Annotated in this window: 103 protein-coding genes, 3 riboswitches and 1 other annotated feature (2 of these 107 cut by a window edge); of the genes, 84 read left to right on the top strand and 19 right to left on the bottom strand. The window is 37.9% G+C overall.

Annotated elements, in window-relative coordinates:
* A protein-coding gene (locus tag AC1RFD_RS16415) for a MetQ/NlpA family ABC transporter substrate-binding protein (protein WP_048393373.1) crosses the window boundary here: on the bottom strand, window positions 1–811 show its 5' portion. 20 nt of this gene lie to the left of the window's left edge; the window shows 811 of its 831 coding nt (coding positions 1–811); its start codon is at window positions 809–811; its stop codon lies beyond the left edge, outside the window.
* 88 nt (window positions 812–899) lie between these two features.
* A riboswitch (SAM riboswitch) is annotated at window positions 900–1004 on the bottom strand.
* Window positions 1005–1126: 122 nt separating this feature from the next.
* On the opposite strand from AC1RFD_RS16415, the gene AC1RFD_RS16410 reads away from it, so the two are divergent.
* Window positions 1127–1630, top strand: a complete 504-nt coding sequence (locus AC1RFD_RS16410) for a PPC domain-containing DNA-binding protein (RefSeq protein WP_492475090.1) — start codon at window positions 1127–1129, stop codon at window positions 1628–1630.
* 42 nt (window positions 1631–1672) lie between these two features.
* Here AC1RFD_RS16410 and AC1RFD_RS16405 read toward each other — a convergent pair whose 3' ends face one another.
* Window positions 1673–2842, bottom strand: coding sequence for a pyridoxal phosphate-dependent aminotransferase (locus AC1RFD_RS16405; protein ID WP_328012783.1), 1170 nt, complete (start codon window positions 2840–2842; stop codon window positions 1673–1675).
* Window positions 2843–2938: 96 nt separating this feature from the next.
* On the opposite strand from AC1RFD_RS16405, the gene AC1RFD_RS16400 reads away from it, so the two are divergent.
* Window positions 2939–3733, top strand: coding sequence for a carbon-nitrogen family hydrolase (locus tag AC1RFD_RS16400; protein WP_328012782.1), 795 nt, complete (start codon window positions 2939–2941; stop codon window positions 3731–3733).
* Window positions 3734–3785: 52 nt separating this feature from the next.
* Here AC1RFD_RS16400 and AC1RFD_RS16395 read toward each other — a convergent pair whose 3' ends face one another.
* Window positions 3786–5354: a PucR family transcriptional regulator gene (locus tag AC1RFD_RS16395; RefSeq protein WP_492475089.1), complete on the bottom strand. Its 1569-nt coding sequence runs from the start codon at window positions 5352–5354 to the stop codon at window positions 3786–3788.
* 233 nt (window positions 5355–5587) lie between these two features.
* Between AC1RFD_RS16395 and AC1RFD_RS16390 the strand changes: the two genes are divergently transcribed.
* From AC1RFD_RS16390 to AC1RFD_RS16325, 14 genes are all read left to right on the top strand, one after another.
* Window positions 5588–7000 (top strand): amino acid permease, encoded by a 1413-nt coding sequence (locus AC1RFD_RS16390; protein WP_048393384.1) that lies wholly within the window; start codon window positions 5588–5590, stop codon window positions 6998–7000.
* 24 nt (window positions 7001–7024) lie between these two features.
* Complete coding sequence (locus AC1RFD_RS16385; protein WP_048393386.1) at window positions 7025–8554, top strand: CoA-acylating methylmalonate-semialdehyde dehydrogenase; 1530 nt, start codon at window positions 7025–7027, stop codon at window positions 8552–8554.
* Window positions 8555–8578: 24 nt separating this feature from the next.
* Complete coding sequence (locus AC1RFD_RS16380; protein ID WP_054549112.1) at window positions 8579–9931, top strand: aspartate aminotransferase family protein; 1353 nt, start codon at window positions 8579–8581, stop codon at window positions 9929–9931.
* 482 nt (window positions 9932–10413) lie between these two features.
* Window positions 10414–11997, top strand: a complete 1584-nt coding sequence (locus tag AC1RFD_RS16375) for a glutathione ABC transporter substrate-binding protein (protein ID WP_103117391.1) — start codon at window positions 10414–10416, stop codon at window positions 11995–11997.
* A 66-nt stretch (window positions 11998–12063) separates the two neighbouring features.
* Window positions 12064–12987 carry an ABC transporter permease gene (locus AC1RFD_RS16370; RefSeq protein ID WP_048393392.1) on the top strand — a complete coding sequence of 308 codons (924 nt, stop codon included), beginning with the start codon at window positions 12064–12066 and terminating at the stop codon, window positions 12985–12987.
* A gap of 13 nt (window positions 12988–13000) precedes the next feature.
* On the top strand, window positions 13001–13897 hold the full coding sequence (locus AC1RFD_RS16365) for an ABC transporter permease (RefSeq protein ID WP_492475088.1): 897 nt from the start codon (window positions 13001–13003) through the stop codon (window positions 13895–13897).
* An 11-nt stretch (window positions 13898–13908) separates the two neighbouring features.
* A complete protein-coding gene (locus tag AC1RFD_RS16360) occupies window positions 13909–14901 on the top strand; it encodes an ABC transporter ATP-binding protein (protein WP_279493806.1) in 993 nt (330 codons plus the stop codon).
* Window positions 14894–15859, top strand: a complete 966-nt coding sequence (locus AC1RFD_RS16355; RefSeq protein WP_048393399.1) for an ABC transporter ATP-binding protein — start codon at window positions 14894–14896, stop codon at window positions 15857–15859. The genes AC1RFD_RS16360 and AC1RFD_RS16355 overlap by 8 nt, the downstream gene beginning before the upstream one ends.
* Window positions 15860–15877: 18 nt before the next feature.
* Entirely contained in the window at window positions 15878–16756 is an 879-nt protein-coding gene (locus AC1RFD_RS16350; RefSeq protein ID WP_112117293.1) for a sugar phosphate isomerase/epimerase family protein, read from the top strand.
* Between the two features lie 13 nt (window positions 16757–16769).
* Window positions 16770–17828 (top strand): Gfo/Idh/MocA family protein, encoded by a 1059-nt coding sequence (locus AC1RFD_RS16345; protein WP_048393404.1) that lies wholly within the window; start codon window positions 16770–16772, stop codon window positions 17826–17828.
* Window position 17829: 1 nt separating this feature from the next.
* Entirely contained in the window at window positions 17830–18711 is an 882-nt protein-coding gene (locus AC1RFD_RS16340) for a sugar phosphate isomerase/epimerase family protein (protein WP_112117295.1), read from the top strand.
* A 14-nt stretch (window positions 18712–18725) separates the two neighbouring features.
* Window positions 18726–19877 carry an ROK family transcriptional regulator gene (locus AC1RFD_RS16335; protein ID WP_403020151.1) on the top strand — a complete coding sequence of 384 codons (1152 nt, stop codon included), beginning with the start codon at window positions 18726–18728 and terminating at the stop codon, window positions 19875–19877.
* Window positions 19878–19895: 18 nt separating this feature from the next.
* The gene (locus AC1RFD_RS16330; protein ID WP_492475087.1) at window positions 19896–20897 is read left to right on the top strand and encodes an asparaginase; all 1002 of its coding nucleotides are present in this window, start codon (window positions 19896–19898) and stop codon (window positions 20895–20897) included.
* Between the two features lie 12 nt (window positions 20898–20909).
* Window positions 20910–21890 carry an N-acetylglucosamine kinase gene (locus tag AC1RFD_RS16325; RefSeq protein ID WP_492475086.1) on the top strand — a complete coding sequence of 327 codons (981 nt, stop codon included), beginning with the start codon at window positions 20910–20912 and terminating at the stop codon, window positions 21888–21890.
* A gap of 57 nt (window positions 21891–21947) precedes the next feature.
* Here the strand turns inward: AC1RFD_RS16325 and AC1RFD_RS16320 are convergent, their stop codons facing one another.
* Entirely contained in the window at window positions 21948–23123 is a 1176-nt protein-coding gene (locus AC1RFD_RS16320) for an FtsW/RodA/SpoVE family cell cycle protein (protein WP_492475085.1), read from the bottom strand.
* A gap of 234 nt (window positions 23124–23357) precedes the next feature.
* Between AC1RFD_RS16320 and AC1RFD_RS16315 the strand changes: the two genes are divergently transcribed.
* The 3 genes from AC1RFD_RS16315 to AC1RFD_RS16305 all read left to right on the top strand — a co-directional run bounded on the left by AC1RFD_RS16315 (window position 23358) and on the right by AC1RFD_RS16305 (window position 28141).
* Window positions 23358–25028, top strand: coding sequence for a methyl-accepting chemotaxis protein (locus tag AC1RFD_RS16315; protein ID WP_369579457.1), 1671 nt, complete (start codon window positions 23358–23360; stop codon window positions 25026–25028).
* Between the two features lie 351 nt (window positions 25029–25379).
* Window positions 25380–26333: an L-threonine 3-dehydrogenase gene (locus tag AC1RFD_RS16310; protein WP_004225462.1), complete on the top strand. Its 954-nt coding sequence runs from the start codon at window positions 25380–25382 to the stop codon at window positions 26331–26333.
* Window positions 26334–26521: 188 nt separating this feature from the next.
* Window positions 26522–28141 carry a long-chain fatty acid--CoA ligase gene (locus tag AC1RFD_RS16305; protein ID WP_066037065.1) on the top strand — a complete coding sequence of 540 codons (1620 nt, stop codon included), beginning with the start codon at window positions 26522–26524 and terminating at the stop codon, window positions 28139–28141.
* Window positions 28142–28184: 43 nt separating this feature from the next.
* Here AC1RFD_RS16305 and trpB read toward each other — a convergent pair whose 3' ends face one another.
* Both trpB and AC1RFD_RS16295 read right to left on the bottom strand, forming a co-directional pair.
* Window positions 28185–29348: a tryptophan synthase subunit beta gene (trpB, locus tag AC1RFD_RS16300; RefSeq protein ID WP_054549122.1), complete on the bottom strand. Its 1164-nt coding sequence runs from the start codon at window positions 29346–29348 to the stop codon at window positions 28185–28187.
* Window positions 29349–29406: 58 nt separating this feature from the next.
* Window positions 29407–29606 (bottom strand) — a binding site (T-box leader).
* A gap of 68 nt (window positions 29607–29674) precedes the next feature.
* A complete protein-coding gene (locus AC1RFD_RS16295) occupies window positions 29675–30157 on the bottom strand; it encodes a QueT transporter family protein (RefSeq protein ID WP_048393417.1) in 483 nt (160 codons plus the stop codon).
* Between the two features lie 6 nt (window positions 30158–30163).
* A riboswitch (PreQ1 riboswitch) is annotated at window positions 30164–30208 on the bottom strand.
* A gap of 321 nt (window positions 30209–30529) precedes the next feature.
* Between AC1RFD_RS16295 and AC1RFD_RS16290 the strand changes: the two genes are divergently transcribed.
* The 3 genes from AC1RFD_RS16290 (at window position 30530) to AC1RFD_RS16280 (ending at window position 33452) form a co-directional block, all read left to right on the top strand.
* Entirely contained in the window at window positions 30530–31552 is a 1023-nt protein-coding gene (locus AC1RFD_RS16290; RefSeq protein WP_492475084.1) for an ABC transporter substrate-binding protein, read from the top strand.
* 84 nt (window positions 31553–31636) lie between these two features.
* Window positions 31637–32665: an ABC transporter permease gene (locus tag AC1RFD_RS16285; RefSeq protein WP_009371612.1), complete on the top strand. Its 1029-nt coding sequence runs from the start codon at window positions 31637–31639 to the stop codon at window positions 32663–32665.
* The gene (locus tag AC1RFD_RS16280; RefSeq protein ID WP_004225432.1) at window positions 32658–33452 is read left to right on the top strand and encodes an ABC transporter ATP-binding protein; all 795 of its coding nucleotides are present in this window, start codon (window positions 32658–32660) and stop codon (window positions 33450–33452) included. Before AC1RFD_RS16285 ends, AC1RFD_RS16280 begins: the two co-directional genes overlap by 8 nt.
* A 563-nt stretch (window positions 33453–34015) precedes the next feature.
* Here AC1RFD_RS16280 and ilvA read toward each other — a convergent pair.
* Complete coding sequence (gene ilvA, locus AC1RFD_RS16275; protein ID WP_492475083.1) at window positions 34016–35278, bottom strand: threonine ammonia-lyase IlvA; 1263 nt, start codon at window positions 35276–35278, stop codon at window positions 34016–34018.
* 289 nt (window positions 35279–35567) lie between these two features.
* Between ilvA and AC1RFD_RS16270 the strand changes: the two genes are divergently transcribed.
* Window positions 35568–36311: a TerC family protein gene (locus AC1RFD_RS16270; protein WP_048393424.1), complete on the top strand. Its 744-nt coding sequence runs from the start codon at window positions 35568–35570 to the stop codon at window positions 36309–36311.
* 41 nt (window positions 36312–36352) lie between these two features.
* Here the strand turns inward: AC1RFD_RS16270 and bshB2 are convergent, their stop codons facing one another.
* From bshB2 to AC1RFD_RS16255, 3 genes are all read right to left on the bottom strand, one after another.
* Complete coding sequence (bshB2, locus tag AC1RFD_RS16265; RefSeq protein WP_048393426.1) at window positions 36353–37042, bottom strand: bacillithiol biosynthesis deacetylase BshB2; 690 nt, start codon at window positions 37040–37042, stop codon at window positions 36353–36355.
* Window positions 37043–37055: 13 nt separating this feature from the next.
* The gene (locus AC1RFD_RS16260) at window positions 37056–37406 is read right to left on the bottom strand and encodes a YojF family protein (RefSeq protein WP_492475082.1); all 351 of its coding nucleotides are present in this window, start codon (window positions 37404–37406) and stop codon (window positions 37056–37058) included.
* A 559-nt stretch (window positions 37407–37965) separates the two neighbouring features.
* A complete protein-coding gene (locus AC1RFD_RS16255; RefSeq protein WP_048393429.1) occupies window positions 37966–38247 on the bottom strand; it encodes a hypothetical protein in 282 nt (93 codons plus the stop codon).
* Window positions 38248–38443: 196 nt separating this feature from the next.
* Here AC1RFD_RS16255 and AC1RFD_RS16250 point away from each other — a divergent pair, with 196 nt between their 5' ends.
* The gene (locus AC1RFD_RS16250; protein WP_492475081.1) at window positions 38444–38992 is read left to right on the top strand and encodes an acyl-CoA thioesterase; all 549 of its coding nucleotides are present in this window, start codon (window positions 38444–38446) and stop codon (window positions 38990–38992) included.
* Window positions 38993–39037: 45 nt separating this feature from the next.
* Here the strand turns inward: AC1RFD_RS16250 and thiD are convergent, their stop codons facing one another.
* Window positions 39038–39868 carry a bifunctional hydroxymethylpyrimidine kinase/phosphomethylpyrimidine kinase gene (gene thiD, locus AC1RFD_RS16245; RefSeq protein ID WP_492475080.1) on the bottom strand — a complete coding sequence of 277 codons (831 nt, stop codon included), beginning with the start codon at window positions 39866–39868 and terminating at the stop codon, window positions 39038–39040.
* 175 nt (window positions 39869–40043) lie between these two features.
* Between thiD and AC1RFD_RS16240 the strand changes: the two genes are divergently transcribed.
* The 5 genes from AC1RFD_RS16240 to AC1RFD_RS16220 all read left to right on the top strand — a co-directional run bounded on the left by AC1RFD_RS16240 (window position 40044) and on the right by AC1RFD_RS16220 (window position 42985).
* Window positions 40044–40721 (top strand): uracil-DNA glycosylase, encoded by a 678-nt coding sequence (locus AC1RFD_RS16240; RefSeq protein WP_103117405.1) that lies wholly within the window; start codon window positions 40044–40046, stop codon window positions 40719–40721.
* A 75-nt stretch (window positions 40722–40796) separates the two neighbouring features.
* Window positions 40797–40973 carry a hypothetical protein gene (locus tag AC1RFD_RS16235; RefSeq protein WP_048393435.1) on the top strand — a complete coding sequence of 59 codons (177 nt, stop codon included), beginning with the start codon at window positions 40797–40799 and terminating at the stop codon, window positions 40971–40973.
* Window positions 40973–41239 carry a YwdI family protein gene (locus tag AC1RFD_RS16230; protein WP_492475079.1) on the top strand — a complete coding sequence of 89 codons (267 nt, stop codon included), beginning with the start codon at window positions 40973–40975 and terminating at the stop codon, window positions 41237–41239. Before AC1RFD_RS16235 ends, AC1RFD_RS16230 begins: the two co-directional genes overlap by 1 nt.
* Window positions 41240–41265: 26 nt before the next feature.
* Complete coding sequence (locus AC1RFD_RS16225) at window positions 41266–41646, top strand: DUF423 domain-containing protein (protein ID WP_103117406.1); 381 nt, start codon at window positions 41266–41268, stop codon at window positions 41644–41646.
* Window positions 41647–41809: 163 nt separating this feature from the next.
* Window positions 41810–42985, top strand: coding sequence for a M20 family metallopeptidase (locus AC1RFD_RS16220; protein WP_492475078.1), 1176 nt, complete (start codon window positions 41810–41812; stop codon window positions 42983–42985).
* Between the two features lie 82 nt (window positions 42986–43067).
* Here the strand turns inward: AC1RFD_RS16220 and gerQ are convergent, their stop codons facing one another.
* Window positions 43068–43403 (bottom strand): spore coat protein GerQ, encoded by a 336-nt coding sequence (gerQ, locus tag AC1RFD_RS16215; protein WP_004227629.1) that lies wholly within the window; start codon window positions 43401–43403, stop codon window positions 43068–43070.
* Between the two features lie 22 nt (window positions 43404–43425).
* Window positions 43426–43851 (bottom strand): cell wall hydrolase, encoded by a 426-nt coding sequence (locus AC1RFD_RS16210; protein ID WP_004227631.1) that lies wholly within the window; start codon window positions 43849–43851, stop codon window positions 43426–43428.
* A gap of 245 nt (window positions 43852–44096) precedes the next feature.
* On the opposite strand from AC1RFD_RS16210, the gene AC1RFD_RS16205 reads away from it, so the two are divergent.
* Both AC1RFD_RS16205 and AC1RFD_RS16200 read left to right on the top strand, forming a co-directional pair.
* Entirely contained in the window at window positions 44097–44267 is a 171-nt protein-coding gene (locus AC1RFD_RS16205; protein WP_004227634.1) for a hypothetical protein, read from the top strand.
* A gap of 237 nt (window positions 44268–44504) precedes the next feature.
* The gene (locus tag AC1RFD_RS16200) at window positions 44505–44687 is read left to right on the top strand and encodes a hypothetical protein (protein ID WP_004227636.1); all 183 of its coding nucleotides are present in this window, start codon (window positions 44505–44507) and stop codon (window positions 44685–44687) included.
* Window positions 44688–44729: 42 nt separating this feature from the next.
* On the opposite strand, the gene hemQ is transcribed toward AC1RFD_RS16200, so the two are convergent.
* Window positions 44730–45479: a hydrogen peroxide-dependent heme synthase gene (gene hemQ, locus AC1RFD_RS16195; protein WP_492475077.1), complete on the bottom strand. Its 750-nt coding sequence runs from the start codon at window positions 45477–45479 to the stop codon at window positions 44730–44732.
* 156 nt (window positions 45480–45635) lie between these two features.
* Here hemQ and lipL point away from each other — a divergent pair, with 156 nt between their 5' ends.
* Complete coding sequence (gene lipL, locus AC1RFD_RS16190) at window positions 45636–46469, top strand: octanoyl-[GcvH]:protein N-octanoyltransferase (protein WP_492475076.1); 834 nt, start codon at window positions 45636–45638, stop codon at window positions 46467–46469.
* Between the two features lie 36 nt (window positions 46470–46505).
* On the opposite strand, the gene AC1RFD_RS16185 is transcribed toward lipL, so the two are convergent.
* Window positions 46506–47156 (bottom strand): RsfA family transcriptional regulator, encoded by a 651-nt coding sequence (locus AC1RFD_RS16185; protein WP_004227650.1) that lies wholly within the window; start codon window positions 47154–47156, stop codon window positions 46506–46508.
* A gap of 235 nt (window positions 47157–47391) precedes the next feature.
* Between AC1RFD_RS16185 and AC1RFD_RS16180 the strand changes: the two genes are divergently transcribed.
* The 3 genes from AC1RFD_RS16180 (at window position 47392) to AC1RFD_RS16170 (ending at window position 54877) form a co-directional block, all read left to right on the top strand.
* Complete coding sequence (locus AC1RFD_RS16180; RefSeq protein ID WP_004227652.1) at window positions 47392–47616, top strand: YuzB family protein; 225 nt, start codon at window positions 47392–47394, stop codon at window positions 47614–47616.
* 202 nt (window positions 47617–47818) lie between these two features.
* Window positions 47819–49126, top strand: a complete 1308-nt coding sequence (locus AC1RFD_RS16175; protein WP_004227654.1) for an HD domain-containing protein — start codon at window positions 47819–47821, stop codon at window positions 49124–49126.
* Between the two features lie 372 nt (window positions 49127–49498).
* Window positions 49499–54877, top strand: coding sequence for a collagen binding domain-containing protein (locus AC1RFD_RS16170; protein WP_492475075.1), 5379 nt, complete (start codon window positions 49499–49501; stop codon window positions 54875–54877).
* 55 nt (window positions 54878–54932) lie between these two features.
* On the opposite strand, the gene AC1RFD_RS16165 is transcribed toward AC1RFD_RS16170, so the two are convergent.
* Complete coding sequence (locus AC1RFD_RS16165) at window positions 54933–55601, bottom strand: class A sortase (RefSeq protein ID WP_054548575.1); 669 nt, start codon at window positions 55599–55601, stop codon at window positions 54933–54935.
* Window positions 55602–55722: 121 nt separating this feature from the next.
* Window positions 55723–55908, bottom strand: a complete 186-nt coding sequence (gene thmT / locus AC1RFD_RS16160) for a 2-hydroxymuconate tautomerase (RefSeq protein WP_004231516.1) — start codon at window positions 55906–55908, stop codon at window positions 55723–55725.
* Window positions 55909–56074: 166 nt separating this feature from the next.
* Between thmT and AC1RFD_RS16155 the strand changes: the two genes are divergently transcribed.
* A complete protein-coding gene (locus AC1RFD_RS16155) occupies window positions 56075–56593 on the top strand; it encodes a YwhD family protein (protein ID WP_004231517.1) in 519 nt (172 codons plus the stop codon).
* A 354-nt stretch (window positions 56594–56947) separates the two neighbouring features.
* On the opposite strand, the gene AC1RFD_RS16150 is transcribed toward AC1RFD_RS16155, so the two are convergent.
* Window positions 56948–59002 carry a transglycosylase domain-containing protein gene (locus AC1RFD_RS16150; protein ID WP_048393764.1) on the bottom strand — a complete coding sequence of 685 codons (2055 nt, stop codon included), beginning with the start codon at window positions 59000–59002 and terminating at the stop codon, window positions 56948–56950.
* Between the two features lie 301 nt (window positions 59003–59303).
* Between AC1RFD_RS16150 and speB the strand changes: the two genes are divergently transcribed.
* The 21 genes from speB to pyrG all read left to right on the top strand — a co-directional run bounded on the left by speB (window position 59304) and on the right by pyrG (window position 86038).
* The gene (gene speB, locus AC1RFD_RS16145) at window positions 59304–60176 is read left to right on the top strand and encodes an agmatinase (protein ID WP_004231519.1); all 873 of its coding nucleotides are present in this window, start codon (window positions 59304–59306) and stop codon (window positions 60174–60176) included.
* Between the two features lie 164 nt (window positions 60177–60340).
* Window positions 60341–60616, top strand: coding sequence for a hypothetical protein (locus AC1RFD_RS16140; RefSeq protein ID WP_115674197.1), 276 nt, complete (start codon window positions 60341–60343; stop codon window positions 60614–60616).
* A gap of 24 nt (window positions 60617–60640) precedes the next feature.
* Window positions 60641–61273 carry a membrane protein insertase YidC gene (gene yidC, locus AC1RFD_RS16135; protein WP_115674198.1) on the top strand — a complete coding sequence of 211 codons (633 nt, stop codon included), beginning with the start codon at window positions 60641–60643 and terminating at the stop codon, window positions 61271–61273.
* A 155-nt stretch (window positions 61274–61428) separates the two neighbouring features.
* Window positions 61429–61860: a YwiB family protein gene (locus AC1RFD_RS16130; RefSeq protein WP_048393761.1), complete on the top strand. Its 432-nt coding sequence runs from the start codon at window positions 61429–61431 to the stop codon at window positions 61858–61860.
* On the top strand, window positions 61860–63527 hold the full coding sequence (gene argS, locus AC1RFD_RS16125; RefSeq protein ID WP_492475074.1) for an arginine--tRNA ligase: 1668 nt from the start codon (window positions 61860–61862) through the stop codon (window positions 63525–63527). Before AC1RFD_RS16130 ends, argS begins: the two co-directional genes overlap by 1 nt.
* A gap of 232 nt (window positions 63528–63759) precedes the next feature.
* Window positions 63760–64149 carry a MerR family transcriptional regulator gene (locus tag AC1RFD_RS16120; protein ID WP_066037054.1) on the top strand — a complete coding sequence of 130 codons (390 nt, stop codon included), beginning with the start codon at window positions 63760–63762 and terminating at the stop codon, window positions 64147–64149.
* A complete protein-coding gene (locus AC1RFD_RS16115; RefSeq protein ID WP_115674199.1) occupies window positions 64142–65644 on the top strand; it encodes a class I adenylate-forming enzyme family protein in 1503 nt (500 codons plus the stop codon). The genes AC1RFD_RS16120 and AC1RFD_RS16115 overlap by 8 nt, the downstream gene beginning before the upstream one ends.
* 1 nt (window position 65645) lies before the next feature.
* Window positions 65646–67313, top strand: a complete 1668-nt coding sequence (locus AC1RFD_RS16110; protein WP_066036950.1) for an acyl-CoA dehydrogenase family protein — start codon at window positions 65646–65648, stop codon at window positions 67311–67313.
* Between the two features lie 57 nt (window positions 67314–67370).
* Window positions 67371–67553, top strand: a riboswitch (cobalamin riboswitch).
* A 137-nt stretch (window positions 67554–67690) separates the two neighbouring features.
* Entirely contained in the window at window positions 67691–68659 is a 969-nt protein-coding gene (locus AC1RFD_RS16105) for an ABC transporter substrate-binding protein (protein WP_066036949.1), read from the top strand.
* Window positions 68656–69657 (top strand): FecCD family ABC transporter permease, encoded by a 1002-nt coding sequence (locus AC1RFD_RS16100; protein WP_066036948.1) that lies wholly within the window; start codon window positions 68656–68658, stop codon window positions 69655–69657. Before AC1RFD_RS16105 ends, AC1RFD_RS16100 begins: the two co-directional genes overlap by 4 nt.
* A complete protein-coding gene (locus AC1RFD_RS16095; protein WP_492475073.1) occupies window positions 69654–71114 on the top strand; it encodes an adenosylcobinamide amidohydrolase in 1461 nt (486 codons plus the stop codon). The genes AC1RFD_RS16100 and AC1RFD_RS16095 overlap by 4 nt, the downstream gene beginning before the upstream one ends.
* Window positions 71115–71126: 12 nt before the next feature.
* Window positions 71127–71690 carry a cob(I)yrinic acid a,c-diamide adenosyltransferase gene (locus AC1RFD_RS16090; RefSeq protein WP_004231536.1) on the top strand — a complete coding sequence of 188 codons (564 nt, stop codon included), beginning with the start codon at window positions 71127–71129 and terminating at the stop codon, window positions 71688–71690.
* Window positions 71691–72050: 360 nt separating this feature from the next.
* Entirely contained in the window at window positions 72051–74282 is a 2232-nt protein-coding gene (locus AC1RFD_RS16085; RefSeq protein WP_066036946.1) for a heterodisulfide reductase-related iron-sulfur binding cluster, read from the top strand.
* Between the two features lie 196 nt (window positions 74283–74478).
* Window positions 74479–75684, top strand: a complete 1206-nt coding sequence (locus tag AC1RFD_RS16080) for an acetyl-CoA C-acetyltransferase (RefSeq protein ID WP_492475072.1) — start codon at window positions 74479–74481, stop codon at window positions 75682–75684.
* Window positions 75684–76535 (top strand): 3-hydroxybutyryl-CoA dehydrogenase, encoded by an 852-nt coding sequence (locus AC1RFD_RS16075; protein WP_004269435.1) that lies wholly within the window; start codon window positions 75684–75686, stop codon window positions 76533–76535. Before AC1RFD_RS16080 ends, AC1RFD_RS16075 begins: the two co-directional genes overlap by 1 nt.
* Window positions 76536–76594: 59 nt before the next feature.
* Window positions 76595–77731, top strand: coding sequence for an acyl-CoA dehydrogenase (locus AC1RFD_RS16070; RefSeq protein ID WP_115674204.1), 1137 nt, complete (start codon window positions 76595–76597; stop codon window positions 77729–77731).
* 166 nt (window positions 77732–77897) lie between these two features.
* Complete coding sequence (locus AC1RFD_RS16065) at window positions 77898–79034, top strand: acyl-CoA dehydrogenase (protein ID WP_016993589.1); 1137 nt, start codon at window positions 77898–77900, stop codon at window positions 79032–79034.
* 3 nt (window positions 79035–79037) lie between these two features.
* Window positions 79038–79670, top strand: a complete 633-nt coding sequence (locus tag AC1RFD_RS16060; protein WP_048393737.1) for a TetR/AcrR family transcriptional regulator — start codon at window positions 79038–79040, stop codon at window positions 79668–79670.
* Between the two features lie 90 nt (window positions 79671–79760).
* Complete coding sequence (gene icmF, locus AC1RFD_RS16055) at window positions 79761–83009, top strand: fused isobutyryl-CoA mutase/GTPase IcmF (protein WP_315059470.1); 3249 nt, start codon at window positions 79761–79763, stop codon at window positions 83007–83009.
* A gap of 449 nt (window positions 83010–83458) precedes the next feature.
* Window positions 83459–84001, top strand: coding sequence for a DNA-directed RNA polymerase subunit delta (gene rpoE / locus AC1RFD_RS16050; RefSeq protein ID WP_103117419.1), 543 nt, complete (start codon window positions 83459–83461; stop codon window positions 83999–84001).
* 444 nt (window positions 84002–84445) lie between these two features.
* Complete coding sequence (gene pyrG / locus AC1RFD_RS16045; protein ID WP_048393729.1) at window positions 84446–86038, top strand: CTP synthase; 1593 nt, start codon at window positions 84446–84448, stop codon at window positions 86036–86038.
* A gap of 51 nt (window positions 86039–86089) precedes the next feature.
* On the opposite strand, the gene AC1RFD_RS16040 is transcribed toward pyrG, so the two are convergent.
* A complete protein-coding gene (locus tag AC1RFD_RS16040) occupies window positions 86090–86620 on the bottom strand; it encodes a DUF2529 family protein (protein WP_054548562.1) in 531 nt (176 codons plus the stop codon).
* Between the two features lie 153 nt (window positions 86621–86773).
* Here AC1RFD_RS16040 and AC1RFD_RS16035 point away from each other — a divergent pair, with 153 nt between their 5' ends.
* From AC1RFD_RS16035 to wecB, 27 genes are all read left to right on the top strand, one after another.
* Window positions 86774–87133, top strand: a complete 360-nt coding sequence (locus AC1RFD_RS16035; protein ID WP_004269444.1) for a response regulator — start codon at window positions 86774–86776, stop codon at window positions 87131–87133.
* Between the two features lie 326 nt (window positions 87134–87459).
* Window positions 87460–88314 (top strand): class II fructose-bisphosphate aldolase, encoded by an 855-nt coding sequence (locus AC1RFD_RS16030; protein WP_004269446.1) that lies wholly within the window; start codon window positions 87460–87462, stop codon window positions 88312–88314.
* A gap of 149 nt (window positions 88315–88463) precedes the next feature.
* A complete protein-coding gene (gene fsa / locus AC1RFD_RS16025) occupies window positions 88464–89114 on the top strand; it encodes a fructose-6-phosphate aldolase (RefSeq protein WP_004269447.1) in 651 nt (216 codons plus the stop codon).
* Window positions 89115–89176: 62 nt separating this feature from the next.
* Window positions 89177–90463, top strand: coding sequence for a UDP-N-acetylglucosamine 1-carboxyvinyltransferase (gene murA, locus AC1RFD_RS16020; RefSeq protein ID WP_048395599.1), 1287 nt, complete (start codon window positions 89177–89179; stop codon window positions 90461–90463).
* A 94-nt stretch (window positions 90464–90557) separates the two neighbouring features.
* Window positions 90558–91514 carry a class II fructose-bisphosphatase gene (glpX, locus tag AC1RFD_RS16015; protein WP_004269449.1) on the top strand — a complete coding sequence of 319 codons (957 nt, stop codon included), beginning with the start codon at window positions 90558–90560 and terminating at the stop codon, window positions 91512–91514.
* A gap of 223 nt (window positions 91515–91737) precedes the next feature.
* The gene (rho, locus tag AC1RFD_RS16010; protein WP_016992739.1) at window positions 91738–93021 is read left to right on the top strand and encodes a transcription termination factor Rho; all 1284 of its coding nucleotides are present in this window, start codon (window positions 91738–91740) and stop codon (window positions 93019–93021) included.
* A gap of 133 nt (window positions 93022–93154) precedes the next feature.
* The gene (locus AC1RFD_RS16005; RefSeq protein WP_492475071.1) at window positions 93155–95056 is read left to right on the top strand and encodes an AraC family transcriptional regulator; all 1902 of its coding nucleotides are present in this window, start codon (window positions 93155–93157) and stop codon (window positions 95054–95056) included.
* A gap of 76 nt (window positions 95057–95132) precedes the next feature.
* Complete coding sequence (locus AC1RFD_RS16000; protein ID WP_048395605.1) at window positions 95133–96857, top strand: ABC transporter ATP-binding protein; 1725 nt, start codon at window positions 95133–95135, stop codon at window positions 96855–96857.
* A gap of 34 nt (window positions 96858–96891) precedes the next feature.
* Entirely contained in the window at window positions 96892–97686 is a 795-nt protein-coding gene (locus AC1RFD_RS15995; RefSeq protein WP_048395606.1) for an ABC transporter ATP-binding protein, read from the top strand.
* 32 nt (window positions 97687–97718) lie between these two features.
* A complete protein-coding gene (locus tag AC1RFD_RS15990; protein ID WP_054548709.1) occupies window positions 97719–98771 on the top strand; it encodes a FecCD family ABC transporter permease in 1053 nt (350 codons plus the stop codon).
* Window positions 98768–99802 carry a FecCD family ABC transporter permease gene (locus tag AC1RFD_RS15985; RefSeq protein ID WP_115674209.1) on the top strand — a complete coding sequence of 345 codons (1035 nt, stop codon included), beginning with the start codon at window positions 98768–98770 and terminating at the stop codon, window positions 99800–99802. Before AC1RFD_RS15990 ends, AC1RFD_RS15985 begins: the two co-directional genes overlap by 4 nt.
* A gap of 123 nt (window positions 99803–99925) precedes the next feature.
* Window positions 99926–100975 (top strand): NAD(P)/FAD-dependent oxidoreductase, encoded by a 1050-nt coding sequence (locus AC1RFD_RS15980; protein WP_054548733.1) that lies wholly within the window; start codon window positions 99926–99928, stop codon window positions 100973–100975.
* A gap of 203 nt (window positions 100976–101178) precedes the next feature.
* On the top strand, window positions 101179–101382 hold the full coding sequence (gene rpmE / locus AC1RFD_RS15975; protein ID WP_004269457.1) for a 50S ribosomal protein L31: 204 nt from the start codon (window positions 101179–101181) through the stop codon (window positions 101380–101382).
* Between the two features lie 116 nt (window positions 101383–101498).
* Entirely contained in the window at window positions 101499–102071 is a 573-nt protein-coding gene (locus tag AC1RFD_RS15970; RefSeq protein ID WP_048395608.1) for a thymidine kinase, read from the top strand.
* Window positions 102072–102244: 173 nt separating this feature from the next.
* Window positions 102245–103321, top strand: coding sequence for a peptide chain release factor 1 (gene prfA, locus AC1RFD_RS15965; RefSeq protein WP_004269459.1), 1077 nt, complete (start codon window positions 102245–102247; stop codon window positions 103319–103321).
* Window positions 103308–104168 carry a peptide chain release factor N(5)-glutamine methyltransferase gene (gene prmC / locus AC1RFD_RS15960; RefSeq protein ID WP_112117318.1) on the top strand — a complete coding sequence of 287 codons (861 nt, stop codon included), beginning with the start codon at window positions 103308–103310 and terminating at the stop codon, window positions 104166–104168. Before prfA ends, prmC begins: the two co-directional genes overlap by 14 nt.
* A gap of 44 nt (window positions 104169–104212) precedes the next feature.
* Window positions 104213–104806 (top strand): stage II sporulation protein R, encoded by a 594-nt coding sequence (locus tag AC1RFD_RS15955; protein WP_103117426.1) that lies wholly within the window; start codon window positions 104213–104215, stop codon window positions 104804–104806.
* A 101-nt stretch (window positions 104807–104907) separates the two neighbouring features.
* Entirely contained in the window at window positions 104908–105942 is a 1035-nt protein-coding gene (locus AC1RFD_RS15950) for an L-threonylcarbamoyladenylate synthase (protein WP_103117427.1), read from the top strand.
* A 169-nt stretch (window positions 105943–106111) separates the two neighbouring features.
* Complete coding sequence (locus AC1RFD_RS15945) at window positions 106112–106609, top strand: manganese efflux pump (protein ID WP_048395616.1); 498 nt, start codon at window positions 106112–106114, stop codon at window positions 106607–106609.
* 22 nt (window positions 106610–106631) lie between these two features.
* On the top strand, window positions 106632–107072 hold the full coding sequence (locus AC1RFD_RS15940; protein ID WP_054548714.1) for a low molecular weight protein arginine phosphatase: 441 nt from the start codon (window positions 106632–106634) through the stop codon (window positions 107070–107072).
* Between the two features lie 8 nt (window positions 107073–107080).
* Entirely contained in the window at window positions 107081–108364 is a 1284-nt protein-coding gene (locus tag AC1RFD_RS15935) for a methyl-accepting chemotaxis protein (protein WP_004269465.1), read from the top strand.
* Between the two features lie 327 nt (window positions 108365–108691).
* A complete protein-coding gene (rpiB, locus tag AC1RFD_RS15930; RefSeq protein WP_004269466.1) occupies window positions 108692–109129 on the top strand; it encodes a ribose 5-phosphate isomerase B in 438 nt (145 codons plus the stop codon).
* An 86-nt stretch (window positions 109130–109215) separates the two neighbouring features.
* Window positions 109216–109758, top strand: coding sequence for a TIGR01440 family protein (locus AC1RFD_RS15925; RefSeq protein WP_016992753.1), 543 nt, complete (start codon window positions 109216–109218; stop codon window positions 109756–109758).
* A 58-nt stretch (window positions 109759–109816) separates the two neighbouring features.
* Complete coding sequence (gene glyA, locus AC1RFD_RS15920; RefSeq protein ID WP_048395620.1) at window positions 109817–111058, top strand: serine hydroxymethyltransferase; 1242 nt, start codon at window positions 109817–109819, stop codon at window positions 111056–111058.
* A gap of 285 nt (window positions 111059–111343) precedes the next feature.
* Window positions 111344–113500: an EAL domain-containing protein gene (locus AC1RFD_RS15915; protein WP_342557409.1), complete on the top strand. Its 2157-nt coding sequence runs from the start codon at window positions 111344–111346 to the stop codon at window positions 113498–113500.
* A gap of 124 nt (window positions 113501–113624) precedes the next feature.
* A complete protein-coding gene (gene upp / locus AC1RFD_RS15910; protein WP_004269470.1) occupies window positions 113625–114254 on the top strand; it encodes a uracil phosphoribosyltransferase in 630 nt (209 codons plus the stop codon).
* Between the two features lie 157 nt (window positions 114255–114411).
* A protein-coding gene (gene wecB, locus AC1RFD_RS15905) for a non-hydrolyzing UDP-N-acetylglucosamine 2-epimerase (RefSeq protein ID WP_004269471.1) crosses the window boundary here: on the top strand, window positions 114412–115343 show its 5' portion. 190 nt of this gene lie beyond the right edge of the window; 932 of the gene's 1122 nt are visible here — the first part of the coding sequence; the start codon lies at window positions 114412–114414; its stop codon lies beyond the right edge, outside the window.

Here is a 115343-nt window from a genome sequence, read left to right as displayed (position 1 = left end):
AACCTTTGAATTCCTCTTCGATGAATTGACGCACTTCGTCAGATTGGTAAGCCTCAACGAACTTTTTAATTGTTGGATCATTTTCATTTTCAGCACGTACAACAATATAGTTCACGTATGGAGAATCAGTAGATTCCAATAAAATAGAGTCATCTTTAGGGTTAATGCCAGCCTCTAGTGCAAAGTTTGTATTAATAGCTGCTACATCTACTTCACTAAGTTGTTTAGGAATTTGAGCTGCCTCTAATTCAATGAATTTTAAATTCTTTTTGTTTTCTTCTACATCACGGATCGAGGCTGTTAAGTCTGCACCCTCTTTTAACTTAATATAGCCAGCTTCCTGTAAAACAAAGAGGGCACGTGCTCCATTCGTTGGGTCATTTGGTAAGCCAAACGTTGCACCGTCAGGAATGTCATCAAAGGATTTATATTTTTCTGAGTAGATACCCATTGGATTTAAAATCGTCTTGCCCACTGGTACTAAGTCTGTATCATGGTCTTTATTAAATGTATCTAGGAAAGGCTCGTGTTGATAGCTGTTCGCATCAAGATCACCTTCAGCTAAGGATGTATTAGGTAAAACATAGTCAGAAAATGATTTTAGTTCTACTTCTAGCCCATTTTCTTTTGCTACTTTAGCGGCTACTTCTGCAATTTGTTCGTGTGGACCAGAAGTGACGCCTACAACGATTTTCTTTTCATCAATTCCTTCAGCTTGGCTTTTACTATCTTCTTTAGAGCCACAGCCTGCCAAAGCTGCTACTAATGTTAAACTTGCTAAACCTACTAAAAATTTATTTTTCTTTTTCATGAAAATACCTCCAAGATTGTTTTTATCGGTTTTTTGAAAATAAAAAAACTCTCTTACAAATTAAGAGAGGCTCATGAAAAGATGTCCTCTCTTATCTATCAAACGAAGATCGTTTGCAGGATTTAGCACCTTCCTATAAAAAGGAGGTTGCCGAGCTTCATAGGGCCAGTCCCTCAGCTACTCTTGATAAGAGATTTATAATATTTTTTTGTAATTCCGATAGAACTAATATAATTTATAGGGTATAGTAAGTCAATAAATAATTTTTAAATTTTTTATATAATTATAATATTTCGACGCAAAAGAGGGATAACAATGTCTGTAAGAGTTAATTATGGTATAGGTTCATTTGGTAAGGTTATTAGTGCTCGTTTTCTAACGGGAACAGATATCATTGAAGGAATTGAAGCGCTTTGCGAAGAGAATAGTATAGAGTCAGCAACAATTGTAAGCTGTATTGGCAGCTTTCAAAAAAGTAGCTTTGTTTATTTAGTGCCAGATGCAACAGTTCAAATTCAAGTTCGTTTTAGTGATGTGATTGAAAAAGAGGGACCATTAGAATTTATTCAAGGTTCAGGTGTGGTGTGTAAGCGAGAGGGTGGATATGAGACACATTTCCATGGTTCTATGAGCGATCAATGGGGTGTTGTATCAGGTGGGCATTTAATAAAAGGAGGCAACCCTGTTATTACTGCTGACATCGTGTTGGCAGAGGTACAAGGGATTCAACATATTCGAAAATGGGATGATGAAACAGGTCATGTTCAATTTTATCCATTAGAAAATGGTTTAGGGCAACCAAGGAAAATTGAAAAATAGTAATAATCCTGTAGCTAGGGATAGCTACAGGATATGGCGTCATTATCTTTTAAACAATTGTAATTGCTCGATTCTATGGATTGCTTCACGTAAGCGCTCCTCACTAACCAGCAATCCTACGCGAACATAGCCTTCACCATATTGACCGAAGCCATTACCTGCTGCTACAGCGATATCAGCTTTTTCGAGCAAAAGATCAGCAAACTGTTCACTTGTATAGCCTAATGGTACAGGGAGCCATGCGAAGAAGGAGCCTTTTGGAGCCGTAACATGCCAGCCAATTCTTCGAGCTTCTTCAATGAGTACATTGCGGCGACGCTCATAAGTAGCTCGTAGTTCATCCGCACATTGCTGGGAAGCCGTCAGTGCTACTGCTGCGGCTTGTTGAATGGCAGGGAATTGACTACAAAACAGATGATCCTGAATTAGATTAATAGCAGCAATAATCTCGGCATTCCCTACAGCGAAGCCTATACGCCAGCCAGCCATATTATAGGTTTTCGATAATGTATACATTTCAACTCCTACTTCTTTTGCACCCTTTGCTTGAAGGAAGCTAAATGGTTTATTACCGTCAAATCCTATTGCCCCATAAGCAAAATCATGTGATACGATAATATTGTGCTCCTTCGCAAAGCGAACGGTCTCTTCAAAAAACGCAAGTGATGCTGTACCACCTGTAGGGTTGTTCGGGTAATTTAAGTAAAGAAGCTTTGCTTTTTCTTTCACTTCATCAGGTAATGCATGATAATCAGGTAAGAAATCATTTTCAGCAAAAAGGGGCATTACTTCAAAATTGACGTCTCCTAGTACAACACCTGATAGGTAATCTGGATAGCCAGGATCTGGTAAGAGCATCGTGTCACCAGGGTTTAACACAGCTAAAGGTAGCTCAACTAGACCAATTTTTGTTCCACCAAGAATCGCTACCTCTGTATCTGGATTTAGTTCTACCTGATATTCACGTTGATAAAAGTCCGCAGCAGCTTGGCGTAATTCAGCGAGACCTCTAAATGGTGAATATTTGTGGTTTTGAGGATTTTCAGCTGCTTCCTGTAATGCTTGAATGATGTGAATAGGCGTTGGCTGATCGGGATTTCCTTGCCCAAGGTTAATGACATCACGCCCTTCTTCTAGAGCCAAGTTTACTTTTTGAACGAGTGCTGCAAAAAATTGAGTGGGTAGTTGCTGTAGTTTTTTAGAGAATTCCATGCATGATCACCTTTTTCAGAATATAATAATTATTATTGAAGAATATGAAGCAAATAGTATTACTTTTTCTGTTAATTGTCTAGAGGAGGAATAGAGATGAAAATCGGTTGTATTCAATTAAATATTGGCTTTGGCAAAGTTGAAGAAAATTTTGAACGTGCCGAGGATAAGATTCGTGAAGCTGCAAAAAATGGGGCAGAAATCATAGTGTTACCTGAAATGTGGAATACAGGCTATGCTTTAGAGAAACTACCTGAGCTAGCAGATATCAATGGTGAGCGGACAAAGGCCTTTTTGGCTAAACTTGCTAAGGAACTTGATGTACATATTGTAGGGGGCTCTGTTTCAACAAAGAAAGGCGATAAATTTTATAATACGATGTATACCTTTGATCGTAATGGAGAACTAGTTGGGGAATATAGCAAGGCACATCTTTTCCGTTTAATGGACGAGCATCTTTACTTGGAAGCAGGGGATGAAATGAATCGTTTTGCTTTAGATGATATTGAAGCTGCTGGTGTCATTTGCTATGATATTCGCTTCCCAGAATGGTTACGTGCACATGCATTACAAGGAGCAAAGGTATTATTTGTACCAGCGCAGTGGCCAACTCCGAGGATTGACCATTGGAAAACGTTGCTACAGGCTCGTGCAATTGAAAATCAATGCTTTGTGATTGCAGTAAATCGTATTTCGAAAAAGGTAGAAAATTTTAATGGGCAGTCTATGATTATTCAGCCTTGGGGAGAAGTATTATGGGTAGGTGCTGAGGACGAGGAAGTAGCAGTGATCGATGTAGACTTTTCTATTGTCGATGAAGTACGTGGAAGAATTCCTGTTTACGATGATCGTAGACCTGGATTGTATCACGATGTAGTTGTGAAAAGGTAATAAAGGGCACGCTTAGGAGGGGAGATAGCCTTTTAAGCGTGCCAACTTTTTTCTAGCTCTTATCCTCGATCAATGAATTGGCTAGTAGCATAAATTCAAGTGTAATGCGGTTATGCCCGTTCATAAAATTTTTACCAAGTAAACTTTCAAGCTTTTTTAAGCGGTGATAGAGTGTTTGACGAACAATAAACAATTGATTCGCTGTTTGCTGTTTAGAGCCATTTGTTTGTAAATACACCTGCAATGTTTCGAGAAGCTTACTATTATATTTTTCATCGTATTCAATAACGGGCTGTAAATAGTCGTAAATCACTTCCTGTAAATCCACCTGCATTTGTAATTTATAGATTAAATGATATAAATGCAGATCATCATAAAAGAACGAGGACGTTTGTACTTTTCGACAAATATATAAGGTTTCTAGTGCAGTTTGATAACTTTTAGGAATTTCATCCACATCACAAACGACCTTCCCAATAGCTATCTGATAACCTTGTGTCTGCTGCTTTTTATAAAATTCAGTTTTGACCAAAGAGGAAAACATGTTGTTTAGCATATCACGAATGGCTTTACTATCTTTGGTATGCAGTAAAATAAAAATAACATAGCTTTTTCTTTCAAATAAAAATGGAATAAAGCCATGTTGCTCAAAGAGATTACGATAATAAAGCTTACTATAGACTACATCCTCCTGCGCCTTTGTCAACGTATTAGGAGAAGCCAAAATAAAGACAGTGCCACTGGATTGTGTATAGTTAGTATAATGTGTAACGATAAATTTATAGATTTCCTCCTTAGATAGTTTTTGATCAATCCAATCAGCTAAAATCGAAGCATCCTCAATATTCTTTTTTTCCTCAATATAGAACTCTCGCATTAAAAGCTGTGCCAACGCTGTTGCCGTGCGATCTAATATTAATAATTCAAATTCGGAGAAAAGCCCATCTTCTCGATAAATTGATAAATCGGCATAATGTTGATCAAATAGAAAAATAGGCTCATGTTTAAATTGCTGAGACGATGTATTCAATGTTAGGAATTGCTGCCGCTTTTTATGAACCATATTCGGGAAAAAGACAGGTTCTCTACCCTTAATGGAAAACATAATTTGTATTTTCAATTCATTATACATATTTTGTAAAATATCGTCCGTATTTTGTCCCAATACTGCATTTTTGTTCAATGTTTGTGAGTAAGCTTCTAGTGAAGAAATCAATAGATATTGCTGATTGATAATTTGACTATGTAAATCCTGTGTAATACGAACAAAAGGAACTGCTTCATGGAAAACAATAATAGGCAACTGGTGGCGGTTGGCAAGTGTTAAAATCGCTTCAGGAACTGCTTGAATAGAGGTGCCATATTCAATACAAAGGGCAGCACAATTTTTTTGAATGATGGCTTCTATAAAGGATACAAAGTCCTCGATACTATGTTGGAGACTAAGCCCTGTAGTTAATACTAACTCTTCACCAACTAAAAAATTATCAACATGAATGATTTCTAGTACATGTGCCCATTTAACGCTCCTTGTTAATCCCTCATGACCTGCAACTACCTCTGCATTTTGAAAATATTTATTCTGTAAAACGTCTAGTACTTTTAGTTGAAATGGGCTCATTTTTGCCCCTCCTTTTGACATGCGTGTCTGTGGTTAGAATTCAATAATTTCTGCTTTGCGCTAAGAATTTACTCATAAAATCGTTTAAAAATTATTTTAAGAATATTTAGTCTATTTTACATTATGTATAAAACAAAAGTATAGAATTTTACAGTTTGTCTATTACTTCAACGTTATGAAAGATGTAAGATTTTTGTAAGCGATCAAGCAATCTACTAAAAGAGGTGACAGATATGGGGCAACAAACGCATTTACAAAGAGGATTAAAGAAGCGGCATATGACGATGATTGCGATTGCCGGTGTAATCGGTGCTGGACTATTTATGGGGAGTGGCTCGGTCATTAACCTAGCTGGTCCAGGGGCAATTTTATCGTATATATTTGCAGGAATTATCGTTGTATTAGTTATGCGTATGCTAGGTGAGATGGCGGCAGTCAATCCAACGAGTGGATCGTTTGCTCACTATGCACATGAAGCCATTGGTCCGTGGGCAGGTTTTATGATTGGATGGTTGTACTGGTTTTTCTGGGTGATTGCCATTGCTTTAGAGGCAACAGCAGCAGCTGCCATTATTCAATATTGGTACGATGGGATTCCTTTATGGCTTTTAAGTCTGTTATTAACTGTAGCACTTACATTAACAAATGTTCTTTCTGTCAAAGCTTTTGGTGAGTTTGAGTATTGGTTCTCTCTTATTAAGGTTGCAAGTATAGTCGTTTTTCTAGGTCTTGGTGCTTTTATTATCTTTGGTATTGCTCCAAACTTTAATGCTGTTGGTATGACCAATTTAGTTGAACAGGGTGGTTTTTTACCAAATGGTTTTGGCGCTGTTCTAATGGGTGTCGTTATCGTTATTTTTTCATTTATGGGGACAGAAATCGTTGCGATTGCTGCTGGTGAATCGGATGAACCGTTAGCCGCTGTCACAAAAGCTACCAATTCTATTACTTGGCGTATTTTAATTTTCTATGTAGGCTCTATTGCAGTTGTAGTGACGCTATTGCCTTGGCATTCCTCAGATATTTTAACAAGTCCTTATGTAGCGGTACTTGATTATATTGGTATTCCTGCAGCCGCACAAATTATGAATTTTGTTGTTTTAACTGCTGTATTATCATGCCTAAATTCAGCACTATATGCTACATCAAGAATGGTATTTTCTTTAGCGGAAAAAGGAGAAGCACCAAAGGCATTTTTAAAATTAAATAAAAATGGTGCACCTGTTAATGCCATACTTGCCGCAACATTTTTCTCATATATTGCGGTCATTATGAACTATGTGTCGCCAGATAAAGTATTTATGTTTTTATTAAGTTCTTGTAGTGCTATTACGTTGATTCTTTATTTAATCATTGCCTTTTCACAGTTAAGAATGCGACGGAAGATTGAGCAAGAAAATCCAGAGCTATTAAAGGTGAAAATGTGGCTATTTCCATATTTAACATATTTAACAATAGTAGCAACAACAGCATTACTCATTGCGATGTTCTTTATAGAGTCTATGCGCTCACAAATTTTATTTACATGCGTTATTGTGGCCATTGTGATGATTTTCTATATGCTGACTCAAAAGAAAAAGGTGATCAAACAAGCCGATGAATCAAGTTCCCTTTTCACAAAAGACAAGTTTGATTTTGAACAATAAGACGAAAAAAAGGAGTGGTCAATTATGACAGTTCAACAAGAAATGAAAACGCTAACACATTTTATCAAAGGAGAAGAGGTAGCAGGTACAAGTAACAGATTCTCTGAAGTATATAATCCGTCAACAGGTGAGGTTATTGCAAGAGTACCCCTTGCTTCAAGAGCCGAGGTAAAGCATGCTATTCAGTTAGCTAAGGAAGCCTTTCCAGCATGGAAAAAAACATCAATTGGGAAGCGGGTAGAAGTGCTACATCGTTTCCGTCAGCTGTTAGTAGAAAGACAGGAAGAACTTATCAATGTGATTTGCCAAGAAAGTGGAAAAACTAAGGAAGATGCGAAAGGTGAAATTGTTCGTGGTATTGAATCTGTGGATATGGCGATCAGTGCCCCCCAATTGCTAAAAGGAGAGTATTCCGTCAATGTAGGTGGAAATATTAATGCTTTTTCTGCCAAATCGCCTCTTGGTGTAGTAGCAACCATTGCACCATTTAATTTCCCTGTTATGGTACCACTGGCTATTACAAGTATGGCTGTTGCGGTAGGAAATGCAGTTATTCTAAAGCCATCTGAACGTGTACCTATTTCAGCATTATATTTGTGCCAATTATGGAAAGAGGCAGGTCTACCAGACGGTATTTGGACAGTGGTTAATGGAGATAAAGAGGCAGTCGATGAACTATTAGAAAATAAAGAGATTCAAGCAATTTCATTTGTTGGCTCAACGCCTGTTGCTGAATATATCTATCAAACTGGGACAAAGCACAATAAACGAGTCGCTGCATTTGGTGGTGGAAAGAACTTTATGATTGTTATGCCTGATGCCAATTTAGAACAGACAGCAAATGCCTTTTTAGGAGCAGCATATGGCGCAGCATCTCAGCGTTGCATGGCTATTTCTGGTGCACTCGTTGTAGGGAAGGATACGGAGCAACGATTTACGGAAATATTGAAAAATAAAATTTCCGAACTAAAGGTAGGGCCTTATACAGAGCAAGACGTCGATTTTGGTCCTGTTATCACTAAACAATCAAAGGAAACGATTATACGTTATATCGATGGGGCAGTCAGTGAAGGAGCGAATCTTGTCATCGACGGAAGAAATCCAAAAGTATGTGAATCGTCAAATGGTTTTTATCTTGGTCCTACATTACTTAATCATGTCACACCAGAAATGACGATCTTCAAAGAGGAGGTCTTTGGTCCAGCACGTATTGTAGTAGGGGTTGATTCACTACAAGAGGCTATTGATTTAATAAATGATCATGAGCTTGGCAATGGTGTCACAATGTTTACAAGCAGTGGTGCGGCAGCGCGTAAATTCCAAGAAGAAATAGAGGTGGGTATGGTAGGGGTAAATGTGCCAATCCCAATCCCAGTTGGCTATCATAACTTTGGTGGGTGGAAACGTTCTAAGTTTGGTGAAGGGCATATGTTTGGTCCAGATCAGGCGAGGTTCTTTACAAAGGCAAAAACGATTTCTGAACGTTGGCCCGATGAGACAGAAGATACAGCAAGCTCCTTTGCGTTCCCAAGTAATAACGATGCGAAAAACTAAAATAATAATGAGGGGTGTTTGACGATGACGCAGATCAATCTTAAAAGTGATGTATTAGCAAAGGATGAGCAATATGTATGGCATTCGATGAAACCCTATAATCCACAAGCCACGTATGTAGTAGAGAAATCTGATGGTGCAAGAATTACTGATACAGATGGTGTGGAATATATTGATGCGATGGCTGGGCTATGGTGTGTCAATGTTGGCTATGGTCGTAAAGAATTAGCGGATGCAGCCCATGAACAAATGATGAAAAATGCTTATGCACCTTTATCTCAGGGACATTTACCAGCCGTGGAACTAGCCGAAAAACTTAATGAAATGCTTGGTGGAGATTATGTTATTTTCTTCTCTAACAGTGGTTCAGAAGCGAATGAAACAGCTTTTAAAATAGCTCGACAATACCATCAGCAAAAAGGACAAAACTCGCGCTATAAAATCGTCTCTCGCTACCGTGCTTATCATGGGAATTCCTTCGGTGCATTAGCGGCAACAGGGCAGGCGGAGCGTAAATATAAATATGAGCCTCTATCACCTGGCTTTATCCATGTTGCACCACCTGATCAATATCGTGAGCATGAAAGTGAGACTATTGCGCCATTAGATTTAGCGAGTGTAAAGGCCGTAGACAAAACGATGACCTGGGAGCTGAGCGATACAATTGCAGCAATGATCTTAGAGCCTATTATTACAGGTGGGGGTGTCATTATGCCTCCAGAAAACTATTTAAAAGGTATTGAAGAAGTATGCAAAAAACACGGCGCTTTAATGATTGTGGATGAGGTTATTTGTGGCTTTGGTCGTACAGGGAAGCCATTTGGATTTATGAATTATGGTGTAAAGCCTGATATTATTACAATGGCCAAAGGAATTACAAGTGCCTATTTACCATTATCAGCTACAGCGGTAAAGCGTGAAATATATGAGGCGTTTACTGGATCAGATGCATACGGCTATTTCCGCCATGTAAATACATTCGGTGGCTCACCGGTGGCATGTGCAGTCGCATTAAAAAATATTGAGATTCTTGAGCAAGAGGCTTTATTTGACCGTTCCAAGGAAATTGGTGCAGCAACACTAAAAACACTGCAACAAGAATTACAGCCTCACCCAAATGTAGGAGATGTACGAGGCAAAGGCTTATTGATTGGAATTGAATTAGTGGTAGATAAAGTTTCGAAAGAACCTTTACCTGTGGAGAAAGTGAATGCTGTCATTGCAGCATGTAAAGGGCAAGGGGTCATCATTGGGAAAAATGGAGCTACTGTAGCAGGGTTTAATAATGTCTTAACGTTATCACCACCACTTAATATTGCACAAGAAGATCTTGACCGCATACTAAATGTGGTTGTGAATAGTATAAATACGCTATAGCAACTATTCATGTAGGTTCTAAAAGCCATGTAATAAGGGCTTTTAGAACTTTTATTATTGGCCTTTGAGGCAACAAAAATTCTAGGGATAATTATTATAGTTCTATAAAAATAATTATAAAATTCTGAAATTTATTTAAAAAATAGTGGAAATAATAGATTTCATAGTTTATAGTTGTTAAAAAATAATTAATTTTCTGATAATAAAAATGTCCTGAGAGGGAATATTTTTTTACTCATTTATTTTCAGCAGTGGAATAAATACACCTTGTATTTTGAACTATACTTTCTGATTAAAAGCAATTGTGATAGTTGAGGGAGCAATTTTTCCTGAATTGAATTGTCTAATCGTAAGAAAATATAGTTTATTTTTTGCCTATTTATTTTCATCAGTGGAGAAAATAAATATTTTTTGGTAATTATATTTCTTAATTTAAGTTTTAAGAAATATTCTTATAGATTTTTACAAAGGGAGTAGATGAGATGAATTATGTTAAAAAATTGGTTTTTGTAATTCTATGTACGTTGCTTTTAGCAGCATGCGCAGAGAAAGACAATTCTAACGCATCAAATACTGGGGACAAGTCTACTACAGATTCAGGTACAGCTAGTTCAAAAAATGAACTTGTTATCGCTGTAAATGAAAACTTTATTTCAATGGATCCACATAACACAGGGGATACGAATTCGAGTTCTGTACAGGAGACAATGCTAGAAGGATTGTTAGGCTTTAATGCAGATGGTCAAATTATTAAGGTTCTAGCAGATGACTATTCAATTAGTGAAGACGCGCTAGTCTATACATTCAAACTTAAAGAAGGGGTTACTTTCCATGACGGGGAGCAGTTTAATGCTGAAGCTGTAAAGGTCAACATTGAACGAATCATGAATGATGAAAGCTTACGTTTATATTCTCGTGGTTTTAGCTTAATCAGCGATGTTGAAATCCTAGGCGACTATGAAATTAAAGTTACTTTAAAAGAACCATATGGACCAATGATTACACGTTTCGGAGTTGCCAAAATGATTAGTCCAAAAATGATTAAAGAAAATTCAGCAGACATACCTAAAAAACCTGTTGGTACAGGACCATATAAATTTGTTGAATGGGTACAAGGAGACCATTTAACAATTGAAAACTTTGATGGCTATTGGGATGGTGGAGAACGTGTTGCTAAAATCACCTATAAACCAGTGCCAGAAAACGGCTCGCGCGTAGCGATGCTAAAAGCGGGCGATGCTCAGGTTATCTATCCAGTGCCAGCACAAAATATTGATGAGCTTTCTAATAGTAAAGATGTAGAGGTAAATAAGGTTCCTTCTACAATTGCACATTACGTTTCATTAAATACCTATAAAAAACCTTTGGATGATATTAAAGTTCGACAAGCCTTTAACTACGCCGTGGACAAGGATGCTTATTTAAAAGTGGTGAATGCAGGGCTTGGTTTACCATTAGACTCTATTATTCCTTCCAAAACCGTTTATTATAAGCAGCAAAAAATGTATGAACACAATATTGAAAAGGCAAAAGAATTATTGGCTGAGGCAGGCTATCCAGATGGTTTCGATATTGAAATCTGGGGGAACACAAACTCGGATACGATGAAGGGTATGCAGTTTATTCAACAACAGTTAGGTCAAATCGGTGTAAAAGTAGAAATTAAATCGATGGAAGAAGGAACTTTATCAGACGAAATCTATGGTGCACAAACACCAGATGATGCGAAATTACAAATGTGGTATGTGAGTTGGTCAGCGTATGCTTCGGATATAACGAATGCAACAAAGCCTCTTTTCCATAGCGTATCATTCCCACCGAATGGTGCAAATACAGCTTACTATCATAACACGGAGGCAGATCAATTAATGGATGAAGCTAACTCCATTTCAGATGTAGATCGCCAAGCTGAATTATATGAAAAATTACAGGAAATCGTTTATCAAGATACACCTTGGATTTTCTTAGGGGTAGATGAAGTTGTATATGGTGTACGTTCAAATGTAAGCGGTGTGCTAGTAAACCCTACAGGTGGGCTTGATGTGAAGAATGCCAAAGTGGAGTAATGAACAGTAAAAGGAATTGATGCTCGTCAATTCCTTTTCCATAAAAATAGAAAGGAGGAAGGCCACATGTGGAAGTATATAGCAAGAAGAACTGTTGAAATGATACCGATATTAATTGTCATTTCTATATTAACATTCTTATTTATTCATTTCATACCAGGTGACCCTGCAAGATTAGTAGCTGGTAAGGATGCCACGCTAGAAGATGTTGAAAATGTACGCCATGAGTTAGGTTTAGATAAACCCATTCTTAAACAATACATGGATTATATGAAAAATCTTGTGACGGGTGAGCTTGGAACATCTTTAACAACAGGACTACCTGTCATAGATATGTTTAAAACAAGGTTTATGCCTTCTCTTCACCTTACTTTCCTTTCCATGTTTTGGGCTACATTAATGGGTTTGGTGATTGGTGTTTTTTCTGCCATCAATAAAAACAAATGGCCTGATTATTTTGGTATGGTAACGGCTGTTTCTGGCATCTCAATTCCAGGATTTTGGTTGGGCTTATTATTAATTCAATTATTTTCAGTGCAGCTAGGGTTATTTCCGACGGGTGGATTAGATGGCTTTTCAAGTTATATTTTGCCCTCCTTGACTTTAGGGGCTGGCATTATGTCAATGATTGCGCGATTTACTCGTTCTTCCATGCTTGAAACGTTACAAGCTGATTTTATAAGAACAGGGAGAGCAAAAGGATTGAAAGAACACTCCGTTATTGTGACCCATGCTTTAAGAAATTCCTTGATTTCTGTGGTAACAGTAGCAGGTCTGCAATTCGGATTTCTCTTAGGAGGATCGGTGGTAGTGGAGACAGTCTTTAGTTTTCCAGGAATGGGACGACTTTTAATTGATTCGATTGCCTTTCGAGATTATCCCGTCATTCAGTCTGCACTACTGTTATTTGCATTTGAATTTATTTTAGTCAATTTAATAGTTGATGTGCTTTATACCGTGTTAAATCCAAAAATCCAATTAAATTCTTAAGGGAGGGAACAAAATGACTTCACCAACTACTGTGCAAAATAGCCAAGTGCAAAATACACAAAGAAAATACTCTCCTCTTAAAGAATTTTGGAAGTCTTTTAAAAAACAAAAGGCTGCTTTGGTAGCAAGTATCTTTATAGGATTGTTAATTGTAATCGCTATTATTGGCCCTTATATCGCACCTTACGATCCTTTTGAACCGAATTATAATTTTTTATTAGAGGGACCAAGTGCAAGTCATTTGGCAGGAACGGACGAGTATGGTCGAGATATTTTTAGTCGTTTAATAGTAGGCGCAAAAATATCCTTAATGGTGAGTTTCAGTGCCGTATTTTTAGGCTTAATACTAGGAACTATTTTAGGTTTAATTAGCGGTTACTTCGGTGGGTGGGTTGACAAAATCATCATGCGTAGCTGTGATGTGTTGTTTTCATTCCCTGATTTATTATTAGCGATTGCCATTGTAGCCTTATTGGGCCCTGGTATTAATAATGTCATCATTGCTGTGATGATCTTTAGTGTGCCATCTTTTGCTCGTTTAGTCAGAGGTGCTACATTGAATGCGAAGGAGAATGTCTATGTAGAAGCAGCACAATCTATGGGAGCATCGCATGTTAGAGTGCTGTGGAAACATATTTTCCCTGAAACAATTAGTGAGTTAATCATTTTTGTCACAATGCGTATAGGGACAGCCATTTTAGCAGCTTCTGGTTTAAGTTTTTTAGGCTTAGGTGCAAGCCCTGAAATGCCTGAGTGGGGAGTAATGCTAAGTAGTGGGCGCGACTATTTAGGGACATCTTCGCATGTAGTCATCATGCCAGGTATTGCCATATTTTTAACCGTACTAGCATTTAACTTAATAGGTGATGGATTACGAGATGTGTTAGATCCAAAAATAAAAAATAATTAAGGAGAATGCCTATGCCAGAACATGTATTACGAGTAATTGACTTAGAAACGTCCTTTACGCGTGATAATAAGGAAATCAAAATTTTAAGAGGTGTCAATTTTTCCATCCGTAAAGGAGAGATAGTAGGCTTAGTGGGAGAATCGGGCAGTGGAAAAAGCTTAACATCGTTATCCATCATGCAATTATTTCACGGTACTACAGGCAAAATCGTCAATGGCTCTATACATTTTAATGGACATGACTTGACGAAAATGTCCGAATCAGAAATTCGGAAGATTCGTGGCAAGCAAATGGCCATGATTTTTCAAGAGCCCATGACTTCTTTAAATCCTGTCTTAAAAATAGGCAAGCAGTTAATGGAAGCAATTGAGATGCATTTGAAGCTGCCGAAAAACGAAAGTAAGCATCATGCAATCCAAATGTTAAAAAGCGTGGGCATAGGAAGAGCCGAGGAAATCATTTATGAATATCCACATCAGCTCTCAGGAGGAATGCGCCAACGGGTAATGATTGCAATGGCTATGGCCTGCCACCCTAATTTACTTATTGCCGACGAACCAACCACTGCGCTTGATGTCACGATACAAGCTCAAATTTTAGAGCTAATGAAAAAGCTAAAGGAAGAAAATGAGACAGCTATTTTATTAATTACACATGATTTAGGTGTTGTGGCGGAAATGTGCGATAGGGTAGTGGTCATGTATGCAGGGCAGGTTGTAGAGGAAGCAGATGTCTTTGAATTATTTGCTAGCCCCAAGCATCCCTATACAAAAGGTTTAATTGCATCTGTACCGAAAATTGGTGATAACAAAGAAGTATTAGATTCTATCAATGGTCAAGTACCATCCCCACAAAATATGCCGAATGGTTGTAAATTTGCTCCACGTTGTAATCAAGCGATGTCTATATGCAATCAGGAGAGTCCACCGACAGTAAAAATTTCGGCTACACGCCAATGTAGCTGCTGGCTATATGTGAAAAAGGATGTGGAAGTAAATGCCTAACAGTATATTAAAAGTGGAGAATTTAAAAAAGAGCTTTCAAATAGCCGGAGGGTTATTTCAAAAAAAGCAATATGTTAACGCAGTTATAGATGTCTCCTTTGAAATAGAAGAAGGTACGACATTTAGTTTAGTTGGGGAAAGTGGTTGTGGGAAATCTACTACGGGCAGATTAATTACTAGATTAATAGCACCAACGAATGGAAGTATCGTTGTGGATGGGAAAGAAGTAGCTACTGCAAAGCCATCTGAATTAAGGCACTTAAGGCAAACTGTTCAAATGATTTTTCAAGACCCATATGCCTCATTGAATCCAAGAATGAAGGTCAAGGAGCTTGTTGGAGAGCCTTTAGAAATTCATACAAAACTTTCGAAAGTAGAGCGTGAAAAACTAGTGCTTGAAATGCTTGAAGTCGTTGGATTAAATGCTGAACATGCTGATCGCTATGCACATGAGTTCAGTGGTGGACAAAGACAGCGTTTGGGTATTGCCCGTGCTTTAATAACAAAGCCAAAATTAATTATTGCTGATGAGCCTGTGTCTGCGTTGGATGTATCTATACAATCACAAATATTGAATCTATTAAAGCAATTGCAGCAAGAATATAAAATATCTTATCTCTTTATTTCTCACGATTTAAGTGTTGTAGAACATATTAGCCATTATATTGGGGTTATGTATTTAGGATCCATTGTAGAAATTGGGCGTAAAGAAACCATATTTAATGAACCAAAGCATCCCTATACACAAGCGCTCATTGCTTCCGTACCGATTGCAGACCCAACATTACGAAAAAAGAAGATCGTTTTAACTGGTGATATTCCAAATCCTAAAAATCCGCCGAGTGGTTGTACCTTCCACACAAGGTGCCCCTTTGCATCAGATATATGTAAGCAAGCTATACCAGAAATGAGGAAAATTAACGAAGAGCAAAGTGTTGCATGTCACTTTGTTAACTAATGGAGAGGATGTTTATAAATGAAAATAGGGTTAAGCACATACAGCATGGTTAAAAAAATGAGACAGGGAGAGATGGATGTTCTAGATGTTTTACAATGGGTAGCAGACAACGGTGGTCAGCATGTAGAATTAGTGCCCTATGAATTTACGGTTGTAGATAACTATGAACTTGCAACTGAAATTAAAGATAAAGCAGCAGAGCTAGGATTAGAGTTATCCGCCTATTCGTTACCAGCTAACTTTATTCAGGATACGGAGGAAGCTTTTTTAGAAGAAGTTGAACGTTTAAAGAAACATATTGATGTAGTACATCATATGGGTATTCACATTATGCGCCATGACGTTACTCTCTTTACCTTACCAAAGGAGCAAACATCCATTCATTATTACAACGAGCATTTTGAAGAAATGGTTAGAGGCTGTCAGTTAATTGCAGATTACGCGAAACAATTTAATATTACGACAACGATTGAAAATCATGGCTTTAATGTTCAAACAAGTGATCGTGTACAACAATTAATTCATGCGGTAAACAGAGACAACTTTAAAACAACTTTAGATATCGGTAATTTTTTATGTATTGATGAAGAGCCTCTCATTGGTGTTATGAAAAACATTCCTTATGCTGCTACAGTGCATTTCAAAGATTTTTATATTCGTCCTTATTATGAAAATCCAGGTGAGGGCGAGTGGTTCCGTACAGTTCATAACAACTACATCAGAGGTGCTATTGTCGGGCATGGTGATATAAATATTCGAGAAATTATTAAACTCGTAAAAGGCAGTGGATATGATGGCTATCTTACTATTGAGTTTGAAGGGATGGAAGATTGCCAAGTTGGTTCAAAAATAGGGATGGATAATGTACGTCGTTTATGGAATGAATGCAAGCTCTAAAGGAGGAAAGCACATGGACAAATTAAAAGTTTGTGTCATTGGCACAGGTTCTATTTCAGATTTTCACTTAGGTTCCTATACGAATAATCCATACGTTGAATTATATGGCGTGTATGATGCTTCCATTGAACGAGGCAAAGCAAAAGCAGCCCAATTTGGAGCAACACATGTTTTTTCTTCAAAAGAAGAGCTATTTGCAGATAAAAATGTGGATGCTGTCAGTATTTGTACATGGAATAATACGCATGCAGAATTGGCGATTTTTGCTTTGGAAAATGACTTACATGTTCTAATAGAAAAGCCGCTATCTATGACTTATGCAGAGGCTCTAAATATCCAAAAGGTTGCAGAAAAGCATCAGAAAGTATTTCAAGTGGGCTATGTAAGACGATTTGCAACAAATACCAAAGTACTGAAAAGCTTCATCGACGATAACAAATTGGGCGATATTTATTATGCCAAAGCTTCCTGCCTAAGAAGATTAGGGAATCCAGGAGGCTGGTTTGCCGAAATTGATAAGTCTGGCGGCGGACCTTTAATTGATCTAGGGGTACATGTAATTGATATATGCTGGTACTTAATGGGTAGACCAAAGGTGAAACGTATAACAGGTCATACTTACAATCAATTAGGAAATCGAAATCATATAGAAAATTTATCCTTCTATAAGGCTGCAGACTATGATGCAACGAAAAACACAGTAGAAGACTTAGCAAATGCCCTCATTACATTTGAGAATGGAGCATCGCTAATGGTAGACGTTTCCTATACACTACATGCTTTAAAAGATGAAATAAGTATTAAGCTATATGGCACGAACGGTGGAGCAGAGCTAGAGCCTGAATTAAAAATTGTAAGTGAAGAGCATAATACGATTTTAAATATTCATCCTCAAATTAACGATCTAACTTTTGATTTTGCAACTGCCTTTCAAAATGAAATTAATTCATTTGTTGATTGTTGCCTTCATCATTATGATTCAGTTGCACCTGTGGAGGATGGGGTAGAAATTATGAAAATCTTAGAAGGTATTTATATTTCTGCAACTGAAGGAAAGGAGGTTGTTTATTAAAATGGTGAAATTGGATAATAAAATCGGTGTGATAGTAGACAGCTTTCGTTTACCTATTCGTGAAGGTTTGTTAAAGGCGAAAGAAGTTGGGGCACAGGGGGTACAAATGTATGCCGTTTCAGGTGAGTTGGACCCCGATAACCTAAATGCTGAACAAAGAGCAGAATTGAAGGCGTATATTTTAGGGTTAGGTCTAGAAATCTCCGCCTTATGTGGAGATTTAGGAGGACATGGCTTCCAAAATAAAGCAGAAAATGCCTGGAAAATCAAGAAATCGAAAGAAATACTGCAATTAGCCAAGGACCTAGGAACATCCATTGTTACAACCCATATCGGTATTATTCCTGAAGATGAAAATGACCCAATCTATCAAACAATGCTGGAAGCTTGTGAAGAATTAGGACAATATGCTACATCATTAGATGCTTATTTTGCGATTGAAACAGGGCCAGAAACGAGTAAAACATTAAAAGAGTTTTTAGATAAGCTATCAACGAATGGTGTATCGGTTAATTTTGATCCAGCCAATATGGTGATGGTAACAAAAGATGATCCTGTAGCTGGAGTCAAACTATTAAAGAAATATATTGTACATACACATGTAAAGGATGGTATTCAACTGCAGTCAACGAATCCTAAAGATGTGTACGGGTACTTAGGATACGATTCTGGAACATCTCATGATAAAATAGAAGAAATGGTGGAAAATGGAGAGTTTTTCAGAGAACTTCCATTAGGTCATGGAGATGTCAATTTCGAGCTTTATTTTTCAGCTTTACAAGAAATCGGATACAATGGCTATTTAACTATTGAACGAGAAGTGAGATCAAATCCCGAAAAAGACATCAAAGAAGCTGTACAATTCATAGAAAAGTTTAAATAGGGGTTGAATCTAATTTGAAAAAGCAAGATCAAGTACAAATGCGAAGACAAAATAAATATATTGTGCTTGACGCAATAAGGCAGATGGCGCCAATTTCAAGAATTCAATTATCAAAATATACAAAAATGAGCCCTACAACCATTACGCGTATTGTGCAAGAACTAGAAGCTGAAGGCTTTATTCTTGAAGGGGTATCGGAAGAAACAGCCATTGGTAGACGTCCTACGTTAATTCATATGCGCGAAGATGCTTTATATACGATTGGTATAGAAATTGACTGTTTTACTATTCGAATAGGTATATTAGATTTCTTAGGGAAGCTTATTGCCTTTCAGGAAGTCAAATGTAGCATCAAGCATCAATACGAAGAAGCTATATATCTACTTAAACGATCTATAGAAAGTATCATGACAGAATATCAGATTGCTCAGGATAAATTACTAGGCATTGGGATAGGAATTCCAGGAGTAATCAATAACGAGGAAGGAATTATCGTTTCCTCTGAGCAATTGAAGTGGGAAAACTGCCATATAAGAGAAGATTTAAATGGTGTTTTTGGTTGTGAAGTCATCGTAGATAATGAATTAAAAATGCAAATCATTGCTGAAATTGGTGATATCTATACGCCACAGTATTCAAATTGTATTTTAGTCGGAATTGGAACGGGAATAGGAGCATCCATATTATTAAATGGAGAAGTGTATCGTGGCATTCAAAATAAAGCTGGAGAAATAAGTCATATAACGATTAATCCCTTTGGTGAAATGTGTCACTGTGGTAAAAGAGGATGCTTATCGATGTATGTTTCTGAAGTTACGCTGTTAAAAAGAACACCTAAGAATCTTAATATTCAATCAATAGAAGAGATTTTGCAGTGTGTTGATCAAGGTGAGCAATGGGCAATCGATATTCAACAAGATGTAGCTACTTTTCTAGCTGTAGCCATCAATAATCTAGTTTGTTTATACGAACCAGAGGCTGTCATCGTCAGTGGAGAAATTATTGAGCACAATGTGACATTTCAAAAACTACTTAGTGAAAAGTGTAAACAGTATATATGGAAGGAATTACAACCCTACTTTGATTTGCAGTTTTCCAATCAATTAAAAGAAGGGGTTGTTAAAGGAGCGGCATTACAAGCACAAAAGCAGTTGCTGTCTGTTTAAAGAAAGGTTGGTTGATTCGTGGCTTACTCAGAATTTTTAAAGGAGTATCGTTCAGGATTAATGGAAAATGTGCATTATGGACAAATGAGTGCTGTGAATCTAACGAAGGAAGAATTCGTCTCTGTAGGTCAAGACTATGAGCCTGTGTATTTTCGTTCTGCAGCAAAACCATTTCAAGCCATTCCCATTTTTATGTCTGATTTTATAGAAAAATACGGGATTACTTCAAATGAAAGTGCATTATTTCTGGCTTCGCAAAGAGGTGAAATTTATCATCAAGAGGCATTAGTCTCTTTGCTGGAAAAACTCCCTATTAATGAAAATGATTTAATTTGTGCAGCATCCTATCCATTAAATGAGGAACCTAAAACACAGTATATTCAACAGGGATTTGAAAAGAGGAAACTCTTTCATAATTGCGCGGGCAAGCATTTAGGATTTTTAACTGCATGTTTAGCAAATGGCTATGATGTCAAGCAATATTGTCATCCAGAACATCCACTGCAACAGATGATAAAAAAATATATTGCTTATTTAAGTGAATATGAAATAGAGAGAATTCGTACAGGGATTGATGGCTGTGGTGCGCCTGTCTTTGCGATTCCGCTAAAAAACATGGCCATTGCCTATTTAAAGTTAGCACGACCAGAATTGATTGATGATGAACTAATTCGTGAAGCAGTAATAAAGCTTACAGCAGTAATGAATCAAGAGAGTCATATCATTGCAGCGCAAAACTTTATTTGTACGGCATTATTAAAGGACCCTAATATTGTGGCGAAGGGCGGAGCACAGGGTGTATACTGTTTTGCTCTAAGAAATGAAGGAGTAAGTTTTGCCTTGAAAATTATGAATGGCTCCGAAAGTCCGTGGCCCAATGTAATTGCTTCTGTATTGGAACAAATGCAGTATACAAATCAAGAAACAATTGAGCGTATTAAAGCATTGTCTCCTGCATTTGTGCGTAATGATGCAGGGGTAGAGGTAGGAGAAATTGTATCTACAATTAAAATTGTATAGAGGTGAAGGCACTTGCATGTTTTGGCAATAGATGGCGGTGGAACGAAAACGATTGCAACAATCTCAACATGTCATGGGCAAATTATGGCGCTAGCAGAAACAGGCAAAAGTAATCCCACATCCATGAGCTTCGAGCATTTTACAGAGACGATAACAGAATTAATAAATAATTTAAAAAGACAACAGCCTCACGAATTTCAACACATTACAAAGTGCCATGCTGGCCTGTCTGGTGTAACAGAAAATAATAATGAGAAAATTACCTATGCATTATTAACCTCGCTTTTACCGAAAGACTGTCAACTATCACTATCGAATGATGGAATGAACGCGCTGTATGCGGGAACCTTGGGGCAGCCAGGCATTGTACAAATTTCTGGTACGGGTGCGATTACACTCAGTATAGATGCATCTGGAAGAATTGAGCGTACAGCAGGATGGGGTTATATTTTTGATGATGAGGGCAGTGGCTATGATATTGGCATTCGCACATTAAAAGCGGTATTTAAAGCATTCGACAAAAGAGGTCCTGAAACGCTTCTAACAGCAGCGGTATTAGAATATTTTCGATTACAATCCGTTTCGCAGATAATTGAAGTGGTATATGGCGAAGGACATCCGCGGGATACCATATCACCTTTAAGTAAGGTTGCAATTGAATGCGCTAAACGTGGTGATGGAGAAGCCAATACAATTATTGATCAAGTGTGCCATGTTTTTTATCAAAGTATAGACGCTTGTTACAAAAAAAACCCGTTTGCACATAAGCAAGTCAAAGTAGTGCTAGCTGGTGGCGTTTTTAATGAATTGGAGCTATTTACTAAAAAATTAATCGCTATTGATAAAAAGAATAGTAATCAGTATGACTTCGTGGGTGCTTATAGCTTACCGGTAGGTGGTGCCGCTTTAGCTGCTTTAAGATTACCATATAATGAGGCAAAGCTATTTATCGATCAATATAATGCAAGTATGAAGAAGTTTTTAACGAATTAATCCCCCCTTAACTTAGCAAGTAGAGAATAGCATATACATGTCTCTACTTGCATTTTGTCAGTCTCCTACTTTAAACATATACCCCTTATATGAATGATGAATGATCATGACGATTCCGATAAGCATAAAATTGGATAATAACGAACTTCCACCATAGCTTAAAAAGGGTAGGGTGACACCTGTGACAGGTAAAAGCCCAATGGTCATGCCGATATTTTGAGTAATTTGAAAGGCTAGTAAGCTTGAAATACCTGCCCCCATTAAAGTCATAAAGGGGTCTCGCGCTACTACCGTAATAACGACAATACGATAGATAACAAAAAAAAGTAGCGCGATTACAAATGCTCCTCCAATAAAACCTAGCTCTTCTGCAATAGCAGAGAATATAAAATCGGTATGTTTTTCTGGTACATAGACATTGTTATGTAGATAGCCCTTGCCCACAAATTCTCCTGACCCGATAGCCATAAAGCCTTGGCGTACTTGAAAAGAAGAATCTGTATATTCATAAGGCTGAAGCCATCCATAAATTCTAGAAATCTGATGTCCTGATAGAGCACCTAAAACCTTCTCTGTAAAAAATTCATTAAATCTGACATAGAGCACTACCAGCGTACTGATGATAACTAGAGGAACAGCCGTAAATACGACAAGAAGCTTTCTATGAATACCTGAAAAGAAAATCATCGGTAAAATCATTGCCATATACAACATGACCATACCTGTATCGGGTTGTCTATAAACAAGTAGCGTAGGAGGAAGGACAATTAGCCCGATTTTTATAAGTAACCAAAAATCTGCTAGATAGGAGGGGCGGACATTTTTCTCTTGATGAGCAATAATGACCTTACTCACAACTATTAAAAAAGCAAACTTTAAAAATTCCGAGGGTTGGAGAGAACCTAAAAACGGGATTTGATACCATGATTTTGCCTGATTGATCGTTCGAGCAATGCTTTCAGGAGCAACAATAAGACCAGCCGTTAAAGCAACTATTAGGAAGTAAAATGGCCATCCAATCTTCTTCAACTGTTCAATATCAAGCAAGGATATTCCAAGCATGATGGTTAATCCGATGACATAAAATAAAAACTGTTTGATAATAAAGGAGCTTGAATACTGTTCAAAATTTACACTACTAGAATGGACAAAAAGGCAACTAATAGTGCCGAGTAAAAGAAGACTTATTACTAAACTCCAATCTAACTTCTTGAATTGCGTCAAATGTAACACCTCCATTCTCTAGTATGAACGCTTACAATGTATGGAAGGTTGCGAATGTTTTTCTAAAAGTAGTATGAATAAGTAGCGATAATCTGGCTAATTTAGCGAGTTAAATTACCTAAATAAAACTAAATGATGGGTATAAATTCTTAATATTTCGATTAAAATTTACAAAAATATAACACTGGCTTTATATCTCTATACTATCATTATTGGTAAGAGTTGGAGGAGGAGCCAAGGATCATGCATTTTTTCCGTTTCATTAAGGTGAAGGACAAGTTACTTGTACTCATGATTGTTTGTGTACTATCGAATGTATTGCTAGGTGTATTCAGTGTAGATTATTTAAGGAAAATGTCATGGCATGCAAGTGAGAGTTACACACAGGGACTTGTTCCAATTGGATGGCTAAATGAGCTAGAAGAATCACAACGTCGATTAGATTTTATAGTAGATTCGAAGGGTGACGATAAAGAAATGACAGCCATTTTACAAAACATGGCGCAGCCTTTAGATCATCTAGATAGCCAAGAAATTGACAAGAAGATGAGTCATCAAATTAAGAAGTATAAGTCATTGCTTAAGAAGCAGGAAGAAGCCATTGAAAACTTTAAGCAATTGAACCATGGTGAGCAAGATCAGTTTTATGTGCATACATTTTTATCAATTAGTCAGGAGAGTCATGCATTATTAGAAGACACGCAAAATTATTTGGTTCAACGAGCAAAAGACCAACAGCAGGCTTATCAAAAAGATGTACAATTTGGCTACTGGTTACTAGGTGGTGTATGCTTAGCGGTTGTCTTGCTTGTTATCCTTATCGGCTTTATTGCAACGAAGGCAGTCAATGTGCCAACCCGTCAACTAAAGTCATTATTAAAACGAGCAGAACAAGGTGATTTCACTGCCAGTGCAAGTTATGTAGCTCATGATGAGCTTGGTGAAGTAGTTCTGTCATACAATCAAATGGTAACAGAGGTGAAACGACTACTCCATACTGTCACAGACAGTGCTTATGAAGTAGAAGAAATGACAGGGAAATTGCAGAAATCCTCTGAGCAATCATCAACAACGACATTAAAAATAGCGAAGGATGTACAATCTATTTCAGAGTCAACGTCTGCTTCTTCTAGTAAATTAGCTTCGAATACTGCTTCCTTAGAGGAGGTTTTAAATGATGTACAGGTTATTTTAGAAAAGGTTCAGGTTGTAGAAAGTTTTGCACAAAAAACGGCCAGAGATGCAGAAAGTGGAACTGAAATTGTACAGGCTAATTTAACACAAATGCAAGCTATTAAGCAGGCGGTTGAAAAATCTAATACAGCTATCTTTAATTTAGTAGAGCGGGCTGCATCGATTGATCAAATGATTGAAGTAATAGAAAGAATAACAGCGCAAACTAACTTACTGGCTTTAAACGCTTCAATTGAAGCCGCTAGAGCAGGAGAGCATGGTAAAGGCTTTGCAGTAGTGGCTAATGAGGTTCGTAAGCTTGCAGAGCAAACTGTTCAATCGACACAAACGATTACATCCATTGTACAGAACATCCATCTAGATTCGAGTTATGCGGTACAAATGATGGAAGGGGTTTTAGTAGCGACTGAAAAAGGTGTAGCTGTTACAGGACAAACTGCGTCAAGTTTTGATCAAATTTTAGAAAAAGTACATACTATTAAGCCATATATTATGGAAGTATCTACTACGGTTCAAGAGATTGCCAATCACACGCAGAAGGTAAGTGAAGATGCGGGTATGCTGACAGCCTTATCCGATACGAATGCCGTGTCTACTAAGCATGTTGCTACGTTAACAGCTGATCAATTAACAGCTCAGCAACAGTTCCATAATTATATTAAGGAATTGCGCAAAGTATCAAAAGTTTTGCAAATAGCTGTCAAACGTTTTTCGATATAATTTAATATTAAAGAATAATATTCAAAAAGGGTCTTCTTTGCAAAAAATAGCAAAGAAGACCCTTTTTTTGCATGGTTACAAAACTAGCTTATGAAAGTGTAAATGATTTGTGTTTTTGAGATGTACAAATGTGTTTTGTATATTTTTGTAGCACAATATTTTTCATGTTCTCATATACTGTGAATAAGGGATTGTATGTTCTTTGTAAGGAATATTATTAATATAATTGTTGTATTTTCAAAACGAACACATTATAATGAATTTCATTGAAAGTGTTATTAAATCAATGTTTATTAAAGTATTTTTGTACTTTCTGAAAGTACAATTGTTCACATGTGGAGGTTTTGGGAAATGAAAAAGATTATTGTTACTGGAGCACTTGGTCAAATTGGTTCTGAGCTAGTAGAAAAACTTCGTGGTATTTATGGAGAGGACAATATACTTGCTACAGACATTAGAAAGCTTGAACATACTAAGGGCCCATTTGAAATATTGGACGTGACAGATGGACAAAGAATGCATGATTTAGCAAAGGACTTCGGTGCAGATACGATGATGCATTTAGCAGCACTATTATCAGCTACAGCAGAGAGAAATCCATTGTTAGCTTGGAATTTAAATATGGGTGGATTAATGAATGCGTTAGAAGTTTCACGTGAGTTAAATATGCAATTTTTCACGCCAAGCTCAATTGGTGCGTTTGGTCCGTCTACACCTAAGGAAGATACACCACAGGATACTTTGCAAAGACCAACAACTATGTATGGGGTAAATAAGGTAGCGGGTGAGTTATTATGCGATTATTACTTCAATCGTTTTGGTGTTGATACACGCGGAGTACGCTTCCCAGGGCTAATTTCTTATGTAACACCTCCAGGTGGTGGTACAACAGATTATGCAGTAGAAATTTTCTATGAAGCCATCGAACAAGGCAAATATACATCGTATATTCAGGAAGGTACATTTATGGATATGATGTACATGCCAGATGCCTTACAAGCTATTGTAGATTTAATGGAAGCAGACGGTAGTAAGCTTGTTCATCGCAATGCTTTTAATATTACAGCCATGAGCTTCGAACCTTCGCAAATCGCGGCTGAAATCAAGAAACACTTACCAAATTTCACAATGAGCTATCAGGTAGATCCTGTTCGTCAAGCCATTGCAGATAGCTGGCCAAACTCTTTAAATATTGAAGCGGCTCAAAAAGAATGGGGCTTCAAAGCAGAATATGATTTAGCTAAAATGACGGTAGATATGTTAGAAAAATTGAAAATTAAACTGCATAAAAAAGCAATTTCATAATAGATAGGCAACGGGTGAAGACTAGACTTCATCCGTTTTTTTATATATAAAAGAAAATTATTGGAATATATAGATTAAATTATGAAATTAAAATATAATAATATTCGGAATATTAATAGTATTCAGTTAAATTGATGCTATGATAATTTCACAAGGGGAAATTCACAAATGAAGGGATGATGGGTTTTATGATGCAAGCACCATTAGTTTTAACTAGTTTTTTTAAACGAGCAGAGAGCTATTTTGCAAGAAAATCAATTATTTCACGGACAAGCCCACACAAAATACATCGTTTAACATATGGGCAGTGGGCAAAAAGAACGCGTCGTTTAGCAGATGCCCTTACGAAGCTTGGGATGACAAGAGGAACAAAAGTCGGCTCCTTTGCGTGGAATCAGCATCGACATTTAGAAGCTTATTTTGCTGTGCCTTGCTCAGGGGCAATCTTACACATGGTAAATATTCGTTTATCAGAAGAGCATTTGATCTATATTATTAATCATGCAGAAGATGAGATTTTAATGGTCGATGTAGATTTATTACCGATCATTGAAAATATTGCGCCAAAACTTGAGACAGTGAAACATTATATCATTATGACGGATGAACCAGCTTTGCCAAAGACTACATTACAAAATGTTTTATCCTATGAGGACATATTAGCTACTGCTGATGAAGAATTTCAATTTCCAGAGGATATTGATGAAGAAGCACCTGCCGGTATGTGCTATACAAGCGCCACAACAGGGAATCCAAAGGGGGTTGTCTATTCCCATCGGGGTTTAGTACTACACAGTATCATGCTGAGTATGTCTGACTCTATGGGAATTGCGGAAAGAGATGTCGTGATGCCGATTGTACCCATGTTTCATGCAAATGCATGGGGCTTGCCTTTTGCTAGTGTCAATGTGGGTGCTACACAAGTTCTACCAGGTCCGCAATTTACTTCAGCATTAATAATGGATTTAATCGAACAAGAAAAGGTTACATTAACTGCTGGTGTTCCAACCATTTGGATAGGTGCCCTACAGGAGCAGGAAAAGAAAGAACGAGATATTAGTTCTTTAAGAGCGATATGCTGTGGTGGATCGGCTTCACCAACTCGACTCATTCGGACATTTGAAGAAAAATATGGGATTCCTTATATTGTTGTCTACGGCATGACGGAAACTACACCAATCGTGGCATTGTCTAATTATATGTCATGGATGGAAGATTGGCCGATTGAAAAACGTATTGAAGCTCGAGCGATGCAAGGGATGACAATGGCAGGTATCGAATCTAGTATTATTAATGAGGCGGGTGAGGTACCTTGGGATGGCGAAACAATGGGGGAATTACGTTTAAAAGGCCCATGGATTTCCAACGAATACTATCGTGATGAGCGAACAGCAGATGCCTATCGAGATGGTTGGTTATATACTGGTGATATTGCTGTACGAACAGCAGATGGCTTTATTAAAATTACTGACCGTACGAAGGATCTTATTAAATCAGGTGGGGAATGGATTTCCTCTGTTGATTTGGAAAATGCGCTGATGACTCATGATGCCGTTTTAGAAGCGGCTGTCATTGCCATGCCCCATGCTAAATGGCAGGAGCGTCCATTAGCTTGTGTTGTATTGAAAGAGGGACAATCAGTAACTGAACCAGAGCTTCTTGCTTTTTTAGAAAATCAATTTGCCAAATGGTGGGTACCAGATGCAGTTGTCTTTCTAGAAGAAATTCCAAAGACATCTGTCGGAAAATTCCTGAAAGCGAAGCTGCGAGATAATGTAGCAGAAATTTATCCTAAATCATTGGTATAGGTAAAAGAGCGATTTCCGTAAATGGAAGTCGCTCTTTTTTGAGTTATTTAGTTAGCATGTGGAAGACTTGTTCAACGTCTTTATCGCCACGACCAGAGATATTAATAATAATGCTTTCCTCAGATGATAAAGTTGGTGCTAATTTTAGAGCATGTGCGACTGCATGTGAGCTTTCAAGAGCAGGAATAATACCTTCAACCTTAGAAAGTACTTGGAAGGCATCTAAAACTTCTTCATTTGTCACGGTCACATATTCAGCACGACCGATTGTTTTCAAATGGCTATGCTCAGGCCCCGCACCTGGATAATCTAAACCAGCTGCTATTGAATAGGTAGGTAGTGGGTTGCCTTCTGCGTCCTGAAGTACTAAACATTTGAAGCCGTGTAGCTCTCCTGGTGTTCCTTCGTTTAAGGTAGCAGCTTTGTCTGGCTCTATTCCAATAAGACGAACATCTTCGTCTGCAATATAATCAGCAAATGCCCCAATGGCATTACTACCGCCTCCTACACAGGCAAGAACAGCTGTCGGCAGCTTTCCTTCCTTTTCTAAAATCTGTTCACGACTTTCGCGGCTAATCACTGATTGAAAATGTTTAACCATTGATGGGAAGGGGTGTGGTCCAACTGCTGAGCCTAATAAATAGAAGGTTGTTTCATAGTTTTCTACTAAGTCAGCGAATGCCTCATCTACTGCATCCTTTAAGCGGCCTTGCCCTTTATCGACAGCTACAACTTTCGCTCCGAGAAGTTCCATGCGAAATACGTTCAATGCCTGGCGTTTTGTATCTTCCAAGCCCATATAAACCGTGCAATCCATTCCAAACATGGCACACGCTGTAGCTGTTGCTACACCATGTTGACCTGCCCCTGTTTCGGCAATCACGCGATTTGCTCCCATACGTTTAGCTAGTAAGATTTGTCCTAATACATTATTGATTTTATGGGAGCCTGTGTGGTTAAGGTCTTCACGTTTTAAATAGATTTTTGCGCCACCTAATTGCTTTGTTAAATTCTCTGCAAAATAAAGAGGGGATTTACGACCGACATATTCACGGAAATAGTAATCTAATTCTTGCTTAAAATCATCATCCTCTTTATACTTTTGAAAATTCTCATCTAGTCTATTTAAAACATTTTGAAGCTCCTTTGGAACAAAGCTTCCACCAAATTCACCGAAATATCCCTTTTTTTCTACTACTGTACTCATCTTAACTCGACTCCTCTATGCTAATTTTTCCAAAAAAAAAGCCACTCCAATCCCTCATAAAAAGGACGAGTAACCGTGGTGCCACCTTCATTCGCAATTTTTGCGCGCTTTCCTGCTCCGGTAACGGGGAGCGAAACGGCCTTACATTTGATAAGGCTGCTCTGAAGTCCATTCACAAGTCTGTACTACTGGTTTGCACCAACCACCAGCTCTCTAAAAGTAACAATGCTTGCTACTACTCTTCTTCCTTGCATTTATTAGAAAGAATTGTAGAGTATTTTCAGAATAGTGTCAAGAAAAAAGACGAATCTAAAAAGATCCGTCAGTTAAATCAAATTTTTAAAGTGAAGGCGTTTGTTTAAAACATACATAATCGGTGCACCTACAGCTAATACAACAAATTCACCCGCCGCGACTGTTAGCCAAGTCCAGAAAAATGGCAACTCTAAAGCCAAGTTCAGCTCAAAGGCAATGATAAACATAGTACATGTAAAGAGCAATGTATTAATAATTAAACGTGCCCAAATATTTTTGACAAATTTACAGATTAAAATAAACAGGCCAAGAGTAATCATTGAATGACCTACACCAAAAACTAAATCGTAAATGCCAAGTGGTGAAAAGAGATTAGAGATCAATACACCAATAATAATCCCTACGGCAAAGCGTGGATTAAAGGCCACTAAATGGTTAAACATCTCAGATACTCGGAACTGTACCTCTGTAAAACCAAATGGGGCAACAAGCATGGTTACAGCTATATATAGAGCCGCAATGATACCACTTGCTGCTAAAAATTTTATCTTCATATTCATTTCTCCTTAGTTTTTTTTCGTGGGATGGTTACGAACCACGGTGCTTTCACACAAGTAAATATTTTATTATAGATATCTAGTAGAAGTCAAATGTCAGACTTTGTCTATAATGTCCTATCGTCGCAAAATTGTCATAAATATTTTTTACTATGTTGAAAAAAGAAATCGAATAACTAAAACAGCGTAGTTTAGCGGTTTAAAGCGCCAAATTAAATGAAAAACTAAAATATTTTGTCACTTTTAAAAGTCAGAACATTCATAATGTTGTTGACGGAGCTCGATAATAACGATAATATAGCGATACATTCACACTTTGTTTGGATAAAGTGCGATAGATATTCGAGAATATAATCGGGGGGATTATTTGTGAAAAGCAATGTAAAGAAGTTGTCATTCCTTCTTTTTGGATTAGTGTTGCTTCTTGCTGCTTGTGGTAGCGGTGGCTCAGGTACAGCAGATTCAAAAGGAAATGAAAAAAACAATGCAAGTGAGAGCGGAAATGCAGACGATAAAACATATAAAATCGGGATTACTCAAATTGTTGAGCATCCATCGTTAAACGCAGCAACGGAAGGCTTTAAAAAAGCAATTGAAGATGCTGGCTTAAAAGTTGACTACGATCCACAAATTGCACAGGGAGATAATAGCCTTAACACAACGATTGCTAACAATCTAGTAAGTGCAAACGTAGATTTAATTTTTGCAAACTCTACACCTTCTGCACAAGCCGCTGCAACAGCAACAAGTGATATTCCAATTATTTTTACATCTGTTACAGATGCTGTTGGTGCACAGCTAATTGACTCAATGGAGAAGCCAGGGAAAAATATTACAGGCACAATCGATTTACATCCAGAAACGATTTCTAAAACTGTAGCATTCCTAAAAGAACTTGGTGCGAAAAAAGTAGGGATGGTATACAATGCGGGTGAGCAAAACTCAGTTGCACAAGTTTCAGAAGTGAAAAAGGTTATGGACGAACAAGGTTTAGTGGTGGTAGAAGCATCAGCATCTACTTCAGCGGATGTAAAACAAGCGACAGAGTCTCTAATTGGTAAAGTAGACGCTTTCTATATTATTACTGATAACACAGTTGTTTCTGCATTAGAATCGGTAATTGATGTTGCCAATACGAATAAATTACCATTAATTGTAGGAGAACTAGATTCTGTAGCACGTGGCGGTTTAGCCGCTTATGGTTTTGAATATTTCGATATCGGTTATGAAGCAGGTCAAATGGCTGTGAAAATTTTAAAAGGTGAAGCGACACCTGCCGATACACCAGCACAATACCCACAAAATCTGAAATTATTAATCAATAAAAAAGTTGCAGATGATTTAGGCATCGAAATTAAAGATTCTTGGGGTGCCGAAATTCTAGAAAAGTAAAACGAAGCGGGGTGCACTATCCCCGCTTTATCTTCATTTTACAAGTGATATAAATAATAAAGAGATTTAGGAGATGATTCAACGATGTTTTTAGCATTATTTGGCGCAGTGGAGCAAGGAATCATCTATGCAATTATGGCACTTGGTGTATATTTAACATTTCGGGTGTTAGATTTTCCGGATTTAACGGTTGATGGAAGCTTTGTAACAGGGGCGGCAACGGCAGCAACAATGGTTTTGCTTGGCTACCACCCAATCTTAGCGACTTTAGTGGCAATTGTTGCTGGATTTATTGCTGGATGTATGACAGGAATTCTTCACACGAAAGGAAAGATTAATCCTTTATTATCAGGAATTTTAATGATGATTGCTTTATATTCGATTAATCTACGTATCATGGGGTTAACTGCAGAAAATACGATAGGTCGCCCGAATATTCCACTACTAAACTCTGAAACAATCTTTTCAAAGTTTCAATCTTTTTGGAGTAATTTAGGGATCGATGATGCTATCAATAACCTATTAAAAAGCATAGGCTTTCAGCATGTACCAGGTACATGGAGTGTGCTGATTGTTGTATTAATCATCACGATTTTAATTAAGTTAATAGCAGATTGGTTCTTAAAGACAGAGGTTGGGCTAGCTATCCGAGCAACTGGTGATAATAAACGAATGATTCGCAGCTTCTCTGCAAATACAGACACACTTATCATTTTGGGGCTAGGTCTTTCCAATGCGCTTGTCGCATTTTCTGGAGCTTTAATCGCACAATACTCGAAGTTCTCTGATGTTAGTATGGGGATTGGTATGATTGTGATCGGTCTCGCATCCGTTATTATTGGTGAAGCTATTTTTGGGACTAAAACTATTATCCGTACAACGTTTGCAGTTATTGCAGGAGCCATCATTTATCGTATTATATTAGCTTTAGCATTACGTGTAGATTTCCTTGATTCAGGAGACATGAAATTAATTACAGCGATCATCGTTATTTTGGCGCTGATCTTACCGCAATTTATTAATAAGAGTAAAGAACGTAAACGTAAAGCTAAACGTGCTGCAGAACTTTCACAAGTAAAAAAAGTAGAGCAGGGAGGTAATGGCCTTGCTTAAATTACATGGTATTAATAAGGTATTTAATGAAGGAACACCTGATGAGAAGATTGCACTTGCGGAGATAAACCTACATTTAAAGCCCGGTGATTTTGTGACAATAATAGGTAGTAATGGTGCAGGTAAATCAACGATGATGAATATGATTTCAGGTGCTTTAACACCCGATTTCGGTACAGTATTGATTGATGGTAATGATGTGACAAGTTTGCCTGAATATAAACGCTCTCAATACATTGGGCGTGTCTTCCAGGACCCAATGGCAGGAACTGCACCTACGATGACAATTGAAGAAAATCTAGCATTAGCATACTCTCGAAATAAGCATAGAGGACTACGCAATGGTGTGGACAAAAAGCGTCGTGAATTTTTTAAAGAATCGCTAGAGATGCTTGGTTTGAATCTTGAGAATCGTCTTTCTGCTAAGGTAGGTTTACTTTCAGGTGGGGAACGTCAAGCTTTGTCGCTCTTAATGGCTACCTTCACAAAGCCATCTATTTTATTGCTGGATGAGCATACGGCTGCACTTGATCCATCACGTGCAGAGTTAATTACCCGTATTACGAAGTACTTAGTGGAAAAAGATAATTTAACGACATTAATGGTAACGCACAATATGCAGCAAGCATTAGATTTAGGGAATCGTCTTATTATGATGGATAAAGGCCAAATCATTTTAGAAGTTGGTGAAGATCGCAAACATGAATTAACAATTCCTGATTTAATGTCCGAGTTTGAACGTATTCGTGGGGAAAAAATGAATTCAGACCGTGCTCTATTAGGTTAATATCGAAACGCTCATACACTTGTATGGGCGTTTTTCATAGTGTAAAAAATTTCATCAATAGTGTTTTTATGAATGGTGTAAATGAATGACCGTTGCAGGTTCCCTAATTTCATGTGTGGGGGGTGCCGATCTATCTTATGGGAGTCTAGTAGCCTTCCAATCCAGCTCATTAATTTAGCAAAGGTCCTCACTACTCTTTATGGAGGGGCGTTGTCACACATCGTTTTTCCACATTGTTCTCTACTGCTAGTATAAAAGAAAATGAAAAAGACATATTTTCAAAATGGTTAATTGGAGTGGAGCCAGCCTCACTCCTAGGAAATTTAGCGTCACAGATGAGACCCTAGGGCGAACGTAAGTGAGTGTAGCGGCTCATCAGACGCCACCTGGACGCTGGCGGAACAGATATCAATCCCTCGCCTTGCCAGAATGTCTCTTTCCGCAGACAATATTGTTTTTTCAACATCAACTAGTTTTAATAATTTTTATTTAGGGAAATTAAACGATCAATAAACTTTATCGCATAAAAAAGCCTCACTTTCAGAGAAGTGAGGCTCTTCATTTTAAACGAGTAAGCCAAATAGTTGAATATCGTTGTTTACTTCTTTGTATTTGAAGCCGAATTCATCCATTCTGGCAAGTAGTCCTTCATATTCAGCACGATCACCTAACTCAATGCCGACTAGTGCAGGGCCACTTTCTTTATTATTTTTCTTGGTATATTCAAAGGTAGTAATGTCATCGTTTGGTCCAAGTACACTAGTGAGGAATTGACGTAATGCTCCGGCACGCTGAGGGAAGCTGACGATGAAGTAGTAAAGTAAGCCTTCGTGTATAAGTGATTTTTCTTTAATCTCCTGCATCCGACCAATGTCATTATTCCCACCACTGATGATGACAACGACTGACTTACCTTTAATTTCTTCTTTATAAAAATCAAGAGCTGCCACTGATAATGCTCCTGCAGGCTCAGCGATAATCGCATGTTTATTATATAGATCAAGAATGGTTGTACATACCTTGCCTTCAGGTACAAGAACAATATCATCTAAATAGCGACGACAAACATCATAAGTGTGGTGACCGACGCATTTTACTGCAGCACCATCAACGAATTTATCAATCCAATCAAGGGCAACTGCGCCACCTTCAGCAAAGGCAGCCTTCATACTACCAGCACCAGCAGGCTCCACACCAATAATTTTACTAGTAGGAGAGAGATTTTTAATGTAGGCAGACACGCCTGACATTAAGCCACCACCGCCAATACTTCCGAATACGTAGTCGATTGGCTCCTCCATATCATTCATAATTTCTACCGCTACGGTTCCTTGACCAGCAATGACATCAAAATCATCAAATGGATGAATGAAGATTTTACCATGCTCTTCACAATAGCTCAACGCGCTTTCAGCAGAATCATCGAATGTATCTCCTGCTAAAATAATTTCCACATATTCACGTCCAAACATACGTACTTGGTCTATTTTTTGCTTCGGTGTTGTTTGTGGCATAAAAATGCTTGCTTGAATTTTTAATTGGGCACAGGCATAAGCTACACCTTGTGCATGATTGCCTGCACTTGCACAGACAACCCCAGCATCGCGCGCTTCATCCTCGATTTTTTTAATTTTATAATAGGCACCACGAAGCTTGAATGAGCGTACATGCTGTAAATCTTCGCGTTTAATATAAATATTAGCTCCGTATTTCTCGGATAAATAGTCGTTTTTTTGTAGTGGTGTGTGCACAACTACATCTTTTAAAAAATGATGTGCAATCAGGACATTCTCCACTTGCACGGTTCTAGTATCAGCAACTTCCATAGTATTCATCCTCCGTTATACGTTTAAAACATTTATCTATGATAGCACACTTTATTAGCTTTTTGTGATTAATTTTTAGTAAATTCTAAATTTTCCGTGTCTATTTTATGATGTAAGCGTTTTATCTTGATATAGCTAATTATTTTATAAAGAAGCAATGTCTCAGACCTAGAATTAGCTCAATTTAAGGGGAGAAAATCAGTTGGTTCAAATCTAAAAAATACTACTCTCATAACAAAAATGGTCAAGCATATACTAGATTAGCTTAGGACAAGTAGGAGGGTATGTAGTGGAAATCATTCAAGGAATTTTATCAACATATTGGAAGTTTTTTGATTTGGCGATGTGGCAAGAAGTACTAATGGACCCTGTCTCCTGGGGACTAATATCCTCATTAATTATTATAGAAGGTTTGCTGTCAGCAGATAATGCACTGGTATTAGCGGTACTAGTGAAACATTTACCAGATAAACAGCGAAAACGGGCATTAATGTATGGTATGCTAGGTGCCTATTTTTTTAGATTTTTATTTATTGGCATAGGTGTTTATCTAGTAGAATTTTGGTTTATTAAAGTATTAGGTGCTTTGTATTTAGGTTGGCTTTGTGTAGCTCATTTCCTTCACATAGGGAATGAGGATAGTGTAAAAGAGGTAAAGAGGTCAGGATGGATGGTGCGTCTTTTCGGCACGTTTTGGGCAACTGTCATTTCTGTTGAGCTAATGGATATTGCTTTTTCAATTGATTCAATCTTTGCTGCGTTTGCGATATCAGATCAGGTCTGGGTGCTTTTAATTGGAGGGATGTTAGGAATATTAATGATGAGGACGATTGCAGGTGTATTTTTAATCATCATTGAAAAAATACCAGAACTCGAAGCAACAGCCTTCATAATTATAGGTGTCATCGGCTTAAAAATGTTAGTAAGTGTTTTCAATATCCACATCCCTCATTATTTATTCTTCCTTTTCTTAGTGATTGCTTTTTCCATCACAATCATTGTGCATATGATGAAGAGAGTAAGATCCGCCTAATTAAAAAGTACTGTTCTCCAAAAATGAGAACAGTACTTTATTTATTTTACATATTTATCTGGGTCAACAATATAGAACTTTTCAACATTAAGCCAGCTCTCGCTCATTGGTTCGCCGTCATCAATACGTTTTTCAGTCTCCTGCATCATCCAACCAGTCTGAGACGCATGGGCTTGTAATGCTTTTAATTTGTCCATTCGCATTTCCCGAATATCATAGACCACATGTGGTTCACCATTTTTTTCAATCGTATCATTGGCGAAGGCACAACCGAATATTTGTGGACGAGCAGCCTTTGGCATACGACGTACAGCTTCAATTACAGCACGTGCTGTTGCTTCATGGTCTGGGTGGACAGCAAAGCCAGGTAAAAATGTGAAAATTAAAGAAGGCATTAGTTCTTCGATTAGCCCTTCCATTAATTTTACCATTTTCTCATCATCTTCAAATTCAATTGTTTTATCACGTAGACCAAGCATGCGTAAATCTTGAATACCCATCGCCTCTGCCGCTGCAACCAATTCCTTACGACGGATTTCAGGTAAAGACTCGCGTGTAGCAAAGGGTGGATTACCTAAATTACGTCCCATTTCGCCTAATGTTAAACAGGCATATGTAACAGGTGTATTCATTTTCTTTGTATAGTAGGCGATGGTTCCCGCAACTGAGAAAGCCTCATCATCTGGGTGAGGGTACACAATTAAAATATGACGTTGTGGTTGTAAATTCAAATAGTCGTCCCCCTTAGTAAGTAAATGGCGTTTCACTAATTTCAAGCGCAATCGCCAATTTTCCAGAGTAGTCTAGTCCAGCCATTAATAAACGGCCTAAATCATCTAATTCAAAATGTGTAATGCCTTGAGCATAAACCCAGCCATGAGGTAATTTTAAACCCACACGATGAGGTGCATTATCTACAATCTTAGCAAGCTCATAGTTAATTTTAGCATTGCGAATAAAAGCACCTGCATTAAAAAACTGTTCATCATAGTGTGCTGCATAAGATCCGTTTGTCGTCTCAAGATGAATATAAACGTCTTTGTTGGCGAAAGAATTCAGCAATTTTTGCAACGTCTCTACTTTTACTTCTTGCATCTTAACACTCCTCTCGATCATTTCTCCTTTAAGTATAGTAAAAAAAATTCGCAAAGGGAAATTGATTGCTTTGATAAAAAAATTGATGATTTATATTTACAAACCTTAGCGCCATTTGGTCCAAATTTTTGAGAGTGTGAAAATGAATCGTAGCATCCAGAGAAATAAATCATCATCTCTAAATCTATGACAAGTTCTTAAGCAATATTCTTGAAAAAATTATTGTAATGTATCAATATAGGGAGTGTGAAAATAAATATGTACAAACTGTGTCGTTTCGCATTGTATCCGTTTTCACATCTGAAAAGATATTGCAACCATGACTTCTTCCTAATTTGTGTGTGTAGACAGCTCCACCTGTTGAAGGTAGTATTATTTCAGAAATAATGAATTCTATCTTGGTACAATAGATGACGTTCCTTGAACAGGTTATGCAAGGTGGCTGTGAAAAAGGGAAGAAAAATGAAGCTCATTATCATAGTATAATAAAAACCGCGACTCTCTTTATGACGGAGAGTCGCGGTTTTTTTATTGAAAATTAATGTAGGCTATGTATTTGTTAGTATCGATTGAGCTTTCGTTCTATTGTATCTAAACGATTATTAACATTTTGTAATTGTTTAAACATTTGCTTCATATAAAGATTTTGATCTTGGGTTTCAGTAGTTTTGGCTTGTGCCAATTCTTCCTCCTCCTGCAGAGCCAATATTGTGGCAAGGGTGGATAATGAGTAACCAAGTGTTAATATGATGGAGGCAATTACTTCAACTTTTGAAGAGGTGATTTCTCCAGCTAGTAAACCTGATTCTTCCGTTAAGTCTTCTACCTTGTTTTTTTTCATTTTTTCCCCTCCCATACAGCTAATATATGGGGTATGAGGCATTAACGTATCTTGTCCAATTTTAATCTTTATCGGATAAATACTCATCATTAAATAATTGTTTAGTATTTGTAATTTTCTAATAATTACATTGATTTTTCCATTTAAATATAGCATTATAGTAGGAATAAACAAGACGTTTAGAGGGGGAATTAGAGTGAATAAGGACTTTAAATATTGTAAGGAATCAAGAGTGATGCGTACAAGTCGTGTATTTCCAAACGATGTAAATAATCATAATACATTATTTGGCGGACGATTGATGAGCGATATTGATCAAGTTGCTTCCATTTCAGCTGCAAAGCATAGCAGAAGAGATTGTGTTACAGCCTCAACTGATTCAGTCGATTTCCTACATCCCATTCGCCCAACAGATTCGGTTTATTTCGAATCCTATGTAACTTGGACGGGAAGGTCTTCTATGGAGGTTTTTGTTAAAGTCATTTCTGAAAACTTGAAAACTGGGGAGAGAAAGGTGGCAGCGACTGCATTATTAACTTTCGTGGCATTGGATGAAAATAACAAACCAGCACTGGACCCACGAGTAATACCTGAAACAGTAGAAGAGACAAAATTGCATGAAACAGCTTCAGAACGAGCGAAGGCCCGTGCTGAACGTAAAAAGGAAAGTAAAGCATTAGCGCAATTTATATCTATGAATGATCCATGGGATTATCGGCTAGAAATGATGGAGAATTATATGTAAAAAAAGAGGGATGTCTCAAATGACTTTGAGACATCCCTTTCATCCTTATATTTCTGTTACTGTTACGTGTGGAGCACCAAAGCGTGATTTCGCTCCATGCATGACAGGACCTACATATTCATTTAGCGCCCAGCCATGTGCAATAGCTGCCGATACAAACTCTTTTGCTTCAATGACAGAATCTTTAATAGTAAGTCCATTCGCAAGATTCGCTGTGACAGAGGCAGCAAAAGTACAGCCTGCACCGTGGTTATTTGTAGATGCAACTTTTTCAGATTCTAATAAGTAGAATGTTTCACCATCAAAGAATAAGTCTATTGCTTTTTCAGTAGCTAGGGCTTTTCCACCTTTTATGACAACAGCTTTAGCTCCTAGTTCAAGGATTTTACGAGCAGCAATCTTCATGTCGTCAATGTTTTTTGGTGTACCTGTGCCAGCTAATTGTCCAGCTTCAAAAAGGTTTGGTGTTGTTACCGCTGCTAGTGGTAAAAGATGCTGAATCATGGCATCTGTGTTACCTGGATTCAGTACTTCATCGTCACCTTTACATACCATAACAGGATCGATGACAACATTTTTAGTCCCTGAATTTGCAATAGCCTTTCCAGCAATACGAATAATTTCTTCTGTTGAGAGCATTCCTGTCTTAATGGCATCAATTCCTGTGGAAAGTGCTGTGTCAATTTGTTTTTGTAGTAAATTAGTTGGCAAAGGTGTGACGTTATGTGTCCAGCCGTTAGGGTCCATTGTTACGACAACTGTTAATGCCACCATCCCATATGTACCGTGCTCTTGGAATGTTTTAAGGTCAGCTTGCATTCCTGCACCGCCTGATGTATCTGAACCAGCAATTGTTAATGTTTTTTTTAGAGTCATGTAAAGGATCTCCTTTATCGTTAAGAGTTATAAAATTAACATCTAGTATAGTCCGATTCTGATTCTATAAAAATAGCCAGAATACTATATTTTTATATGGTCAGTTTCAACTGATGCTTGAATTCATCTTTAATTTTTTGTACCGTTGTAAGAAGAGAAAGGGGCTTAAAGAACGATGAAACAAGTATTCCCGAATGATTGGCAAGAAGTACTCAAAGAAGAATTAGAAAAACCATATTATCAAAAACTACGTCAATTTGTCGCAAATGAATATTCGACACAAACTATTTATCCACCAATCAATGATGTGATGAACGCATTCTATACAACAGCATATCATGATGTGAAGGTTGTTATTTTGGGACAAGACCCTTATCATGGGCCTAATCAAGCGCATGGGCTAAGCTTTTCTGTTAAACCAGGTATTCCACATCCTCCTAGCTTACGGAATATGTTTCAAGAGCTACAGGATGATTTAGGCTGTCCAATTCCTCAAAATGGAACGCTTACAAAGTGGGCTGAACAGGGTGTTATGCTATTAAATACGGTGCTTACAGTTCGAGCAGGACAAGCGAATTCCCATAAAGAACAAGGATGGGAGCAATTTACCGATGCTGTTATCGATCTATTAGCTGCAAGGGAAGAACCACTAATTTTTGTATTGTGGGGCAAACCAGCGCAACGCAAAAAGCAATTAATCCGAAAATATAAAACACCACATGTCATACTCGAAGCGCCACACCCAAGTCCATTAAGTGCTTATCGAGGATTCTTTGGTAGTAAACCTTATTCAAAGATAAATCAACAATTAGTGGAGTGGGGCAAGCAGCCGATTGATTGGTGTTTAGAATAGATTGGCACAAATCGTTTGCTTTATACGCTTTAGCAATCATGTTACATTTAATATAGAAGAAAGTGAGGGACATTGATGAAGGTGAATTGTTTTAAGTGTCAATTTTTTAAAGTAACCTGGGACCCTCAAAACCCACGAGCATGTGCAGCTTATGGCTTTAAAACAAAGCAAATACCATCCGTTGTTGTGAAGCAATCCTCGGGTGTAGATTGTTTAAAATTCGTACCAAAAGTAGAAAGTGGGAGAATGTAATGATTTCTTATCAAGCCGTTATACAGCAACTTGAAAAACAATTATCTTACGCAAAAAATGCGGGAAATGATCAGCAAATTCGTGAGGCACTTACAGCCATTCGAGCATTATGTGATGTGGTGTTAGATTCTTCAAGTGATGCACCATCTATCACTCCTCATAAGCATGTACTGCAAATGCTTGTATCAGAGTCAAAACCATCCACTTTATATACAGCAAAGATTGAAGAAGATGGAGCCAATGGCGATTCCATTTTTGATTTTTAATCCATTTTAAAGGTAGGGTAACGAAAATGAAAAGATTTATCGTGACAGGTGCTCTTCATGGCCTATTAGCAGTAGCATTCGGTGCATTTGGTGCACATGCTTTAAAGGAAATTTTAGATGAATATAGTCAAGGTATTTGGGAAACGGCTGTTCAATATCAAATGTTTCACGCTACAGGATTACTAATCATTGGTCTGTTAATGAGCTCTAAACTATTAGGTGAAGTGAAACAATTAAATCTAGCAGGTATTTTCTTTAACCTTGGTATTGTTTTCTTTTCTGGGAGCTTATATGTTCTGGCGATAAGTGGTATTAAAGTATTAGGAGCTATTACACCGATTGGTGGCGTACTATTTTTAGCTGGATGGCTACTTATTATTTTAACTGCTCTCAAGCATGCTCGCTAATTTTAAGCTGACTCTCTTACATTATTTGTAGGGGGGTTTTTCTTTGTTATGAGTCATCTTTCAAAGATAGGGATTTAAATCCTATCCATTTTGTAAGAATTTATAGTACACTACTAATATTACTTGCAATATTTCGAAAATACCAAAAGTGAGGTTACGTAGTATGGAAAAACTATTTACATTACTGGATGCTAACTATAATGAGATGGTAGGGATTCGTCGCCATTTACATGAATACCCTGAATTATCCTTTGAAGAAGTCGAAACGCCATCCTATATAGCTACTTTTCATAGAGAATTGGGTCATGTGGTTCGGGAAGGAGTGGGAGGACGTGGTGTCGTAGCGATATTACGTGGCGGAAAGCCGGGCAAAACGGTGGCTTTACGAGCTGACTTCGATGCATTAGCGATTCAAGAAGAAAATGATGTACCTTACAAATCTAAAATAGCTGGAAAAATGCATGCATGTGGACATGATGGACATACAGCTACATTGCTTGGGCTAGCTAAGGCATTGAATGCGATGAGGGACCAAATTGAAGGCAATGTCGTATTTATTCATCAGCATGCAGAGGAAGTGGCTCCAGGTGGAGCTAAGCCGATGATTGAGGATGGTTGTTTAGAAGGTGTAGATGTTATTTTTGGTACACATTTATGGGCACCTACACCATTAGGAGAAATATTAGTGAAAGATGGAGCCATCATGGCTGCCGCGGATAAAATAGAAATAACGGTACAAGGAAAGGGTGGTCATGGCGCAGAGCCTCATCATTCTATTGATGCAGTTACCCTAGCCTCCCAATTTGTCGTTAATGCTCAACAGCTTGTTTCAAGACGAATTGACCCATTGAAATCAGCTGTTTTAACAATCGGTCATTTTGAGGCAATTAATCCGTTTAACGTTATAGCTGATCGGGTAGTTTTAGCGGGGACAATTCGTACATTTGAAGAAGAAGTACGCATACAAATGGAACAAGAGTTAGAAGCAGTATTAAATGCGACTTGTCTGGCATTTGGGGCAAGTTACGAATATCGTTACACAAGGGGTTATCCACCTGTTTATAACCATCAGAGAGAAACCGAGTTTTTGGCACAATTGGCGTCGACTGTACCAGGGGTAGATCAAGTAATAACATGTCCGCCATTTATGATTGGGGAAGATTTTGCGTATTATTTAGAAAAAGTACCAGGCACATTTTTCTTCACAGGAGCTAAAAAGCCAGAATGGGAAACGGCCTACCCGCATCATCATGCACGCTTTGATTTTGATGAACGTGCTATGCTAATTGCAGCAAAAACCTTAGGTAAAGCAACCTTAACGTATTTAAAAAAAAATTGAACATAGCGAATGATAAAAATCCGCATACGCCCATCGACTTTTGGTCAGTGAGTGTATTGCGGATTTTTACTTAGAGATAGAATTATGGATTTTGATTAAAGTAAGCCATTTCCTCATCATACTCAGCAAAATCGAAATAAATCATAGGGAAAAGAAAACGATGATTAGACTTAAGCTCACGAATAATGACATGATCTCGACCAGCTGCTTCTACCACACCACGAACAGTTTTTGTGTTTTTTCCCTGCTCTACTGCGTGCTCAAAAGAAAAATGGAAGGTAGCTGGTTTTCCACGGTTCAAACGTAAAATATTTTCTATATAGGACTCCTCACGGCCAGGTGGTCGTCCGCTCGGAAGTGTGACTGGAGGAGGAGTCATTTGTTGTTGCGTTGTTGGTGTCCAATAATAAGGCATCATCAATTATCAACCTACTTTCTTTTTAAATTTGAGGACAATCTTGTTCAGTTGGCGAGAAAAAACAATGGGATTTGAACCTGCCAGTATTCCATTGGCCATACCATTGTGCAGGACAATCACCTGCTGGCATGAAAAACCACAAAGAGCGGGTAGCTGGATGAAATCTTTCACCCTGAATCACCCTTTTAGCTAACCGGATATCTTGATCACGTGCTCTTTGATAAAAATAACCCTTTTGTGTTGCCTCAAAGCCTCCCGGACGCTGATAAACCATTTGTTCAATTGTTCGAATATCACCAAAATCTAAACAATCACCTCTTACACGATTAACGCCAACATTCCCAACCATCAGCATACCTAACTCTCCTTCGCCTTCTGCTTCGGCACGCATTAGTCTTGCAAGTAGGGCTGTCTGTGCATCATTCGTCTTAATAACAGCGATTTTCATACCTCCTCGCAGACAGTATATGCACGAAGGTATAGTAGTCATGTTCAATTTTGTTAAGAAAGACAATCACATATTAAAGTTACTATGCATATAGTAGTAATAACGACAAGTACGTAGAAAATACTTCAAATCCTGCAAGGCCCGATAGTTTTTATAGCAAAAAGGGTAAATAGAAAAAAATAGATTTAGGGGAACGTGAGATCAATGAATTGCATGTGTATCTAATACATGTGAGGTGATGGCTTATGGAAATTGGCGTTTGGTTTGGGATCTTATTAAGTGCAGTACTGGCTTTTCTATTAGGGGAGTTTTATGGACAGCCGCTCCACTGGTATCTCTTTATTGTTATTATAGTGATTGGTTTTTTTATTCAAACGGTTATCTTAATTTTAAAAGTAAAGAACGAGAGCTCTTAATGAGGTATTATAGAAGAAACGTGTTGAGGTTAAGAAAGTGTCATCGCTAAAAGATGGCACTTTTTTATATTGTGAGTAATAGTGTGGAAAGCAGAGCATCAGGAAAAATGCCTTTACAATGCTTGTTTTAGCTGATATCCAATAAGACATAATTATTCTTGCCTAGTAAGTATATTAAAAATATAGCGTGACATACTAAAATTGACTTTATTTTTGCTTTTATGAAGGAGCGTTTCCATGCGTATTTTTAGTATGTTTGTAGCAATCATCATCAGCGCTTTTCTGGCAGTTGGAATAGCAGAATATTATCATCAACCATATAATTGGTATTTAGTTTTTCTTATGATTCTAACTGGGATTTTTATTCATATTATTATTTTAATATTCGAATCCGAGAATGCAGAAGAAAACGAAATTTAAAAAAGCGAGTCCATATTGAGGACTCGCATTTTTAATTAGATATTAAACAGTTAAGAATTTAACCAATTTATCTTTATCAAGAAGGTTTCCGACGAAAAATTCCCCGAATTCGCCATAGCGTGCGGACACTTCGTCAAAGCGCATTTCATATACTAATTTTTTGAATTGCAGTACGTCATCAGCAAATAAAGTTACGCCCCATTCGTGATCATCGAAGCCTACAGAGCCAGTGATAATTTGTTTTACTTTACCAGCATAGCCGCGACCAATCATTCCATGTGAACGCATTAATGATTTACGCTCATCCATTGATAGCATGTACCAATTGTCGTTCCCTTGACGGCGTTTATCCATTGGATAGAAGCATACATATTTAGCCCGTGGAAGTTCAGGATACAGACGCGCACGTACATGTGGATTTTGGTAAGGATCTTCATTTGATTCGCCAGCTAAATAGTTTGAAAGCTCTACCACAGATACATAAGAATATGTAGGAATTGTAAAATCTGCAATAGCTAATTTATTGAATTCTGCTTCTAGCTCTTGTAACTCATCCATTGTTTCACGCAATGTCATAATCATAAAGTCTGCTTTTTGACCAACGATTGCATAAAAAGCATGAGCACCTGTTTTAGCTACGTCTGCTTCGTTCAGTTTTTCTAAATAAGCAATAAACTCCTTTACTGCTGCTTGACGTTCCTCAGCAGATACAAGTTTCCAAGATGCCCAATCAATTGAGCGGAAATCATGTAAAGCGTACCAACCATCTAACGTAATTGCTGCTTCATTCATTATTGAAAACACTCCTTTATAAGTGAATACCATTCAAAAATTAGTTTATCATAGTTTGTACAAAAACCCTAAGTTCATGATAGTAATTCACGAATTTGACACCATCTAAAGATAATGTATTCTAAAGAGAAGAGATGTAATAAGAGGAGTTCCAAAATGAAACATATTTTACAACAGCCAATTTGGCGTTATTATGATCAATCCATTAGTGCGAAGCAAAGATCACCGCTTGAATCTTTTGCGACGGACGATACATTGTGCCAATTAGTCGGCCAATTGATGTCTCCTCCAACAATTCGTACATGGGTTCATGAGGCATCTGTTGTGCTAGGTATTCAAGACCATCGTTTACCTTATGTTCAGCAAGGTATGGAATTACTAGAATCTAGAGGCTATCATCCTATTGTTCGTAATTCTGGTGGACTAGCGGTTGTGCTAGATGAAGGGATTCTTAATATTTCCATTGTATTGTCTGAACAAAAAGAGTCGCTCAGTATAAACGATGGCTATGATGTAATGGTAGACCTTGTGAAGGGATTGTTCTCAGAAGTAGCTGAAAAAATTGAGGCTTATGAAATAGTGGGCTCTTATTGCCCAGGTTCTTATGATTTAAGTATTGATGGGAAAAAATTTGCTGGTATTTCACAAAGACGCTTACGTCAAGGGGTGGCAGTGCAAATTTATTTATGTATTGAGGGGAGTGGCTCACAGCGCGCGGCACTTATCCGTGACTTTTATGAAGAGAGCTTGCAACAAGAGGAAACAAAATTCCCATACCCTCAAATCGTACCAGAAGTCATGGCTTCGCTATCGGAGCTTGTGGACCCCCATTTAACAGTAGAAGCGGTTGTTATTCGTCTTCAGCAACTACTTAATCAGTGGGCCGAGGAAGTACGTCCACAGTCCTTTTACGACGAAGAATTAACGTTGTATGGTTTTTATTTACAGCGCGTTTTTGAGCGCAACACCAAAATGCTTGAACGTAAGTAAGCTGGTTGATTATATGAAACAGAAAAAGCGATGCGGCTAATTTAGCGCATCGCCATTTTCTGGTTGATAAATAGAACTGCTAGTTACAAGATTTCCGTTCTTCTCCATTTTAAAAACAGGTGCAATTCGCTCTTCCTCTTCATCAAGCGTAACAAGACGTCTAGCACGATTCATAATTTGAACAAATTGCTCGTAATCTTTGCGAATCGCTCGATTTTCCTCTTCTAGTTTTGTAATGGTTTTCTCTAGTTTTTTATTTTTCTCAGATGTTACATGTACAAGTTGTCGCCATTTTGAAGATTCATTTCCTACTTCACCAGAATGCTGTAAACGTAGTAAATAAGCTATGACAATATCAAGAGAAAGGGCAGATAGTGGAATTGATTTTCCTTCTGCAGCACTATTATTTACGGTAAACATACTAGAAGCACGGCGTCTTGCTGGCGCTCCCAACACTCGCATTCTCTCTTTTCTTTCCTTTTTAGCTTCTGCTAATTGTTCCTCGTATTCTTTACGAACAACGGCATTCCAACGAAAACCACAGGCCGCCGCAGTACGATTTAATGCATCGCCTGCTTCCTCAAAGGCATTAAGCTGTGTGCTTCCTTCTGTTACATGACGGATTACAGCCTCTGCTAGTAATTCATCGTTTTCTTTTAACCAAGCATCTTGTCTTACTTTACTCATATTAAAATCCTCCCACCTTTATCTGGAACTTGTTATTTAAGACTAGCATGACCAATCTTTTAACCTTTTATTCATCTATGTAGAAGGAATTATGCTTGAATAGAAGGGGAAAAGTACGATACAATACCCGATGTAGGTTTGCGCACATGCTGCATACTTAAATATGTGAAAGTCATGTGTGCAATAGAGCGAGATTATGTTTGAAAAATACTATATAGAAAGGGTTGTTGACAAAATGGCAAACGAATTTAAAGTTTGCGATGAATGTCAGGCCGTTAACTTAAAAACGTTAATTCCAAAATTAAAGGAAATCGATCCTGATGCAACCATCGAAATTGGCTGTCATTCTTACTGTGGTCCAGGACGCAAAAAGACATTTACCTTTGTAAATAGCCGACCTGTTGCTGCATTAACAGAAGATGAACTAATGGAAAAGGTTTTAGCAAAATTAAAAAAGTAAAACTAAAAGCTATCTCTACTTGGGGGATAGTTTTTGTTTTGCTTTTTTTATATGTTGAGAAATTAGACCAATATAAATATAAAAATAATGATAAAGGTAATCGAAATAGGTTGTTAATATCTATAGAAAAATGGCAATAAGTATGCTAGTCCTAGATTTATCGCATATAATAGAACTATAACAAAATGGGGGTGCTATCCAAATGACATATGCAAACGCTAAATTAGAAGAAGAAAAGGTATTTAAAGATCCAGTACACCGTTATGTACATGTTCGAGATCAAGTGATATGGGATTTAGTGGGTACAAGAGAATTTCAGCGTTTACGTAGAATTCGTCAACTAGGTACCACATTTTTAGTATTTCATGGAGCAGAACATAGTCGCTTTAGTCATTCTCTGGGGGTTTACGAAATTGTACGTCGCATAGTAGATGATATCTTTGTAGGGCGTCCAGATTGGGATGAAAGTGAAAGATTATTAGTGTTATGTGCAGCCCTTTTACATGATTTAGGTCATGGCCCATTTTCCCATGCCTTTGAAAATGTATTTGAGCTTGATCATGAATATTTTACAAGGCAAATTTTGTTGGGAGATACGGAAGTAAATGCGATCTTAAAAAAAGTGGCAGCTGATTTTCCTGAAAAGGTATCCCAAGTAATTGAAAAGACATATCCAAATAAGCAAGTAATTAGTTTAATTTCGAGCCAAATTGATGCAGATCGTATGGATTACTTACAACGTGATGCTTATTTTACAGGTGTAAGCTACGGTCATTTTGATATGGAACGGATTTTAAGAGTAATGCGTCCAAGAAAAAACCAAGTAGTAATCAAAGCAACAGGCATGCATGCGGTGGAAGACTATATAATGAGTCGCTATCAAATGTACTTACAAATTTATTTCCATCCTGTTTCACGAAGTGCAGAGGTAATTTTAAATAATATATTAAAAAGAGTAAAACAATTAAGCTTAGCGGGCTATACATTTAAGCATGAGCCTACTCATTTCCTAGCATTTTTCCGAAATGTTATTACATTAGAGGATTATCTTGCGTTAGACGAGAGTATACTTTTTACATATTTTCAGTTATGGATGCAAGAGGAGGATGCCATTCTAAGTGATTTAAGCCGCCGCTTTGTGAATCGTAAGCTATTTCAATACATTGATTTAGACCCTGGAGTAGAGCTCAATAAATATCAAAAACTCCAAGAGCTTTTCAAAAAGGCAGGATTAGACCCCGATTATTATCTTGTACATGATACAACAGCAGATCTGCCATATGATTTTTACAGACCAGGAGAGGAAGAAGTGCGTGTACCAATTTTTTTAGAAATGAAAAATGGTGAGCTACGGGAGCTTTCACGTGAATCCATTATTGTGGATGCTATCTCAGGGCGTATGAAACGAGATCATAAAATCTATTTCCCATTAGATTTCTTAGAGGACGATTCAACAAACTCAACTGTAAAAAAACAAATATTAATGTTATTAAGGAAAGACAATAAATAAATATAAATTTTAAAAATAATAAAGCAGTAAACACGTTCCAATGGGATGTTGTTTACTGCTTTATTATTTTTAGATAATTGTTTAGAAACTGTTAAGTTGAATTAGATATAATTAATCAATAATTTTGAAATGGAGGTGGTGCGAATTGATTGTTGTGATACAAAAGTGCCGTGAAGATATGTGGAAACATATTTGAGTGATTCTAATGACCTATATTAAGATAATGGTTGAGTTTTATTTGAGATGTTTCCATAAAAATTAAAGGAAAGAGAGAGTGACCTATTGTTTGTTCATTCCTTTCCTAAAACTGAAAGGATCAATCTTTGTAGCAAACAGTATCAGGTATCTCTCTAACTAAAAAAGGAGAGAAACATGAAAAAATTAAACATAGCGATTATTATATTGCTACTTGTATTTCAAACAGTACTTTCACCAATTTCAGTGTTTGCCGACGAGAGTCAACCACCTGTGACTCCTTCAAATGAGTCTAGCCAAGACGTTGAAACTAATTTAGGAGACGAGGGTGAGCTCCCAGTAACACCACCAGCTATATCTGAAGAAGATGCAGGAACTAGTTTTGGAGGTGAACCATCAGTAACATCACCAGCTACTCCTGAAGAAGAAACTGGAAATGATAATGGTGATGGTGGAGAAGATACAGGTATCTCAATTGGTGATAAAGATAATGGAATGGTTCCAGAGAACCAAACTAAACCATTAATAGAGCCATTAGAGGCATCTGCATTGCCTCCTACAGATTTAACTAGCTCAGTAAAATTAGATGTTTTTGAATTGAAAATTAATGGTACTGATGTAGTACCACCAGCTTTTACAACAGAGTTAGCACAAAATCAACAAGCAAATGGGAAATTTATTTTCAAGGTTGATTTGCCAAGTGATGTGAAGGCTGGAGATTTTTTCACCTACTCATTGCCAGCCTCATTAATAGATTTTAATAGTGCATTTAATGGACAAAAACCTGCAACCCCTATTTCACCTGCATTTGATTGGCATACTAGTGGAAGTCAGGTAACAGTCACAATAACTGAAGATCCATCTGCTGATATTGCAGGCTCTAATAATGTTGGATTTGAAATGAACTTTACTTCTGGTTTTAATCTGCTTAGCAATAATGTAGAACAGGACTTAGAAATACCTTTAGCAGGTGGTGGAACAGATGTTGTTAAACTGACATTTCTTCCATCTACTAGCAATGAAAAAATGGTAACCAAAAAATCTGGAGAAGTAACCGTTATAAACGGTGAACGTATGATTGATTGGGAAGTATGGGTTAATAAAGCAGGTAAAAATTTAACTAATGCAACAATTATGGATACACCGGGTCCAGGTCATATACTCGTGCCAAATTCTGTTACAGTCGAGACATATGAAGTGGGATTAAATGGTGTAGCAGCAACAGCTACAGGAACACAATTAAACCAAAATTTCGAGGATATTGTACTAGATGGTAGAAATGCATATAAAATTAAATATCAAACGAAAGTGAATTTACCAATTGCTCAGCAAGAGGGAACAAAAGAATTTTCGAATTCAATTAAATTAACTGATCCTACCTATGAAGATTCAGATACTAAAAAAGCATCAACTACGTATGGCAAGGCATTAGAAAAAAGTTTAGATGGCACAAAAACAAGCAATAACTATATATCTTCATGGGAAGTTCGTTACAACTATAATCAAGCAGCGATTGACCAAGCAGATGCTTGGATAGAAGATACGCTACCAACAGGTCATGTCATTGATACAAATACGATTAAAGTATATGCAATGACAGTGAATGATACAGGTACGGCTACTGGAGCAGGCACAGAAATTGATGCGACAGAATATCAAGTAAATCCTATTATAAATAATGGGCGTACAGATGGCTTTAAACTAGAATTTAACAATTCTATTACAAAAGCATATCGCATCACATATGATGCAAAATTGCCAACTGATTTCTATAGTAATAATAAAACAATGATGACAAACTCGGTCATTAGCGGTTCTGGAGCACAAGCAAAAACCGCTACACATACCTTGACAGAAGGAATCTTAACAAAATCCCGTACAGTAGATACAAATAAAAAAGAAATCACATGGACAATTACTGTAAAGGCAGATAATAATACTGCTGATGGAAAAGATATTACTGGTTTAACAATTGCCGATACATTTACAGAGGGATCTCACAATGCACAGCATACACTAGTGGACGCAAATAATGACAGTGTAATAAATGACTCTGATATTACTGTATCGAATATGACAGGGCAAACTATTTCTATTGATGCCAATGGCTTTACATTAACTGGTGGTACAGTGGCTAAGGGACAAACAGCGACAATCACTTATAAAACGGCCTATGAAATTTTGCCAGATGGTTCTGTTCATGAGCAAGGCTATGGCAATAAAGCAATTGCTAGTTGGACAACAGATAAACTGTATAGTGTTGAGAAATTAGCTCACTACAAACCTGAATCAAACTCAGTTAACAACGGCCGGAAACAAGGTAAGTATGACTATGTTGATCAAGTGTTTAACTGGGATATTAAAGTCAATATTAATAAGCAAAACATTAACAATGCAGTGCTTCAAGATATAATTGGTGAAGGGCATGTAATTGTACCAGGTACATTTAAGGTAAAAGAATTTACATTGAATACTACAGATAATGATGAAAATGGTACTGAAGGAGCAGATTTACCAGATAGCTTATATTCTTTAGATATTCCGTCTGATAATAAAAGCTTTACACTTACTTTAGCTAATAATTTAGGGGTTGCGAATAACAAAGTATATATTGTTAAATACCAAACTAAGGACTCTGACAATATCATTGGTATTGAGTCTAGTAACAAAGCAGACAAGAACAAATTATATACAAACACGGCAACCTTTACGACAAATGTGGGTGGAAGTCCTAAAGTTTACAATCTACCTGCAACACCTGTTCCTGTAAACTATGCGAATAAATTAATTGAAAAAGGTAATCCAAGTTTTAACAGCAATCAGACTACAACAGCTCCTGGTAGTAACTCTACTACTGAGCGTTTAACGTGGATGCTAAATGTCAATCGTTCATTATCTACATTAGGCGAAGTCAAAGTTGAGGATGTACCATCAGGGAATCAAATGCTGTTAAAAGAGACAATTCAAGTAAGAAAAAATGCTGTGAATAAGGATACAGGCATCTCTTCTGGTGGAAGTTGGTCAACACCTGCTTCTTTAGGATTTACTGTTACATTTACAGCAAGTGGCGGATTTGAAATTGACTTTGGAGTATTAAATAAAGAAAGCTATCAAATTCAATATCAAACTCTTGTACTTGGTAAAAAAGATGACGCTTTTAGCAATGACGCAAAAATAAATTTTGGTTTTGCAACTGCTGACAACCAAGAGCAAGAAGCGAAATACAGTGGTAGCTTTAGCTTTAGTGCATCAGATGCAGACTTCTCGTTAACAAAAGGAAATTTGAAATTTAATAAGGTAGGCTTAAACACTTTGACGGGTGTTAAAAAACCATTATCAGATATAGAATTTGAATTAGTTAAAATGGTTAAGGGATCACCTTATGTTGTAGCAACAGCGATTTCAGATCAAGATGGTAATGTAGTATTTGAAAATGTTAACTATGCAAACTATATTCTTAAAGAAAAAGAAGCAAAATTAGGCTATGATCTTATGTCAGACTTTCCAATTAAATTAAATGAAGATACTGACACTGCATTGGCTAAAAATGCTACTAAAGTTATTGAATTAGTAAATAATGAGCAATTTGATGCTACAAATGCCTGTCCAGCATTCACATTAACAGTGAAAGATATTGATGGTAATGCTATTGCTAATAAAAATATTAAATTAATTGATAGCAACGGCAATGCAAAATACACGGGCACAACAAATGCTGCGGGGCAAGTATCAGATATTAAGCGACCTGGTACAGGTGGTAAAGAAGTCCAAGCAGGCGTGTATACATTAGTGGACGAAAATGACATTCCTTTAGGTACTGTTACCGTTAAATATGGTACTGGAGAATGTCAAGATACAGTCCAACCTACAAATTCATGTCCTAACTTTAAAATTACTGTAAAAAATGAGAATGGAAATCCACGTCCAAATGTATCAGTTACACTTAAAGATCTAAGTAATACTGTTATAGCTACTGGCACAACAAATAGTGATGGTCAATTCATCATTGATAAAACAACTCCAGCAGGAAAATATAAGCTATATGAGGGTACCCAGTATTTAGGTGAAGTAAATGTTACGTATCACAATGATAATTGCCAAAGTGAAGTACAGTTAGCACCAAAATGTGAAACGTTTGAATTAACTGTCTATGATGTTGATGGTAATTTAGTTGCAGATGGTACTTCAGTAACGGTTAAAAATAAAGATACAGGTAACATTATAGCTACAAAAACTACAAAAGACGGTGTAATTGAATTAAGTGATTTAGAGCCAGGTGTTTACACAGTTGTAGTTGATGGAGAAGAAATTGATGAGTTTGAAAGCAATATCGATTGTAAAGCGAGCGTTCAACCAACACCAAAATGTGAAAACTTCACAGTAATAATCAAAGATAATACTGGCATCATCAAGCCAGGTAACGATGTCATTATTAAAGATAAATCTGGAAAAGTAATCTCAACAAATAAGGATAAAGATGGAAATTTAACATTTGTATCTAAAACAACTCCTGCGGGTAAATATGATGTATATGATAAAAATATTTACTTAGGTGAGATAGAAGTTTCTTATGCGAGTGTTCCTTGTGAAATTACATTATCAATTGCACCAGTTTGTCCAGCCTTTACATTGACAATTAACAATATGTTTGGTCAACCACGTGTAGGCGTAAAAGTAACAATAACAGGTGAAGATGGTATACAGGTTGAAGATAATGGTTCAACAGAGTTTATAACAGATAGTAAGGGTCAAATTACGATCAATAATTCAATTATTAAGCCAGGTAAGTATATTGTAAGGGAGAATGGTAAGACAATTATTGGTACAGTTATCGTGGGTAATACATGCGAGGCTAAAATTCAGCCAAGTCTACCAGTAACACCTCCTACAACTAATCCAGGAAATCCAGATCCAGACCCAGAAAAACCAGTGGATCCGAACAAACCGAATCCCGATCCAGAGAAACCAGTGGATCCGAACAAACCGAATCCAGATCCAGAGAAACCAGTGGATCCCAACAAACCAAATCCAGATCCAGAGAAACCAGTGGATCCGAACAAACCAAATCCAGATCCAGAAAAACCGGTGGATCCGAACAAACCAAATCCAGATCCAGAAAAACCGGTGGATCCGAATAAACCAAATCCAGATCCAGAGAATCCTGTAGAACCAAACAAACCAAATACAGATTCAAATAATTCGGCCAATCCTGGAAAAACTGAGGGATCTAAACCTTCTGTTCAAGGTGTCATTGATCAAGGGAAAAACTTACCGCCTTATAATCCAACTAAAGCTACAAAAGATACATTAGATGCTTATAAGGATTTCTTGAATAAATATAGTCAATTAACTAAAGAGGAACAGGAAGCTGTTGCAGAATCACTTGATATTAACAAAATTAAATCGGATGCAAAACGATTAGAAGCTCAATTAAAAGCACAAGGTAAATTACCTCAGACAGATGGTGCCGATCAAACAGCACTAATGCTGATTGGAGTAGCACTTATTCTTGGTGCATTATACTTCTTACGTCGCCGCAACGCTGAAGTTAAATAATTACTTAAAAGAAGAAGCCCCTAAGACTCTTAAATCTTAGGGGCTTCACCTATTTCTAAAATGCTTCTGATAGCTTTTCAGGTGCTTTATCAAATGGATATTGTTGAACAAAATCAGCTTGTATGGCAAGACGCTTTGATCCATTATCAGCACATGTAATGAGTGTTAAAACAGTTTTATTTGGAATATCATCGATTACATAAATATCTGTTGCCGCAATGACTTTCTTAGAAGCTAAATGATATTCATAAATATTGGTTAAATCCGTTACATAGACTGTATCTCCTATACTTGCTTTATATAGAGGACTAAATAAGATATCCTTTTCTTCAAAATAATGTCCTGCTAAGGCGTAATTTCCCTGCCCGAGGCTTTGATTTGGCTTCATGGTACCTGCCCCTACGGCAAGTGCAGCATTTCCAACACCTTTGACAATCGGAAGTTGCATGTCAACACTTGGTATGGCGATACTACCAATTATGGGCATTTTATTGGCCTTTGTTTGAGCCTTTAATACCTCCGCTATGGACAGCGATTGTACATCCTCAAATACATAATCTGCATTAACCTGATTATTCTTTTCAATCTCTTCTACACTGATTTCAGTAGTATTTAATTGATGGCTTAAATGGGCAATGATCGCATTTTGAATGGGGCTGATAAATACAAGTATTAGGCCAAGGACGAGCATAGTGATGAGCAATATTATCTTCAGTTTATTCATGTCGTAGATCACATCCTTGTTTTTGAAATAGAAGGTTTTATTCCAGCAAAAGATGGTTAACTTATGACCATTTCAAAAAAATGGATAGAGCGTTAAGATGCTTGCTCTATCCAACTTACTATTATTTGTCGCTAAAACGAACGCCTGCAACGCCGTAATGGTTTTTAGACATTTCTTCAATAAAAACTGTTACATTTTCTGCAGGTGCATTAACTGTGCGAGATACTGCTTCTGTTACTTCTTTTACAAGAGCACGTTTTTGTTCCTCTGTACGACCTTCAAGCATTTTCACTGTTACGTATGGCATAATATTGCCTCCTTTATAGAATAATGTTGTATAGTTAGTTTATAAGAAAGTATAAACTTCTTACTTGCGTTGAGGCATATACGCAATGGCGAAAATAGTGATTGTTTCGATAAAATATGCGTTGATATGCTTTCCTTTATAATAGCAGAATGGAGGATATTTAAGTATGACAAATGAAGAAAAACCAAAACAAAAAATGGGTTTTACCATTATAAAAAACGATCCAACAGATGGACATAAAGGGTTTGGTATCGGTTCACTTTCATTAGAGAATGTATCGCCTGTAATAGTGGACGTAGAAGAGGGGACGGCTTCTGTTGAAATTGGTGCCATGCATGCAAGAAGTGACGTAGAGCGTGGTATTAAATTTACAATGGACCGTGCTGATTCAGAGGGCGGGAAACCGTATTGGCTCGTGTGGGTGACGATAGACCATAAAGAAAATGGGCCATATTATGCAGGGGTTACAGCCTGTGAGATGGTTGTAAATCGTGAAAAACGACGTGGCTATAAAATTCTAGCTGATCATGTAAATAAAATGGATAAATCCATGAAACGTCATATTATTGTAGAGCATATGGATGCACCGTCTAAAAAAGTGTTAGCTTCTTTCCTTAAGCAACTTAATCCAGAATTGTGGGAACGTAGTGAGGAGCAATTGCGTCAAGACTTATTTGTCGAATAGACTCGTAATGATTGAACAATCTGTGACATTTTGCAATCGCTTTCGATATTAGGTTGAAAGTGTGTTTGAAACAAAGTACACTTGATGCAGAGCTTACATTTTAGTAAGCTAGGACACTTGGTATCGCGAATGTGATGAGCGCTATGCGGCATTTGAACAACCCAAACCCAAGCCAAATGCCCCATGATGCTCATACTTCGCGGACCATAAAAAAGAAAAGCTTTCTGTTCCCACGGACACGTCTCCGGGGAAGAGAAAGCTTTTCTTATTTTTAGTATATCAGTTACTTTGTCGAGAGCCTTCATAGCTAAAAACGTATTAGGATTAAAAAGGTTTCCGAAATTATTTTGTTTTTTAGTCCTTAAATATAGAGAATGGTAGCATATTCCAAAATTCTCCCCATGTATTACTGTCGAGAATATCGAAGTTTGTACATTTTTCAGTAGGTACATCCTTTGACTCTACATAGACTAGACGTTGTTTAGGACAAGCGTCAGTCGCTAATTTACCTGTTTCAATATCAATGACAACGCCCTCTACACCTTTAGGTTTTTTGAAATCCTCATTTTTTGTACCTTTGTTGACAGTTTCCATAAAGTCAATCCAGATTTGCTTTGTTGCAGCAGTATCTTCCTTCGTGGTAAGGTTTTTACCCTGATCATAGCCATTCCATACACCAGCAGTTAGTTTTGGAGTAAAACCAATTAACCATTGATCACTATTCGTAGAACCTGATTTAGCAGCATATGTGTGTGTCATACGTGAACGAATACTGATTCCTGTAGCGGGTGAATAGTCACTGAAAACAGGATCAAAAATACCTGTCATCATTTCTGTTAAGATGTATGCATTTTCTTTAGAAATGGCTGTTTCAGCTTTGCTTGCTACATCTTTGTTTTCATAAATAACATCTCCATGTGCATTTTTAATGGATACAATGGTTGTTGGTGTTGTTTGCTGTCCTTGCGACGCCAAAATATTATATGCATTTGTCATTTCGTATAATGTCGTTTCAATCGTTCCTAGTGCAATGGATAAATTATCCTTCGCACCAATTCCTACATTAAAACGGTTTGCCATATCATGAAACTCTTTGAAGCCAATGTCCTCTAAGGTTTTTACTGCGTAAATATTATCTGAGATAGCAATAGCTTGTGCCATTGTCATATCATGATCTGCAAATTGACCGTTGACGTTTTTAGGTGCATAAGTGCCACGCCCATTATCATACGTAAAAGTTGTTTCACCAACATCTAAAAAAGTTAGTGGCGTGTAACCATTTTCTAGCGCCGCTGCATATAAGATCGGCTTAATAGTAGAGCCTGGTTGACGTTTGGCTTGTGTAACTCGGTTAAATGAGCTTACTGAATAATCACGACCACCGACTAGTGCAGTGACAGCTCCTGTTTTAGATTCCATACTTACAAAAGCAGATTGCAGATCATTGGCAGGCATATTTTTGGCTACTGCTTCTTCAGCTGCTTTTTGATGCTCCAGATTAAGCGTTGTTTGAATCGTCCAGCCACCTTCACTAATATCAAGGTTTTTTGATTTTAAGATTTCACTGGCTTCTTGCCAAGCCACATCCAAGAAATAAGGGGCAACAGATTTGGTTGCAACCCAGCTATCATTTTTTAAGACGAGCTGTTCATTTTCAGCACGCGTTTTTTCTTCTTGTGTAATGGCACCTTGGTCTGCCATAAGTTTTAAAATAACGTGTTGACGATTGGTAGCCTTATCTAAATTGGCAATTGGTGAGTAAATACTTGGTCCTTTTGGTACGCCTGTTAGCATTGCTGCTTCAGCAAGCGTTAAATCACTGGCAGATTTTCCAAAATAAAAACGACTTGCAGCTTCTACTCCATACATGCCATGACCGTAATATACCGTATTCAAATAGCCCTCTAGTATTTCGTCCTTGTCATAAAAAACTTCTAATCTATAAGCATACAGGGCTTCGTTTAATTTACGTGTCCAAGACTTTTCATGGGATAGATAAAGGTTACGAGCATATTGTTGCGTAATGGTACTAGCTCCTTGAACCTTACCACCAGCCTTAATGTCCACTAAAATGGCACCAGCAATACGTGAATAGTCGAAACCGCCATGTTGATAGAAATCTTTATCTTCAACAGCAACAACTGCTTCCTTTAAATAAGGTGACATCTCATCGAGGCCGACCCAATATCGTCGTTGATTTGTAAAGTGATCCCCAATTTGGTTCTCATTTTCATCTAAGAAAATAGAAGCCTTTGGTACGGTTAAAGGCGGTGCACCAGCCACTTGAACATAGATGCGGAGTGCGACAAACGCTACGACAATTGCAGATGTAAAGGCCACGAATAACGTAAGGCTTTTGCGTGTGCGCTTTACACGTTGTTGCTTTCGATGATAGCTTTTTCGTTTCATCCGACTTCACCTCGTTTTCTCACAACTTCGAACTTAGCTTTAGTATGTGTTCGAACATTCATCTTTAATCGAAATTCTAACTAAAAACTATTGCACTTTATTCAAAAACATCTATACTTTTTTTGTACTACTTGAAATGCTGGCATTCGACAAAAAAATCGCACCTTGTAGATTTTAATCGAAATTTGCTAGACGTTCCAATAATGTATACGAGGATAAAAGGATACAGGTTTCATTACAATCCTGTAAGCCATAATAGAAGAAGACAAAAAATGATGATTAATTATATGGAGGGCTAGCAATGAGATTTGATGAAGCTTATTCAGGAAATGTTTTTATAAAAAGTCATCCTACATATGACGACGCACAGGCAGTAATTTATGGTATGCCAATGGATTGGACAGTAAGTTACCGTCCAGGATCACGTTTCGGTCCACAGCGTATCCGTGAGGTATCCATTGGTCTTGAAGAGTACAGTCCATATCTAGATCGTGAGCTTGAGGAAGTAAAGTACTTTGATGCAGGGGATATTCCACTACCATTCGGTAATGCACAGCGTTCTTTAGATGAAATTGAGAAATTTATAGAGAAATTATTAGCAGATGGCAAGATTCCTGTCGGCATGGGTGGCGAGCATCTAGTGTCTTGGCCAGTAATGAAGGCTGTATCAGCTAAATATGATGATCTTGCTATTATTCACTTTGATGCACATACGGATTTACGTGTGGAATATGAGGGAGAGCCACTTTCGCACTCCACACCAATCCGTAAAATTGCGGAACATATAGGACCAAAAAATGTCTATTCATTTGGTATCCGTTCAGGTATGAAAGAGGAATTTGAATGGGCAAAGGAAAACGGCATGCATATTTCAAAATTTGAAGTACTTGAACCGTTAAAAGAGGTCCTACCAACACTAGCTGGACGCAATGTGTATGTAACAATTGATATCGATGTTTTAGATCCAGCACACGCACCAGGCACTGGTACAGTAGACTGTGGTGGTATTACTTCGAAAGAATTACTCGCTTCCATCCATGCTATTGCAGCAAGTGGTGTAAATGTAGTAGGTTTCGACCTAGTTGAAGTAGCACCGATCTACGATTCTTCAGAAATGACAGCAAACACAGCTTCAAAATTATTACGGGAAATGATTTTAGGCTGGGTAAAATAAATAAGATTGGTTGAATGGGGTTTAGCTATGAGCTAGCCCCATTTTATATTTTTGAAATGAAGAATGAGCCTTAGCATAAAATTGAAACTTATTTTACTTTGTAGCGTAGATAAGTTAGGTAAAATGTATGTTTCTTCAATTTTAATAAAGGGAGGAGGAGTATTATGATTTGGTCACTTCTCATGAATGATTTATTCATTTTTGTCAGTACAATGGAATACTTTTGGCTATTAGCATCTTTGGTTTTAACTGTATTAAGTGTTCATTTGCATCTGTATCTCGTCAATAAAATAACCGTTCAAGATGTGAAAGACGAGGAGTTTGAAGTTGACTATACTATCACGAATACTTGGACTCCACCTATGCTAACGTGGTTTGTTCTATGTATTAGAATATCCGAAGACAATGAGGAAGAAAGTGTATCTCCTAGTTTGATTTAAACTTTAAAACTAGGAGGACAACCATTGTTAACATTTTTAGCACAACCTATTATTACCCTCATTCATTTCATCCATTCTTTTACAGGTAGCTACGCACTTAGTGTCATTGGTATTACGATTGCAGTCAGATTAATTCTTATGCCGTTATTTATTCGATCGGCAAAACACCAAAAGCACTCAAAAGAATTAATGACTACCATTAAGCCTGAATTAGATGCGCTTACAGATAAATATAAGAATAGTCAAAGCGAATCTGAAAAAAGAATGGTACAGCAACAAATCCAAGAGCTAACTTCAGATTCATTGAAAAGCTCTTTACTAGGTTGTTTACCAATCATTATTCAATTACCGATATTATTTTCACTGTACTACGCGATTAAGCTAGATTCAGTGATTGCCAGTGAAAATTTCCTTTGGATGAATTTAGGGACGATTGATATTGGGGTTTCGATGATTGCTTGTTTGATTTATTTCATTCAAAGTTGTATAGCCCTAGAGAAAAGTCAACCATTAAATATGAAGATAATGGTATTTATTAATCCTCTCATGATCCTCATTTTTAGTCTGTTCAATCCAGCGATTATCCCGATCTATTGGACTGTTAGTGCTTTATTGTTAATAGTTCAACAATTGATTATAAGAAAATGGTATAGATAAAATGAAATCCTCTCTTTCCGTTATGGAAGGAGAGGGTTTTTATTTTCTCGAATAAACTTGTTGAGGAGCTTTACATCACTTCTATCTTGAAAAACCATAAGTATTCATCCTATAATAAAAAGGTTATAGTAAAAGACTAAAAAGGGGCATCCGTTATGGCGAACGAAGTAAGATCGCATGTGAACATAAAGCTCATTTCTACCATTCGTCCAAGTGATGGGGAGTCCGAAAGTTATGAAATGTGGCTCAAAGGGCAGCTACTTGAAAAGGCAGGAAGCTTGTATTTGAAATATGATGAGGTGCAGGAGGATAAAATCGTCCGCACAACGATGAAGTTAGGTCATGAGAAGGCACTAATTATGCGTGCTGGAGCGGTTAATATGCGATTACCGCTGAACATAATCGAACAACAAAAAGGGCATTATGAAAGTGAGTTCGGTTCTATGCCCCTCGTGATTGATACGAAAAATATGACGTTTACAAAACTGGCAACAAGCGGAGATTTCCATGTACAGTACGATTTACTAATGGGTGGGCAATCCGTTGGCAACTATACATTAGATATTACATTTACGGAGGTACAATGATGAACGCAGTAGAACAAGTACAACAGGCTATTAAAGCAGCGATCGTGCAGGCTGTTGAAAAAGCTGGTCTAGTTGAGGCTGGCACAGAATTATCGATTCACCTAGAAACACCAAAGGATAAAGCAAATGGTGACTATGCAACAAACATTGCGATGCAATTAACGAAGTTAGCTAAAAAGCCACCACGTGCTATCGCCGAAGCTATTTTAGAAAATCTTGATCCATCAGGCACTGATATTGAAAAGATTGATATTGCTGGCCCAGGCTTCATGAATATCACAGTGCGTAAAGATTTCCTAACAGAGGTAGTGACACAGGTGCTTGAGCAAGGTACGGACTATGGCCGCTCAAATGCAGGTGCTGGGGAAAAGATTCAAGTGGAGTTCGTTTCAGCAAATCCTACTGGAGATCTTCACCTAGGTCATGCTCGTGGCGCTTCTGTTGGTGATTCCTTATGTAATGTGTTGGATATGGCTGGTTACAGTGTCTCTCGTGAATATTATATTAATGATGCAGGTAATCAAATTAATAACTTAGCTTATTCATTAGAAGCTCGTTATAAACAAGCATTAGGAATGGAAGCTGAAATGCCAGAAGACGGCTATCATGGGCAAGATATTATTGATATTGCGGGTAAATTAGCAAAAGAGCATGGGGATGCAATTTTAGCAAAATCAGATGATGAGCGTTTTGCCTTCTTCCGTCAGCACGGTTTAGCTTTAGAATTAGATAAATTAAAAACAGACCTAGCAAACTTCCGTGTAAATTTTGATGTCTGGTATTCTGAAACGTCTCTATATGAAAACGGGAAAATCGAAGTAGCTTTAGATAAATTAAAAGCTAATGGACATGTGTTTGAAGAGGATGGTGCTACTTGGTTCCGCTCTACAACATTTGGTGATGATAAAGATCGTGTGCTAATTAAAAATGATGGGTCATTCACGTATTTAACACCAGATATTGCTTATCACGAAGACAAAATTGTCCGTGGCTTCGATAAATTAATCAATATTTGGGGAGCTGATCATCACGGATATATTCCACGTATGAAAGCAGCGATTCAAGCACTTGGTTATGATCGAGATACGTTAGAAGTGGAAGTTATTCAAATGGTTCAGCTTTATAAAAACGGTGAAAAATTCAAGATGTCTAAGCGTACAGGGAATGCAGTAACTATGCGTGAGCTTGTAGAAGAGGTTGGTCTTGACGCAGTTCGTTACTTCTTTGTAAAAACAGCTGGCGATTCTCATATGGACTTTGATCTTGACCTTGCAGTATCACAATCTAATGAAAACCCTGTGTACTATGCACAATATGCGCATGCACGTATTTCATCTATTTTACGTTCAGCAAATGAACAAGGCTTTGCTACTACAACAGAACATCTCAATTTATTAACAGCAGAAAAGGAAATTGATTTACTGAAAAAGATTGGTGATTTCCCGAAAGTGGTAGCGGAAGCAGCGAAACACCGCACACCGCACCGTATCGCAAACTATATTCAAGAAACAGCAGCTGCATTCCACAGCTTCTATAATGCAGAAAAAGTATTAGATGCTTCAAATAAAGAGTTAACAGAGGCTCGTTTAGCATTAATTACGGCTGTCCGCACAACAATTGCGAACGCATTACGTTTAATCGGCGTATCTGCACCTGAAAAAATGTAATTAAACTTTAGGCTCCTAACATGAAAAGTGTTAGGGGCTTTTTTTAATGGATAGAAGGCTGAATATGAGAGATAAAGTTCCGAATGTGTTGGATAGAAAGACAAAAGAAACGGATAAACCGTGGGAAATTAGCTGTCCCAAACTTTATTTTTCTGTTAATTCCGAAAATTTTGTTGAAGTTTACGTTAACGTCAATGGTATACTGTTGCCAATTAGGAAAGGGGAGATGGTTTTGAAGACGATTCAGGAGGTAGCAAAGGAGTTTAATGTGTCTACGCGGACAATACGTTATTATGAGGAACTTGGGCTTCTTTGCCCCCATCGTTCATCTACCAACCAACGAACCTTTTCCAAAAAAGAATTGGCGAAACTCAAGCTTATTTTCAGAGGCAAGCGGTACGGATTTTCTTTAGAGGAAATCAAAGAGATGGTTTTACTATTTGATTTTGATCGCTCAGGAATTCAGCAATTAGAGCGAACGGTTGAATACGGGGAACAAAAAATTCAAGAGATTGACAGTAAAATAGCTGAGCTGACGCAGATGAAGCATGAGTTACAACAAATGCATGGCATGTTTAGCGAAAAATTAGCGACTTTAAAGGGAGAGATGCAAGATGAATAGTTCCAATTTATTAGCACGTAATGCCCGTAAGTATCCGAAAAATGAAGCCGTTATTTGTCATGGCAGAAGAGTAACCTACCAAGATTTAGATAAGCAGGTGACATGTTTTAGTAATGCTTTACTAGAGCAGGGAGTAAAGCAGGGGGATAAGGTTTTAATTTTTATGCCAAACGTTTTAGAGTTTGTTGTCAGTTACTTTGCTATTCAGCGTATTGGAGCGATCGTTGTGCCAGTCAATGCGAAGTTTACATTGCAAGAAGTAGAGTACGTGGCGCAGCATGCCGAGGCGAAGGCAATTGTCGTACATGAGGCTATTTTTGCAGCAGTTGAACAGCTAGCCGGTATTCCGTTAAAAATTAAAACAGGTCAAGAAAAAGTGGGATGGCATCAGTATGAATCAATGCTTCAAAATGCTAGTACACAAACAATTGATTGTCAGTTACAAGAGGATGACCCTTCCACGATTTTATATACATCTGGCACGACAGGAAAACCAAAGGGTGTGTTATTTAGCTACCGTAATATTTTAACAGTGGCGCAAATGATAGCTGTTGAAATGGAGGTAAAGCCTGAGAGCCGTATTTTGCTTATGATGCCATTAACACACTCTGCACCATTACATTTATTTTTAATGGCGGGTGTATTGGTAGGCTCAACAAATGTATTAACACCAACTTTTACACCCGATTTATTCATTGATTCCATTGAAAAGGAGAAAACAACACATTTCTTTGGTGCACCTGTTGCTTATTTATTAACGGCACAACTGCCAAGGCTACATTCGGCAGATTTGTCTTCTATGAAATGGTGGGTCTATGGTGGGGCACCGTTATCTCAAAGTGAGGTTCGGTTCATTCAGCAGGCATTCCGCACAAATAATTTGACTTGTGTATATGGATTAACAGAGGCAGGTCCAAGTGGCTCATTATTATTTGGCAAGGAGCATGAAGCAAAGGCAGGAAGTATTGGTCAGCGGGCGCCACTTGGTACAGAGTTGCGTATTGTGAATGACAGTGGAGAAGATGTAAATGTAGGCGAAGTGGGGGAAATTGTCTTGTTGGGTGAGGGCAACATGCTTGGCTACTATAAGGATGAAGTAGCTACTAATGAAGCCTTTATTGATGGTTGGTTAAAAACCGGAGATCTAGCTCGCAAGGATGAAGATGGTTTTATTTGGATCGTAGATCGTAAAAAGGATGTCATTATTTCGGGAGGTGTCAACATTTATCCGAAAGAAATTGAAGATTGTTTATTGAGCTTTGAAGGTATATTCGAGGTTGCGGTAATTGGTGTACCACATCCGCAATGGGGGGAAACTGTAAAGGCGGTGTATTCTGCTAAACAAGACATCCATGAGGAAGCTTTGAAAGCTTATTTAGAGGAGCATCTTGCAAAGTTTAAAATACCACGTATTTTTGAAAAAGTAGAAGCGCTACCACGCAATGCATCAGGCAAAATATTAAAACAAAATTTAAAGGGGCAAGAGGTGAGATAGCATGAAAGTATTACAACAAGAAGCAATGCGTACTACGAACTTTTTTACTGAAGATGACACGCTTCAAAAAATAGTGGAAATGATGTTAGATAAAGAGTTTTTATCCTATGCCCAACGAGAGTTAACAGATTTTGGTGAGCTATGTGCAGGTGATATTGATGCGAGGGCAAAGCATACAGATCGACAGGGTGAGCCTCGCCTTCAAAGATATGATGCCTATGGTGAAGAGATATCAGAGGTTTGGGTTAATGATGGCTATAAAAAAACGATTGAAGAGACATATAATACTGGGATTGTAGGTTATGTACACAAGCATATTCCGCAGCTAGGACACAAGGGGAATTATGTTTATAGCTTTGCACAAGGTTATTTGCTATCACATGCAGAGCCCGGTTTTTATTGTCCAGTAACATTGACAATGGCAACTGCCTATCTATTAGATCATTATGCAGATGAAGAGGTAAAGCAGCGTTTTTTACCACATGTGTGTGCAACAGGTGACACAGATTTATATGAAGGTGCGACCTTTTTAACAGAACGTCAAGGGGGCTCTGACGTAGGTGCAAATGTGGTGGAGGCGAGAAAGGATGGCACTGCTTATCGTCTATATGGTGAAAAATATTTTGCATCCAATGCGGGCATGTGTGGTGTAGCGATGGTATTAGCACGACTAGAAGGTGCGCCAGCAGGTTCCAAAGGCTTAACATTGTTTGCAGTTCCTTGGCGCAAAGAAGATGGAACAACAAATCATTTACGTATTCGCCGACTGAAAGATAAGCTAGGCGTTCGGGCAGTTCCCTCTGGTGAGGTAGAATTTGATGGTGCACTTGCCTATGTTGTAGGGGAGCAAAATAAAGGGATTTATTATATGCTAGAAGCACTAAATCTCTCTAGAATTTGTAATGCAGTCGCTTCAATTGGTATTATGCGTCGCGGCTTCTTAGAGGCAAAACATTATGTAAGCAATCGACATGCATTTGGCAAGCCCTTAACACAGTACCCTATGATTCAGGATACTTTAGGGAAATTTGCAGCTAAGTTGCACGTGGAAGTAGCGACAGTTTTTGATCTTATCCAATTATACGATAAAGTGACAAGTGGACAGGGAACTCAGCAAGATCTTATTATGAATCGTTTATATATTGCCATTATGAAAAAGGAAACAGCAGAGCAAGCTGTTCATTATGCTAGTGAGGCAATTGAATTACACGGAGGTAATGGCTATATAGAAGACTTTGTAACGCCCCGCTTATTAAGAGACGCCCAAGTGTTAACGGTGTGGGAGGGTACGGCTAATATTTTGGCCTTAGAACTCATTCGTTTAGTAGATAAGTTTCATGCTCATGAACTGTTTGTACAGGAGATGGAGGAACGATTAGACAAATTAGCTGACAGCTCACTAGTACAAATCGTTAAAGAACAATTGGCGAATATGTCTGTGAAACTGCAAATTTTTAGCGCTTTAGACGAGGCAACGAAAACTTTTGAATCTAAGGGTATGGCGGAAAAAATGGCTCACCTTTATGAAAGTGTCATAGCGGTTGAGTGGGCACATAAATTTGGTGGGAAATATGAAAAACTAGCGGACGTTTATTTAGAACAGACATGGTCATTAAGAGAAATGGGTGCTCAAATGAAAACAGTCCAATACTTTTCTGAAATTGTATAATGGCCGGGGAGTCGTCTTGAATGGAGGCGACTTTTTTCATTTTCATGTATAATGAAATCAACTGAATATTATAAAGGTTCTTTACTTAAGTAAAGTGAAAAGGGAAATCGGTGTAATTCCGATGCGGTCCCGCCACTGTAAGTGTGAGTTTTTTCAAATGATGCCACTGAAGATTTCGGGAAGGCTTGAAAAATCGCAAGTAGCACTAGCCAGGAGACCTGCCTTTATAACGACATGACAACCTACGAGGATAGGGTGGTGGATTTTGTATCAGTTTTTTTGGTGCGATTTTGCCCCCTCATCGATCAAAGATGAGGGGTTTTATTTTGATGTAGAATAAAGCGAAATGTCGCACGGATCAACGAAGGAGGATTCACATGAAGAAATTTTGGAAAATAGGATTATCAGCATTTTTAGCAGTAGGCTTGCTAGCTGCTTGTGGGCAGGAAGCAAAAGATAACAAGCCATCTAACGAGCAGCAAACACAGCAAGAAACAGCACAGGTGGATGAAGCAACATTCCCAATGACGATAACAGATGCCCTTGGTAAGGACATTACACTTGAAGCACCTCCTGAGAAAATTGTTTCACTTATTCCAAGTAATACTGAAATCCTTTTTGGACTAGGTTTAAATGATGAAATAGTTGGTGTTACGGACAACGACGATTATCCGCCAGAGGCAGCTGAGAAGGATAAGGTTGGCGGTATGGAATACGATATTGAAAAAATTATTGCCTTAAAACCAGATATCGTTTTTTCACACGAATCTAGCATGTCTCTTTCAGAAGAGGCTATTGCACAGCTTGAATCAGCAGGTTTGAAAGTATTTGTTGTAAAAAATGCACAAGACTTTAATGAAACATATACAACAATTGAGCAACTTGGACGTGCTACAGGGAAATTACCAGAGGCAGAAAAAATTGTCGCTAATATGAAGGCAAAAGTAGAAGAAGTTTTGTCTAAAGTCAAGGATGTTGAACCCAAAAAAGTGTTAGTTGAAGCATCAGATGAGCCAGATATTTATACAGCTGGCAATGGTACATTTATGAACGCGATGCTTGAAATGATCAATGCAGAGAATGTAGCTGTAGATGGCGATAATTGGTATAAAATTGATGCAGAACAAATTATCGCAAAAAATCCAGATGTCATCGTGGTGACATATCATTATGTACCAGATATTTTAACGAAAATACCAAAACGTGCGGGCTTTGATACGATTAATGCCGTAAAAAATAATGCGATTGTGCAGGTAGATGAAAGTACGACAAGTCGTCAAGGGCCACGTTTAGCTGAAGGTCTAGAAGAATTAGCAAAAGCAATCTATCCTGAGGTATTTAAGTGAAAAAAATAGCACTAGCCTATACATTAACATGTACGCTTCTTCTTATTAGCATCTGGTGTGGCGTAGCGATAGGCTCGGTTCATATTCCATTAGAAGTATTGTGGAATAAGGCGGTTGATGAAACAGCCGCCAATATCTTTTGGAAAATTCGTTTGCCTCGCGTGTTATTAGCGGGACTAGTAGGCGCATCTCTAGCTATTGCTGGAGCAGCTTTCCAAGGTTTATTAAAAAATCCATTAGCAGATCCATATACACTAGGGGTTTCATCAGGGGCTTCTGTTGGTGCTGTTTTAACGATCTTTTTTAGTATTTCTATACCTGTTGTCGGTTTGTATGCGCTGCCAATCTTCAGTATGATTGGTGCTATCATTACGATGGTAGTTGTTATGAGCTTTGCTAGACTCGTAGACCGCTCATTAAAAATGGAAACGTTGATATTAACAGGTGTTATTTTTAGTTCTTTTTTAGGTTCCCTTATTTCATTAATGATTGCCTTATCTGGTGAAGAATTACGTCAGGTAATAGGCTGGCTACTTGGTTCTGTTTCGATGCGTGGTTGGCCATATGTCCAAATGATCATTCCTTTTGTGATTGTTGGTTCAATTATGCTATGGACACAAAGACGAGAATTAAATGTCTTGTTGTATGGTGAAGAGCGAGCAAAACATTTAGGTGTTAATGTAAAGCGCAGTAAATATTTGATATTAGCAGGTGGCTCCATGTTAACTGGAGCGGCTGTAGCGGTTTCTGGCACAATTGGCTTTGTAGGATTAGTGGTGCCGCATATGACAAGGATGATTTGGGGTTCTGATCATCGCCACTTATTACCATTATCTTTTTTCAATGGTGCAACATTACTCATTATTTGCGACTTAGTAGCACGAACAATCATTGTGCCAAGAGAGCTACCAATTGGTGTTATTACGGCATTTATTGGAGCACCTGTTTTCTCCTATATTTTTTATAAGCAGCGAAGAAGCAAGGGGGTACGGGCATGATTGTTGTTGAACATCTATCAGGTGGCTATGAAGATGTACCAATCGTCAGGGACATTAGTTTTACTGTTGAAAAAGGAAAAATTCTTGGCATTCTAGGGCCGAATGGTAGCGGGAAATCCACATTATTAAAAGTAATGAGTGGTATTTTACCAGCTACTGCTGGAACCGTCTCGATTGATGGACAAAATATTCTTTCTTATAATGCTCGTGCTTTGGCGAAAAAAATGGCTGTATTACCACAGCTTCATGCAAATGCTTTCTCGAACAGTGTGAGAGAGGCAGTTTCACTGGGGCGCTACCCGCATCAAACAGGCTTTTTCTCGAGTTGGTCTGCACAAGATGAGAAGGCAGTTCAACATGCAATGCTTCAAACAGGTGTAAAGCGATATGAGCATACACCGATGGAATTTTTATCTGGCGGTGAACAACAAAGAGTTTTTGTTGCACAGGCATTAGCTCAAACAGCTGAAATCTTACTGCTGGATGAACCAACGAATCATCTTGATATTGCACACCAACGTCAAATTTTAGATATGGTTCGGAAGGAAGCCATGGAGTGTGGTTTAACAGTCGTTATGGTACTACACGATATGAATTTAGCCTCTCTTTATTGTGATGAATTATTGCTGATGGAAAGCGGACAAATGAGAGCACTTGGTGCACCACATGAAGTATTAATTGCCTCCCAAATTGAAGAAGTTTATCAAGCACGGGTGACTACATATGCTCACCCTGAAATACCAAAACCCCAAATTACAATAATGCCCGCAGCTACAGACTATCAGCAGCGAGCTGTCATCAAAAAAGAGCACTTTACGATAACTGAACAATATATCCAACTTCAATCAGAGCTTCCTCTGAAGACCGTATCTTCTGCAGTTCATAACCCAGGTATTGGCTGGCATAATTGCTTATTAAATCGCTCAGTTCCTGGTGATTATGTCATTAGCGATGTGAAAAGAGAAGTTAAAGAATTTTTGAAAAGGGAAAATTTTTCATCTACAAATACTGTTGTTATGCTTACAGCAGTATCAACAGCTCTAGTGGCCATCAATGAATTTTCAGCACCTTTTGGCAGTATAATCGTAGCTGTAACAGCTGGCGTAGGCAATGCAGTTGATGTATCTCGAGTACACGAAAGACAAGATGATCCATATATTGGTACTATTAATACATGGGTTATCGTTAATGGTTGTTTATCGGAAGAGGCATTTTTTCAGGCATTGATGACAGCAACTGAGGCAAAAACAAAGGCGTTGCAATCAGAAAATATTCGTGATGAGCGGAGTGGAACAATTGCAACAGGTACTGCTACAGATAGTCTGTTAATTGCTGCAACTCAAAAAGGAGAAGAAATGCTGTATGGTGGCCCAATTACGGAAGTTGGTAAAATGATTGCAAAGGGTGTCTATGAAACAACAGTTCAGGCGATTAGGAATTATAAAAACCAGTTTTAGGAGATGAGAGAAATGAAGCTTTACACGAAAACAGGCGATACGGGGAAAACAAGTCTTATTGGAGGACGGGTTGATAAAGATAGTTTACGTGTGGAAACATATGGGGCAATTGATGAATTAAATTCCTTTATTGGGAAGGCCGTAAGTGAATTAGATCAAGCGCTTTTCAAGGATATTTTAACAGACCTAGAGACAATTCAGCATGAGTTGTTCGATGCTGGTGGAGACCTTGCTAATGTGATGAAAGAACGTCATTATAAATTAACAGAGCAACCGATTGAAGTACTTGAAGCTCGTATAGATGCTTTATCAGACGAAGCGCCACCTTTACAACGTTTTATTTTACCAGGAGGTGCACCAGCAGCGGCAACTTTACACATTGCACGCACGGTTGCACGCCGAGCAGAGCGTGAAATGGTGACACTTATGAAAGAAGTTGAAGATGTACCAAAGGTTGTACAAAAATATTTAAATCGCTTATCGGATTATTTATTTGCAGCTGCACGTGTTGTAAATGCTCGCTTAAACGTAGCAGATGTTGAATATATTCGCAGTGGGAATGTTTTTAAAAAATAAAGTTTGATTTAAAAAATGTTTTTGTACAAAAAATGAATTTCCAGATGTTAAGCTACGGGGCGGTATAGGTTTGTATGCAATTTAGCAGATGTTCAAAAGTCTACTGAATATGCGACATCCCCCTAAGTATAATAGTTAAGGAAAGTAAAAATTGCTACTTTGAAAAAATTCAGGGTGGCTTTTTTTCTTGTAAAATGTAAGAATATAAAATTATCAGAAATATTTCCGTTTTATGTTGACTGAATGCTCACTCATTTATTAGAATAGGAATATAATGATAAAGTGAAGTACATTTCTGTTTGAACTAGCAAATTCGTCACAAAGAGAGAAAATTACGACAAACTAAAGGGGGGACCAACCATGAGTCCATTATTAATTGCTAACATTGTCTTAACAGTCGTGGTTGTGCTTTATGCAGTAGGATTGTTCTTCTACCTGTTGAAAACACGCTATAAGTATGTGCAATTGGGGAAAAAGGTTGAGTTTGATGAAAGTGTTAAAGAACGACTTCGTTATATTATGGTCAATGTATTTGGTCAAAATAAGCTATTAAAGGATCCAAAGAGTGGTTTAATACATGTTATGTTTTTCTATGGATTTTTGATGGTACAGTTAGGGGCCATTGATTTAATTTGGAAAGGACTAGCACCAGAGTCACATCTGCCACTAGGCATTTTCTATGGTGTCTTTACATTCTTCCAAGAACTGGTGGTTTTAATGATTTTAGTCGCGGTAGTGTGGGCATTTTACCGCCGCTATGTTGAAAAGCTAGTGCGTCTAAAACGAGGATGGAAAAACGGCCTTGTATTAATTTTCATTGGTGGGTTAATGGTATCTACATTAATCGCTAATGGTATGGGATTAATTTGGCATGGTGAGGGATTAACTTATACGGAGCCAGTTGCTTCAAGTATTGCTGCTATTTTTGGCTTCCTACCTACATCAGTTGCCGCTGGTGTGTTTTATGTAATGTGGTGGGCACACCTTTTAATTCTATTAACATTCCTGGTATACGTACCGCAGTCTAAACATTTCCACTTAATTGTCAGTCCACTTAATGTTTACATGAATCGTTTAGATCGTACGGGTACATTAACACCAATTGATTTTGAGGCCTTGGAAGAGGCTGGAGAAAATGCTGAAAGCGAAGAGGATATGCCTTCTATTGGGGTAGGACGCATACAGGACTTCACACAAAAGCAAATGCTTGATCTATATTCTTGTGTAGAATGCGGACGTTGTACAAACATGTGTCCAGCAACAGGAACAGGAAAAATGCTGTCTCCTATGGATTTAATCGTAAAATTGCGTGACCATTTAACATTTACCGGCGCAGTCGTAACAAAACAAAAACCATGGGTGCCTTATCAATTCTTTGCCAATACAAAGGGTAACCAGCTTGCAATTGCAGCTGGTGCTGAAGGTGCTGTAATTGAGGATATCTACAGCCCATCTTTAATTGGCGATGTCATTACAGAAGAGGAAATTTGGGCTTGTACGACATGTCGTAACTGTGAGGATCAATGCCCTGTAATGAATGAGCATGTTGATAAAATTATTGATCTACGTCGTTATCTAACAATGACTGAAGGGAAAGTAAATCCTGATGCTCAACGTGCAATGACGAATATCGAACGACAAGGTAATCCTTGGGGCCTAAACCGCAAGGAAAAAGAAAATTGGCGTGATCTAGATCCAACAATCCAAATTCCAACTGTAAAAGAGCTGAAAAAATCTGGCGAGGAAATGGAGTATTTATTCTGGGTTGGTTCGATGGGAGCTTTCGACAACCGCTCTCAAAAAATCGCTTTAGCATTCTGTCGTCTATTAAACGAGGCTGGTGTGAAGTTTGCAATCTTAGGTAATAAAGAGAAAAACTCTGGGGATACACCTCGTCGTTTAGGGAATGAATTCTTATTCCAAGAGCTAGCTACAGCAAATATTGATGAGTTTGAGAAAAATGACGTGAAGAAAATTGTAACAATCGATCCTCATGCCTACAATATCTTTAAAAATGAATATCAAGACTTTGGCTGGAAAGGTGAAGTGTATCATCACACTGAGTTATTAAATCAGTTGATTGAGGAAAATCGTCTAGCGCTAAACTATGAGGTTCATGAAACGATTGTTTTCCATGATTCCTGTTATTTAGGCCGCTACAATGATGTGTACGATGCCCCACGTGAGATCCTTCGAGGAATCCCTGGCGTGAAGCTTGTTGAAATGGAACGTAACCGCGAAACAGCGATGTGCTGTGGAGCTGGTGGTGGATTAATGTGGATGGAAGAGCATGTAGGAAATCGCATTAACGTAGCGCGAACAGAACAGGCTCTTGCAACAAATGCATCAGTTATTTCATCAGGCTGTCCTTACTGCCTAACAATGCTAGAGGATGGTACAAAGGCTAAAGAGGTTGAAGACTCTATTGGAACATTTGATGTTGCAGAATTACTAGAACGTTCTGTGTTCGGTGAAAAAGTAAAGGCAGTTAATCCTTCTTCCGAAGAAACAGAAGAAACATACGAAGAAGTGGTAGCGTCTATAGAAAATGTTCAACAAGACGAGAATACGGAAGCGAACGCAGAAAAATGATTGCTATTGCAGAAATATTTTAGTTATCTGAAAAATATAAATTGCACAATAAAAAATTGTTTTGTAGAATAAGATTAAATGGGAATGGGAGTTGAGATAGTAAACTCCCATTTTTCCTCGATAGAAGTCGAGCGAGCGTTCAGTCAATAATGCTTTGCAGCTTCATCGAGAACGTAAAACAAAAGGGGTGTTTTACTTGAATAGAGCTGTAATTTTAGCAGGAGCAAGAACTGCGTTTGGTAAATTTGGAGGTTCATTATCAGCATTACATGCAAGTGATTTAGGTGCGATTGCCATTAAAGGGGCATTAGAGAAGGCAAAGCTTGCACCTGAGCAAGTGGATGAGGTAATTTTAGGTTCTGTTTTACAAGGGGGACAGGGGCAAATTCCTTCTCGACAGGCTGCGCTGAAGGCCAATTTACCAACAGCAGTAAAAACAGAAACAATCAATAAAGTTTGTGCTTCAGGGATGCGTGCGGTGTCATTAGCAGATCAATTGATTCGTTTAGGGGACGAAGAAGTGATTATTGCGGGTGGCATGGAATCTATGTCCAATGCACCATATTATCTTCTGAATGGTCGAAATGGTTTGCGTATGGGAGATTCTACAATGGTAGATGGCATGCTATATGACGGCTTAACATGTGCTTTCGATAAAGCAAGACCACATATGGGTAGCTATGGTAATGCAACAGCTAAAGAGTTCTCGCTAAGCCGAGAAGAACAGGACACTTGGTCAGTACGCAGTCATGAACGCGCGTTAGCCGCAATTGAAAAAGGTTACTTTGCTGAAGAAATCGTACCAGTGGAGATTCCTCAACGAAAAGGTGCACCACTTATTGTAGATACAGATGAGGCACCAAGAGCAGGGACGTCTTTGGAAGTACTGGCGAAGCTAAAACCAGCCTTTGACAAGCATGGCACGATTACAGCAGGTAATGCACCTGGGGTTAACGACGGTGCATGTGCACTTGTCGTTATGAGTGAAGAACGTGCAAAACGTGAAGGTAGAGAACCATTGGCAATAATCATTGGTCACGAAGAACTTGCGCTTGAGCCAGAAAACTTCCCGCAAACACCAGGTCGTGTTATTAATAAATTACTGAAAAAGACTAACAAATCATTAGCAGATATTGATTTAATTGAAATCAATGAAGCCTTTGCAGCGGTAGCTTTAGTCAGCAAGCAGTTGGCAGATTTAGATGCAGAAAAAGTGAATGTTAATGGCGGTGCAGTTGCTTTAGGTCATCCGATTGGGGCATCTGGTGCACGTATAATATTAACACTTGCACAGGAATTGAAGCGTCGTGGCGGTGGCATTGGCATTGCCGCAATTTGTTCAGGCGGCGGCCAAGGTGATGCAATTATGATTGAAGTACCAAAAACAGGGGGACTGAACTAATGGGAATTCAAAAGGTAATGGTCATTGGTGCAGGGCAAATGGGCTCTGGTATTGCCCAAGTTTGTGCACAAGCAGGCTTTGATGTGAAATTGAACGATATCAAACAAGAATTTTTCGAGCGTGGATTAGGGGTTATTACGAAAAATTTATCACGTGATGTAGAAAAGGGTCGCAAAACTGAAGATGAGAAGGCTGCTGTTCTAAGTCGAATTAGTATGTCGCTAGATTTACAAGATGCTAGTGATGTAGATATTATCATTGAAGCAGCTGTGGAAAATATGGAAATTAAGCAATCCATCTTTAAGCAACTTGATGGCATTGCGCCAGCACATGCTATTTTAGCTACGAATACATCTTCACTGCCTATTACAGAAATTGCAGCAGTAACAAAGCGTCCAGAGCAAGTAATTGGTATGCATTTTATGAACCCTGTACCAGTTATGAAACTTGTTGAAATCATTCGAGGCTTAGCAACAACAGATGAAGTGTACAAAGCTGTCGAAGAGATGACGGTTAAATTATCGAAAACACCAGTAGAAGTGAATGATTTCCCAGGATTTATTTCAAATCGAATCCTACTACCGATGATTAATGAAGCGATTTACGCACTTTACGAAGGTGTGGCAACAAAAGAAGCAATTGATGATGTGATGAAGCTTGGTATGAATCATCCGATGGGGCCATTAACATTGGCAGACTTTATTGGTTTAGATACTTGTCTTTACATCATGGAAATTTTACATGAGGGTCTTGGAGACAGTAAATATCGCCCTTGCCCACTGCTACGTAAATACGTTGCAGCTGGCTGGTTAGGTAAGAAATCAGGAAGAGGCTTTTACGTTTACGAATAATCCTATGGGGATGGGGTTATTTAGATGTTTCGGGACAACTTAGAGGGGTGACATTATAGATGCATTTGCAATTTACAGATGAGCAAATTATGATGCGCGATATGGTTCGTCAATTTGCTCAGGAAAAAATTCAACCATGGGTGGAGCGAATGGAAGCGGGAGAATTTCCACGTGAGCTTCTACAGCAAATGGGTGAACTTGGCTTAATGGGGATTACGACTCCAGAAGACTTAGGTGGCTCTGGTATGGATTTTACATCTTATATTATTGCGATTAATGAACTATCAAAAGTAAGCGCTGTAATGGGTGTTATTTTATCCGTCCATACTTCAGTTGGAACGAATCCAATTATTTACTTTGGGAATGACGAACAAAAGAAACGTTATGTACCAAAGCTTGCAACAGGCGAATATTTAGGCGCATTTTGTTTAACAGAACCAAGTGCAGGCTCAGACGCTGGTTCTTTACAGTCAAAGGCAGTGCGTGATGGCAATGAATATGTGATTAACGGCTCCAAAGTATTTATTACAAATGGTGGAGAAGCTGATGTGTATATTGTATTCGCATCTACTAACCCAGCTGAAAAAACAAAGGGTATCTCAGCATTTATTGTTGAAAAGGGAACACCTGGTTTAATCATCGGAAAAGATGAGCATAAGATGGGCTTACACGGCTCACGTACAGTTCAGCTGACATTCGATAATTGTCGCATTCCAGCCGACAACCTACTTGGGGAAGAGGGAGAAGGCTTTAAAATTGCGATGGCCAATTTAGATGTTGGACGAATCGGCATTGCGGCACAGGCGTTAGGAATTGCTGAGGCGGCACTAGAGGCGTCTACTGCTTATGCTAAAGAACGCATTCAATTTGGTAAGCCGATTGCCGCACAACAAGGTGTTGGCTTTAAGCTTGCGGATATGGCAACGGCTGTTGAATCTGCAAAACTGTTAGTCTATCGTGCAGCCGATTTACGTGCAAAAGGTTTACCATGTGGAGCAGAAGCTTCAATGGCTAAACTTTTCTCATCACGAACAGCGGTACAAACGGCAATAGAGGCTGTTCAAATATTTGGCGGCTACGGCTATACGGAAGATTATCCAGTAGAGCGCTATTTCCGCGATGCAAAGGTGACAGAAATCTATGAAGGTACAAGTGAAATTCAACGACTAGTCATTAGTAAACATTTACTGAAATAAAGCCTGATATTGCGAATGGTACAAAGTGATGGAAACCGTTCAAAAGTGAGGGGAAAACGTTTATTAAGGGTGTGAACTGCTCTGAAATAAGGCAAACCCGCTCAATCCAACCTAACAATAATCAGGTAACACAAAACAGAGTCTAACTAAAAAGGGGAAATGGACAATGAACTTTCAGTTAACAGAAGAGCATGAACAATTACGTGAAATGATTCGTGATTTTGCTATAAATGAAGTGGCGCCAACAGCTGCTGAACGTGACGAAAATGAAGAATTTGACCGTGCGATTTTCGACAAAATGGCGGAGCTTGGGCTTACTGGTATTCCATGGCCTGAGGAATATGGTGGTGCAGGATTTGATTACCTTGCATATGTCATAGCTGTTGAGGAACTTTCACGTGTTTGTGCTTCGACTGGTGTAACTTTATCTGCACATACTTCACTGGCAGGTTGGCCACTTTACAAGTTCGGTACAGAAGAACAAAAACAAAAATACCTTCGTCCAATGGCTGAAGGCAAACATATTGGTGCATATGGTTTAACAGAACCTGGCTCTGGCTCTGATGCGGGTGGCATGAAAACTTATGCAAAACGTGATGGCGATGATTATATTTTAAATGGCTCAAAAATCTTTATTACGAACGGTGGAGTAGCAGATACATATATTGTATTTGCAGTAACAGACCCAGAAGCAAAACATGGCACATCCGCATTTATCGTGGAAGCTGGATTTGAAGGTTTCTCTGTAGGGAAGAAAGAAAAGAAATTAGGAATTCGTTCATCTCCAACAACAGAGATTATTTTTGATAACTGTCGTGTTCCAAAGGAAAATCTATTAGGGGCTGAAGGGGAAGGCTTTAAGATTGCCATGACGACACTAGATGGTGGACGTAATGGTATTGCGGCTCAAGCAGTAGGAATTGCACAAGGAGCACTCGATGCAGCAGTTGACTATGCCAAAGAACGTGTGCAATTTGGTAAACCGATCACTGCAAATCAAGGCATTTCCTTTAAATTAGCCGATATGGCAACTCAAATTGAGGCTTCTCGACTTCTTACATACCAAGCGGCATGGTTAGAATCTAATAACCTACCATATGGTAAGGCATCTGCAATGGCGAAATTAATGGCTGGCGATACAGCAATGAGTGTAACGACAGAGGCGGTTCAAGTATTTGGTGGCTATGGTTATACAAAAGATTACCCTGTAGAGCGCTTTATGCGTGATGCTAAAATTACACAAATTTACGAAGGTACGCAGGAGATTCAACGTCTTGTTATCTCGCGTATGCTAACGAAATAATTGATGACTGATAAAGATAAAAGGCCCCAAGTACAGTCAACCGTAAAAGATGAAAATCTAATCGCCATTCGTCGTGAACAAATGATTCAAGGAGCTATTAAGCTATTTAAAGAAAAAGGCTTTCACCGTGCCACGACGAGAGAAATTGCAAAAGCTGCTGGCTTTAGTATCGGTACTTTGTATGAATACATCCGAACGAAGGAAGATGTTCTATACCTTGTTTGTGACAGTATTTATCACCATGCAATGGAGCGTCTTTCAAGTTATGAGATTAAAGCAGGAACTATTGATGAGTTAAAAGAAATGATTCGGGAATACTTCCTGCAAATCGATAGTATGGTTGATGAGCTAACAATCATGTATCAAGAAACAAAATCATTGTCAAAAGAAGCACAACGCTATGTTTTTAGTAAAGAGTTTGAAATGGTTGCCACATTTGAACGCTTGTTACAGCGATGTGTCCAGTCTGGCGAACTAACTATGACAGAAAAGCAAATCCATTTAGCAGCCAATAACTTAGTTGTTTCAGGACAAAGCTGGGCGTTTCGCAAATGGGCTTTACATCGTCAGCATTCAATAGACGAATTCATTGACATGCAAATCACCTTGTTCATTTCAGGCATAAAGGGGTTTTAATATTTGTAAGGGGTTTGTCGGCAATTGCATATAGCGATATTGCAATGCCGGCTTTTTTTATTCAATAAGGGGAGAAAGTGGGGATTTCATATGACAAAGGTAGAAGTATATCGTCCAAAAAATCACGTACGTTTTGTGACAGCATCGAGTCTTTTTGATGGACATGATGCTTCAGTCAATATTATGCGACGCATTTTACAATCGAGCGGTGTAGAAGTAATCCATTTAGGTCATAATCGTTCTGTTGAAGAAGTCGTGAATGCTGCGATACAAGAAGATGCACAAGGGATTGCGGTTTCTTCTTATCAAGGCGGACATATGGAATACTTTAAATATATGTATGATTTACTGCGTGAAAAAGGAGCACCACATATTAAAATTTATGGCGGTGGTGGAGGAGTTATTTTACCTCGTGAAATTAAAGAGCTTCATACGTATGGCATTGCAGGGATATTCTCACCAGAGGATGGCCGTGTTTTAGGGCTACAGGGAATGATTAATGAACAAATTAAAGGTACAGATTTTCCTACTGCAACAGGTAATTATTTAGAGAAATTAAAGTCTTTAACGACAGAGACGCCTGAAATTTTAGCCAATCTAATAACAGCAGCTGAGTCAAATGACGATGAAGCTACGAAAGAAATGCTAGCAGAGGCAAGAAAGCTTTCAAAAGGTACGCCAGTAATGGGGATTACGGGAACAGGTGGTGCAGGGAAATCATCCTTAACGGATGAACTGATTCGCCGCTTCCTAAAAGAATTCCCAGATAAACGTGTAGCCATTCTATCAGTCGATCCAACAAAGCAAAAAACGGGTGGAGCATTGCTTGGGGATCGTATTCGCATGAACGCTATTTTTAATAACCGTGTTTATATGCGTAGTTTAGCAACACGTGGCTCACGTACAGAATTATCTGCATCAATTGGTGATGTGCTAGATGTAGTACGTGTAGCAGGTTATGACTTAATCATCGTAGAAACAAGTGGAATCGGTCAAGGTGATGCCGAAATTACTAAATACACGGATCTATCTATGTATGTCATGACAAGCGAATTCGGTGCACCTACACAACTTGAGAAAATTGATATGATTGACTTTGCAGATGTTATTGCGATCAATAAATTTGAGCGAAAAGGCTCAGAGGACGCCCTTCGACAAGTACAAAAACAATATCAACGTTCCCGCGAGCTTTGGGATGAATCACTTGATAACATGCCAGTCTACGGTACAATAGCTAGCCAATTTAATGATAAAGGCACAAATGCGTTATTCGCCGCCCTCGTTAAAATAATTAACGAAAAAACAGGTTTTAATTGGGAAACAAGCTATGAGCAATTTGCGAAAACGCAAAAGCAAGATGTTATCATTCCAAACGATCGCCGTTATTATTTACGTGAGATTACGGACACTGTCCGTGGCTATCATAAAAAAACTGAGCAGCAGGTGGCATTTGCTCGTCGACTATTCCAATTAGAAGGTGCTATTGCAGCTGTCCAAGAAAAAGCTCCAGATGATGTGCTTGTGGCATCGCTTACTTCTTTAGCAGAAGGTGTTAGAGATGAATTAACAGCAGAATCCAAGCGTATATTGGATAATTGGCAGGCATTAAAAGAAGCGTATGCTGGCGATGAGTTTGTGACTAAAGTTCGCGATAAAGAAATTCGTACCATCTTAAAAACAACTAGTCTTTCTGGCACGAAAATTCCAAAAGTAGCATTACCGAAGTTTGAAGACTATGGGGAAATCTTGCGTTGGGTTTATAAAGAAAATGTTCCTGGCGAATTCCCATATACGGCGGGTGTATTCCAATTCAAACGTGAGGGTGAAGATCCGAAGCGTCAATTTGCTGGCGAGGGAACACCAGAACGTACAAATAAACGATTCCATTATTTATCAAAAGATGATGATGCAAAACGTTTATCTACAGCTTTTGATTCTGTAACCTTGTATGGGGAAGACCCAGATTACCGTCCAGATATTTACGGTAAGGTTGGAGAATCAGGTGTATCGATCTGTACACTAGAAGATATGAAAAAACTTTACGCAGGCTTTGATTTATGTGCACCGTCTACATCTGTATCAATGACTATTAATGGACCAGCACCTATTATTTTAGCAATGTTTATGAATACAGCAATCGATCAACAAGTTCAATTACGTGAGCAAAAGCTAGGACGAACTTTGACAGTTGAAGAGTTTACCGAGACACGTGAAAAAACATTGCAAGTCGTACGTGGAACAGTACAAGCTGATATTTTAAAAGAAGATCAGGGCCAGAATACATGCATTTTCTCAACAGAGTTTGCTTTGCGTATGATGGGCGATATTCAGCAATACTTTATAGACCATAAAGTACGTAACTATTATTCTGTTTCCATTTCTGGTTATCATATTGCGGAAGCTGGAGCAAACCCAATTTCCCAATTAGCCTTCACCTTAGCTAATGGCTTTACGTATGTAGAGTATTATTTAAGTCGTGGCATGAATATCAATGACTTTGCACCAAATTTATCATTCTTCTTCTCAAATGGACTAGATCCAGAGTATACAGTAATCGGCCGTGTGGCACGACGTATTTGGGCTATTGTAATGCGTGATAAATACGGTGCTAATGAGCGCGCTCAAAAGCTAAAGTATCACATTCAAACGTCTGGGCGTAGTTTACACGCACAAGAGATTGATTTTAATGATATTCGTACAACATTACAGGCTTTAATGGCATTACAAGATAACTGTAATTCATTGCATACAAACGCCTACGATGAGGCCATTACTACACCTACGGAGGAATCTGTAAGACGTGCTATGGCAATTCAAATGATTATTACAAAAGAGCATGGTTTAGCAAAAAATGAAAACCCACTACAAGGCGCGTTTATTGTTGAAGAATTAACAGATCTTGTGGAAGAAGCGGTTCTTGAAGAGTTTGATCGTATTAATGATCGTGGCGGTGTGTTAGGTGCTATGGAAACACAATACCAACGTGGTAAAATTCAAGAAGAATCTATGTACTACGAAATGTTAAAACATTCAGGGGAGTTACCAATCATTGGTGTTAATACTTACTTGAACCCAAATCCACCTTCAGATGCTGATATAGATAATATGGAAATCGCACGTGCATCGACAGAAGAAAAAGAGACACAAATTCGTAATTTACAAGCTTTTTGGAAAGCCCATGAAGAGGAAAGTGAAGCTGCGATTGCACGTCTACAAGAAGTGGCTGTCAATAATGGTAATATTTTTGCTGAGCTGATGGAGTCAGTAAAAGTAGCAAGTTTAGGACAAATTACAAAAGCTTTATATGAAGTTGGCGGACAATATCGTCGTAATATGTAAGCAAGGTTGATCAAAACTTCTTGTTTTCTATTCAAGTATCATGCTTCTCTAATTTCTAGTGTCTAGTCTTAAGATTAGGCACTTCTTTTTATTTTCGTTATAATAGAAATGTAAAAAAAGGGGAGGCGCAGTAGAGGATGAAATCAGCTATTCACTACATAATTATATTAGCTTTAGTATTGGGAGCCTTTTTCCTGTATAATAAGCAAATTGGCGCTATTCCTTTACTACTATTATCTGTCTATTTGTTTTATCTTGGAATAAAAAAAATGCGTAATATAAAAAACAGTAATTGAAGCTAGCAAAGGGGCTAAAACTTTGTATATAATGGGTATTATGCTTATTGTATGGAAAGAACCTTTTGCGTGGCCTTTTTTGCTGCGCTTGGAGAATAAAGCACCATGTAATTTTAAAACGTCCATTGTGATGAGGGAAAGGAAGTGCACGAATTGAATTTTCGTGAAATGACAAAGGAACAATTAACAGAAGAATCGTTAATTAACTTAGCTTATGCAATTTTAAATGAAAAACGTGCCTCAGTGTCTTTTAATGATTTATTAAAATTAATTCAAGAGCTTGTGGGCTATAGTGATGCAGAAATGAAATCCCGTCTGTTACAATTTTATACAGATATCAATATTGATGGTCGCTTCTTATATAATCAAGAAGCAGGCTGGGGCTTACGTGAATGGTTTAAAGTTGAGCAAATCGAAGAAGAAACAGCTCCTTCTGTTAAGACTCAAAAGAAAAAATCTAAAGCTGCCTTTGATGATGAAGATCTTGATGAAGATGTAGACTTAGATGAAGAAGATATCGACTTTGATGAAGACTTTGAAGAGTTCATTGATGAAGAAGAACTTGATGAAGAAGATGATGAAAAAGAAGATATCGACTTTGACGATGAAGAACTAGAAGAAATTGATGAAGAAATCGATGAAGAGTTTATTGATGAAGAGGAAGAAGAATTTGAGGAAGAAGAGGAAGAGATCTAATACAGTACACTTAGAATTTTCTTTCTTTTAAGCTAGAAGCAAAAAATCTTGACTTCTATCACGGTTACGTTTAATCTTTTACTTGGGCTCCTTAAAAGAAGGAGAAAGACCGTGTATATAATACGCTCCCCCTGCAAACCTATGCAGGAGGAGCGTTTTTTTGTTTTTAACTTTAATCATTTTAGTTCTCCCATACTTTTAATACCGATATGAATATAAATGTTTTTAATTATTCATGATGTATAGTAAACGGTGACTGAAAAGTTATTAGAGTTTTATGGTTTAAAGGAAAGTGGAAAAGAGATAGAACCGATTACAGCTTCGAATCGACTACATTTTGTAGACATTCTCGGCTTTTCTTTTTTTAGGGTATTAGAATGTAAATGGTTCTGATCCCCCCTAAACGCACTAATATTTTAGAACATCATAAGGAGGAATTTATTCATGACGAAGTATATTTTTGTAACAGGTGGGGTTGTATCATCACTTGGAAAAGGGATTGTTGCAGCATCTTTAGGCCGTTTATTAAAAAATCGTGGGTTAGAAGTGACGATTCAAAAATTTGACCCATATATCAATATTGACCCAGGTACGATGAGTCCTTATCAACATGGTGAGGTTTTTGTAACAGATGATGGTGCTGAGGCTGATTTAGACTTAGGACACTATGAACGTTTTATTGATATTAACCTAGGGAAACATTCTACAGTAACTTCAGGTCGTGTTTACCAATCTGTATTACAGAAAGAACGTCGTGGAGATTATAATGGTGGAACAGTCCAAGTAATTCCTCATATTACAAACGAAATCAAAGATCGTATCCAACGTGCTGGTCGTGAAACAAATGCAGATGTTGTGATCACAGAGGTTGGTGGAACAGTAGGTGATATTGAATCATTGCCATTCCTAGAAGCCATTCGCCAAATGAAAACAAATTTAGGGCATAACAATGTAATGTATATTCACTGTACACTTATTCCTTATATTAAAGCAGCTGGTGAACTTAAAACAAAACCTACACAGCATTCTGTTAAAGAATTACGCTCTTTAGGTATTCAGCCAAATATTATCGTAGTTCGAACTGAACAAGAAGTACCACAAGAGATGAAAGAGAAATTAGCATTATTCTGTGATGTTCAACCACATGAAATTATTGAATCTCGTGATGCTGAGCATTTATATGAAGTACCATTAAACCTACATGCGCAAGATATAGATGATATCGTTTTGGATCATTTTGGTATGGAAGCTCCAGAAGCAGATATGGAAGAATGGCGTGACCTTGTAGAAAAAGTGAAGAACTTACCAAATAAAAGAAAGGTAGCATTAGTAGGGAAATACGTAGAACTACAAGATGCTTACATTTCTGTAGTTGAGGCATTAAAGCATGCTGGATATGCATTTAATTCTGATATTGAAATTGACTGGATTAATGCAGAACACGTTGATGCTAACAATGTGGCCTCGCTATTAAAAGGTGCTGACGCTATTTTAGTACCAGGCGGCTTTGGTGATCGTGGTGTTGAAGGTAAAATCTTAGCAACACAATATGCACGTGAAAATAATGTTCCTTTCCTAGGCATTTGTTTAGGTATGCAATTAGCAACAGTAGAATTTGCACGTAATGTACTTGGCCTAAAAGGTGCTCATTCTACAGAGCTTGATGCAAATACGGAGTATCCAATTATCGACTTCCTACCAGATCAAAATGATACTGTAGATATCGGTGGTACTTTACGTTTAGGTTTATACCCATGTAAATTAAAGGATGGTTCAAAAGCTAGCCAAGCCTATGGTAAAGAGCTTGTTTATGAGCGTCATCGTCACCGCTATGAATTTAACAATGAATATCGTGAGGCAATGGAAGCAGCTGGCCTTGTCTTCTCAGGTACAAGTCCTGATGGCAAATTGGTTGAAATTATTGAGCTACCAGAAAACAACTTCTTTGTAGCATGTCAATTCCACCCAGAGCTAGTGTCACGTCCAAATCGTCCACAACCATTGTTCCGCGATTTTATCGGCTCAACATTTAAATAATCAAAAAGAGTTGTCTCGTTAAATACGAGACAACTCTTTTTAATTTGCTGACTACAATTCTTCTTCATCCAACCCAAGCATTTCATCATAAGCAATTTTGACAGCTTCATATACAAAGAGTCCTGCAAGCGCATGTGGTACAACAATACGTTGACCTAGATCATTTGGTATTAAACCGCCTTTAATGCGTGTAGAAACATACGTATAGGCTAAATCAGCAAGAGGGTTATCTACACTAGCTGCTTCACTAGCTATAGCAGCAAAGGGAATAAATTGCGTATTTAATTTTTGTGCTAAGACGAGTGCTTCTTCATCATATGCACTACGAGTAAAAATGCAAACCCGATCAGCTTCTGTTAAGCTTGTGTCTGTAGTCCAAGGTGCTAACTTGCTAAAGGGTTCGACTGCTTGAAGTGCATTTAATGCCACAACCTGCATTTCTCCAAAGCAAGCAAAATAGACATTTCCTTCGCCGATTGCGGCTTGTGCTAATAACCTTGCTGTTTCCTCGATAGCATCTTCTTCATTTTGTATAATTCTTTGTAATAATCCACTTAATTGTGTTGTTAGAATTTTTGACATGTTCCCACCTCTATTCATATTATAGGGGGTAAAAGGTAGAAAGCAAAAGCAGATAATTTATAATACTAGAAGGTATTAAGCTGAAAAAGGAGAATTATACATAATAAAGAAAGTTTTTGTGTAAGAATAAAACTAAAAAGGGCGGAATGCGATGTGAAACGATTACTAATTGTCGATGATCAGCAGGGAATTCGTTTACTTTTAAATGAAGTGCTGAAAAAGGAAGGATATATTACATATTTAGCAGCAAATGGTTCAGAGGCATTAAAGTATGCAGACGAACAAGAGATGGATTGTGTTTTACTGGACATGAAAATTCCAGGAATGGATGGTATTGAAATTTTGAGACGTTTAAAAAAGAAGTTTCCGAAGCTGCCTGTTTTTATGATGACAGCATACGGAGAATTGGATGTTGTGCAAGAAGCGTTAGAATTAGGAGCCATTCGTTACTTTACAAAACCGTTTGATATTTTCGAAGTGCGTGATGAAGTAAATAAAGCTTTACAAGTTTAAAAAGCAGGCAGTGGACACACGGCCTGTTTTTTTATGTTGATTAATAGCTCCTGCTTTTCAGGTGCGAGGACTTCGTTACGTAACACTTCACTTCGTCACCCCTGCCGCTACGTTACACTCCGCTTTCGGGTAGAAAATAATAGCCCCTGCTTTTCAGGTGCGAGGACTTCGTTGCGTTACACTTCACTTCGTCACCCCTGCCGCTACGTTACACTTCGCTTTCGGGTAGAAAATAATAGCCCCTGCTTTTCAGGGGCTATTATTTTTGCTATGATTGAGGAGCATGTTTATGTAGAAAGAATAGTCCTATGAGGAGGATTTTTAGTATGGCATTAGTATCTATGAAAGAGATGTTAATTAAAGCAAAAGCAGAAGGTTATGCTGTTGGTCAATTCAACATTAACAACCTAGAGTGGACTCAGGCAATTTTACAAGCAGCTGAAGAAGAAAAGTCTCCAGTGATTCTTGGTGTTTCTGAAGGTGCAGGTAAATATATGGGCGGATTTATTTCTGTTGTTCATATGGTAAAAGGTTTAATGGAATCTTACGGTACTACAGTTCCTGTAGCAATTCACCTTGACCATGGTTCTAGCTTTGCAAAATGTAAAGAAGCAATTGATGCAGGCTTTACTTCCGTGATGATTGATGCATCACATCACCCATTTGAGGAAAATGTGAAAATTACTTCAGAAGTAGTAGAATACGCACATGCTAAAGGCGTTTCTGTGGAAGCAGAATTAGGGACAGTTGGTGGAGATGAAGATGGCGTAATCGGTGGTATTATTTACGCTGATCCAGAAGAATGCCGCAAAATGGTTGAACTAACAGACATCGATTGCTTAGCTCCAGCACTTGGTTCTGTACACGGTCCTTACAAAGGAGAGCCAAACTTAGGCTTTAAAGAAATGGAGGAGATCTCTAAATTGGCAGACCTTCCACTTGTTTTACATGGTGGTACAGGTATCCCAACAAAAGATATCCAACGTTCTATTTCGTTAGGTACGGCTAAAATTAACGTCAATACTGAAAATCAAATTGAAGCAACAAAAGTAATTCGTGAAATTCTGGACAACGACAAAGTTGTTTACGACCCACGTAAATTCCTTGGTCCAGCACGTGAAGCCATCAAAGCTACGGTTATTGGTAAAATTCGTGAATTTGGAAGTGCACAAAAAGCATAATTTTTGCATTTAATATGTTACAAAAGCATAGATAAATACACATAATAAGAGAAGTGTTGATGCTTTCAATCGACCTTCTCTTGTTTTTGAAATAAAGAAATTTTGGAAAATATTTAATAATATAAGAAAAATGATCAGGAGGAAATAATATGAAATTTTTCATTGATACAGCAAACTTTGAAGAGATTAAAGAGGCACATGCATGGGGTATTTTATCAGGAGTGACGACAAACCCATCGTTAGTGGCTAAAGAAGAGAATGTTTCTTTCCATGATCGTCTTCGCGAAATCGCTGAGCTCGTTGATGGCTCTGTAAGTGGAGAAGTTATTGCACTTGATGCAGAAGGTATGATTAAAGAAGGTTTGGAATTAGCTGCGATTGCGCCAAACATCACAGTAAAGCTTCCTATGACACCAGCTGGATTAGAGGCATGTCGATTCTTTGCAAACAAAGGAATTAAAACAAACGTGACATTAATTTTTAGTGCTAACCAAGCATTAATGGCTGCGCGTGCAGGTGCTACATACGTATCACCATTTATCGGCCGTTTAGATGACATTGGTCAAAATGGTGTTGAGTTAATTGAAACAATTGCAGATATTTTTACAATCCATAATATCGATACACAAATTATCGCTGCCTCTGTTCGTCACCCGCAACACGTTACAGCAGCGGCTTTAGCAGGCGCACATATTTCAACTACTCCGTTTAAAGTATTAAAGCAGCTTTTCCACCATCCATTAACTGAAAAAGGAATTGAAGGATTTTTAGCGGATTGGAATAAGAGAAAAGGCGAATAATAAGATTATAAAGTGTGCAAATTGCAAAAATACTACTTTCCAATCATGAGGGAGAACGCAAAATGGATGTTTATAAAATTACTGGCGAAAATCGTCTACAAGGTACAATTAAAGTTAGTGGCGCAAAAAATAGTGCAGTCGCCTTAATTCCTGCATCAATTTTGGCGAACTCTCCAGTGACTATTGGAGGGATACCCGAAATTTCAGATGCTTGGACGTTAAAGGCTCTATTAGAGGAAATTGGTGGAGAAGTTTCATTTGAGAATGGGAAAATGACAATCGATCCAACAGAGATGATTGCATTGCCCTTACCAAACGGCAACGTTAAAAAGTTACGTGCTTCTTATTATTTAATGGGGGCTATGCTTGGACGTTTCAAAAAAGCAGTTATTGGTTTACCTGGAGGCTGTTTTTTAGGACCTCGACCTATTGATCAACATATAAAGGGCTTTGAGGCTTTAGGAGCTAAAATTACTAATGAACACGGAGCCATTTATTTACGTGCAGATGAATTGATAGGGGCAAAAATTTATTTAGATGTGGCAAGTGTTGGGGCTACGATTAATATCATGCTTGCTGCTGTCCTTGCTAAGGGACGTACTGTCATTGAAAATGCTGCAAAAGAACCTGAGATAATTGATGTGGCGACACTTCTAACAAATATGGGTGCCAATATTAAAGGTGCAGGTACAAGTGTCATTCGTATCGAAGGCGTAGAAGAGCTACATGGTACTGAACATACGATTATACCTGATCGCATTGAGGCCTCTACATTTTTGATTATGGCTGCAGCAGTTGGTGATGGTATAACAATCGATAACGTTATTCCACTGCACTTAGAAGCAATTATCGCCAAGCTTCGTGAAATGGGTGTGAAAATTGAGATTGGTGAAGAAAGTATTTATGTACCAAAAACAGACCTCTCAACATTACAGGCAGTGGATGTCAAAACATTGGTATACCCTGGATTCCCAACGGATATTCAACAACCGCTTGCCGTGTTAATGTCACAAGCATTCGGTTCCTCAAAAGTAACAGATACTATTTACACAGCTCGTTTCAAGCATATTGATGAGCTTCGTCGTATGAATGCAGATGCTCGTGTAGAAGGAAACACAGCAATTATTAAAGGGCCGAGTAGATTACATGGCTCAACTGTCACAGCTACAGATCTTCGTGCTGGTGCAGCTTTAGTGTTAGCTGGACTCTTAGCAGAAGGAGAAACTGAGATTCAGGATATCTATCATATCGAACGTGGCTATAGCTCACTTATTGAGAAATTACGTGATTTAGGCGCTGATATTCGACGTGAAACAATTGTGGCACGTGTAGCTGAGACAAAGGAATAATGAGAGCTAAAAGTTTTCAACCAATTATGTTACAATAGAGGTAATTTGAATGTTTTGGCACGAAAAGGTGCCCATAACGGGAGGCAAAGCAACAATGGAACGTAGTTTATCGATGGAAGTAGTACGAGTAACAGAAGCAGCAGCAATCGCATCCGGGAAATGGATGGGGCGCGGTTTGAAAATTGAGGCAGACGATGCAGCAACAACAGCGATGCGCAAAATGTTCGATACAATTCCAATGCATGCTACAGTAGTAATTGGTGAAGGCGAAATGGATGAAGCACCAATGCTTTATATTGGTGAAGAACTTGGTTTACGAAATGGTGGTCCTAAAGTAGATATTGCAGTAGATCCTTTAGAAGGTACAAACATTGTAGCAAAAGGTACAAATGGTGCTATGACAGTTCTTGCTATTGCAGATAAAGGGAATCTGTTAAATGCACCAGATATGTACATGGAGAAAATTGCTGTAGGACCAGAAGCGGCGGGCAAAGTGGATATCAATGCTTCCGTCACTTATAACTTATTACAAGTAGCAAAAGCTAAAAATAAAGATATTTCTGATGTTGTAGCTACTCTTTTAGATCGACCACGTCACCAAGCGATTGTTGATGAAATTCGTGAGGCTGGTGCACGTATTAAATTTATCCAAGATGGCGATGTTGGTGCAGCAATCAATACGGCTTTTGATGAAACAGGCATTGATATTATGTTTGGAACAGGTGGTGCACCTGAGGGTGTTATAGCAGCAGTAGCTTTAAAATGCCTTGGTGGTGACTTCCAAGCAAAACTAGTACCAGAAGATGAAGAGCAATTAGAACGCTGCACAAAAATGGGTGTGGATGTTGAAAAAGTTCTTTATTTAGATGACCTAGTAAAAGGTGACGATGCTATTTTTGCAGCGACAGCAGTAACAGATTGCGAGCTTTTAAAGGGTGTTCAATATAAAGGTGCTTATGCCTTAACTCATTCAGTAGTTATGCGTGCTAAATCTGGTACGGTTCGCTTTGTTGAAGGCCGTCACGCTCTTGAGAAAAAACCTAGATATTAATGTTATTTTCTTCTAAAATATACCTAGTACATCTATTGTGCTAGGTACCTTCTTCTTTAAATAACCATCCCATATTTTTAAGGCAATGTTTAGTTATATGGTGGAAATATTTCAATAGATATTATTAAAGGCAACCATATAAGCGTTAGCAGAGCCAATCGTAAACTTCAATGATAACCCCATTAAATTGAATTATATTTTGAAAAAGACTGGAGTTGTGCATATGTCTGCATTGACAATCGCTCAATTAGAAAACATGACGTTAAAAGAGCTTTACGCCCTTGCACGCCAATATAAAATTTCTTATTATAGCAAGCTAACGAAAAAAGAATTGATATTTGCTATTTTGAAAACGCGTTCAGAGCAAGAGGGCTATTTCTTTATGGAAGGCGTACTAGAAATTGTTTCGCAAGAGGGCTTCGGCTTCCTTCGACCAATCAACTACTCACCAAGTAAAGAAGATATTTATATTTCTGCATCCCAAATCCGTCGCTTTGATTTGCGTAATGGGGACAAGGTGTCAGGAAAGGTGCGTCCACCGAAGGAAAATGAGCGCTATTATGGCCTATTACAAGTAGATGCTGTCAATGGCGAAGATCCTGAAGTAGCGAAAGAACGAGTTCATTTCCCAGCACTAACACCTTTATATCCAAATCGACAAATTAAACTAGAAACAACACAACGCAATTTATCCACACGTATAATGGATTTAGTGGCACCAGTAGGCTTTGGACAACGTGGATTAATTGTAGCTCCGCCAAAGGCAGGGAAAACGTCTTTATTAAAAGAGATTGCGAACGCTATTACAACCAATCATCCGCAAGCGGAGTTAATTGTCCTATTGATTGATGAACGACCTGAGGAAGTGACAGATATTGAACGTTCTGTCAATGCAGATGTTGTCAGCTCAACATTTGATGAAGTACCTGAGAACCACGTCAAAGTGGCTGAAATAGTATTAGAGCGCGCACGACGTTTAGTGGAACATAAACGTGATGTAATTATTTTAATGGACTCTATTACACGTTTAGCTCGTGCTTATAACTTAGTAATTCCACCAAGTGGACGTACACTATCTGGTGGTATTGATCCTGCTGCATTCCATAGACCGAAACGTTTCTTTGGTTCGGCTCGTAATATTGAAGAAGGTGGTAGTTTAACAATTTTAGCGACGGCTTTAGTAGATACAGGTTCTCGTATGGATGAAGTTATCTATGAAGAATTTAAGGGAACAGGGAACTTAGAGCTTCATCTTGATCGTCAGTTAGCGGAACGCCGTATATTCCCTGCGCTTGACATTCGTCGTTCGGGTACACGTAAAGAAGAGCTTCTTCTGGAACCAGAACAACTTGAAAAGCTATGGGCAATTCGTAAAACGTTTTCTGATGCACCTGATTTTGCAGAGCGCTTCCTGAAAAAAATACGTACAACAAAATCAAATGAAGAATTTTTTGAAAAGCTAAACGAAGATATGAAAAAAGCAACAAAGGGTAAGGGACTTTTATAAAGGGCATCACCATTGACAATCAAATTGTCAGTGGTGATTTTTTTTGTATATGTTTATTTTATAAATGTATATTGAAATTGATAATCATTATCAATATAATGGTAAGTAAATATGTGTTCTGAAGGAGACGAAGATGAATTATGATGCCTATATGCTTCTTTGGCAAAATGCATTTATCCAGTTGAAGCAAATCGATTACATAAATAAATCAGACATTCATGTGTCAAAGGTTTTAACATATAGCTCGTTTCTTATTGTCACAGCAGGCGGTGCACAGATTGTCATTGATGATCAATCTTATCATGTGCAGCGCTTCAGTATTTTTCATCTAGGTAAATCTCAATCTCTTCACATTAGGGCACAGCAGAGTGTTAGCTATTTTCTCATTAGCTATAAAGGAGATGTCATGTACAAAGATGCCTTTATGCAGCATTTGCACATGCACTATCAACCATTCCAAACACATTTCTCTTGTGTACCCGCAAATCCGATAGTCATTCACAGCATCCTTCAGGATATGTATAGCAAATGGCAATCTGGCTCTATACAGGAGCATTTATCTGTAAGGGCATCCTTCTATGAGCTTATCTATCATGTCTTTCGAGAATTAGCAGAAGGACAAGGGAAACCACATGAAATTGATAAGGCAGAAGCCGCACGATTATTTATAAAGCAACACATTCATCAACCATTATCTATCCAGACATTAGCAGATATGCTTCAGATTAGTACACGACATTTATTACGCATTTTTAAAGCTCGCTATGAAATAGGTCCACAAATATATTTACAACAATTGAGAATAGAGCAGGCTAAGCAGTATTTATTAACCAATCAATATGGCATAAAAGAAATTGCCATATCTCTTGGGTTTGAAGATGAATATTATTTTAGCCGTGCTTTTAAAAAAGCAACAAAACTGGCTCCAAGTAGCTTTAGGCTGAAATATGCATCTAATATGTCCGAAATTGCCATTACAAATGAGAATCATTTTCAATACAATAATAATCAGCTCGCGCAAGCAAAACGATTTGAGAATGGAGAAAATGAAATCATGATAAAGAAGATGATTCACCATATAAAGCTACCTTTTTTATTAAGCCTGTTCGTTTTAATGGCAGCGTGTAATGAAGAGACAAGCCAATCTAAGGTTGATGAACCAACTTCGCCCGAGAAGGCAGAGACTAGAACCGTAACAGATGATAGTGGACGCGAAGTAGAAATTCCAATGCAGGCAGAGAGAGTCGTAACTGATTGGTATCTGGGGCAAATTTTAGCGTTAGATGTTGTACCAGTTGGAGGCGTAACGGCTAACCTTGATTATGCTGCTTTCTTAAAGCAACACTATAAGGATGGTGAAATTACGAATATTGGTACAGATGGTAAGGTGTCATTAGAAAAAGTTTTAGAGTTAAAGCCAGACTTGATTATTACTTGGAATATTGAAGATGTAGCGAAATATGAAAAAATTGCCCCGACAATTGTCTTCGCTGAAGATGCACATCAATCAGCGATTGAGGAGATTAAGGCAATGGGGAATTACTTAGGAAGACAAGCAGAGGCTGAGGCCTTTACAAAAGAATTTGAAGATCGGATCGCAAAAGCTAAAGAAAAAATCATGGATGTGATTCCAAAAGGATCTACATTTACTATTTATGAAATGTTTGAAAAAAATGCAACGATTGTAGGGCAATCAAGTGTATCGGGCGGTAGAGCGCTCTATCAAATTTTGGGCATGAATCCTCAAGAAAAGGTGCAGGAGATTTTTGATACAAAGGAAGCAAGTAATGGACGTTATGAGATTTCCTATGAAGTAGTAGGTGATTATGTAGGTGACTATAACTTCATGATTAATTTCTTTAACAAAGATGGCCAGTTACCAGCAACATGGACAAACTTAGATGTCGTTAAAAGTAATCAAGTATTAGAGCTTCCATCTGAATATTATTTTGCTTCTGATCCGCTCTCTGGCTTACACCAAGCTGAAGAACTAGCTGAAAAAATAGTTGAATTTACAAAGGCTCATCAACAATAACTGAGATAACAGGAGAGCTATTGTAGATAGCTCATTTATAGATACGTAAAACGAGATCACGATAGGAGGCTACACCATGTTATTACGGCGATTTTTTTCATATTATAAGCCCTATAAAGGCTTATTTATTTTAGATTTTAGCTGTGCCATATTAGTGGCACTAATAGAGCTTGCGTTTCCGATTGTTTTAAATAAAGTAATTGATGATATTCTGCCAGATGGGGAATTGAAATGGATTATTATGGCGAGTTTATTGCTGTTTGGATTATACATTTTTAACTCCATTCTTCATTTTATCGTTTCATATTGGGGACATATGCTTGGCATTAATATTGAGACTGATATGAGAAAAGAATCCTTCAGCCATGTACAAAAGCTATCCTTTAGATATTTTGATAACAACAAAACAGGGCATCTTGTTTCTCGTTTAACAAATGATTTGATGGATATTGGTGAACTTGCTCACCATGGTCCAGAGGATATCTTTATTGCAGCGATGACGATTATTGGAACATTTGGTGTCATGTACTATATTGATCCAACCTTTACGATTCTTATTTTCTTACTTGTTCCGATTATCTTAATCTTAACCATTATTTTCGGGAAATTAATGTCCAAGGCATTCCGTCAAATGTTTGGAGATATTGCAGATTTTAATGCACGTGTTGAAAACAATGTAAGTGGTATTCGTGTTGTACAAGCTTTTACAAATGAAGATCATGAGATTAAACGCTTTAAAGTAAATAATGAAAGATTCCGTATGACAAAGCTGTTTTCCTATAAAGTAATGGCTTGGAATGAAGCTATTTCAGGCATACTCACGAAGGTATTATCACTCTTTACTTTATTTGTTGGGGCTTATTTTGTATTAAATGGGCATTTAACAAATGGCGATTTTATCGCATTTATTTTACTTTCAGGTATTCTCTTAGGCCCAATTAACAAAATCAATATGTTTATAGAAAGCTATCCTAAGGGCATGGCAGGATTTAGGCGCTATATTGAATTCCTCGAAACGGAGCCCGAAATTGCGGACCGTCCAGAAGCGAAAACAATCGATGAAATTGATGGTGAAATTACTTTTTCTAATGTATCGTTTGGCTACGCTGCCAATAATCGTGCCTTACATCAAATTAATTTAAAGGTACGTCCTGGTGAAACGGTTGCCTTAGTAGGCCCTTCTGGTGCAGGGAAATCTACGATCTGTAGCCTATTGCCACGTTTTTATGAGGTGAATGAGGGTTCCATTAAGATTGATGGTGTTGATATACGAGACTTTAAACTGCAATCTTTACGTTCGCATATCGGGATTGTCCAGCAAGATGTCTTTTTATTCGATGGTACCATTCGTGAAAACATAGCCTATGGTGATTTAAATGCCAGTGAAGAAGATATTTGGTATGCCGCACAACGAGCCCAACTGACGGATGTAATCAATGCTTTACCAGAAGGCATGGATACTCTCATAGGTGAACGTGGTGTCAAATTATCAGGTGGACAAAAACAAAGATTATCAATTGCGCGTATTTTCTTGAAAAATCCAAAAATCTTAATACTAGATGAAGCAACATCTGCATTGGATACAGAAACAGAACAAGCTATCCAGCAAGCCTTAAACGAGCTTTCTATCGGTCGTACTACATTAGTGATTGCCCACCGTTTAGCAACGATTAAGGATGCAGACAGAATTGTTGTGGTATCGAAAAAGGGCATTATTGAAGAAGGCACACATGAGCAATTAATGGAACGCCAAAATGCTTACTATGGCTTGTATACAGCCCAATTTGGTTTACAAATTTAAAAGTAAAAGTCTCAAAAGTGAAAGGAAGTTAAAGATGTCAGTACTTGAAATAGATCATGTTGCGATTGGTTACTCTTCAGCGCTCATCGTCAATGATTTAAGTGTGGAGATTCCGAAAGGGGAGATCTCCACGATTATTGGTCCAAATGGTTGTGGCAAGTCTACTTTATTAAAGGCTGTAGCACGTGTATTACGCACACAAAATGGAGCTGTCTATTTAGATGGCAAAGCTATACATCAATTGAAAACAAAAGAAGTGGCCAAAAGAATGGCTATTTTACCTCAAACAGCAACAGCACCAGGAGGATTAACGGTTTTTGAACTGGTATCCTATGGTCGTTTTCCTCATCAAGTAGGGTTTGGTACATTGCAAAAGGAAGACTATGAATATATCCATTGGGCTATTGATGTTACGGGACTAAGAGAATTTAGTGATCGACCAATCGAAGCATTATCAGGTGGTCAGCGTCAAAGAGTATGGATTGCTATGGCATTGGCGCAAGGCACGGATATTTTAGTACTGGATGAACCAACAACTTATTTAGATTTAGCACATCAGCTCGATATTTTATTGTTGCTACAAAAACTAAATAAGGAAGAAGGACGAACAATTATCATGGTTTTACATGATTTAAATCATGCATCACGGTTCTCTCATTTTATGATGGCCATGAGAGACGGCAATTTAATGGTGAATGGCAGTCCAAAAGAAGTGATGACAAAAGAAAATTTACAAAGGGTATTTAATATTGATGCAGAAATGGCTGTATGTCCCTATAGTGAAAATCCAATCTGCCTATCTTATCAGTTGTACGATATGAAAAAATAAAAGCTAGTTGGAAGTTATGAGGAGGAAATAAAATGACTACGTCGACAGGAGTAGGAGAGCTCCACGATTTAGAAGAGCTACAGAAGCGATCTCATCCGATCCGTGGAGTAGTGGCTTTAATCGTAGGAGTAATTGGATTAATAGTTGCCATTGGCTTATCAATTTCTTTTGGTGCAGCAGATATTTCATTGGGTACTGTGTGGACAGCGGTTACCCATTTTTCACCAGAATTAACAACACATCAAATTATCCATGATATTCGCTTACCACGGGTACTTGGAGCAGCATTAGTCGGTGCAAGCTTTGCGGTAGCGGGTGCGATTATGCAGGGGATGACACGCAACCCTTTAGCAGACTCAGGGTTATTAGGCTTGAACTCAGGAGCTGCCTTTATGTTAGCCGTATGTTTTGCCTTCTTCCCTGGGTTGCCTTATATGTATTTAATTTTATGGTCCTTTGTAGGTGCAGGTCTTGGTGTGGCCATCGTTTATGGTATTGGCTCGCTTTCTAAAGGTGGCTTAACACCTATGCGACTAGTTTTAGCAGGAGCTGCTGTTAGTGCGTTACTTGGGGCGCTCGGAGAAGGAATTGCTCTTTATTTTCGTATCGGACAAGACCTCGCATTTTGGTATGCGGGTGGGGTTTCGGGCACAAAATGGAGCCATCTACAAATCTTATCTCCATGGATACTTGTTGCGATGATAGGAGCTCTTATCCTATCACGCTCCATCACCGTACTGAGCTTAGGTGAAGAAATTGCAGTAGGGCTAGGGCAACGTACTGCTGTGGTAAAAGTATGGGGAATGATCATTGTTTTAGTTTTAGCGGGTGCAGCAGTTTCTGTTGTCGGTGCGGTTGGTTTTGTAGGGTTAATTATCCCTCATTTAACCAGATACATAGTTGGTCATGATTATCGCTGGATCATCGCTTGTTCCTTGGTATATGGAGCATTGCTTGTTGTGTTAGCTGATTTAGTAGCACGTGTTATTAATCCACCATATGAAACACCCATTGGTGCGCTCATAGCCTTTATTGGAGTACCATTCTTCCTTTATTTAGCTCGAAAAGGAGGGAAAGAACTATGAGTAACAGCTATTTAACACCAAGTCAGCTAAAGGCGAAAAGGAAACATTTTTCCATTCTTGCTACGCTCATTGTGTTAATCGTTATTACCTTTGTCATAAGTATGAATACAGGTGTCATTAAACTGACACCAATGGAGGTTCTTCGGACTCTTTTTGGTCAAGGTGATGCACAACAGCAGCTTATCTTATATGAATTCAGACTTCCAAGAATTGTGATTGCTGTATTAGTAGGTATGGGGTTAGCTATATCTGGCGCTATTTTACAGGGCATTTCTAAAAATGCCTTAGCAGACCCAGGAATCTTAGGGATTAATGCAGGAGCAGGACTAGCGGTTATGCTCTATGTGTCATTTTTTCCAACTACGAAAGCAGCACCTGTTTATTTACTGCCTATACTGGCTTTTATAGGAGCAGGTTTGACAGCTGTACTGATTTATTCACTTTCTTATCGACGCCATGAGGGGATTACACCAATGCGTTTAATCTTAACTGGGGTAGCTGTGGCAGCAGGGATTAGCTCCGCTATGATTGTGCTAACACTACGTCTATCGCCAGAGAATTATCAATTTGTAGCAACATGGCTAGCAGGTAGCATTTGGGGCTCAAATTGGAGATTTGTTCTGTCGTTATTACCATGGTTAGTTATCTTATTGCCATTCGTCTATTCAAAATCACGTGTATTAAACATATTGAATTTAGGTGAATTAACAGCAGTAGGACTAGGTGCCTCGATAGAAAAAGAGCGACGCTGGTTGTTGGCTGCTGCTGTTGGTTTGGCTGGAGCTAGTGTTTCAGTAAGTGGTGGAATTGGTTTCGTTGGCCTTGTTGCGCCACACTTAGCTCGACAGCTTGTTGGGGCTAAACACCAGTTTTTATTGCCAACCGCAGCATTATTAGGAGGTTTCTTAGTGTTAATGGCTGATACAATCGGTCGTTCCATTTTAGAACCTTCAGAAATTCCAGCAGGGATTGTGGTAGCAGTTTTAGGAGCACCTTATTTCTTGTATTTACTAGCACGATTAAAAGAGTAAATGGCACTTTTTCCTTTGTGTGTGAATAGTATTACCATGAGGGGAAAGAATAGACGGTTATTAGATTAATTCTTGTCAAATAATTTACGTTTGAATAGATTAGAAGGGGATGGAGAAGAGGAAATGTCAGAGGAACTATATGATGTAACGATTGTTGGCGGTGGTCCAGCAGGGCTTTATACTGCCTTTTATAGTGGAATGCGAGATTTAAAAACGAAAATTATCGAGTATAGCTCACAACTTGGTGGTCGTATGTTAATATATCCTGAAAAAATGATTTGGGATGTAGGTGGAGTAACACCTATTTTAGGTGGTCAGCTTATTAAACAACTTGTGGAGCAAGCTGAAACCTTTGATCCAACGATTGTCTTAAATCAAAAAGTGGAAAAGTTAGATAAGCAACAGGATGGAACATTTATTTTAACATCCTCTACAGGAGAAAAGCATTATTCCAAAACGGTTATTTTAGCAGTAGGCTATGGCGTCCTTTCTATGCAAAAGCTTGAAATTGAAGGAGCAGATCGCTACGAAGTAACGAATTTACATTATACAGTTCAGGAATTAGAAATCTTTCGAGACAAGCATGTGTTGATTTCAGGTGGTGGTAATTCTGCGGTTGATTGGGCTAATGAGCTAGAGTCAATAGCCGCAAGCGTCACGATTGTTCATCGGCGAGATGATTTTGGAGGACATGAAAAAAATGTCTTACGTATGAAAGAATCCTTAGTTCATGTAAAAACGCCCTATGAAGTGGTTCAATTGCATGGGGACGGTGATTTAATTCAATATGTATCTATTGTCAATAAAGATACCGATGAATTGGAACGAGTAAAGGTAGATGCTGTCATTGTAAATCATGGTTTAAAATGTGATTATGGTGCGCTTGAAGAATGGGGATTAAATATTCAGGATGGCGTAGCAATTGTTAATGAGAATCGTGAAACGAACGTAGCGGGTATCTATGGAGCTGGTGATTTTATTGATCATCCTAGTAAAGTTAGATTAATAGCTGGTGCATTTACTGATGGAATACTAGCATTAAATAGTGCAAAACTATACTTGGAGCCAGATGCACCGAAAGTAGCCTATGTATCTTCACATAATATTCGCTTTAAAGAACGAAATGAGAAAATTGGGTTAGTAGACAATGATTATCGTGAAGTTCGCGGTTAGGTATTAGGGATGGTTTGCTTTTAATATTTTTTACTTGAAAATGATAAAATGTCTATGCTATACTTCAAAAGTATGCAACGTGTACATATGTAGCTGACGTTCCACTTCGACACAACTTTTGTAGTCGACATATTCGGGCTATGTAAGGTACAGTTCGATAATACTCTGTTCCAGATGGTTCAGGGCGAGAGGAGAAAACGAATATGAAACAAGGAATTCATCCAGACTACAAAGAAGCAACAGTAACTTGCTCTTGTGGGAACACTTTCAAAACTGGTTCAGTAAAAGAAAACATCGTTGTCGAGTTCTGCAACGAATGTCACCCATTCTACACTGGCCGTCAAAAATTCGCGTCTGCTGATGGTCGCGTGGATCGTTTCAACAAAAAATACGGTCTTAAAAACTAATGTTAGTTTAATACCTGCCAAGCATGCGCTTGGCAGGTATTTTTTTCAGTAAATAATACACGTTGATGCAAGTCTTTTCAAAATCCAGATTGACACAAAGAAAGGGAGAAGACAAAATGGCACAGCTATATTTTAAACATGGTGCAATGAATAGTGGGAAGTCAATAGAAATTCTAAAAGTTGCCCATAATTATGAAGAACAACAAAAACCTGTAATGATGTTTACTTCAGGTTTAGATACGCGTGATGAGGTGGGCTTCGTTTCCAGTCGAGTAGGTTTACGACAACAAGCCATTCCTGTTTATGAAGATACAAATATTTTTGAAATAGTGAAAACTAATGCTGTCAAACCTTATTGTGTGCTTGTGGATGAAGTTCAATTTCTAAAAAAAGCACATGTTTTACAGCTAGCTAACATTGTGGATAAATTGGACATTCCCGTAATGGGCTTTGGTTTAAAAAATGATTTTCAAAATGAGCTATTTGAAGGTAGCCAGTACATGCTTACATATGCAGATAAAATTGAGGAAATGAAAACAATTTGCTGGTTCTGTCATAAAAAAGCAACAATGAATTTGCGTGTAGATGAAAGTGGAAAGCCAGTTTACACAGGAGATCAAATTCAAATCGGTGGCAATGATTCGTATTATCCTGTTTGCCGAAAATGTCATGCAAATCCACCGCTTTAAAGCTAAGTAGCTTGTTAAAGCGCTAAGAAAAAGTAGCATACATGTGAAAATTTCCTTATACTAAGTAGTGGAAATAAGAAATGAAAAAACCATTACGCCTTAGCGTAATTTTGATGAAAGCGGCTTCTCTGTAAAAAAGGAGCAATTTAAAAAACTAAATAGAGGTGAAATCCATGTTTGATCGATTACAAGCAGTGGAAGATCGTTATGAAAGGCTTACTGAGCTTTTGAGCGATCCGGATATTGTTAATGATAGTAAGAAATTACGCGAATATTCTAAGGAACAATCAGATATCCAAGAGACAGTAGATACTTATCGTGAATATAAAAGTGTTAAAGAACAGCTAGTAGATACACGAGAAATGTTAGATAGCGAAAAAGATCCTGATATGCACGAAATGGTAAAGGAAGAATTTAACCTATTAAAAGCACAGCAGGAAGAGCTAGAAGAGCGATTACGTATTTTATTAATTCCAAAAGATCCGAATGATAATAAAAACGTTATTATGGAAATCCGTGGGGCAGCTGGTGGTGACGAGGCTAATATTTTTGCAGGTGACTTGTTCCGTATGTATTCTCGCTATGCAGAAACGCAAGGTTGGAAAATTGATATTATGGAAGCTACACCAAACCCAATGGGCGGCTATAAAGAGGTAATCTTTATGATTAATGGACAAGGAGCCTATTCAAAATTCAAATTTGAAAATGGCGCACACCGTGTACAACGTGTCCCTGCTACAGAATCACAAGGCCGAATTCATACATCAACAGCAACAGTTGCTTGCTTACCCGAGGTTGAGGAAGTAGATGTTGAAATCCATGAAAAAGATATCCGTGTAGATACATTCGCATCTTCTGGTGCGGGTGGTCAATCTGTAAATACAACAATGTCTGCTGTTCGTATGACCCATTTACCGACAGGTGTTGTGGTTTCGATGCAGGATGAACGTTCACAAATTAAAAACCGTGAAAAAGCAATGAAAATTCTTCGTGCTCGTGTTGCAGATATGTATATGCAGGAAGCGCAAAAAGAGATTGATGCTACACGTAAATCAGCTGTTGGATCTGGTGACCGCTCTGAGCGAATTCGCACATACAATTATCCACAAAACCGCGTAACCGACCACCGTATCGGCTTAACGATTCAAAAGCTAGATCAAATCGTTGAAGGCAGACTAGACGAGATTATCGATGCTCTTATTTTAGAAGAACAAGCATCGAAGTTAGAGCGTTTAAATGATGACTTATAAAAATGTGATGGAGGCCCTTGAGTGGGCTTCTTCTTTTTTAGTGGATAATGGTTGTGAACAAACAGCAGCGCGGATTGTTATGCAACATGTGCTTGGTACTAGTTATGGAGAAGTTATGCTGCATTTGCAAGATGAATTAACAGCAGCGCAGCAAATGAGATTTAATGAGCTCATAGAAGAACATGTCAATGGACGCCCTGTCCAATACTGTGTTGGGTATGAGGAGTTTTATGGCCGTTCATTCTTAGTCGATGAATCTGTCTTAATACCACGACCTGAAACAGAGGAATTGGTGCTTGGAACAATTAATCGACTACCTAAATTATTTACAAAGCAAACATTGAAGCTGGCTGATATCGGTACAGGTAGTGGAGCCATTGCTATTTCAATGAAGCTGGAATGCCCAGCATTAACGGTCATAGCTACCGATTTATCAGAAGCTGCACTAGCAACTGCTCAAAAAAATGCAAAGCAATTAGAGGCAGATATTGATTTTAGATTGGGAGATTTAGCTGCTCCACTTGCAGGAGAAAAATTTGATATTGTTTTATCGAACCCACCGTATATCGCATTTGATGAGGCACAAGCAATGTCAAGCGTTGTGCTAGAGCATGAGCCGCATAGTGCCCTCTTTGCCGAGGAAGATGGTCTTATTTTATATAGAAAATTAGCCGAACAATTACCAGCTTATATGAATAGGCCAGCGTTGATTGGATTAGAAATTGGTTATACACAGGGGGAGAAAGTAGCCAAATTCTTTCAAGATAGTTTTCCACAGGCGACAGTTTCAGTAGAAAAAGATATTAACGGTAAACCTCGAATGATTTTTTGTGAGCTACATGTATAAAGTTTCTTATTCTTGCCAACAATGTTGAGCAAGGAGGGATTTTTATGTTGAACGAATACAAGATTATTAGATTACCTAAACAAAATATCTTTCTAGCTTTTGCTAGACTAGTATTAATTGCGATTGTTTTACAGTTATGTGTTTTATATATTCCAACATTAGTAGGTTTGGCGAAGGAATCTTCCGGTGATGTGCAAGAAAAAGATTTTCGTATACGTGTTATTGCAAACAGTAATACTGCACAAGATCAGCTAGAGAAACAGCAGCTTGTCCAAGATTTAAAGCCATACTTTCTACAACTGGGTACGGCTGGATTTGCTGGGAATGAGCAAATTCTTTCGTTAAAACAACAAGTTGAAGCTGAACTGAGCGAAAATTATCCACAATTGGATGCACAGGTTGTTGTTGGGGATAATTTATTCCCACCAAAAAGACAAGGTGCTGTACTTTATCCACAAAATGTCTATCAATCAATTGTTGTAAAGATTGGTGATGCCCGTGGAGATAACTGGTGGTGCAGTATCTTCCCATCGATATGTGAGCCTGATAATGAAGAGGTAAAAGAAGAAGTAGAAGTAGAAGAAAAAGAACAAGTTACATTCTTTATATGGGAATGGATTAAAGGACTTTTTGAATGAATTGTGCACAAATTCAGACAACTTATACACATTTTTTATTAAGTTATAAACAATATGTGGATAATTCAGTAAAAACGAATAATTGAAGGTAGGTATTAATCATGAAAACTGTTTGTAAGGTTGTGGACAGTAATGTGAATAGTCAGATTAATTATACACAAGCTGTGGATATCTTAAATGCAGGAGAGGTAGTCGCATTTCCAACAGAGACGGTTTATGGCTTAGGAGCGATTGCCACAAATGATCTGGCAGTTAAAAAGATATTTGAAGCAAAAGGTCGACCTTCAGATAATCCTTTAATTGTCCATGTTGGTACAAAAGAGGAAGTAGCGATCTATATCGAACATATTTCTAACATAGCTAAACAATGCATGGATTTATTTTGGCCAGGACCATTAACACTGGTGATGCCAGCGAAGCCGGATGTATTAGCTAAAAGTGTCACAGCTGGGTTATCAACAGTTGGCATTCGAATGCCTGATCATCCAGTAGCGCTCGCCTTACTACAACAGCTCCAAAAACCGCTTGCTGCACCGAGCGCTAATCGTAGTGGAAAGCCAAGTCCTACAGAAGCCGTTCATGTTTTAGATGATTTAGAAGGGTACATACCTTATATTTTAGATGGAGGTTCTACAGGCATAGGGCTTGAGTCTACTGTACTAGATGTGACACATGAACCTCCAGTAATTTTACGTCCAGGTGGCATTACGAAGGAAATGCTTGAGGCTAAGATTGGTCCAGTGATTCAACCAACTAAAATAGAACAGAAGCTAGACGCAACGCCTAAGGCACCGGGAATGAAATATACGCATTATGCACCAAATGCTCCCGTGTATTTAATAGACTGTGATGTTGAGAAAGTCAACGAAGCTGTTCTACATTTAAAGAGACAAGGACATAGTGTAGCACTACTTGCACCTGAGAACTTTGAAGAAATTAAAGTGGATTTTTACTTCTCTATTGGTGAAGCAGGAAGTAAAGAAGAAATGGGTGCGGCCTTATATAATGCACTTAGAGCATGTGATAAAACTACCGCTACCGTAATATTAGCAACAACTACTTCAATAGAAGGAGTAGGTGCAGCTATTATGAATAGACTTGAAAAAGCCTCTGGAGGTAAATGGTATTCATTGTAAATAATAATAGAACAATTATAGGCAAAAGACATTGAAAAACCACATGTTTTTTGTCTTTTTTTGTCCAATTATTATATGTTAAAAATGAAAAACAATAGTAAACAGTTATGATAATAATGTATTTTCGAGCATAAAATGATAAAATATTAGGGAGCGAAGGAGTGCGTTCTTGCAGGGAATTCTTGCAGGTATATTAACGTCTGTTGATGTGATTGGTCTATATGTTTTGCTGCCAAATGTTAGATATCGATTATTTTTATCATTATGGACGGCTGCATTACATATGCTTTTTCCTTTATTAGGGTTTGAATTAGGAAGCTATTTAGTTCGATTTCTATTAGAATGGGGACAATGGATTTCAAGTATTTTATTATTTTGTATCGGGATGCATTTATTATTATTTTCTCACAGAGATGAAAAAGTAACGATTTCACCTGTACTTTTAGCAGTGACTGCAAGCCTAGACACCTTTTCAGTTAGTGTTTCTTTTGGTATGCTTAACTTAGAAAAAACGATTTTTATTATGAGTGCAGGCTTAAGTGCATTAATTTGTGCTTATGGGTCATTAGTTATAGCACGTAGGAGCCAAGTCTTTTTTGGCAATAAAATTCAAATCATTGCTGGCATTATATTTATAATCATGAGTATTCTAGCTATTCAACAATAGATAAAATTGGAGAGTGATAAGTGTGAAAATATTATTTGTTTGTACAGGCAATACTTGTCGCAGTCCGATGGCAGAAGCTATTTTAAAACATAAACAAATAAACAATGTAGAAGTGCGCTCAGCGGGTATTTATGCGATGCCTAATGCACAAATGTCAGCACATGCACAACAAGTGTTAAATGAAGCCCAAATGTCCCATCAACATTTTGCGACGCAATTATCACAAGCTGAAATGGCATGGGCAGACTTAGTTTTAACGATGACGACTGCTCACAAAGATACCGTCATTTCCAATTATCCAGAAGCTGAGCATAAAGTATTTACATTGAAAGAGTATACAAATGAGGGCAGTTTAGAAAATGTAGTGGATCCTTATGGTGGTAATAGAGCAATTTATGAAGCAACATTTGCAGAATTAAAAGAACTGGTTGATCAATTAATACAAAAACTAGAAAAGAATTGAGGGGTCCTATGAAAAAACAATTTGGTTTACGCCTAAAGTTGGTGTTATTTGTTAGTGTTCTTGCACTAATCACCTACAGTGTCAGTTTTATATTCATTGAGTTTTTACAACCTACCTTCTTCCCTGACACAAATCGAAAAGTTTTTGAAGTGATTACGTATGCGTTAGGCATAACTTGGTCAGGGATATTAGCTGCCTTTTTAAGTGTAATCCTCATCAAGCCGTTACAGCAGCTTGAACACTCAGCAACACTTGTGGCAGAAGGAAAAATAGGACAGGATGTACAAATGCCTAATACAAATGATGAGATTCGATCTGTTGCAGAGGCATTCCAACAAATGGTGTTAAACTTACGTCAAATGGTGGAAAGTATTGATCATAACTTCCAACAAACGAATCAATCGATTATCCAGCTTTCAGATGAAGCAGGAGTGGCAACAAGAAAGGCAGAAGGCATTGCATCTACCGTAAAGCATATTTCTACAGGAGCAGAAGCATCTGCAACTGCTGTACAAGATACTGCTGAAGCGATTGAAGATGTAAGAACGCTTGCAACAGAGGTAAATAGTAGGGCAGAAGCATCAGCATCACAAACTAAAGAGATTCTACATAATTTATCGACAACAACAAAAGCCATTGAAACATTAGTGAATAGTATTCAACAAATTGCGACAGGCAATAATGAGGCATTAAAAAGCATTCATGCGCTAGAAGAGAATGCTGGACAGGTAGAACGAATAATTAGCTTAGTTGGTGACATTGCAGCACAAACCAATCTGTTGGCACTAAACGCCTCTATAGAAGCTGCTCGTGCAGGAGAACATGGAAAAGGCTTTGCAGTAGTAGCTGAAGAAGTCCGTGGTTTGGCTGATGAAAGTGCAAAAGCAGTGCAAGGAATTACAGCTTTAATTCAAACCATGCAGCAAAACGTAGAAGTAGTTGTGAAACAAATGAACGAACAAGTTGCCTTTGCAACAAAGGAAGCCGATCGAGTGTCTGAAACAACGACAGCAGTAGAAAATATGGCTTCTAATGTACATGAAATGGCAACATCAATTGTTGAGATTTCTTCTTTAATTGAACAGCAAATGCATAATATTGAAACGACAGCTCGACAATCACAGGAAGTTGCTGCCATTGCGGAACAAACGTCAGCAGGTGCACAGGAAGTTCGTAGTGCTGCTGAAGAGCAAGCCTATGCAATTGAACAAGTCGAGCATCTGGCTCAAAGTTTGAAAAAGCAATCGGAAGCATTGCATAAAATGATCCAACAATTTGATAGACAAGCATAGTCCTGAAGGTTATACATAAATCCCATGAAAAATCGGATTTATGTATAACCTTTTTTATTAAAGGACAATTTATGTCCACTGTAAGTAAAAAGCTAAAAAAACTTCAGTAGATGGAATATTACAACAAAAGACCATTATCCGAACTTATTAACATGATATTCACATTATCCACAAAAAATAAGTTTAAAAGTGAATGATTTTATGTTAACATACAATTAATGTTCGTCTTTCGGGAAAAATCAACGTAAAAACATAAGAAAAATCGTGTTATTCTTCAGAAAGAAGTGGTACACTAAGGTTGACTATAATTCGAAAAGAGGGAACCCAGTGAGAATAGCAATTTCTTCTGATCACGGAGGCAATAACTTACGTCGTGAGATTATGCAGCTATTAGATGAACTTCAAATTAGCTACGAAGATTTTGGTCCACAATCTGCGGATTCAGTAGACTATCCAGACTATGCAAAACCTGTATCTGAGGGTGTTGCTAACGGAGAATTTGATAAAGGCATTTTAATTTGTGGCACAGGAATTGGTATGTCCATTGCCGCTAATAAGGTCAAGGGTATACGTTGTGCATTAGTACATGATGTATTTAGTGCCAAGGCAACGCGTTGCCATAATGATTCAAATATTTTAGCAATGGGCGAACGTGTAATTGGCCCTGGCCTTGCACGTGAAATCGTACAAGCATGGCTAGAAACCGATTTTGAAGGTGGCCGCCATGTACGCCGTATTGAAAAAATTACTGAACTAGAGCAATAATAGTTTTGTTATTCCATATATGGCATTCGTTTAGGATGTCATATATGGCATGATTTTAATGGATATAGATGAAGGAGCTGAGCTTAATGGTTGTAAAACAAATACGAACACATTTGACTCAGTTACTCAGTGAATTTGAAGAGCAAGTAACATTACGACCCCATACAATTTTTGTAGTAGGGTGCTCTACATCTGAAGTGATTGGTCAGAAAATTGGCACAGCGGGAGCATTGGAGATAGCAGAAGCCATTTTTGAGCCGTTACAAGAATTTGCAGCAAAGCATCAATTGCTTTTAGCATTCCAAGGTTGTGAGCATATAAATCGCGCCATTACTATGGAAGCATCTACAGCTGAAAAATTTGGCTATGATCCAGTAGCGGTTGTCCCAGTACGTACGGCAGGCGGCTCAATGTCAGCATATGCCTATACGCAATTTGATAACCCAGTGATTGTTGAAACAATACAGGCACATGCAGGTATTGATATTGGACAAACATTAATCGGTATGCATTTGAAAGCAGTAGCTGTGCCTGTTCGAACATCGGTAAAAATGGTAGGAGAAGCTGTTGTGACGATTGCAACAACACGTCCTAAGCTAATTGGCGGAGAACGTGCAGTATATAAATAATTACCACCCTATTTAGTGGTAGAGATGAATAACGATACTTTAGGAGGCTTTTTCAAACATGGCATATGAAAAATTAGCAGTACAAGACAAAGCAGTACTAGATGGAATTCTTGCAGAAAAAACACGTCAGCAAGCAAATATTGAATTGATTGCATCAGAAAACTTTGTATCCGAAGCAGTGATGGAAGCGCAAGGATCAGTACTGACAAATAAATACGCTGAAGGTTATCCTGGTAAACGCTATTATGGTGGCTGTGAGCATGTAGACGTAGTAGAAGACATTGCACGTGATCGTGTAAAAGAACTCTTCGGAGCAGAATATGCAAATGTGCAACCACACTCAGGTGCACAAGCAAACATGGCTGTTTACCATACGATTCTAGAACCAGGTGACACAGTTCTGGGTATGAACCTTTCACATGGTGGTCACTTAACACATGGTTCTCCAGTAAACTTCTCTGGTATTCTATATAATTTTGTAGAGTATGGTGTAACACAAGATACACAAGTGATTGATTATGAAGATGTACGACAAAAGGCTTTAGAGCATAAACCGAAACTGATTGTTGCTGGTGCATCTGCTTATCCACGTGAAATTGACTTCTCTAAATTCCGTGAAATTGCAGACGAAGTCGGAGCCTATTTCATGGTGGATATGGCACACATTGCTGGCCTTGTAGCTGCTGGCGAACATCAATCACCAGTGCCATATGCTGATTTTGTTACATCAACTACACATAAAACATTACGTGGACCACGTGGTGGATTAATTCTTGCTTCAAAAGAATGGGAGCAAAAACTAAATAAATCTGTATTCCCAGGCATTCAAGGTGGCCCATTAATGCATGTTATCGCTGCAAAAGCTGTAGCATTTGGAGAAGCTTTACAACCAGAATTTAAAGACTATGCAAAACAAATTAAAGCCAATGCAAAGGCATTAGCAGAAGTATTAATTGCTGAGGGTGTTGAAATTGTTTCTGGTGGTACAGATAACCATTTATTACTGCTAAATGTTAAATCTCTTGGTTTAACAGGTAAAGTAGCAGAGCACGCACTAGATGAAGTAGGAATTACAACAAATAAAAATACAATCCCTTACGATACTGAATCTCCATTTGTCACTTCTGGAATTCGTATTGGTACTCCAGCGGTCACTTCTCGTGGCTTTAAAGAGGAAGATATGAAAGAAGTAGGAGCAATTATAGCAGCTGTTCTTAAAAGCCCTGAAGATGAGGCAGTTAAAGCAGATGCAAAAGATCGTGTGAAGGCATTAACTGATAAGCATCCACTATATGTATAATCAATAGAATAATAGCTGTATTTAAAGTACAAAATTTACTTTAAATACAGCTTTTTGTTTTGGAAATGGAGGATTAAACTGTAAAAAACATCTTTTTTCTAATAAAGTAGAATAATCCCCTTATTTTTGAATAAATTTACATAAAAACGGTATAAAGGGATATATTATAGTAGGCAGAGGACAGATAGTGTCCTAGAAAAGAAGTTTTTTTTAATAAAAGTGAAAATTTAATTAAATTTTATGTACAATGGAAATGAAATGAAGTGATAGAAAAGGAGGGGTTGGATGGTCACTAAATCGTTAAACACAGATTATGATGTATTATTAAACAGCATTCGCAAATTAGGTAATAATTCGAAAGAAAGCTACGTTATTTTTGATGCGACGAAGCATCATTACATAGTAGAGTGTAATGATTCTTTTTGTATGCTTACTAATGCTGCACGTTCACAAATACTAAATACTGATTATTTTTCATGGCTATCAATGGACGAAAAAATGACAACCATTGAAATGATTAAAGAAAAAATACATAACGGCATAATGGTGCAGGCGAAGCTATATCATAATGGCATCGATAAACCTCCCTTTTGGGCAGAAATACAAGCATTACCTTTTTGCAATGAGGCAAATGTAACCCAATTTGTTTTAGTATTTGTGAAGGATGTTACATATTATCATACGGAAGACTTCTTAATGCGTTTAGAAAATGATATGTACAGGGCAATTGAGAAGGAGTTTACTTTTGAGCAAAAGATGAAGCTTATTTGTCAAGGCCTCGATGAATTTTTCATGCCAAATATTGCAAGTATGGTGCTTATAAAAACAGAAGTAAACCAATTACAAGTTTTCATAGGAGATAATCAAACAGAGAGCGTACCAAAATGTTGTACAAACAATGATTTCTTTAATAAGGTCATGCAATCAGAAACATCTACTTTCATAGAAAATTTAGATGAAGTGAATATTCCTAAAGAACATAAGCAATATGCTTCGCTAGCTAAAAAGCCGCATGGATGGTTTATCCCTATACGTAATCAACAGCGGCAAGTAATAGGTGTTTTCTCGATATTTAGCCAAAAAACACAAAGTGACCAAATGCTTAAAAGTATGTTTCGAAAAATGGGTGCTCTTGTTGCATTGGCTTATTCATATGCAAGGACGCAGAAAAAAATTTGGGATTTAGCCTATACAGACATTACAACAGGTCTGCCTAATCGTCACAGCTTTGTTAATACGATTGAAAGGGAAGTCCAGCAGGGGCAAAGCGGCTTTATTAAAATATTAAAACCTAGTGAATTTCATCAAGTAGTTGAATTATATGGCCGTGAAATTGGTGATGAACTTTTAAGACAACTTGCCAAACGTCTTGAGCAAGACAAGTCAGAAAGTAATGAGTATGTTGCTAGATTCACTAGCTCTAGTTTGATTATGACTACAATGTCACTTCATGAAGATTTGAATGATTATGAGATGAGAATAAAAGAAACGATTCGCCAGCCTTTTATTATAGGAGGAAAGCAAATCTATATTACATTAAAAACAGGCATTGCTTCCTATAATGATGACATAAATATTAATGATGCGATTCGTTTTGCAGATAATGCGTTATCCTTTGCAATCGATAGGCCAGGCACACATACTGAAATATTTACAACAGAGAAAAATGATGTGCTTGTACAGAAGATGACGGTTTTAAATCATTTGTCAGAAGCCATCAAAAATAAAGAAATAACAGTCCACTTACAGCCTAAAGTAGATTTACGCAATGGGGAAATTCAAAGTATTGAAGCACTTGCAAGATGGATTTCTCCAAAATTGGGTTTTGTTTCACCGGCAGTCTTTATTCCAGTAGCTGAGAGTGCTGGTAAGGTTCGAGAAATTGATGTGCTTATTTTAGAGACGGTACTCTCATGGCTTTCAGAACGACAACGCCTGGGAAGGAAATTAGTGAAAATTGCTGTCAATATTTCACCTGACCATTTTTACTACACGCACTTTGTTCAGGATACACTGAAACTTGTGCGGAAGTATAATATTGACCCTAGCTATATTATCTTAGAGGTGACAGAAAATATTGGTTTAGTAGATTTCCAATCAGCCTATAAGATCATTCAAGAGCTGAAGAGCTATGGCTTTAAAACATCCGTAGATGATTTTGGAACTGGCTTTTCTTCATTAAGCTATTTACAACAACTACCGTTTGCTGAACTAAAGATTGATCGTAGCTTCATCAATGCTATTGAAGATCCAGCAACACTTGCTATTGTTCGCTCTATCATTCAGTTAGCATTAAATTTAGGGATGATTTCAGTGGCAGAGGGTATAGAGACAGAGGAACAGGTTGAGATTCTACGTGCGCTAGGATGCACAGTAGGACAAGGATACTTCTATTTCAAGCCAATGCCAATTGAACAATTAGATATAATCCTTGATCAATAACTTAGTTTTGACAAAAGAATAGATGATAAATGGAGTTGTCCTAAATTTATTTTTGAGACGACTCCTTTTTTCTGTTATACTAGTTGAGATAAAAATGAATCCGAACGGTGAGGAGAGAATCCCTTTGAGCAAAGTCTATGTATTTGATCATCCACTAATCCAACACAAATTAACTTATATTCGCGACAAGAATACAGGAACAAAAGAATTTCGTGAGCTAGTAGACGAAGTGGCAACACTAATGGCATTTGAAATTACACGTGATATGCCAGTAGAGGAAATTGAAATTGAAACACCTGTAACAATTGCAAAAACAAAAGTACTTTCTGGTAAAAAACTTGCAATCGTACCGATTTTACGTGCAGGTATCGGTATGGTAGATGGCGTATTAAAGCTTATCCCTGCTGCAAAAGTTGGTCATATTGGTCTTTACCGTGATCCAGAGACATTAAAACCAGTTGAATATTACGCAAAACTTCCTGCAGATGTTGAAGAACGTGATTTCATCATTGTAGATCCAATGCTTGCAACTGGTGGTTCTGCAGTGGAGGCAATTCATTCACTGAAAAAACGTGGAGCTAAAAACATTAAATTCATGTGCTTAATCGCTGCACCAGAGGGTGTGAAAGCTATTCAAGAAGAACATTCGGATGTAGATATTTACATTGCTGCACTTGATGAAAAATTAAATGACCATGGTTATATTGTACCAGGCTTAGGTGATGCTGGAGACCGTCTATTCGGTACAAAATAAAAATCCATACATGAAATTTCCTCATTTAGGAAACTAATAACTTGTGAAAGCGTCCTTCAAATTGAAGGGCGTTTCATAGTATGTGTAGGTAAGTAATCCCTCATCAACAGGAGATTGATCTTACCATACAATAATAAAAAGGACGGTGCAGATCGTTTTGACAAAGAAATGGAAAGTAATGACGATTTTTGGTACAAGACCAGAAGCAATTAAAATGGCTCCTCTTGTTTTGGAGTTACAAAAGTATCCTAAGCAAATAGAATCTATTGTAACTGTAACAGCACAGCATCGCCAAATGCTCGATCAAGTATTAGAGACGTTTAGTATTACGCCAAACTATGACTTAAATATAATGAAGGATCGCCAAACATTAATTGATGTAACGACAAACGCATTACAGGGTTTAGATAAAGTAATGAAGGAAGCACAACCAGATATCGTTTTGGTACATGGTGATACAGCAACGACTTTCATTGCAAGCCTCGCTGCGTTCTATAACCAAATTGCTATAGGACATGTAGAAGCGGGACTTCGAACATGGAACAAATATTCACCATATCCAGAGGAAATGAATCGTCAACTAACAGGCGTGATGGCAGATTTACATTTTGCGCCAACTGAAGTATCTAAAAAGAATCTTTTAGATGAGAACAAAAATCCAGCGACGATTTTTGTTACAGGTAATACAGCAATAGACGCATTAGCAACAACAGTCAGTGAACACTACACGCATCCTGTATTAGATAAAATTGGCGAGGATCGCATGATTTTATTAACAGCACATCGTCGCGAAAATCTTGGTGAACCAATGCGCCATATGTTTAAAGCGATCACTAGAATACTCGCAGAACATGAGGATGTTCAAGTTGTTTATCCAGTTCATATGAATCCGGCTGTAAGAGAAATTGCTAATGAAATTTTAGGGAATAATAAACGAGTGCATTTAATTGAGCCTCTTGAAGTATTTGATTTCCATAACTTTGCGGCTAATTCATATATGATCTTAACGGATTCAGGCGGTGTACAAGAAGAGGCACCTTCATTAGGAAAGCCAGTGCTTGTTCTTAGAGATACGACAGAACGTCCAGA

The organism is Lysinibacillus sp. GW823-FHT02G10, from assembly GCF_058797135.1.
The sequence above is the reverse complement of the archived record's forward strand: the minus strand, read 5'-3'. Positions and strand labels throughout refer to the sequence as shown.

What these genes read in the sequence shown, in the direction of transcription:
- AC1RFD_RS16410 (WP_492475090.1), top strand. Translation starts at nt 1,127, where the DNA reads ATGTCTGTAAGAGTTAATTATGGTATAGGTTCATTTGGTAAGGTTATT.
- AC1RFD_RS16405 (WP_328012783.1), bottom strand. Translation starts at nt 2,842, where the DNA reads ATGGAATTCTCTAAAAAACTACAGCAACTACCCACTCAATTTTTTGCA.
- AC1RFD_RS16400 (WP_328012782.1), top strand. Translation starts at nt 2,939, where the DNA reads ATGAAAATCGGTTGTATTCAATTAAATATTGGCTTTGGCAAAGTTGAA.
- AC1RFD_RS16395 (WP_492475089.1), bottom strand. Translation starts at nt 5,354, where the DNA reads ATGAGCCCATTTCAACTAAAAGTACTAGACGTTTTACAGAATAAATAT.
- AC1RFD_RS16390 (WP_048393384.1), top strand. Translation starts at nt 5,588, where the DNA reads ATGGGGCAACAAACGCATTTACAAAGAGGATTAAAGAAGCGGCATATG.
- AC1RFD_RS16385 (WP_048393386.1), top strand. Translation starts at nt 7,025, where the DNA reads ATGACAGTTCAACAAGAAATGAAAACGCTAACACATTTTATCAAAGGA.
- AC1RFD_RS16380 (WP_054549112.1), top strand. Translation starts at nt 8,579, where the DNA reads ATGACGCAGATCAATCTTAAAAGTGATGTATTAGCAAAGGATGAGCAA.
- AC1RFD_RS16375 (WP_103117391.1), top strand. Translation starts at nt 10,414, where the DNA reads ATGAATTATGTTAAAAAATTGGTTTTTGTAATTCTATGTACGTTGCTT.
- AC1RFD_RS16370 (WP_048393392.1), top strand. Translation starts at nt 12,064, where the DNA reads ATGTGGAAGTATATAGCAAGAAGAACTGTTGAAATGATACCGATATTA.
- AC1RFD_RS16365 (WP_492475088.1), top strand. Translation starts at nt 13,001, where the DNA reads ATGACTTCACCAACTACTGTGCAAAATAGCCAAGTGCAAAATACACAA.
- AC1RFD_RS16360 (WP_279493806.1), top strand. Translation starts at nt 13,909, where the DNA reads ATGCCAGAACATGTATTACGAGTAATTGACTTAGAAACGTCCTTTACG.
- AC1RFD_RS16355 (WP_048393399.1), top strand. Translation starts at nt 14,894, where the DNA reads ATGCCTAACAGTATATTAAAAGTGGAGAATTTAAAAAAGAGCTTTCAA.
- AC1RFD_RS16350 (WP_112117293.1), top strand. Translation starts at nt 15,878, where the DNA reads ATGAAAATAGGGTTAAGCACATACAGCATGGTTAAAAAAATGAGACAG.
- AC1RFD_RS16345 (WP_048393404.1), top strand. Translation starts at nt 16,770, where the DNA reads ATGGACAAATTAAAAGTTTGTGTCATTGGCACAGGTTCTATTTCAGAT.
- AC1RFD_RS16340 (WP_112117295.1), top strand. Translation starts at nt 17,830, where the DNA reads ATGGTGAAATTGGATAATAAAATCGGTGTGATAGTAGACAGCTTTCGT.
- AC1RFD_RS16315 (WP_369579457.1), top strand. Translation starts at nt 23,358, where the DNA reads ATGCATTTTTTCCGTTTCATTAAGGTGAAGGACAAGTTACTTGTACTC.
- AC1RFD_RS16310 (WP_004225462.1), top strand. Translation starts at nt 25,380, where the DNA reads ATGAAAAAGATTATTGTTACTGGAGCACTTGGTCAAATTGGTTCTGAG.
- AC1RFD_RS16305 (WP_066037065.1), top strand. Translation starts at nt 26,522, where the DNA reads ATGATGCAAGCACCATTAGTTTTAACTAGTTTTTTTAAACGAGCAGAG.
- trpB (WP_054549122.1), bottom strand. Translation starts at nt 29,348, where the DNA reads ATGAGTACAGTAGTAGAAAAAAAGGGATATTTCGGTGAATTTGGTGGA.
- AC1RFD_RS16295 (WP_048393417.1), bottom strand. Translation starts at nt 30,157, where the DNA reads ATGAAGATAAAATTTTTAGCAGCAAGTGGTATCATTGCGGCTCTATAT.
- AC1RFD_RS16285 (WP_009371612.1), top strand. Translation starts at nt 31,637, where the DNA reads ATGTTTTTAGCATTATTTGGCGCAGTGGAGCAAGGAATCATCTATGCA.
- ilvA (WP_492475083.1), bottom strand. Translation starts at nt 35,278, where the DNA reads ATGGAAGTTGCTGATACTAGAACCGTGCAAGTGGAGAATGTCCTGATT.
- AC1RFD_RS16260 (WP_492475082.1), bottom strand. Translation starts at nt 37,406, where the DNA reads ATGCAAGAAGTAAAAGTAGAGACGTTGCAAAAATTGCTGAATTCTTTC.
- AC1RFD_RS16255 (WP_048393429.1), bottom strand. Translation starts at nt 38,247, where the DNA reads ATGAAAAAAAACAAGGTAGAAGACTTAACGGAAGAATCAGGTTTACTA.
- thiD (WP_492475080.1), bottom strand. Translation starts at nt 39,868, where the DNA reads ATGACTCTAAAAAAAACATTAACAATTGCTGGTTCAGATACATCAGGC.
- AC1RFD_RS16240 (WP_103117405.1), top strand. Translation starts at nt 40,044, where the DNA reads ATGAAACAAGTATTCCCGAATGATTGGCAAGAAGTACTCAAAGAAGAA.
- AC1RFD_RS16235 (WP_048393435.1), top strand. Translation starts at nt 40,797, where the DNA reads ATGAAGGTGAATTGTTTTAAGTGTCAATTTTTTAAAGTAACCTGGGAC.
- AC1RFD_RS16230 (WP_492475079.1), top strand. Translation starts at nt 40,973, where the DNA reads ATGATTTCTTATCAAGCCGTTATACAGCAACTTGAAAAACAATTATCT.
- AC1RFD_RS16225 (WP_103117406.1), top strand. Translation starts at nt 41,266, where the DNA reads ATGAAAAGATTTATCGTGACAGGTGCTCTTCATGGCCTATTAGCAGTA.
- AC1RFD_RS16220 (WP_492475078.1), top strand. Translation starts at nt 41,810, where the DNA reads ATGGAAAAACTATTTACATTACTGGATGCTAACTATAATGAGATGGTA.
- gerQ (WP_004227629.1), bottom strand. Translation starts at nt 43,403, where the DNA reads ATGATGCCTTATTATTGGACACCAACAACGCAACAACAAATGACTCCT.
- AC1RFD_RS16210 (WP_004227631.1), bottom strand. Translation starts at nt 43,851, where the DNA reads ATGAAAATCGCTGTTATTAAGACGAATGATGCACAGACAGCCCTACTT.
- AC1RFD_RS16205 (WP_004227634.1), top strand. Translation starts at nt 44,097, where the DNA reads ATGGAAATTGGCGTTTGGTTTGGGATCTTATTAAGTGCAGTACTGGCT.
- AC1RFD_RS16200 (WP_004227636.1), top strand. Translation starts at nt 44,505, where the DNA reads ATGCGTATTTTTAGTATGTTTGTAGCAATCATCATCAGCGCTTTTCTG.
- hemQ (WP_492475077.1), bottom strand. Translation starts at nt 45,479, where the DNA reads ATGAATGAAGCAGCAATTACGTTAGATGGTTGGTACGCTTTACATGAT.
- lipL (WP_492475076.1), top strand. Translation starts at nt 45,636, where the DNA reads ATGAAACATATTTTACAACAGCCAATTTGGCGTTATTATGATCAATCC.
- AC1RFD_RS16185 (WP_004227650.1), bottom strand. Translation starts at nt 47,156, where the DNA reads ATGAGTAAAGTAAGACAAGATGCTTGGTTAAAAGAAAACGATGAATTA.
- AC1RFD_RS16180 (WP_004227652.1), top strand. Translation starts at nt 47,392, where the DNA reads ATGGCAAACGAATTTAAAGTTTGCGATGAATGTCAGGCCGTTAACTTA.
- AC1RFD_RS16175 (WP_004227654.1), top strand. Translation starts at nt 47,819, where the DNA reads ATGACATATGCAAACGCTAAATTAGAAGAAGAAAAGGTATTTAAAGAT.
- AC1RFD_RS16170 (WP_492475075.1), top strand. Translation starts at nt 49,499, where the DNA reads ATGAAAAAATTAAACATAGCGATTATTATATTGCTACTTGTATTTCAA.
- AC1RFD_RS16165 (WP_054548575.1), bottom strand. Translation starts at nt 55,601, where the DNA reads ATGAATAAACTGAAGATAATATTGCTCATCACTATGCTCGTCCTTGGC.
- thmT (WP_004231516.1), bottom strand. Translation starts at nt 55,908, where the DNA reads ATGCCATACGTAACAGTGAAAATGCTTGAAGGTCGTACAGAGGAACAA.
- AC1RFD_RS16155 (WP_004231517.1), top strand. Translation starts at nt 56,075, where the DNA reads ATGACAAATGAAGAAAAACCAAAACAAAAAATGGGTTTTACCATTATA.
- AC1RFD_RS16150 (WP_048393764.1), bottom strand. Translation starts at nt 59,002, where the DNA reads ATGAAACGAAAAAGCTATCATCGAAAGCAACAACGTGTAAAGCGCACA.
- speB (WP_004231519.1), top strand. Translation starts at nt 59,304, where the DNA reads ATGAGATTTGATGAAGCTTATTCAGGAAATGTTTTTATAAAAAGTCAT.
- AC1RFD_RS16140 (WP_115674197.1), top strand. Translation starts at nt 60,341, where the DNA reads ATGATTTGGTCACTTCTCATGAATGATTTATTCATTTTTGTCAGTACA.
- AC1RFD_RS16130 (WP_048393761.1), top strand. Translation starts at nt 61,429, where the DNA reads ATGGCGAACGAAGTAAGATCGCATGTGAACATAAAGCTCATTTCTACC.
- argS (WP_492475074.1), top strand. Translation starts at nt 61,860, where the DNA reads ATGAACGCAGTAGAACAAGTACAACAGGCTATTAAAGCAGCGATCGTG.
- AC1RFD_RS16115 (WP_115674199.1), top strand. Translation starts at nt 64,142, where the DNA reads ATGAATAGTTCCAATTTATTAGCACGTAATGCCCGTAAGTATCCGAAA.
- AC1RFD_RS16110 (WP_066036950.1), top strand. Translation starts at nt 65,646, where the DNA reads ATGAAAGTATTACAACAAGAAGCAATGCGTACTACGAACTTTTTTACT.
- AC1RFD_RS16105 (WP_066036949.1), top strand. Translation starts at nt 67,691, where the DNA reads ATGAAGAAATTTTGGAAAATAGGATTATCAGCATTTTTAGCAGTAGGC.
- AC1RFD_RS16095 (WP_492475073.1), top strand. Translation starts at nt 69,654, where the DNA reads ATGATTGTTGTTGAACATCTATCAGGTGGCTATGAAGATGTACCAATC.
- AC1RFD_RS16090 (WP_004231536.1), top strand. Translation starts at nt 71,127, where the DNA reads ATGAAGCTTTACACGAAAACAGGCGATACGGGGAAAACAAGTCTTATT.
- AC1RFD_RS16085 (WP_066036946.1), top strand. Translation starts at nt 72,051, where the DNA reads ATGAGTCCATTATTAATTGCTAACATTGTCTTAACAGTCGTGGTTGTG.
- AC1RFD_RS16075 (WP_004269435.1), top strand. Translation starts at nt 75,684, where the DNA reads ATGGGAATTCAAAAGGTAATGGTCATTGGTGCAGGGCAAATGGGCTCT.
- AC1RFD_RS16070 (WP_115674204.1), top strand. Translation starts at nt 76,595, where the DNA reads ATGCATTTGCAATTTACAGATGAGCAAATTATGATGCGCGATATGGTT.
- AC1RFD_RS16065 (WP_016993589.1), top strand. Translation starts at nt 77,898, where the DNA reads ATGAACTTTCAGTTAACAGAAGAGCATGAACAATTACGTGAAATGATT.
- AC1RFD_RS16060 (WP_048393737.1), top strand. Translation starts at nt 79,038, where the DNA reads ATGACTGATAAAGATAAAAGGCCCCAAGTACAGTCAACCGTAAAAGAT.
- icmF (WP_315059470.1), top strand. Translation starts at nt 79,761, where the DNA reads ATGACAAAGGTAGAAGTATATCGTCCAAAAAATCACGTACGTTTTGTG.
- pyrG (WP_048393729.1), top strand. Translation starts at nt 84,446, where the DNA reads ATGACGAAGTATATTTTTGTAACAGGTGGGGTTGTATCATCACTTGGA.
- AC1RFD_RS16040 (WP_054548562.1), bottom strand. Translation starts at nt 86,620, where the DNA reads ATGTCAAAAATTCTAACAACACAATTAAGTGGATTATTACAAAGAATT.
- AC1RFD_RS16030 (WP_004269446.1), top strand. Translation starts at nt 87,460, where the DNA reads ATGGCATTAGTATCTATGAAAGAGATGTTAATTAAAGCAAAAGCAGAA.
- fsa (WP_004269447.1), top strand. Translation starts at nt 88,464, where the DNA reads ATGAAATTTTTCATTGATACAGCAAACTTTGAAGAGATTAAAGAGGCA.
- murA (WP_048395599.1), top strand. Translation starts at nt 89,177, where the DNA reads ATGGATGTTTATAAAATTACTGGCGAAAATCGTCTACAAGGTACAATT.
- glpX (WP_004269449.1), top strand. Translation starts at nt 90,558, where the DNA reads ATGGAACGTAGTTTATCGATGGAAGTAGTACGAGTAACAGAAGCAGCA.
- rho (WP_016992739.1), top strand. Translation starts at nt 91,738, where the DNA reads ATGTCTGCATTGACAATCGCTCAATTAGAAAACATGACGTTAAAAGAG.
- AC1RFD_RS16005 (WP_492475071.1), top strand. Translation starts at nt 93,155, where the DNA reads ATGAATTATGATGCCTATATGCTTCTTTGGCAAAATGCATTTATCCAG.
- AC1RFD_RS16000 (WP_048395605.1), top strand. Translation starts at nt 95,133, where the DNA reads ATGTTATTACGGCGATTTTTTTCATATTATAAGCCCTATAAAGGCTTA.
- AC1RFD_RS15995 (WP_048395606.1), top strand. Translation starts at nt 96,892, where the DNA reads ATGTCAGTACTTGAAATAGATCATGTTGCGATTGGTTACTCTTCAGCG.
- AC1RFD_RS15990 (WP_054548709.1), top strand. Translation starts at nt 97,719, where the DNA reads ATGACTACGTCGACAGGAGTAGGAGAGCTCCACGATTTAGAAGAGCTA.
- AC1RFD_RS15985 (WP_115674209.1), top strand. Translation starts at nt 98,768, where the DNA reads ATGAGTAACAGCTATTTAACACCAAGTCAGCTAAAGGCGAAAAGGAAA.
- AC1RFD_RS15980 (WP_054548733.1), top strand. Translation starts at nt 99,926, where the DNA reads ATGTCAGAGGAACTATATGATGTAACGATTGTTGGCGGTGGTCCAGCA.
- rpmE (WP_004269457.1), top strand. Translation starts at nt 101,179, where the DNA reads ATGAAACAAGGAATTCATCCAGACTACAAAGAAGCAACAGTAACTTGC.
- AC1RFD_RS15970 (WP_048395608.1), top strand. Translation starts at nt 101,499, where the DNA reads ATGGCACAGCTATATTTTAAACATGGTGCAATGAATAGTGGGAAGTCA.
- prfA (WP_004269459.1), top strand. Translation starts at nt 102,245, where the DNA reads ATGTTTGATCGATTACAAGCAGTGGAAGATCGTTATGAAAGGCTTACT.
- prmC (WP_112117318.1), top strand. Translation starts at nt 103,308, where the DNA reads ATGATGACTTATAAAAATGTGATGGAGGCCCTTGAGTGGGCTTCTTCT.
- AC1RFD_RS15955 (WP_103117426.1), top strand. Translation starts at nt 104,213, where the DNA reads ATGTTGAACGAATACAAGATTATTAGATTACCTAAACAAAATATCTTT.
- AC1RFD_RS15950 (WP_103117427.1), top strand. Translation starts at nt 104,908, where the DNA reads ATGAAAACTGTTTGTAAGGTTGTGGACAGTAATGTGAATAGTCAGATT.
- AC1RFD_RS15935 (WP_004269465.1), top strand. Translation starts at nt 107,081, where the DNA reads ATGAAAAAACAATTTGGTTTACGCCTAAAGTTGGTGTTATTTGTTAGT.
- AC1RFD_RS15925 (WP_016992753.1), top strand. Translation starts at nt 109,216, where the DNA reads ATGGTTGTAAAACAAATACGAACACATTTGACTCAGTTACTCAGTGAA.
- glyA (WP_048395620.1), top strand. Translation starts at nt 109,817, where the DNA reads ATGGCATATGAAAAATTAGCAGTACAAGACAAAGCAGTACTAGATGGA.
- AC1RFD_RS15915 (WP_342557409.1), top strand. Translation starts at nt 111,344, where the DNA reads ATGGTCACTAAATCGTTAAACACAGATTATGATGTATTATTAAACAGC.